Origin of the sequence: Psychrobacter sp. TWP2-1-2 (genome assembly GCF_049896785.1) — a bacterium.
Lineage (GTDB): Bacteria > Pseudomonadota > Gammaproteobacteria > Pseudomonadales > Moraxellaceae > Psychrobacter.
Genome location: NZ_JAFCVA010000003.1, coordinates 230,687 through 327,155 on the forward strand (window position 1 = coordinate 230,687; position 96,469 = coordinate 327,155).

Annotated in this window: 84 protein-coding genes, 3 tRNA genes, 1 other RNA gene and 1 pseudogene (1 of these 89 only partly in view); 45 read left to right on the forward strand and 44 right to left on the reverse strand. The window is 42.6% G+C overall.

What is annotated here, in order from left to right; translation table 11 throughout:
- The 3 genes from ACP7AE_RS04490 to ACP7AE_RS04500 all read right to left on the reverse strand — a co-directional run.
- A protein-coding gene (locus ACP7AE_RS04490) for a TonB-dependent receptor (protein ID WP_426241611.1) crosses the window boundary here: on the reverse strand, positions 1-689 show its 5' end (the start). Its footprint begins 1,615 nt before the window's first position; the window shows 689 of its 2,304 coding nt (coding positions 1-689); it begins with the start codon at positions 687-689; the stop codon falls past the left edge of the window.
- 455 nt (positions 690-1,144) lie between these two features.
- Entirely contained in the window at positions 1,145-1,735 is a 591-nt protein-coding gene (locus tag ACP7AE_RS04495; RefSeq protein ID WP_426241613.1) for a hypothetical protein, read from the reverse strand.
- 476 nt (positions 1,736-2,211) lie between these two features.
- Positions 2,212-2,601, reverse strand: coding sequence for a hypothetical protein (locus ACP7AE_RS04500; RefSeq protein ID WP_426241615.1), 390 nt, complete (start codon positions 2,599-2,601; stop codon positions 2,212-2,214).
- A gap of 539 nt (positions 2,602-3,140) precedes the next feature.
- Here ACP7AE_RS04500 and ACP7AE_RS04505 point away from each other — a divergent pair.
- Positions 3,141-3,401 carry a hypothetical protein gene (locus tag ACP7AE_RS04505; RefSeq protein ID WP_426241617.1) on the forward strand — a complete coding sequence of 87 codons (261 nt, stop codon included), beginning with the start codon at positions 3,141-3,143 and terminating at the stop codon, positions 3,399-3,401.
- A 136-nt stretch (positions 3,402-3,537) separates the two neighbouring features.
- On the opposite strand, the gene ACP7AE_RS04510 is transcribed toward ACP7AE_RS04505, so the two are convergent.
- Complete coding sequence (locus tag ACP7AE_RS04510) at positions 3,538-4,245, reverse strand: hypothetical protein (RefSeq protein WP_426241619.1); 708 nt, start codon at positions 4,243-4,245, stop codon at positions 3,538-3,540.
- A 213-nt stretch (positions 4,246-4,458) separates the two neighbouring features.
- On the opposite strand from ACP7AE_RS04510, the gene ACP7AE_RS04515 reads away from it, so the two are divergent.
- Entirely contained in the window at positions 4,459-4,575 is a 117-nt protein-coding gene (locus tag ACP7AE_RS04515) for a cell filamentation protein Fic (protein ID WP_426241621.1), read from the forward strand.
- A 236-nt stretch (positions 4,576-4,811) separates the two neighbouring features.
- Here the strand turns inward: ACP7AE_RS04515 and rluF are convergent, their stop codons facing one another.
- Together rluF and ACP7AE_RS04525 are read right to left on the reverse strand one after the other, a co-directional pair.
- Positions 4,812-5,798 (reverse strand): 23S rRNA pseudouridine(2604) synthase RluF, encoded by a 987-nt coding sequence (gene rluF, locus ACP7AE_RS04520; protein WP_201554444.1) that lies wholly within the window; start codon positions 5,796-5,798, stop codon positions 4,812-4,814.
- A gap of 339 nt (positions 5,799-6,137) precedes the next feature.
- Positions 6,138-7,043, reverse strand: a complete 906-nt coding sequence (locus ACP7AE_RS04525) for a LysR family transcriptional regulator (RefSeq protein WP_296242877.1) — start codon at positions 7,041-7,043, stop codon at positions 6,138-6,140.
- A gap of 143 nt (positions 7,044-7,186) precedes the next feature.
- Between ACP7AE_RS04525 and ACP7AE_RS04530 the strand changes: the two genes are divergently transcribed.
- Genes ACP7AE_RS04530 through ACP7AE_RS04540 form a run of 3 tightly spaced genes read left to right on the forward strand, consistent with a single transcriptional unit; the run spans position 7,187 to position 8,911 of the window.
- A complete protein-coding gene (locus ACP7AE_RS04530; protein ID WP_426241623.1) occupies positions 7,187-7,579 on the forward strand; it encodes a DoxX family protein in 393 nt (130 codons plus the stop codon).
- Between the two features lie 56 nt (positions 7,580-7,635).
- Complete coding sequence (locus tag ACP7AE_RS04535) at positions 7,636-8,190, forward strand: NAD(P)H-dependent oxidoreductase (RefSeq protein ID WP_270897728.1); 555 nt, start codon at positions 7,636-7,638, stop codon at positions 8,188-8,190.
- Positions 8,183-8,911 (forward strand): YoaK family protein, encoded by a 729-nt coding sequence (locus tag ACP7AE_RS04540; RefSeq protein WP_426241625.1) that lies wholly within the window; start codon positions 8,183-8,185, stop codon positions 8,909-8,911. The genes ACP7AE_RS04535 and ACP7AE_RS04540 overlap by 8 nt, the downstream gene beginning before the upstream one ends.
- An 85-nt stretch (positions 8,912-8,996) precedes the next feature.
- On the opposite strand, the gene ACP7AE_RS04545 is transcribed toward ACP7AE_RS04540, so the two are convergent.
- Positions 8,997-9,323, reverse strand: coding sequence for a GNAT family N-acetyltransferase (locus ACP7AE_RS04545; protein ID WP_426241627.1), 327 nt, complete (start codon positions 9,321-9,323; stop codon positions 8,997-8,999).
- Between the two features lie 218 nt (positions 9,324-9,541).
- On the opposite strand from ACP7AE_RS04545, the gene ACP7AE_RS04550 reads away from it, so the two are divergent.
- From ACP7AE_RS04550 to ACP7AE_RS04560, 3 genes are all read left to right on the forward strand, one after another.
- On the forward strand, positions 9,542-10,252 hold the full coding sequence (locus tag ACP7AE_RS04550) for a pirin family protein (protein ID WP_201540032.1): 711 nt from the start codon (positions 9,542-9,544) through the stop codon (positions 10,250-10,252).
- A 177-nt stretch (positions 10,253-10,429) separates the two neighbouring features.
- Positions 10,430-11,368, forward strand: a complete 939-nt coding sequence (locus ACP7AE_RS04555; RefSeq protein ID WP_201540033.1) for a pirin family protein — start codon at positions 10,430-10,432, stop codon at positions 11,366-11,368.
- A 73-nt stretch (positions 11,369-11,441) separates the two neighbouring features.
- Positions 11,442-12,050 carry a nitroreductase family protein gene (locus ACP7AE_RS04560; protein WP_201540034.1) on the forward strand — a complete coding sequence of 203 codons (609 nt, stop codon included), beginning with the start codon at positions 11,442-11,444 and terminating at the stop codon, positions 12,048-12,050.
- A 323-nt stretch (positions 12,051-12,373) separates the two neighbouring features.
- Here ACP7AE_RS04560 and ACP7AE_RS04565 read toward each other — a convergent pair whose 3' ends face one another.
- From ACP7AE_RS04565 to ACP7AE_RS04575, 3 genes are all read right to left on the reverse strand, one after another.
- Entirely contained in the window at positions 12,374-13,777 is a 1,404-nt protein-coding gene (locus ACP7AE_RS04565) for a YncE family protein (RefSeq protein WP_426241630.1), read from the reverse strand.
- Positions 13,778-13,864: 87 nt separating this feature from the next.
- Complete coding sequence (locus ACP7AE_RS04570) at positions 13,865-16,204, reverse strand: TonB-dependent receptor (protein ID WP_426241632.1); 2,340 nt, start codon at positions 16,202-16,204, stop codon at positions 13,865-13,867.
- A 766-nt stretch (positions 16,205-16,970) separates the two neighbouring features.
- A complete protein-coding gene (locus tag ACP7AE_RS04575; protein ID WP_201540037.1) occupies positions 16,971-17,381 on the reverse strand; it encodes a helix-turn-helix domain-containing protein in 411 nt (136 codons plus the stop codon).
- A gap of 145 nt (positions 17,382-17,526) precedes the next feature.
- On the opposite strand from ACP7AE_RS04575, the pseudogene ACP7AE_RS04580 reads away from it, so the two are divergent.
- A pseudogene (locus ACP7AE_RS04580) lies at positions 17,527-17,769 on the forward strand (DUF2938 family protein); the annotation flags it as partial.
- Here ACP7AE_RS04580 and ACP7AE_RS04585 read toward each other — a convergent pair.
- A tRNA-Val gene (locus tag ACP7AE_RS04585) sits at positions 17,720-17,796 on the reverse strand. The pseudogene ACP7AE_RS04580 and the gene ACP7AE_RS04585 overlap by 50 nt on opposite strands.
- Before the next feature lie 306 nt (positions 17,797-18,102).
- Between ACP7AE_RS04585 and ACP7AE_RS04590 the strand changes: the two genes are divergently transcribed.
- Positions 18,103-19,080, forward strand: a complete 978-nt coding sequence (locus ACP7AE_RS04590) for a glutathione S-transferase family protein (protein ID WP_426241635.1) — start codon at positions 18,103-18,105, stop codon at positions 19,078-19,080.
- A 105-nt stretch (positions 19,081-19,185) separates the two neighbouring features.
- On the opposite strand, the gene hemB is transcribed toward ACP7AE_RS04590, so the two are convergent.
- From hemB to ACP7AE_RS04615, 5 genes are all read right to left on the reverse strand, one after another.
- Complete coding sequence (gene hemB / locus ACP7AE_RS04595; RefSeq protein ID WP_109589282.1) at positions 19,186-20,193, reverse strand: porphobilinogen synthase; 1,008 nt, start codon at positions 20,191-20,193, stop codon at positions 19,186-19,188.
- Positions 20,194-20,434: 241 nt separating this feature from the next.
- The gene (locus tag ACP7AE_RS04600; protein WP_426241637.1) at positions 20,435-22,246 is read right to left on the reverse strand and encodes an efflux transporter outer membrane subunit; all 1,812 of its coding nucleotides are present in this window, start codon (positions 22,244-22,246) and stop codon (positions 20,435-20,437) included.
- Entirely contained in the window at positions 22,243-25,473 is a 3,231-nt protein-coding gene (locus ACP7AE_RS04605; protein ID WP_426241639.1) for an efflux RND transporter permease subunit, read from the reverse strand. The genes ACP7AE_RS04600 and ACP7AE_RS04605 overlap by 4 nt, the downstream gene beginning before the upstream one ends.
- Before the next feature lie 34 nt (positions 25,474-25,507).
- Complete coding sequence (locus ACP7AE_RS04610) at positions 25,508-26,905, reverse strand: efflux RND transporter periplasmic adaptor subunit (RefSeq protein WP_201540042.1); 1,398 nt, start codon at positions 26,903-26,905, stop codon at positions 25,508-25,510.
- Positions 26,906-27,525: 620 nt separating this feature from the next.
- Positions 27,526-28,551: a polyprenyl synthetase family protein gene (locus tag ACP7AE_RS04615; RefSeq protein WP_227675969.1), complete on the reverse strand. Its 1,026-nt coding sequence runs from the start codon at positions 28,549-28,551 to the stop codon at positions 27,526-27,528.
- Positions 28,552-29,102: 551 nt separating this feature from the next.
- Between ACP7AE_RS04615 and rplU the strand changes: the two genes are divergently transcribed.
- The 3 genes from rplU to lolA all read left to right on the forward strand — a co-directional run bounded on the left by rplU (position 29,103) and on the right by lolA (position 30,903).
- Positions 29,103-29,414, forward strand: a complete 312-nt coding sequence (rplU, locus tag ACP7AE_RS04620; RefSeq protein ID WP_010199185.1) for a 50S ribosomal protein L21 — start codon at positions 29,103-29,105, stop codon at positions 29,412-29,414.
- Between the two features lie 91 nt (positions 29,415-29,505).
- Positions 29,506-29,763, forward strand: a complete 258-nt coding sequence (gene rpmA, locus ACP7AE_RS04625; protein WP_055123782.1) for a 50S ribosomal protein L27 — start codon at positions 29,506-29,508, stop codon at positions 29,761-29,763.
- Between the two features lie 453 nt (positions 29,764-30,216).
- Positions 30,217-30,903: an outer membrane lipoprotein chaperone LolA gene (gene lolA / locus ACP7AE_RS04630; protein ID WP_426241704.1), complete on the forward strand. Its 687-nt coding sequence runs from the start codon at positions 30,217-30,219 to the stop codon at positions 30,901-30,903.
- Between the two features lie 183 nt (positions 30,904-31,086).
- Here lolA and scpB read toward each other — a convergent pair whose 3' ends face one another.
- The 8 genes from scpB to mrdA form a co-directional block, all read right to left on the reverse strand.
- Entirely contained in the window at positions 31,087-31,701 is a 615-nt protein-coding gene (scpB, locus tag ACP7AE_RS04635) for an SMC-Scp complex subunit ScpB (protein ID WP_201540043.1), read from the reverse strand.
- 67 nt (positions 31,702-31,768) lie between these two features.
- Entirely contained in the window at positions 31,769-32,575 is an 807-nt protein-coding gene (locus tag ACP7AE_RS04640; protein WP_201540082.1) for a segregation and condensation protein A, read from the reverse strand.
- A 158-nt stretch (positions 32,576-32,733) separates the two neighbouring features.
- Positions 32,734-33,834, reverse strand: a complete 1,101-nt coding sequence (locus tag ACP7AE_RS04645; RefSeq protein WP_426241642.1) for a tryptophan--tRNA ligase — start codon at positions 33,832-33,834, stop codon at positions 32,734-32,736.
- Between the two features lie 155 nt (positions 33,835-33,989).
- On the reverse strand, positions 33,990-35,081 hold the full coding sequence (locus ACP7AE_RS04650; RefSeq protein ID WP_426241644.1) for a lipid A biosynthesis acyltransferase: 1,092 nt from the start codon (positions 35,079-35,081) through the stop codon (positions 33,990-33,992).
- A gap of 231 nt (positions 35,082-35,312) precedes the next feature.
- Positions 35,313-35,699, reverse strand: coding sequence for a 30S ribosomal protein S9 (gene rpsI, locus ACP7AE_RS04655; protein WP_045451158.1), 387 nt, complete (start codon positions 35,697-35,699; stop codon positions 35,313-35,315).
- 10 nt (positions 35,700-35,709) lie between these two features.
- Complete coding sequence (gene rplM / locus ACP7AE_RS04660; RefSeq protein WP_045447009.1) at positions 35,710-36,138, reverse strand: 50S ribosomal protein L13; 429 nt, start codon at positions 36,136-36,138, stop codon at positions 35,710-35,712.
- Between the two features lie 210 nt (positions 36,139-36,348).
- On the reverse strand, positions 36,349-37,035 hold the full coding sequence (gene rsmD, locus ACP7AE_RS04665; RefSeq protein ID WP_201540046.1) for a 16S rRNA (guanine(966)-N(2))-methyltransferase RsmD: 687 nt from the start codon (positions 37,033-37,035) through the stop codon (positions 36,349-36,351).
- A gap of 36 nt (positions 37,036-37,071) precedes the next feature.
- Positions 37,072-39,057 (reverse strand): penicillin-binding protein 2, encoded by a 1,986-nt coding sequence (gene mrdA / locus ACP7AE_RS04670; protein ID WP_201540047.1) that lies wholly within the window; start codon positions 39,055-39,057, stop codon positions 37,072-37,074.
- Positions 39,058-39,535: 478 nt separating this feature from the next.
- Here mrdA and ACP7AE_RS04675 point away from each other — a divergent pair, with 478 nt between their 5' ends.
- The 6 genes from ACP7AE_RS04675 (at position 39,536) to adk (ending at position 46,553) form a co-directional block, all read left to right on the forward strand.
- Entirely contained in the window at positions 39,536-40,870 is a 1,335-nt protein-coding gene (locus tag ACP7AE_RS04675; protein WP_087815527.1) for a hypothetical protein, read from the forward strand.
- 277 nt (positions 40,871-41,147) lie between these two features.
- A complete protein-coding gene (locus tag ACP7AE_RS04680) occupies positions 41,148-43,178 on the forward strand; it encodes a heme lyase CcmF/NrfE family subunit (RefSeq protein WP_426241647.1) in 2,031 nt (676 codons plus the stop codon).
- 1 nt (position 43,179) lies between these two features.
- Complete coding sequence (locus ACP7AE_RS04685; protein ID WP_426241649.1) at positions 43,180-43,839, forward strand: DsbE family thiol:disulfide interchange protein; 660 nt, start codon at positions 43,180-43,182, stop codon at positions 43,837-43,839.
- A gap of 65 nt (positions 43,840-43,904) precedes the next feature.
- A complete protein-coding gene (locus ACP7AE_RS04690) occupies positions 43,905-44,399 on the forward strand; it encodes a cytochrome c-type biogenesis protein (RefSeq protein ID WP_372862127.1) in 495 nt (164 codons plus the stop codon).
- Complete coding sequence (gene ccmI, locus ACP7AE_RS04695; RefSeq protein WP_426241651.1) at positions 44,396-45,676, forward strand: c-type cytochrome biogenesis protein CcmI; 1,281 nt, start codon at positions 44,396-44,398, stop codon at positions 45,674-45,676. The genes ACP7AE_RS04690 and ccmI overlap by 4 nt, the downstream gene beginning before the upstream one ends.
- Positions 45,677-45,896: 220 nt before the next feature.
- Positions 45,897-46,553, forward strand: coding sequence for an adenylate kinase (gene adk / locus ACP7AE_RS04700; RefSeq protein WP_045451169.1), 657 nt, complete (start codon positions 45,897-45,899; stop codon positions 46,551-46,553).
- Positions 46,554-46,795: 242 nt separating this feature from the next.
- Here the strand turns inward: adk and secB are convergent, their stop codons facing one another.
- From secB to rsgA, 4 genes are all read right to left on the reverse strand, one after another.
- Positions 46,796-47,251 (reverse strand): protein-export chaperone SecB, encoded by a 456-nt coding sequence (gene secB / locus ACP7AE_RS04705; RefSeq protein WP_425314283.1) that lies wholly within the window; start codon positions 47,249-47,251, stop codon positions 46,796-46,798.
- Between the two features lie 164 nt (positions 47,252-47,415).
- Positions 47,416-47,679 carry a glutaredoxin 3 gene (grxC, locus tag ACP7AE_RS04710; RefSeq protein ID WP_045446994.1) on the reverse strand — a complete coding sequence of 88 codons (264 nt, stop codon included), beginning with the start codon at positions 47,677-47,679 and terminating at the stop codon, positions 47,416-47,418.
- A 318-nt stretch (positions 47,680-47,997) separates the two neighbouring features.
- A complete protein-coding gene (locus ACP7AE_RS04715) occupies positions 47,998-48,453 on the reverse strand; it encodes a rhodanese-like domain-containing protein (protein WP_201540083.1) in 456 nt (151 codons plus the stop codon).
- A gap of 173 nt (positions 48,454-48,626) precedes the next feature.
- Positions 48,627-49,730: a ribosome small subunit-dependent GTPase A gene (gene rsgA, locus ACP7AE_RS04720; RefSeq protein WP_426241654.1), complete on the reverse strand. Its 1,104-nt coding sequence runs from the start codon at positions 49,728-49,730 to the stop codon at positions 48,627-48,629.
- 230 nt (positions 49,731-49,960) lie between these two features.
- On the opposite strand from rsgA, the gene orn reads away from it, so the two are divergent.
- On the forward strand, positions 49,961-50,548 hold the full coding sequence (orn, locus tag ACP7AE_RS04725; protein WP_045446983.1) for an oligoribonuclease: 588 nt from the start codon (positions 49,961-49,963) through the stop codon (positions 50,546-50,548).
- Positions 50,549-50,680: 132 nt separating this feature from the next.
- On the opposite strand, the gene ACP7AE_RS04730 is transcribed toward orn, so the two are convergent.
- Entirely contained in the window at positions 50,681-51,535 is an 855-nt protein-coding gene (locus ACP7AE_RS04730; protein WP_426241656.1) for a UDP-2,3-diacylglucosamine diphosphatase, read from the reverse strand.
- A 115-nt stretch (positions 51,536-51,650) separates the two neighbouring features.
- Positions 51,651-52,166 (reverse strand): peptidylprolyl isomerase, encoded by a 516-nt coding sequence (locus ACP7AE_RS04735; protein ID WP_045446977.1) that lies wholly within the window; start codon positions 52,164-52,166, stop codon positions 51,651-51,653.
- Positions 52,167-52,439: 273 nt separating this feature from the next.
- On the opposite strand from ACP7AE_RS04735, the gene ACP7AE_RS04740 reads away from it, so the two are divergent.
- From ACP7AE_RS04740 to ACP7AE_RS04765, 6 genes are all read left to right on the forward strand, one after another.
- Positions 52,440-54,179 (forward strand): glutamine--tRNA ligase/YqeY domain fusion protein, encoded by a 1,740-nt coding sequence (locus ACP7AE_RS04740; RefSeq protein WP_426241658.1) that lies wholly within the window; start codon positions 52,440-52,442, stop codon positions 54,177-54,179.
- Between the two features lie 146 nt (positions 54,180-54,325).
- Positions 54,326-55,087, forward strand: a complete 762-nt coding sequence (locus ACP7AE_RS04745) for a phospholipase D family protein (protein ID WP_426241660.1) — start codon at positions 54,326-54,328, stop codon at positions 55,085-55,087.
- Positions 55,088-55,327: 240 nt separating this feature from the next.
- Positions 55,328-55,966, forward strand: a complete 639-nt coding sequence (locus tag ACP7AE_RS04750; protein WP_045446971.1) for a peroxiredoxin — start codon at positions 55,328-55,330, stop codon at positions 55,964-55,966.
- A gap of 234 nt (positions 55,967-56,200) precedes the next feature.
- On the forward strand, positions 56,201-56,863 hold the full coding sequence (locus ACP7AE_RS04755) for a glutathione S-transferase family protein (protein ID WP_060491527.1): 663 nt from the start codon (positions 56,201-56,203) through the stop codon (positions 56,861-56,863).
- A gap of 294 nt (positions 56,864-57,157) precedes the next feature.
- A complete protein-coding gene (locus ACP7AE_RS04760) occupies positions 57,158-57,850 on the forward strand; it encodes an META domain-containing protein (protein ID WP_426241662.1) in 693 nt (230 codons plus the stop codon).
- Positions 57,851-57,890: 40 nt separating this feature from the next.
- Positions 57,891-58,151, forward strand: coding sequence for a DUF4377 domain-containing protein (locus tag ACP7AE_RS04765; protein ID WP_426241664.1), 261 nt, complete (start codon positions 57,891-57,893; stop codon positions 58,149-58,151).
- Positions 58,152-58,280: 129 nt separating this feature from the next.
- On the opposite strand, the gene ruvC is transcribed toward ACP7AE_RS04765, so the two are convergent.
- On the reverse strand, positions 58,281-58,865 hold the full coding sequence (ruvC, locus tag ACP7AE_RS04770) for a crossover junction endodeoxyribonuclease RuvC (protein ID WP_045446965.1): 585 nt from the start codon (positions 58,863-58,865) through the stop codon (positions 58,281-58,283).
- A 259-nt stretch (positions 58,866-59,124) separates the two neighbouring features.
- Here ruvC and ACP7AE_RS04775 point away from each other — a divergent pair, with 259 nt between their 5' ends.
- Positions 59,125-59,745: an FxsA family protein gene (locus tag ACP7AE_RS04775; RefSeq protein ID WP_055123798.1), complete on the forward strand. Its 621-nt coding sequence runs from the start codon at positions 59,125-59,127 to the stop codon at positions 59,743-59,745.
- 133 nt (positions 59,746-59,878) lie between these two features.
- On the opposite strand, the gene ssrS is transcribed toward ACP7AE_RS04775, so the two are convergent.
- A non-coding RNA gene (gene ssrS, locus ACP7AE_RS04780) (6S RNA) lies at positions 59,879-60,074 on the reverse strand.
- A gap of 260 nt (positions 60,075-60,334) precedes the next feature.
- Between ssrS and gpmI the strand changes: the two genes are divergently transcribed.
- Together gpmI and ACP7AE_RS04790 are read left to right on the forward strand one after the other, a co-directional pair.
- Positions 60,335-61,993: a 2,3-bisphosphoglycerate-independent phosphoglycerate mutase gene (gene gpmI / locus ACP7AE_RS04785; RefSeq protein WP_404643708.1), complete on the forward strand. Its 1,659-nt coding sequence runs from the start codon at positions 60,335-60,337 to the stop codon at positions 61,991-61,993.
- Between the two features lie 352 nt (positions 61,994-62,345).
- Positions 62,346-63,848, forward strand: coding sequence for a S41 family peptidase (locus ACP7AE_RS04790; protein ID WP_426241667.1), 1,503 nt, complete (start codon positions 62,346-62,348; stop codon positions 63,846-63,848).
- A 78-nt stretch (positions 63,849-63,926) separates the two neighbouring features.
- Here the strand turns inward: ACP7AE_RS04790 and ACP7AE_RS04795 are convergent, their stop codons facing one another.
- The 3 genes from ACP7AE_RS04795 to ACP7AE_RS04805 all read right to left on the reverse strand — a co-directional run bounded on the left by ACP7AE_RS04795 (position 63,927) and on the right by ACP7AE_RS04805 (position 68,352).
- A complete protein-coding gene (locus ACP7AE_RS04795) occupies positions 63,927-65,639 on the reverse strand; it encodes a sigma 54-interacting transcriptional regulator (protein WP_426241669.1) in 1,713 nt (570 codons plus the stop codon).
- 100 nt (positions 65,640-65,739) lie between these two features.
- Positions 65,740-67,533, reverse strand: a complete 1,794-nt coding sequence (locus ACP7AE_RS04800) for a sensor histidine kinase (RefSeq protein WP_201540059.1) — start codon at positions 67,531-67,533, stop codon at positions 65,740-65,742.
- Positions 67,534-67,716: 183 nt separating this feature from the next.
- Complete coding sequence (locus tag ACP7AE_RS04805; protein ID WP_055123802.1) at positions 67,717-68,352, reverse strand: response regulator; 636 nt, start codon at positions 68,350-68,352, stop codon at positions 67,717-67,719.
- A 427-nt stretch (positions 68,353-68,779) separates the two neighbouring features.
- Here ACP7AE_RS04805 and ACP7AE_RS04810 point away from each other — a divergent pair, with 427 nt between their 5' ends.
- Entirely contained in the window at positions 68,780-69,868 is a 1,089-nt protein-coding gene (locus ACP7AE_RS04810; RefSeq protein WP_045451193.1) for a serine hydrolase, read from the forward strand.
- A gap of 171 nt (positions 69,869-70,039) precedes the next feature.
- The gene (locus ACP7AE_RS04815) at positions 70,040-70,708 is read left to right on the forward strand and encodes a thiamine phosphate synthase (protein ID WP_201540060.1); all 669 of its coding nucleotides are present in this window, start codon (positions 70,040-70,042) and stop codon (positions 70,706-70,708) included.
- Positions 70,709-70,756: 48 nt separating this feature from the next.
- Here ACP7AE_RS04815 and ACP7AE_RS04820 read toward each other — a convergent pair whose 3' ends face one another.
- Positions 70,757-71,086: a TraR/DksA family transcriptional regulator gene (locus ACP7AE_RS04820; protein ID WP_426241672.1), complete on the reverse strand. Its 330-nt coding sequence runs from the start codon at positions 71,084-71,086 to the stop codon at positions 70,757-70,759.
- Between the two features lie 355 nt (positions 71,087-71,441).
- Here ACP7AE_RS04820 and ACP7AE_RS04825 point away from each other — a divergent pair, with 355 nt between their 5' ends.
- The 5 genes from ACP7AE_RS04825 (at position 71,442) to ruvB (ending at position 76,964) form a co-directional block, all read left to right on the forward strand.
- Positions 71,442-72,656: a phosphoglycerate kinase gene (locus tag ACP7AE_RS04825; RefSeq protein ID WP_426241674.1), complete on the forward strand. Its 1,215-nt coding sequence runs from the start codon at positions 71,442-71,444 to the stop codon at positions 72,654-72,656.
- Positions 72,657-72,915: 259 nt separating this feature from the next.
- Entirely contained in the window at positions 72,916-73,302 is a 387-nt protein-coding gene (locus tag ACP7AE_RS04830) for a hypothetical protein (RefSeq protein ID WP_426241676.1), read from the forward strand.
- Between the two features lie 555 nt (positions 73,303-73,857).
- Positions 73,858-74,895, forward strand: coding sequence for a class II fructose-bisphosphate aldolase (fba, locus tag ACP7AE_RS04835; protein ID WP_045446949.1), 1,038 nt, complete (start codon positions 73,858-73,860; stop codon positions 74,893-74,895).
- Between the two features lie 93 nt (positions 74,896-74,988).
- On the forward strand, positions 74,989-75,609 hold the full coding sequence (ruvA, locus tag ACP7AE_RS04840) for a Holliday junction branch migration protein RuvA (protein WP_426241678.1): 621 nt from the start codon (positions 74,989-74,991) through the stop codon (positions 75,607-75,609).
- A gap of 374 nt (positions 75,610-75,983) precedes the next feature.
- On the forward strand, positions 75,984-76,964 hold the full coding sequence (ruvB, locus tag ACP7AE_RS04845) for a Holliday junction branch migration DNA helicase RuvB (protein ID WP_045447074.1): 981 nt from the start codon (positions 75,984-75,986) through the stop codon (positions 76,962-76,964).
- Positions 76,965-77,056: 92 nt separating this feature from the next.
- On the opposite strand, the gene ACP7AE_RS04850 is transcribed toward ruvB, so the two are convergent.
- From ACP7AE_RS04850 to ACP7AE_RS04870, 5 genes are all read right to left on the reverse strand, one after another.
- Positions 77,057-78,472, reverse strand: a complete 1,416-nt coding sequence (locus ACP7AE_RS04850) for an FAD-binding oxidoreductase (RefSeq protein ID WP_201540064.1) — start codon at positions 78,470-78,472, stop codon at positions 77,057-77,059.
- A gap of 185 nt (positions 78,473-78,657) precedes the next feature.
- Complete coding sequence (locus tag ACP7AE_RS04855) at positions 78,658-80,319, reverse strand: ABC1 kinase family protein (RefSeq protein ID WP_426241680.1); 1,662 nt, start codon at positions 80,317-80,319, stop codon at positions 78,658-78,660.
- A 136-nt stretch (positions 80,320-80,455) separates the two neighbouring features.
- Complete coding sequence (locus ACP7AE_RS04860; protein WP_201540066.1) at positions 80,456-81,160, reverse strand: ubiquinone biosynthesis accessory factor UbiJ; 705 nt, start codon at positions 81,158-81,160, stop codon at positions 80,456-80,458.
- 291 nt (positions 81,161-81,451) lie between these two features.
- The gene (ubiE, locus tag ACP7AE_RS04865) at positions 81,452-82,576 is read right to left on the reverse strand and encodes a bifunctional demethylmenaquinone methyltransferase/2-methoxy-6-polyprenyl-1,4-benzoquinol methylase UbiE (RefSeq protein WP_426241682.1); all 1,125 of its coding nucleotides are present in this window, start codon (positions 82,574-82,576) and stop codon (positions 81,452-81,454) included.
- Between the two features lie 81 nt (positions 82,577-82,657).
- Positions 82,658-83,368 carry an FFLEELY motif protein gene (locus ACP7AE_RS04870; RefSeq protein WP_201540068.1) on the reverse strand — a complete coding sequence of 237 codons (711 nt, stop codon included), beginning with the start codon at positions 83,366-83,368 and terminating at the stop codon, positions 82,658-82,660.
- A 253-nt stretch (positions 83,369-83,621) separates the two neighbouring features.
- Between ACP7AE_RS04870 and ACP7AE_RS04875 the strand changes: the two genes are divergently transcribed.
- Complete coding sequence (locus ACP7AE_RS04875) at positions 83,622-85,322, forward strand: ATPase (RefSeq protein ID WP_426241684.1); 1,701 nt, start codon at positions 83,622-83,624, stop codon at positions 85,320-85,322.
- A 638-nt stretch (positions 85,323-85,960) separates the two neighbouring features.
- The gene (locus tag ACP7AE_RS04880; RefSeq protein ID WP_045448242.1) at positions 85,961-87,568 is read left to right on the forward strand and encodes an inorganic phosphate transporter; all 1,608 of its coding nucleotides are present in this window, start codon (positions 85,961-85,963) and stop codon (positions 87,566-87,568) included.
- A gap of 120 nt (positions 87,569-87,688) precedes the next feature.
- Here ACP7AE_RS04880 and ACP7AE_RS04885 read toward each other — a convergent pair whose 3' ends face one another.
- Positions 87,689-89,338, reverse strand: coding sequence for an aminotransferase class I/II-fold pyridoxal phosphate-dependent enzyme (locus ACP7AE_RS04885; RefSeq protein ID WP_426241687.1), 1,650 nt, complete (start codon positions 89,336-89,338; stop codon positions 87,689-87,691).
- Between the two features lie 458 nt (positions 89,339-89,796).
- On the opposite strand from ACP7AE_RS04885, the gene msrB reads away from it, so the two are divergent.
- From msrB to ACP7AE_RS04905, 4 genes are all read left to right on the forward strand, one after another.
- Positions 89,797-90,222 (forward strand): peptide-methionine (R)-S-oxide reductase MsrB, encoded by a 426-nt coding sequence (gene msrB / locus ACP7AE_RS04890; RefSeq protein WP_045448234.1) that lies wholly within the window; start codon positions 89,797-89,799, stop codon positions 90,220-90,222.
- Positions 90,223-90,381: 159 nt separating this feature from the next.
- Positions 90,382-90,867: a glutathione peroxidase gene (locus tag ACP7AE_RS04895; RefSeq protein ID WP_426241689.1), complete on the forward strand. Its 486-nt coding sequence runs from the start codon at positions 90,382-90,384 to the stop codon at positions 90,865-90,867.
- Positions 90,868-91,171: 304 nt separating this feature from the next.
- Positions 91,172-91,247: transfer RNA gene (locus ACP7AE_RS04900), tRNA-Val, on the forward strand.
- 51 nt (positions 91,248-91,298) lie between these two features.
- Positions 91,299-91,375: transfer RNA gene (locus tag ACP7AE_RS04905), tRNA-Asp, on the forward strand.
- 273 nt (positions 91,376-91,648) lie between these two features.
- Here ACP7AE_RS04905 and ACP7AE_RS04910 read toward each other — a convergent pair.
- Together ACP7AE_RS04910 and ACP7AE_RS04915 are read right to left on the reverse strand one after the other, a co-directional pair.
- A complete protein-coding gene (locus ACP7AE_RS04910) occupies positions 91,649-93,130 on the reverse strand; it encodes an ATP-binding protein (RefSeq protein ID WP_426241691.1) in 1,482 nt (493 codons plus the stop codon).
- A gap of 1 nt (position 93,131) precedes the next feature.
- Positions 93,132-93,899, reverse strand: a complete 768-nt coding sequence (locus ACP7AE_RS04915; protein ID WP_426241693.1) for a heavy metal response regulator transcription factor — start codon at positions 93,897-93,899, stop codon at positions 93,132-93,134.
- A 223-nt stretch (positions 93,900-94,122) separates the two neighbouring features.
- On the opposite strand from ACP7AE_RS04915, the gene ACP7AE_RS04920 reads away from it, so the two are divergent.
- From ACP7AE_RS04920 to copM, 3 genes are all read left to right on the forward strand, one after another.
- Positions 94,123-94,731, forward strand: a complete 609-nt coding sequence (locus ACP7AE_RS04920; protein WP_201540074.1) for a DUF411 domain-containing protein — start codon at positions 94,123-94,125, stop codon at positions 94,729-94,731.
- A gap of 77 nt (positions 94,732-94,808) precedes the next feature.
- Positions 94,809-95,276, forward strand: coding sequence for a DUF305 domain-containing protein (locus ACP7AE_RS04925; protein ID WP_227676449.1), 468 nt, complete (start codon positions 94,809-94,811; stop codon positions 95,274-95,276).
- Between the two features lie 125 nt (positions 95,277-95,401).
- Entirely contained in the window at positions 95,402-96,136 is a 735-nt protein-coding gene (gene copM, locus ACP7AE_RS04930) for a CopM family metallochaperone (protein ID WP_227676451.1), read from the forward strand.
- Positions 96,137-96,469: the final 333 nt, after the last annotated feature.

Consider the following 96,469-nt stretch of genomic DNA (forward strand, 5'->3'; position numbering starts at 1 on the left):
TCCGCCTGCGCAAAGCTGCCTTTATAGGTGAGGCTAAGCTGCTCGTTTGCCGCTGTGGTAGATAAATTGGCACCATAAGCGTCACCATTACTACGATAAAATGTGCCAATTTCACCTGAAGTTAATATGTCGCTATCCGTTGAAAACATAGGCTCTGCTGTTTCGACGACGATGGTGCCGCCAATACTATTACCACCGACACTCACAGGCGTCACACCTGCATAGACAGTGGTCTTTTCTATAGCGCTTGGCACAATATAAGACAAGGGTGAGTTCATACTGTTTGGACAGGAGGCGATTGAGGCAACGCCATCCACTAAGATACGCAGACGGTTGTCCGCCAAGCCTCTTATTACGGGCAAGTTTGAGATGCCACCGGCACTTTGGACATTTAGACCGGGTATTTTTGTCAGTATAGTGGCCGTATCACTGCTTGCCACTTGTTTGCTGCTAATAAATTTTTGATCAAGGGTGGCGGCTGTCCCAAGTGCATTGGTACTAGAGCGCTTATCCGCTGCTGTCGCATAAACGACGATTTCTGGCAATTGAATATGTGGCTCATCATCAGTAGTAGGCATGTGCGCCTTTACGGTTGTGGAATCCGCATAAGCGCTACTGATATGCAATAAAGACAAGGCTAAAACACTTAGTTTTAAAATAGGTACAGCGTTTATTGACGAAGATAACATCTTACTTTCCTAGAAATTCGCAAAAATATTTTATGAAATCGGTTATTCAGTTTTTACCAAGAGGCAATGTCAGCTAAGCCACTTATGGACTTAGACTAGGTGTTTACTGAATATTTTCCGATATAAATAGATAGCATTTTGAGCACAATATTATGAGCACAGTTTTGAGCGCAATGTTTTAGGCAAACGCATACAAGTGCCTCAATCAGAGCGTCAAATGAGCGCGTTGATTGAGAGCATTTTCACTAATGCTCTAGGGCGTGTCCTCAATTCAATCGATTACTTTCGAAATGGGCTAAAAATGGCTAAATTTTGCCAAACATCATCAAATAGCTTATTAATATCTCGATATTATTTGCGCTACTTTCCTTGTTTGACAGCAATTTATCTCATGTTTATCACCATTTTTAAAATGAGGACACGGCCTAAAAATATTGGACTATAAATGTAGATAGTTATGTGAGTGTAACTGGAGGAGCGCGTGCGAGGGGTCGTAAAAAATTACTAGGAGAGTAGGTATGTGAGCGATACAAAAACGTAACTGAGACAGTAGACAGCTCAATCAAAGCCGAGTCAGTATGTGTAAAAGCGACTGGCAATAGTGCCGCAGACATGGCAGTGCAAAGGTCACAGCCAGTGTATTTTACGGTATCAGGGTTAGATTCAGAGCTTTCAACCTTATCTTTGCTATACAAAGCTTCCTGTGAAGGTGCGGCGTCCACCGTTATAACTGGCTCAACGGTCGCAGGTGATGCTAAAGATAAGGATGCATGATGATGAAGTAAATGACGAGCGGCACTATCAATGGGTATGTTGTGATTCGTTTGCGCAATATCAGTCTGTATTTGCTCATACTGCTTAGCTGCCGATACAATCGGTGCAAGCTCTGCACAGATACCATGACCTAAGTGGGCATTATCATCCCATAGAGGTGTGAGCAACAGCGTGATGTGCATGATCCAAGCAAAACATGCGACCAACATGCCGAACCACATCGTTACCGGTGATGAATATCGTAAAACAAGCTTACGGCGCTTAGTAGACATGATAGGGTCATCGTATTACCAGCATGCTGATGATGCATAGGTAACATTTATAAGTAAGGAGGTGTGCTAACTTGAAACGTCAGTTTAAAGCATTTTAGAAAGAATACTTAACAAAATAGACATTATCATTAACAATGCCATTCTAAGACAAGGGGTATGCTCTTTACAAGTCTTGTATAGAGATATATCGGGCATTGTAGAGAAATCGGTCATAGCGTCGTCATATTTGCCCAGCCTGCTATTTGCCGTACTTTAATTTGTCGTACTATCCTTTGCTGTACCTATTCATCTTGTACTGAGAAGACTATATGACTGAAGTAGCTATACGATAACCAAGCAAATGGGAAATAGCTAATAAGACCCAGCGGAAAAGATAGGCTAATGTAATGCGGAGTGCGATTTTTTGTTTTACGCGACCAATATTGATGGTGGTAAAGACTTAAAAATAGTGAGATTTTTCGGTAAAAAAGAGCAATTTAACAACTATTGCTCTCTATATTGTTTTTCTCGATAATATCGATTTTTCTCTCTAATTCTATGATCTGTAACTTACAGCTCTTATAGTGATCTTCTTGATTGCTCTCTATGTCCTTAAGGGTTCTTTGATAGATACGGTTGTACAGTGAGGTTAGGGCTTTTTTAATTGCTTTGATTTCTCTCGAGGATAAATCCATTTGCTTATCAAAATCAGGTGCTTTTATTTTTGCACATAGCTCAAAAAGTGTGAGATTAAAATCTTGATAGTATTGCTGCACTGAGTTTTCTTTTGATTGATCGCTATATTGGATGTTTTTTTTCATCAGAATGAGCAAAGCACTATCAATCAAGTTTTTTTCATAATCTGTCAAACATAAGTAATGGTTCATTACATCGATTCTCAGTTATTTCAAAATTGCTATTCAGAAGGCCATCAGTTGGCTACTTTAAAAAAATCCACATGCCAAAGACCCTTGCAGAATACTTATCTAGCCTACTTGGTTTGGTATTTACTCTTTAAAAGTCTTTATTGTGATGCGGCATATCGTCAATGGCTTTGAATAATCAACGCATTTTATAGGGTGAAAATGAAAGTATCGTGACAACGTCTACACTTTACAAAAAATATGCCAAAGCCAGTCATCCTAATCTATATATAAGATATCTTTTCATTCGCTATTACTTGCCCGTCTAGAAAAGCGCCAATATGACGCTTATAGCGTACCACTTAAGAAACCTTCCCTCATTAAGGTTACCTTTCTTCAATCTTCATAAATCTACTTAACGTTTGAATCATTTATCATTCTCGTTGTCGATAGAGCAGATTTTTATCATGATGCTTTTTATCACGTGAATGCTTTACTCGATATTGAGTAAGGCAGTTTCAACCACAACTCATAACTAATATGACTTTATACGAGAAAAAATAATGAAAAAAATAATGATAAGTTCAATTTTAGCCATTACTGCTTGCTTCACAATGGTTAGCCAAGCAAGTGCTGCGCCGCAAATTGCTAAACATCATGTTGTTAAAGTGAAGCATCAAAAGGTCAATGCAAAGTTTGATAATAAACATCAGCATGTTAAAAAAAAGGCAGTAGTGTCAAAGCATCAATCAAAAAAACCAGCGGCTCATCTCAAAGCAAAAAGCAAATATCAAGCTAAGCATACTCATGGACATCGTTCTTAATCGTTCAGCTTACTGATATAAAAATAGCGCCCATATTAGGCGCTATTTTTTTGTTTCGTTGTTATGTAATAAAAGCTATGTGACGAAAGCTATGTAATAAGGCTATATGATAAAGGGCATGTCACCAAGATAATAGCTACTGACTGTTTAAAGTAACCGTCTTAGTACTACCATTACTACTAGGCTGACTCAGTGTCACTTTGCTTGCTAAGATATCGCCTTTGGCATTGATCTTGTAGCATTCTGATGAAGTGCCTGCAGGGTCAAAGCTGAGTAATAGATTGCTTGAGGTTTCTATACAGAACCATGCGGTATTATTCGTATCACGCGACAAAGACCAGTCTTGGTTATAAGTCCCTATCTTGTTACGCATGCTGCTATCGGCATAGACATTTTCCGTCAGTAGCTTACTAGAAGCGCCCACCGTCGCCATTTTAGGAATGGTGGTCGTCTGGTTAGATAGTGAGTATTTACCTGTACCGTCTGTAAAACCATGGAATATCAGTGGATTCAGGGTGAAGTAATTGATAGCGACTGATTGATTGGTGATTTGATTATTCATCTTATTGATGGTGTTTATTTCGGTACCTTGTACAGACTTATTATTAAATACCATACTGCCTTTAGGCGTCACTTGAATCTCTGCTGACACGCTTTGACTGCCGACAACCGCAACTAATTTATCACTGCGTTGTTTGGTATAGATGTTGAGCATGGCAGTCTCAACAGGGTATTGAGTGACGATACCATTGACATTATTGTTTTGACCCGTATTCCCTGTCATTCCACCAGCACAAGCGCTTAAACCTAGTCCTGCTGCAATACATAAACTTAGTGTCTTCATTATTTTGTCCTCAACTTTTAAATGTATGATTCGATATCTACTATAATCGAATTTTTAAATAATGACATCTGCTAACTGTCTTAGACTTTGCTATTTTTAGTCCGCCCATACCAACGGTACTTCGTGAAATTAACGATAGATTACTGAGAGAGTACTGGTAAAAAGCGATGATAGTCGCCAACGATTTTATAGTATGGCAGCGCCGCAGGAGTTATGACCAAATGTTCTATCGATACCGCATTAAGAGAGATTAATGACTTAATAGAGCAGGGGATGCCGCAAAAATATGAGGCTTCGGGGCGTAGTACGAGTTATGAGTTGGCTTTATAATAAAAATTATTTGGTTGAGAAAATCTGCAGGCAACAAAAAAGCCAGACAACTGAAATTGTCTGGCTTTTTATGCAATATTTCTTATCAAGTGTCCTAATTAGTTAACCATTAACCATTAACCATTAACCATTAACCATTAACCATTAACCATTAACCATTAACCATTAACCATTAACCATTAACCATTAACCATTAACCATTAACCATTAACCATCAATCTATGGTCGCGATACTGCTACCGCTTAGAACTTCGACCTTTTGCAGGGCGCTTACCATTTGTAGCAGGTTTGCCATTGCCCACAGCCTTCTTACCATTACCAAAAGGACGTCTATCTTTGCCTTTAGAACCCGCTGGTTTTCTAGCATCATCCTTGGCGTGTTTTTTATTGCCCTTTGCTGCCCCCGCTGATTTCGAAGACGTTTTTGTCTTTGATGAATCATCAGTACGAGCATTTTTTCGTGGCGCATTACGAGATTTCTTGCCCGGATTACTGGCATCTGAAGAAGAACCTTCTATGGACTTAAGTAAAACAGACAACTCTTTTTCGGTTAAATCTCGCCAATCTCCAACGGGAGTACCTTTAAGACTGACATTCATAATCCGCGTACGCTCAAGCTTCACCACTTCATAGCCAAAATGCTCACACATACGACGAATTTGACGGTTTAAACCCTGCACTAGCGTGATGTTAAACACCGTGGGTGCCACCTTAGTAACTGGGCATTTCTTGGTCATCTTCCCAAGCATTGGCACGCCACCAGCTAAACCTTCAATAAAACTATCTGTTATCGGCTTGTTCACCGTCACCAAATATTCTTTCTCGTGGTTATTACCAGCACGAAGTACCTTATTAACCAGATCACCATTACTGGTCAAAAAGATTAAACCTTGAGAGTCTTTATCCAAACGTCCAATCGGAAAAATACGTGTACTATGTCGAACGAAATCAACGATATTATCTTTTTCTGAAGCTTCTGTAGTGCTCACAATACCCACGGGTTTATTCAAGACAATAAACACAAAATCATCCGCCTCTCGCGGCTCAATGAGTTGCCCGTTGACTTTTACCGTATCTCCAGCAACCACTTGATCGCCTACTTGAGCGCGCTTACCATTGATGTATACATTACCTTGTTCAACAAAGCGGTCAGCGTCTCGCCTGGAGCAAATACCGCTTTCGCTGATGTATTTATTTAAACGAGTTGAGGAAGCGTTAAACATAAAGCACCGTTTTACCTGATAAGCAGCATTTTTTTACTAAGAAAAAAGCCTAAATTAAAGGGGTTATCAACAAAGAGATGGTTCACATTATATAGGAAATTCAATATCCATTTTGGGAGAGAAGGGCAAAACCTTAGAAATATATCCAGTATCGTATTTGCGCCTATTAAAATCAATATTATCCCAATTTTGTTTCTACGGATTTGACGGTAGAGGTCAATAACTCAAGCGTTGTTGAGGGTCGATTTGGCTCATTGGGATCGCGGGCACTTATGTTATTGAGAGCAAGTATAGTGATCATTTAAGCTTGTCCGTTAAGTGTTGAGCCGTAAATGCTTATCAAAAATTATCCCAGTACGGATTATCACCAAAACGCTCGGCAATAAAGTCAATCAAATACCGACAGCGCTGCGATAAAAAGCGATTTTTAGGATAGACCGCATAAGCGTTTAAAGTGGGTAATTGATATTGCTGCAGGATAGGCACAAGCTCACCGCTGATTAAGGCTTGATACGTAATAAAAGTTGGCAGAAAAGCAATACCATGACCTTTGACTGCCATCTCCCGCAAAAAGTCCCCATTATTGGCTTTGATTTTACCGTTTACGGCGACTTGATGCTTCTTACCTTGCTCATCTATCAGTTCTATCGTGCTAGATTTGCTCATACCATATTGTAAAAACTCATGTTCTGACAGATCGTCAAAAGTCTTTGGCGTACCCATCCTCTCTAAATATTCGGGACTGGCGCATAACGCATAACGAATCAGTGCTAGACGTTTGGCTTGATAACTGGAATCTTGCAACTCTCTAATACGAATCGCTAACTCAAACCCTTCCTCAATCAAATCAGTATGCCGATCAGAAAAATCCAGTTCAAAATTTAACTCAGGATGCTGATTGGCGTATTCATCAATAACATCGTTCAAATGCATTAAACCAAAGGACAATGGTGCAGTCATCTTTAAGGTCCCTTCGATACGCGTCGGAGTACCACTCGTTTCTTCATTCAGCGCATCCACTTCACTGAGTATATGGTGCACCTTTTGATAATACTGCTCACCGGCTTGGGTTAAGTTTGATTGACGCGTGGTTCGGCTAATCAGTTGACTGCCCAAGCGTGTCTCTAACTCCTTTAAACGCCGGCTTACCGCAGATTTTGCGATATTCAGTTGCTCGGCAGCCTTGGTAATACTGCCTGCTTCGACAACACGCACAAACATTGCCATATCTTCTAATTGTCCCATGTAAACCACCTCTTAATTGTTCTTTAAATAAGAACTTACATTTGTAATTATCACGGTTTATCTAGTTATAAGCAACGAATACAATAGTCCTGTCACATAATCAAATAAAAGCTTAAAAAACATTCTATTACTGGAGAAAACCCATGGATAAACTACAAGAGCTAAGCGCTGCTATCGGACGCCTGTTTTTATCAATGATTTTTATCTTTTCAGGCTTTACCAAAATTACCGGCTACGCCGCTACCCAAGGCTATATGGAATCAATGGGTGTGCCTGGGATGTTATTGCCACTGGTTATCGCGGTTGAACTTTTCGGCGGCCTTGCTATTCTCTTCGGATTCAAAGCGCGTTTCGTTGCTATTTTACTCGTTGGATTCAATATTATATCAGCGCTACTTTTCCATCAATTCTGGATAGATGAATCACAGATGAACCCTTTCATGAAAAACATTGCGATGGCGGGTGGTTTCTTGATGATATTTGCTCATGGAGCAGGTGCTTATTCAATTGATAACAATAATCATCGCAGAATATAGTAGAGTAAATGGCTTAGAAAAAATCGTCTTGTCATCATAATAATCAAGGAGCCGCTATGAGCATATCCCTAAACATTGCCTTAATTATTGGTAGTTTGCGAAAAGCATCTATCAATCGTAAATTTGCAGAATATATAGTGTCGCAGATGCCTGAATGCGTGACTATAAAAGAAGTCTATATCGCAGACTTACCGCTTTATAATCAGGATTATGATGATAAGACTATCGATAGCTATGAGCGCGTACGTCAACAGTTAAAATACGCTGATGCAGTATTGATTGTCACCCCAGAGCATAATCGCACCATGCCTGCCGCCTTGAAAAATGTCGTAGATATCGGCTCGCGTCCTTATAAAGAAAGCGTTTGGACCCATAAAAAAGTTGCGGTAGTGACGGCCTCGCCAGGCAGTTTCGGCGGTATCAATAGTGGCCTTGATGTCAGAAAAAGCATGCAAATGCTTTCGGCACAAATGATGATTGATCCTGAAATTCATTTAAGTCGTGCAACTGACAGCTTAAATGATGATGGCAGTGTTAGCCCGCGCACACAGAAATTCTTACAGCGCTTTGTGACTGATTTTGTAGATTTTGCAGGAAATACTAGTGCCTAAAGCTGTAGCTGATAACAACACTCTAGATCGTAAGACACCAAGCTTTTGGCAACGCTATCAAGCGCCTATCCTATTAACCATAGTTGGTGGGGCGATTGATACCATTGGCTTCATCACTTTATTTGGCTTTTTTACCGCTCATGTCACGGGTAACTTAGTACTGGCTGGTAGCGGTTTGGTTAAAGGTGAAGATGGCTTGTGGATCAAGCTGGCATCGGTGCCACTTTTTATAATAACGGTGGTTATTACCAAAATATACATTGATAAAAGCCGGAAGCAAACGTTAGTACTTAGTCATTTATTTTTGGCAGAAGCGCTATTTTTAAGCGCATTTATGATAGCAGGATTGTCCTTTCAACCTTTCACTGAGGCTGGAGATATAACTGTCGCCATCACTGGTGGCCTAGGTTTAACAGCACTTGCTATTCGTAATACGGCTAGTAAAACAGTCATCAAACATATGAGTCCAACGGTGCTAATGACGGGAAATACGACCCAACTGGGTATTGGTCTGTCAGATTATATTGCCAACCGTAGCGCTGATAATGCCAAAAAATTGGGGCATAGCGCGGCATTGGTTGTCAGCTTTGTGATTGGCGCGCTACTCGGCGCGGTGCTGTACGTGAATCTCAGTTATTGGGCAGTCGGTTTGTTTGTCATTCCTGTGCTGTACCTATCACTACTAGCGCGTGATTCAGAGTTCTTACAGCATATTAGCTAATAAAAGTCCTACCGTTATTAAGTAATGCTATTAATCGTAAAAAGTCATGATGATTTATCATGGCTTTTTTTTGGTTCATATTGTTTTAGGCTTTCGCACCATGAAACACCGAATTGGCTTGGTATTCTAGATGCTTATCAATGTAAGACTTCACATAAGGACAGGTTGGTTTAACACGCAGTTTTCTAGCGGCTGCACAATCTAAGATAACCTTAACTAAGTAGCCTGCAATACCACGACCACTGAGCGACTCAGGCACGAATGTGTGCTTATACTCAATACCTTCTTCACCTGTGGATGTGGTAAAAAACTCATACTCTTCAAAAGCAACCTGATCATCGATATGAATTTCAAAACGTTTTTGAGCTTTATTGTCGATAACTTCATTATTCAATGTATGTAGATTTGACATTGTTATTCTCTCTTTATCATTAATATTTTTGCACCCGTTTATTGGTACTAATGGGTAACGCGAATGATGGCGTGACTATTATATTACGTTAATTCTAAGCACTTATTGTTCTATAAATAAGAATAGTTATTTGCAATAACCATGGTTTATCTATATACGGTCAACAATTATAATAGAACCATAGCTTAAACAAGCCAACCAACTATAAAGGATAACTTATGAAAACGATCTATCATGCAGCAGATTCTCGTGGCGATGCTAACCATGGCTGGCTCAAAAGCAAGCATACTTTCAGCTTTGCCAATTATCATAATCCAGAGCGTATGGGTTTTGGTGCGCTACGAGTCATCAATGATGACTTTGTTATTGGTGGTCAAGGTTTTGGCAAGCACTCACACCGCGACATGGAAATTATCAGTATTCCATTATCTGGCAAGCTCGGTCATGGCGATAATATCGGTAACGAAGGTATCATCGAAACGGGTGAGATTCAGGTCATGTCAGCGGGCACAGGTATTACTCATAGCGAGATGAATGGCGATGCCAATGAACCTGTCAAGTTTTTACAAATTTGGGTGATTCCCAATAAAATGGGTGTGACGCCGCGTTATCAGCAAGTACGTATGGATGAGCACATGCAAGCTAATGAGTTTAACCAAGTGCTCTCGCCAAACGCGGACGACGCTGGGGTTTGGATTCACCAAAACGCTTGGTTCCATATGGGTAATTTCAATAAAGGCGTGACTCAGACTTATGATTTAAAAGATGTCAACAACGGTGTTTATGTCTTGGTACTAGAGGGTAAAGTGACTATCAACGGTAATGTACTTGATACTCGTGACGGCCTTGGTATCTCAGATACCAAAAGCTTCACGATGGATGCGACCGAGGACGCAAGAGTACTACTAATGGAAGTACCTATGTATTAAGTAACTAATTATTCAGTACCTATTTATTAAGTAACTAATTATTCAGTACCTATTTATTGAATAATCCTATATTAAACACTTATACAGTCAACAGCAGTATCAATCCATACAAAAAGTAGTACTAATTTACCAGTAAGCATTCAATAATCTATAACCATCTATAATAAGAGGTGAATGATGAGTATTCAAACCCTAGAGCCAAGGTTGGCTGATGTTGGCGGTATTCCGATTGCCCGATTATTACCCAATAAAGGAAAACAGCCTATCGGTGCGTGGTGCTTTTTAGATCACGCTGGTCCTGCTGACTTTGGTGAAGATGAAACCGGTATGCAAGTCGGTCGTCATCCGCACACCAATCTGCAAACTTTTAGCTGGATGTTAAATGGCGAAGTACTGCATAAAGATAGCTTAGGTAACGAGCAAGTCATTACTAAGAACCAAGTCAACGTCATGAACGCAGGTACAGGTCTGAATCAAGGTATCAGTCATACGGAACAAAGCGTCTTTCCAGACACTGGTGGTTCGTCAGAGGCGGCGCGTGCTATCAGTATGGTACAGCTCTGGATTGCACTACCGACGGATCAAGAGATTGAGCGCGGTTTTCACCATTATCCTGAGCTACCAACGTGGACGGAAGATAGTGTTGAGATGATTTTGACGACTGGTAGCTATACCAATGTGTCAGGTCAGCACTTTGAAGCGCCTACCATCCAATACTCCAAGCTGGTCGGTATCGACGTGTACTTCACCGAAGATGGCGAGGCTACACTGACTTTAGAACCAAGCTTTGAATACGGTATCTTAGTCTCAGAGGGTGAGATAGAATCTGAAGGAAAGGTATGTAAGCAAGATCAACTCTTTCGTTTCCACGATAGCGATGTTGCTAATAACAAAAGCATCAAGCTGGTCGCCAAAAAAGGCACACGTGTGATGTTTATCGGTGGTGAACCATTGAATAACCAGGTGCTACTGTGGTGGAACTTTGTTGCGGACAATAAAGCAGAGATTGAGCAATCTATTATCGACTGGAATAATGGTCATGAGCGTTTCGGTAATGTCGACTCTGATATGAAACGTTTGCCAGCACCTGAATTACCGCAAGGCTTTAAAGGTTAAAGGTTGATTACCATTTAGCTTTATAACTTAGTTCTTAATTACTTAAATTTATCAATAATCACTGGAGAAAACAATGTCAGACCTAAAAACATTACAGCAATTGGCAGAAAAACGTCGCTCTATCTATGCATTGAGTAATCAATTGCCAGTATCAAATGACGAAATCGTTAATTTAGTTGAGCATGCGGTTTTGCATACGCCATCCGCTTTTAACTCACAATCGACGCGTATCGTGGTGTTATTCGGTGAAGATCATAAAAAATTATGGGACATCACTGAAGAGACACTCAAGGTTATCGTCGGCGATGACGAGAAGTTCCAAGGTACTAAAGAAAAAATCGCAGGCTTTAGAGCGGGTGCGGGTACAGTATTGTTCTTCGAGGACAAAGGCGTCGTGAGAAACATGCAAGAAGCCGCCCCTTTATATGCGGATAAATTCCCAATCTGGGCACATCAAACCAATGCTATGCATCAGTATATGATTTGGACGGCATTAGCAAGCATTGATGTCGGTGCTAATTTGCAGCACTATAATCCTGTCATCGATCAGAGAGTTGCTGATGCTTGGGACATCGCTGATGATTGGGAATTAAATGCTCAAATGGTATTCGGCGCTATTGAGCAGCCAGCAGGTGACAAAGCGTTTCAGCCTTTAGACAAGCGTATGAAAGTATTCGGCTAATAATTTTTAGCGTTAAAGACCGTATAACCAATGAAACTGCTATGAAAATATCGTAGCGGTTTCATTGGTTTTTTTATAATTATAAACTGGGATAATATGATTTTATAGCAGACTATAACTAATGTAGTAAATCCTACTAGCCCAGTTGTTTAAGATATGCCTATAGAAGAATTCAAGATCATCGAGCGCTTTAATCGGATGCTTCGGAATTTAAGAAGCGTCGGATTAAGGGTTATCTTGAATACTAGCGTTTATAAATATATTTAATAGCCAGTTACTGTCAGCAGTCATTAAATTATCTTTATTAGATGAGGTGCTAAGCGCTAATGGCTATGTTCATCATCATGCCCAGCTTTCACACCAAACCAAGTCACATGAGAAGGTGTGAAATTTAGTGTTATTTTTGACTCGATTTTACCATCATGAGGATCAATCTCGATAATTTGCTGGTTTGAGTCATCCATCATATAAATCATTTTCGTGTTTGGGTTAATAATAAATGAGGGAACCGCTTTGCCTTCGATGCCATTAGGGAAAACATTTAATACGGCAGTTTGCTTATAATTTTGTGCGACATCCAGTATGTATAACTTGCCAGTATCATCGAGTAGCATTAAATGCTCTCCATGGGCATCAAAATCATAGCTGACAACACGGCGACTGCTGTCTGTTGTCCAGACAATCGGTGTCATGTTTTTACTGATAGGATCAACACGGTAAGGCTGACCGCAAGCGCTGCCAATGGCATAGTTATGATGGTGGTTAGTGATGAATGAGCCAATCCGAGCAGGACTACTACTTGTACCGTCACACTGCATATTGGTTAAGCTAATAGGGTAGGTGATTTTTTCGGCGCTGAAGATGTCTCCGGTTTGTTTGACGCTTAAAACGCCATCGCTACAGGCAAAGATGCTGTAATCGGTCATGCTGCCACTGCCATGCAACCCCATGCATTTTGTCTCAAAGGTTTGGCTTATATGATAGTGATCACCATGCTGTTCAAATACAGAGAGCGTATCAGCCAGTGAGCTACCGGTTGTCTGATAACGCTGTGAGGCAATCACATAATTGCCTCTAGGTTCCGCTGTACCGTGCATGCTGGTATTAAGGTTTTGATAATGCAGTGTACCGTCAGCTATACCGGTATCTGTTACAAGTACAAATCCAGCTTCTTGTACAGGGTTTTCTATGGGATTGCCTGTCGCACCTAAGCCGTCAAAAAACAGCCCTGCTTGCTCTCCAAAAGTTTGAAAATGTACAGGACGGGTATAGTTGAGCTGTAATGGCATTTTTGCCGCATCACGAGCATATGGGTGATCATGATCGCCATGGTTTTCAATCTCAAGCCCACTATGATAAAAATTGACCGTGTTGTTAGTACGATCCATGACGACGGCGTAATGACCATCTGGACTACTTTGTACGGCATCGGCTTGACCGGTTAATGGTAAGGTTTGTATCACTTTATCTTGAGCAAGACTATAAATGTAAGCTTGACTGCCATCTTTTGCAGTGATGAATAAACGACCTTGTTCCATTTCAGTGCTGACAGCAGACTCATCATCATCATCATGGTCATGATCGTCTCCATGGTCGTGGTCATGTTCTGAATCTATGATTGGTGTTTTCCTATCATCTGATGACCCGCAGCCGCTAAGTGCTGAAACGGCGATTAAAGAAGAGAAGGCGAGCGCGATGGCACGGCTTAAGGCATTTGTTTGATTCATAAAGGACTCCAGTCATAAGTTATGAGGCTTATGACAATTGATTAAGGATTGCTAGTTACAAGTGACTAATGAAAAGAGAGTAGGCTGTTAGAAGTTATAGGTGATACCTGCGTTTAATGAGCGTTCTGGCATTGGCACTTGTTCAGCCAAATAAGAGGCATGATTATAAGCAAGCTCGTTTAGAATGTTTTCGACTTGAAAAAAAGCGGTGTAATCATGAGCGCTAGAACTATGGTAGACAAGCTTGGCATCAACCATGTTGTAGCTCGGCGTATTGGTTTCAAAATCAGCAATGTGATCTTGCTCAAAACGATGATATCCAGACAGCACCAAGTCAAACTGACCAAATTGAGAGGTAATATCACCACCAATACGGGGCGCTACCAATCTTGGCGCGTACTTCCGTGTAAGGCTCGCATCATCTAGCGTGATGAGTGCAATGTCGGCAAAGCTGCCAATACTAATATTGTTATTGAGATAATAGCGTGATTGAATTTCACCACCATAATGTTTGGCATCGCTTTGGACATAATCCACTAAACGGAAACCAGCAGACTCTCCTTCAGTAGCAATATCTTGAGTTTTGGCATAAATATAATTTGTACTGTCGTTATAAAAGACAGAAATACTACTATCAAAACGATTGCCATTGTCGTAACGCAGAGTGAGCTCTATGCCATCAGTAGATTCTTCTTCTAATTGCCCATTACCACGCTCCCAAGTATTGGTTGCAAGATGGGCGCCATTAGAAAACAACTCTTGTGGAGAAGGTAATCTTTCAGAATGACTGATTCTGGCTGACAACTGCGTATTAGGCGTAAGATATTTGCCACCTTCTAAACTGACAGATGTTCCGGCATGTGTTTTTTCGATGTTATTGTCGTTATCTATTAGATTTTGAAAATCTTGACGACCGCCAAACTCAATATACCAAGGACTTTTGCCTTGTTTTCTTAAAATACTAGACGTATCGAGAGGAGCGTCGTTCGTCGTCTCACCATGATTATGACCAGCATGGGCATCACTTGCAGATAATGATTGACCTGCAAATTTATCAGCATTCTGTATTTTTGCGCCAAAATAATCAGGCGTGAGTCGTTCAATGAAGAATAAACCGACTTGTGTACGATCGGTTTGCGGCAAATAACCTTCTAGCCCAACAGCAGAAAACCGGCTGTTTGTGTAATCTAGACCGACCACACCTTTCATAAAGCCTAGATTGCCTGTTTTATACGTGCTATGTGTGGCTTGAGCTTGAGCACTAATGGCTTTGTTTTCAAAAGTTGTGCCCACCGCACCTTCATCTATTTCATCGTGACGATAATCGGTATAGCTGAGTTTCGTATTGATGCTATCGACGCCTATCATGGGTAATTTTCGCTCTGCATGGAGCTGATAGACGTTTGACGTCATATCGACATAGGGCGCTTCACCATGATCGTGGTCATGTTCGTGATCCGCCTCACAGCTCAGTTGGTTGGTCAGTACGCTATCAGGTGAGCATTCATTATGCACATGAAAGGGCAAGCCATATTCTGAAGACAGGCGCTGATATGATGCACTGATATAGCCCATATCAGTCACATAAGACAAGCCGATGCTACCGTTATCTTGCGTGTACCAACTGTTGGCAATCTCATCGGTATCTAAGTGTGGCACTTGGATATTGCCTTTATCCGTCTTTTGGTAATACCCACTCCATAGCCAGTTTTCACCGATACTGCCATTGAGTTCTGCATAACCTAAATAACCGTCTGTGGCTTGTTGACCAATCAATGCCAATTTTCCGCTGATGTTGTTTTTAGGCTTTTCTTTAGGAATAGTGTCATTAACAATATTGACCACACCACCGATAGCACCGCCACCATATATCAACGCTGACGTGCCTTTGATTACTTCAACTTGTTTGGCACCTAGGACAGGTACCGCCACTTGATGGTCTGGTGAGATTTGTGACGCATCTTGTACGCTCAAACCATTTTGCATGACTTGGACGCGCGGTGCGCTTTGCCCTCGAATAATTGGTCGGCTTGCGCCTTGCCCAAAACTATCAGTAGACACGCCAACTTCATTTGCTAGTGCATCACCAAGCGTACTGCTTGTCTGAGTAGTGAGCGCATCGCCAGTAACAATACTGGTTGCGGTTGCCATTTCATTCGCTTGTGGCAATAAAGGGTTAGACGTCACCACTATGGTGTCTAGAGTCACCGAAGGGTGGGTCGTATCAGGAGAGTTTAGGTGAAAAGATGAGGATGTCATAGGTTTGATATCTACCATCGTATCCTTCGCATTTACTGACAAACTTGCCATACCTAAAGCTGTCGTTACTGAGAATACAGTCGTTACCCGGCGAATACTAAAATTAACTGAAGATACAGAAGTATAATCAGGTTCTCTTAATCTGTTGATATGAAAAATTGGAGACATGAGATTACCAAAATAAGAAGTTATATAGGGATAAATAACGATAAGAGTAAATATTTTCGTTATGTTATAATATAACATAAAGATATACAAACTTTATATTTCAGCAAGGTGTGCATATTAGCTACGCTTACACGAGGTAACTTCAATATTTGACTTTCTTTGTGAGTGATAAATGTGACGGTCATTCAATGAATGTGTTAGTACTGAAATAATAATGAGTATGTCGAAAGTTAGAAAAATGAATGTGTTAAGAACTATGGTTCATGAGAATATCAATCATAAAAAGCCTTATAGATCTCTGGTCAATGAATTGACACGTCTGAAATATAGAGCATTTTGTAAGCCAGTCTCTGAAGAAACAAGAAATAAAAAATAAGAACGGTAGGCAATAAATCAACAATAGATCGTCTGGTCTAATGACAGTTTGCAGGAATTTAGCACCAGAGTTTAGGATTTCATATGGCTGAAGGTGTTATATTTTGGAATTTTAAAACCAACTTTGAGTGATAACTTGAATAAAAAATAGCTAGTTTAGCTTTAACGACAGTTGCTAAGAGTAAACGTTATATGAGGGGACAGGCTTTAGAGTAGGTTTGTCTTTATTTACGAATGCTACTCTATACATTTGGCACAATTGAATAGAGAGAAAGTAGGTAAGTGAAGTGATACTAGTAATCTAGGTTTTTTGGATAATCGCAGTTGTATTTGTTAATCAGTTCAATATTATTTGAGTGACCTAATCACCTAATAGAATCAGCTCTATTGCTTATTTATGCAAAGTGTTACCTTTAATAGCGCCAGTGGCTGCTAGATTCATTAGACGTCGAAACCTCGGATACTCCAAGTGGCTAGGCGCTGTGTAAATTGCCGTATGTTGTAGCCCATCACGGATAGCGACTAATTTTTGAATCATTTCATCCAGTTCAGAGGCTTTATTCAGCAACAAATCTCGATCAACATCTAGAGTTTTTTCAGACCCTAATATCCCAGTAATTTCATCCAGTGAAAACCCTGCAACACGTCCTAAAGCAATCAAGGACATAAGCTCTAATACATCTTCGCTGAAAACTCGGCGGATACCTTGCCGACCAACAGAGCGAATTAGGCATTTTTTCTCATAAAATCGTAACGTTGAAGCAGGAATACCAGACTGTTTAGCAACCTGCGAAATATCCATAATGCCCTCTGGACTTAAAATTGTATGCAATCATCACATTGATACTGAAACCAGTAAGAGAGTCATCATGGATAACGTCGTTTTTATAATATTAATCGGTATTGGTGCTACCGCTGTGATGGACTTATGATCATTACTCAGGAAGTATTTATTTAATATTCTACCGCGCAACTGGAGAATGGTGAGGCGTTGGATTGCTTACATGGATCAAGGGCGGTTTCGTCATGACGCTACTGCAAAATCTAATACTATTCATGGTGATCTTTTTATTGGGTGGACAGCCCACATATTACAGACAAAAAAAGCCCCAATCGTGAGATTGGGGCTTTCTAAATATTTGGTAGGCATAAGCAGACTCGAACTGCTGACCTCTACCATGTCAAGGTAGCGCTCTAACCAACTGAGCTATACGCCTATTTAGGTTGAGTATTTTATCAAGTTTTTGAGACTTTGCAAGCTTTATTTCTAATAAATTTTTTTATTAGCATAATAATGATTATCACACTTTATATTGAATGACTTTTAATGTTTTTTTATGTAGTTATATTAAATAGTGATTGAAATTGGTTTATTTTTTATTGTCAGTAGAACTACAAATCCTAATAGCTAGGCAGTATATAACTGGTATCATTCTCAAAATAAAGTGAGGATTATGATAATAGTTTCACAGTACTCATAGTTCAAAAAAATTATATCAAAATAGAATGTTGAGGAGAGTGATATGGGTTTATTGGTTGATGGTCAATGGCAAGACAAATGGTATGACACAGAGGCGAGCGGTGGACGCTTTGAGCGAGAAGATGCCGGTTTTAGAAATTGGGTCACGGTCGATGGCAGCGCAGGCCCATCAGGTGTTGGCGGTTTTAAAGCCGAAGCTGATCGCTATCATTTATATATCTCGCTTGCATGTCCTTGGGCACATCGTACCATTATTTACCGTCAGCTAAAGGGTTTGCAAGACCTGATTTCGCTGTCAGTGGTGCATCCATTTATGGGCGATAAGGGCTGGACGTTTGCAGAGGGCGATGGCGTGATTGCTGATCCTATCGTAAATGCTAATTACTTATATGAGATTTATACGGCGGCAAAGCCTGACTATACAGGACGGGTGACGGTGCCAGTATTATGGGACAAAAAAACCAATACCATCGTCAGTAATGAGTCCTCTGAGATCATTCGTATGTTTAACTCAGCTTTTGATGAGGTTGGGGCACTAGCAGGTAATTTTTTACCAACCGAGTTATTAGCAGAAATTAATGCAGTTAATGAGCTGGTTTATTCTGCGGTTAATAATGGCGTTTATAAAGCAGGATTTTCAACCACACAAGAGGCTTACGAAGAAGCAGTGACGGAGCTATTCGATGCATTAGAGACGCTAGAGGCACGTTTGACAGACCAGCGTTATTTGCTAGGTAATACGATAACTGAGGCGGACTGGCGCTTCTTTACTACGCTGGTGCGTTTTGATGCGGTATATGTCGGACACTTTAAATGTAATATTCGCCGTATTGTTGATTATCCCAATCTTTGGGGTTATTTGCGTGATTTATATCAAGTGCGAGGTATTGCAGAGACGGTAAGCATCGATCATATCAAGCAGCATTATTATACTAGCCATGCCAATATCAATCCCACGCGTATCATTCCTGTTGGTCCAGTGCTTGATTTTAATGAGCCACACGAGCGTACACGTTTATAAGTTTTATTGAGGTATTAAAATAAGACCAATAAAAATAGCGCCAGCTGATTGATCACAGTTGGCGCGATAGATTGACGGTATAAATAAAAAGCTGCTTAATTTATATTACGCATTATTCAACTGACGAGCGGCTTCTAGCGCAAAATACGTCAAAATGCCATCAGCGCCTGCACGGCGGAAACCAATCAATGATTCTAAAATAACCGCATCGGTTAGCCAACCGTTTTGAATCGCAGCCATATGCATCGCATATTCACCAGACACTTGATAAGCAAAGGTCGGTACGCCAAAGGTATTTTTAACTTCACGAATAAGGTCTAGATACGGCTGACCCGGCTTAATCATCACCATGTCTGCACCCTCGGCTATGTCCATCGCCACTTCGTGCAACGCTTCGGCACGATTGCCGAAATCCATCTGGTACTGTTTCTTGTGTCCACCTTTTAGGTTGCCAGCACTGCCGACTGCATCACGGAACGGACCATAATATGCAGAGGCGTATTTGGCAGAGTAAGCCATGATAGCGGTATTCACAAAGCCTTCGGCTTCAAAGGCGTCACGCATGGCTTTGATACGGCCATCCATCATATCACTAGGCGAGATGATGTCAGCACCAGCGCGGGCATGTACCAATGCTTGCTTGACCAATACTTCGACCGTTTCATCATTAATCACATAGCCTGAATCATCCAGCAGTCCATCTTGACCGTGCGAGGTATAAGGATCTAACGCCACATCGGTCATTACTACCATTTCAGGCACAGCATCTTTGATCGCTTTTACGGTACGAGCAGTAAGGGCATTTTCGTCATAAGCTGATTTGCCATCAGGTGTTTTTAAGGAATTATCAATAACAGGGAAGATGTCGATGGTAGTGACGCCCTCGCTTAATAATTCTTTGGCATAGTTGATCAGTAGGTCAATCGATAAGCGTTCAACGCCTGGCATACTAGCGATTGCTTCGCGCTTATTTTTGCCTTCTAAGACGAAGACAGGGGCGATAAAGTGCTTAGGATGCAGCTCAACTTCACGAATCATCGCGCGTACGTTATCGTTGTAGCGTAATCGACGTAGACGCGTTTCAGGGAATTGACGGTTAAAGGTATAAGTCATGATTTGTCCTCATTAGATTTTAGTCATTGTTATTTATCAGCTTGATTAAATAAGCTGTTTTGAAGCATATGTTTTTTTATATCACGGACATTAATAAGTGGATAAAAGTATATGTAAGCTAATTTCTCTACTATAACTAAAAGCGCCTTACAAAAGCAAAAAGCCCTACCAAGTCGGTAGGGCTTTTTGTACTTATCGACTATCAATGTGAAGGAAATCACCTCACACTATTTATGAGTGTTTAAGGCTCAACGATCTGCGTGACCGGTACTTGCTCAACGCTGGATTCGTTATACGTCGTCTGTTTGGTAACGACTCCTATGGAAGCATCTTTTTTGCCATCATTATTGACATCAACGACAGCGGTTGGCTCAAAGGTGGCCGTTTCCGATGGTTGCGCTTGTTTAATGGCGTTTGCTTCTTGTGCAGAAGCAACTCGCGCTGAGCTAGCCGCATCGATAGCATTTGCCGCTTTTGCTTTATTGCTATTGGCAGGTAGATTCACTAGTTGCACTAAGTTTTTATGCGGTACAGGAATCGCCGTTGGTACATCCAGATTGGCACCGCCACCCAGCACTTGGTATAGCTCGACTTGGCTCACAATTTTTTGTAGCTCTAAATCCAAAATACCTTGCTGCGTTGAGAACAATGAACGCTGTGCATCTAGCACATCTAGATAGTTGGCAATACCTGCTTTAAAGCGTGCATCTGCTATCTGGAATGTTTGTTCAAAGTTATCTTGTAGACGGTATTGTGCTTCGAGCTGCTCACCCAATGTGGCTCGTGTCGCGAGTACGTCTGACACTTCACGGAATGCGGTTTGGATAGATTTCTCGTAGCCTGTGAGCGTTTGTTCACGCTCAATTTTAGCCACATCGTAATTGGCATCTAGGCGACCAGCGTCAAAGATAGGCACGCTAATGCTTGGACCAAACGACCAACCGACAGCACCACTTTTGAATAAGTCATCTAAACTGCCGCTACTAACCCCAATGCTACTGGCTAAGCTGATAGACGGGAAATAAGACGCGCGTGCCACTTCGATATTGGCACCAGCGGCTTTTAGGTTGTATTCTGCTTGCAGTACATCTGGGCGATAACGTAGCAACTCACTTGGTAAGCCTGCACTAAATATCTGCTGGCTAGTGATGTTGCTGACTGCTGGTGTTGGAATTAGATTGGTTGGAATCGGTCCACCCACCAAGAACTGCAAGGCGTTACGTGATTTTAAAATGCTGCTTTGTGCCCGTAGGACAGCAAGTTTGGCATTTTCTAATGACGCACTGGCTTGCAAAGATGGCAGCTTCGGATCAATGCCTGCTTCAAAGCGTTTATCAGCGATAAACAGGGACTTTTCACGACTCTCAACCGTGGCTTCTGCCAGCTTTAACTGCGCTAAGCTATAGCTCAAGTTGGCATAGCTCTGAGCGATGTTACTAATCAAGCTAATTTGGGTCGAATCTTTGGCCGCTGTAGTGGCTAAGAAATTCTGTAGCGCTTGATCTTTTAAGCTAGCAATTTTGCCCCAAAAGTCCAACTCGTAATTAGCCAAGCCTAGGTTGACGTTATAGCTACTATTGGGATTTTTGTCGGTTCTATTTTGTGCTTGACGCGTGTATCCACCATTACCATTAATCGCTGGTAGATCATTAAGATCGGTAATTTGATACTGTGCGCGTGCTTTCTCGATTGCTAAACGAGCACTTTCAAAATCTTTGTTGTTTTCTAACCCTAAAGCAATCAAGCCCTTTAAACGCTCATCGCTATAAAAATTCTGCCAGCGTTGACCCGCAATACTTGCTTGATCAGCGTTACTAACCGTTTCTTTATCGAATGCCCCATAGGTTTGTTCGATAGGGATATTTGGCTCAGCAAGCACAGGGCGCATATCTGCTTTTGGAATCGTGTTACAAGCAGCCATGCTCATCGCTAAAACGGTCAAGCCGATTAGGCGACCAGCATTTCTGCGCATATGTGAGCCCGCTGGTTGCGCAGTGATAGCAATATTTGCTACCGCTGCTGAGTTGGTGTTATATATTTTCTGAACACTCATTGTGTATTGTCTCCAAAGCTTGCAGGCTGATAATTCTCAGAAGGCGTTGGGTTTTGCGGGTCAGGCGTACCATGACCATCATCTTTATCATTTGGTTTATTATTCTCGTATTTGTACGGGAACATACTACGTACCCAAATATAAAACATGGGAATAAAGAAGATACCTAACAATGTCGCGGTCACGACGCCACCTAGTACACTGGTACCGATGGCATTTTGACTGCCTGAACCAGGACCTGTGGCGATAAATAATGGCACAACACCCAGTCCAAAGGCAAGCGAGGTCATGATAATCGGGCGCAAACGTTGACGCGCTGCTGTCATGACAGCTTCTCTCAGACTATAGCCTTCCTCTTGGTGCTCTTTTGCAAACTCAATGATTAAGATAGCATTTTTAGCGGATAGACCAACGACTGTAAGTAGACCTACCTGCAAATAAATATCGTTATTAAATCCACGTAGCCAAGTAAAGAGGACTGCACCTAATACCCCAAGTGGAATGACCAATAGCACAGAGAAGGGGATGGACCAGCTTTCATACAAGGCTGCTAGACATAAGAATACCACCAAGATTGAAAGCGCGTATAGCATCGGCGCTTGTGCACCTGACTTTTGCTCTTCAAGTGACATACCCGTCCACTCATAGCCCACACCTTCAGGCAGATTCTCCATCATTGCTTCCATCGAACTCATCGCTTCACCCGTACTTAGACCAGGTGCAGCACTCCCTTGAATATTCATCGATGGTAAGCTGTTATAACGGGTCAGACGCGGTGAGCCAGATTGCCATTCGCTGCTAGAGAACGCATCAAATGAAATCATTTCACCTACATCGTTGCGTACATACCATTTAGCAATATCTTCAGGATTAGTACGGCTGCTTGGTTCACCTTGAACAAAGACGCGTTTAATACGCCCGCGATCGACGAAGTCATTAATATAACTTGAGCCCCAAGCGGTAGAAATAACGCTATTAATACTAGCAAGTGACAAGCCATAAGCAGCGGCCTGCTCTTGATTAATATTCACTTTTAACTGCGGTGCATCTTCTTGACCATTTGGACGAACGCCTGCGACTTTGTCGTTTTGCGCAGCCATGCCAAGCAGCATATTACGTGCTTCGAGTAGACCCTCATGTCCAAGGTTACCGGTGTCTTGAATCATTAAGTCAAAACCACTGGCGTTACCAAGTTCGGTAATGGCTGGCGGTACAATCGCAAATACTTGTGCTTCATTTAGTTGGGTAAAGAAGTAACCCATGGCGCGATCAGCGACAGCCTGTGCAGTGTTTTTTTCACCGGGACGATCAGCCCAATCCGATAAACGTACAAAGGCCAGTCCCATATTCTGCCCTTGTCCTGCAAAACTAAAACCTGCGATCGTAAAGACTGAAGCGATATTATCGCCTTCTTGGGTACTGTAATAATCACTGACTTTATCGAGCACTTCTTGCGTTTCATCAAGCGTCGCACCAGCAGGTAACTGAACCAAGGTAAACATAATACCTTGATCTTCTTCTGGTAAGAACGATCCGGGAATACGTAAGAATACCACTGCCATAATACCGATAATGGCAGCATAAAGAATTAAGTATAGCCACTTCAAGCGGAAACTTTTGCCAACTAAATTCTCGTAACTACGACTGACTTTATAAAACGAGCGGTTAAACCAACCAAAGAAGCCTTTTTGCTCTTCTGTATTGCCTTTATCATGGCTCTTGCTACGCTTGAGTAAGGTCACACAAAGGGCAGGGGTAAAAATAAGCGCTACTAAGGCTGATAGCACCATGCTGGTAATCAAGGTGATAGAGAACTGACGATAAATCACACCTGTTGAGCCACCGAAGAATGCCATCGGTACGAATACGGCAGATAGAATCAGCGCAATACCAATAACGATTTTACTAATTTCGCCCATCGATTGTACGGTAGCATCCTTAATAGAGATATCAGGATCTTCTTCCAAGATACGCTCGACGTTTTCGACGACGACGATCGCATCATCGACCAACAGACCGATGGATAGTACCATGGCAAACATGGTCAAGACGTTAATACTAAAACCAGCGATGTAAAGTACAGCGAAGGTGCCAAGTAGTACGACAGGTACGGCAAGAGTAGGAATGATGGTCGCACGCCAGTTCTGTAAGAAAACGAACATGACGATAAATACGAGAACAATTGCCTCAAGCAGTGTCATAACCACTTGTTCGATAGACAAGCGCACAAATGGTGTGGTGTCATAAGGGATAACGGATGTTAGACCTGCTGGGAAGTTTGCTTCCAGCTCTGCCATACGAGCCCCAACGGCTTCACGAGTTTCCAGTGCATTTGCACCACCTGCCAATGAAATACCAAGACCGGCTGCTTCTTTACCATTGTATAGCGACACTACGCCGTAGTCTGCACTACCAATCTCAACCTCTGCCACATCACCTAAACGCACTTTTGCGCCAGCAGTATCGGTTTTTAATAGAATGTTTTTAAATTCATCAGGCGTTTGTAGATAGCTTTGAACCGTGACAGTCGCATTGATAACCTGTTGACTGGTATCAGCAGGTGCTTGACCTAGCTGACCGGCAGATACTTGGGCGTTTTGTGCCCGTACTGCCTCAACCACATCAGCTGGCACCATGTTATAGCTACGTAAGCGCGCTGGATCTAACCAAATGCGCATGGCATAAGCAGAACCAAAAACTTGTACTTCACCAACACCTTCCACACGGCTTAACTGGTCAACAACGTTTGAGTTGACATAATCGGCGATATCCGCACGATCCATGCTGCCATCTTCAGAAATAAAACCTTGCACCATTAAAAAGCTGCTAGAGGATTTATTAACGTTGACGCCTTGACGCTGTACCGACTCGGGTAGTGAGCTCATGGCGGCTTGGAGTTTGTTCTGTACCTGTACCTGTGCAGTATCAGAATCCGTACCATTTTCGAAAGTGAGCGTAATGGATGCAGCGCCATTCGAGGAGCTCGATGACGACATATACATCAGCCCATCAAGACCCTTCATGCGTTGCTCAATAATCTGAACGACTGAATCTTCAACCGTCTGAGCATTAGCACCAGGATAGCTTGCGCTGACTGAAATCGTCGGTGGTGCAATACGTGGATACTGCTCAATCGGTAAGTTAATGACCGATATCACCCCGATGAGCATGACTAAAATAGCCATAACCCATGCAAAAATAGGGCGATTAATAAAAAAACGTGACATAGTATATTCCTAGTCTTCCTATCTTTGAATGGAATTAGTTAGCGGTAGACTCTGCTGGTTTCTGAGCAGTGGCATCTTTGCTAACTGGCTTATCCATCGCTTTAGCAGCTTGCGGCGGCGTCTGGGCATTAGGGGCACCTTCTTTAGCTGGTGCTGGGTTTGGATTCTCTAATGGCTTAACGACCACTTCTTGTTCAGGCTTAACTTTTGAGCCGCCGATAACAACTATCTTGTCCCCTGCTTGTAAGCCGTCAGTGACAACCCACTGGCCTTTATAAGTGCCATTAATAGTGACAGGACGTACTTGGATTTTATTATTTTCATCAACGATGTAAACTTGCGTCTCACTTTTCGGTGTACGCATTACGGCGCTTTGCGGTACCAATGCAGCATTGGTAATCACGCTCTGTGTCAAACGTGCCGTCACATACATACCAGGCAGCAAGATATTATTGCTGTTTGGGAAAATAGCACGCAAGGTCACAGCGCCTGTTGATTCATCAACCTTTGCTTCAGATAAAGCAAGCTTGCCGCGTGCTGGGTAGACTGAGCCATCTTCTAATACCAACTCAACCGAATTCATACCCGGCTGTGCTTTGCCTTCAGCGATTTGCTGACGCAGCTTTAATAGCTCAGAGGATGATTGACTGATATCAACATAGATAGGATCTAAGCGTGAGATAGTCACCAGCGGATCAGCTTGACCTGCGCTGACCAAAGTACCAGCGGTGACACTAGAGCGGTCAGTACGACCTGCCAGCGGGGCACGTACGATGGTACGGTTAAGATCTAGGTTACTAGCATCTAAACCCGCTTGAGCAGTTTGAATGCCTGCTTTTGCACTTTCGATGCCTGCTTGTGTCTGTCCAACAGCGGCGGCCGCACTTTGTACCGCTGCTTGTGCAGTACGTACTTGTGTTTGTGCTTGCTCATACTGCTGCTTTGAGATGGCGTCGATGCTGACCAAGCCTTGTAAGCGCTGTAAATCATTTTGCGCTTGTGCTAATGATGCTTGACGGCTGGCTAGCTCGGCTTTTGCATTGGCATTATTTGCTTGTGCTGTCTGGTAATTTGCTTGTGCTTGTTGCACTGCTGCTTGACCACTGGTGACAGAAGAAGCGTAGTTATCAGTATTGATACGATAAAGTGGCTGGCCTTTTTTGACGTTGCCGCCTTCACGGAACAATACTTCGTCAATAACGCCATTAACTTGTGGGCGGACGTCGGCAGTCTGATAAGCCGTGGTACGTCCAGAAAAAGTCTGTACTTGGGGTACAGTATCGAGCGTGACAGTCTGGACGTTAACAACCGCAGGCGGCATCTGCTGCTGTGCGGCATCTGCGCCAGCGGCGTCCTCGTTTTTGTCACAGCCAATCAGTACAGCTCCAGATAGTACAGATGCTATTACAAGCGCAAGAGTAGAGTGCTTCATCAATGTCCTCGGCAATAGGTATAAAATAAGTAATGACAGTATAAAAAGTTTATCAATAAATCTAAGCGTATTGAATATAAAAATGAGTATTGATTCTAATGATCTTTACTTTCTAGGCTAAATTTGTTCTTAATAATATGAATTTAGCCAAACATCACTATTAGAACCTCTAATAGCGATATAAGTATCAAGTATCGGTGTAAGAATCTTAAGCATCAAAGCTGTAGCCAAACCACAACCTTGATTAGTAAAATTAACGAGTAATTATAAACTATCGGGATAACCCCACAGTCAAGTAGTTGAGCGCAGGATTTATGGTTAGAAATCGTAATATCAGCTTTTGTGAATGCATGAAATGCTGTCATGGCAAGCACCATCTTCATTAACAGCTAATGTACAGTCATACAATGGTCAGTGAGAAATAATTGTAAACTTTTGTGAAAACAGCATATCCATATAGATTGTAAGGTCTTTAATGAATGATAAATAAGGTTTGCTAACAAAACAAAAACTTTAGCAACTATTAACTGTGACCATTAACACAATTACTCATTAATGGTCTTTACCAACAGCTAATGGCTGCTAGCCGCAAGTATTGACAGCTGTTATGACGATACTGACTACAGCAAGCGTGCGCTAGCCAATTCAGTCAATTGATATAAGCCTGTGCGATAACGATTATCAGGTAGCGTACTCAATGCTTGTTGCGCCAGCTTGGTTTCTTCCCAAGCTCGCTGCTTACAGTAATCTAATGATCCTGAGCGGCGCACTAACTCAATAAGCTGTTCAGCGTTTGGTGTCTTTCCAGTTTGTACAGCGACACGCAATTGCTCATAGCCTTCGATGTCGCTGTCTTTTAGTAACTCAAGCGCTTTGATGGTTGGCAGGGTTGGCTTGCCTTCAGCGAGGTCGTCTCCTAAATTTTTGCCCATTACCTCACTATCACCACTATAGTCGAGCACATCATCGATAATTTGAAAAGCATTGCCAAAGTGCTGACCAAAATCGCCTAAAGCCTGCATATGCTCTATTCTGTCTTGTAGAATTGCAGCGCCTTGAGTCGCCATCATAAACAGCCGCGAGGTTTTACCGTCAATAATGCGCAAGTAGTCCTCTTCTGTCGCGGCAGGGTTATGCTGATGCTGGAGCTGCAATACTTCGCCTTCAGCGATATCGCAGGTGCCATCTGAGAATACTTGCAACAGTGGTAAGCTTTGGAAGCCAACTAATAAATTAAAGGCGCGAGCAATCAGATAGTCACCGACTAGTACCGCGGTGGCATTATCCCAAGTGGCATTAGCAGTTGGCTTACCACGGCGCTGTCCTGACTCATCAATCACATCGTCATGAACCAAGGTCGCTGTATGCAGCATTTCAGTAATAGCGGCGAGATGCATGGCTTTTTCTGAGGGCTTGTCCTCAAACATTCGTGCACATAACAAGGTAATCAGCGGGCGCATGCGCTTACCACCAGCATTGATTACATGCTGTGAGACGCTCATTACCAGCTGAACTTTGGAATTAAGACTACCGAATACTTGCTTGTCCATAATCTCAAAATCATCCGCCACGATACTTTGAATATCAGCATAATTAGGCGTTGATTGAGTCATTGAATCTGTTTTATGTGAAGGGATGCTGGTCATAATAAATAGTCATATTAATAAGAATAAAGAGAATTTTTTATAGCCTTAGTTTTATAGATAGGTAAGGCATTGTTTTCTATAATAGCATAGCTATGTCTTTAGATTGTGGGTTAAAACGTGCCTAAAACATCGCGCCTATCTTTTAGATAAGATTTACTATATATAGAAATTGACATAAAAACTGTAAAAATTGGCTGAAATGTCACTAGAATTAATGGTCATTTATCGGCGACGTTTAAGGTCATTTAAGAGATGTATAAAAGGCTGTAAGTTGCTGATTATATAAGTTATAATAGTCGCTATTATTATATAGTGTTTTTTTGTTGGAGTAGCATCTTGGATGCGCTCCTAATCAGCAGTAGATATAATAAAAATTGAGGTGGTTATTCGTGTAACTGCCTTACAAAAACCAGTTAAACAAGTGAGATAGACGGCTTGCTTTTATGAGCAAAAAGCCGTAAAATCTTGCCTTTAATTTTTCCCTGTCGTGTTCGTCGTAAAAGCGTTGGTATAACATCAGCCACGGCACACGGGTTAAACGGAGTCATACAATGTACGCAGTAATCAAAACTGGTGGTAAACAGCACCGTGTAGTTGTCGATGAGTTGCTTAAAGTTGAACTACTAAAAGCAGAAACTGGCGCAACAATTAAATTCGAAGATGTATTGATGATTGTTGACGGCGAAACTGTCAAAATCGGTCAGCCTATCGTTGAAGGTGCTAGCGTTGAAGTTGAAGTGGTTGAACATGGTCGCGGCGAAAAAATCCGTATCGTTAAGCACAACCGTCGTAAGCATTATCACAAAGAGCAAGGTCACCGCCAATGGTATACCTTGTTAAAAATCAAAGCTATTAATGCCTAATTATCCACTTAGCAATTACTGCTAAATAGTGCACTAAATGCTTAAGAGTTATCGCATCAGCGATAAGTCAAATTAACAAGGAGATTTTCCCATGGCACATAAGAAAGCTGCCGGTTCAAGCCGTAATGGTCGTGATTCAAACCCAAAAATGCTAGGCGTTAAAATCTTTGGTGGCCAAGCTATCACAGCTGGTAACATCATCGTTCGTCAACGTGGTACAGAATTCCACGCAGGCGAAGGCGTTGGCATGGGTCGTGACCATACTTTATTTGCACTGAATGACGGTGTGGTAAAGTTTGCGACCAAAGGTAAGTTCAACCGTCGTTATGTAATGGTTGAAAGCGCATAATTGCCCATCTAGGTTGTTTTAGTCAAAGACTAAAATGATCCGATGACTAAAAGCCTCTATTACCGTTTGGTAGTAGGGGCTTTTTTTTAGTTATTTTCGTAGGGGTTAAGGATGCTAAATTGGCTTTATGCTGCTAAACAACATTACGAAATAACGTTAGGAAATAATGAATAGTCAAAAAACTCACCATCCATGCGGTTTATTATTGTGTAGCCACTTATGATCACAAAAATGGTCAAAAGAGTAGTTACAAGCGTGTATGGCAGCGGTAGTAAAGATTGCAAATCATGACTAGGCGTGTAATAAAAAAACTGGCACACTGTTGTCATTGTTTATAAGCACCCGTTTTATGGTTGCTAGATAAACATTTATGGAAAACAAAAATTTTAATAAGATGTCTTATTTTAAAGCGACAATTTTTAAGCGATTATGCATTTTTAGAGAGGATTTATGATGACTTTATCAACCAACAAAACAACTTTAAAACAAAAAATGATGAGCGGTGCTTTAGCTGGTGTATTAATGACATCGCTTGGTGTCGCAGCCCCAATGATGGTATTGACACAATCAGCTACTGCTGCACCAGCTGATAATTTGACCGCTGCCAAACGTTTAAACAAGCTACTGACAAATACCAAAAGCATGACGGCTAACTTTAGCCAAACGACCAAAGGTGCCAACAGTGGTACTTTTACAGGTACGATGAGTGTACAACGCCCAAATAATTTCCGCTGGGAAACAAAGTCGCCGTCACAGCAACTGATCGTCGCTAATGGTAACTCCATGTGGGTTTATGACAAAGATTTAGAGCAAGCGACCAAGCAAAACGTTGACAGCCAAGTTGGCAATACACCAGCACTGCTGTTATCAGGCGACCCAAGCCAAATTGACAAGAATTTTAAAATTACCCAGCCATATGACAATAAAAATTACTACGTGCTGTACCCAAAATTAGACAGTGCTAGCTTTAAGAGCTTGTCAATGAGTTTTAGCGGTGGTAAGCCAGTGATGATGGTGCTAAATGATAGCCTTGGTCAAACCACTTCCATCAAATTTAGTGGTATCAAACTGAACCCAAGCATTAGTAGCAGTCAGTTTAAGTTTACGCCACCAAAAGGCGTTGATGTTATTAATCAATAACAGGCCGTTATCAAGAGCCAATTATTAAAGACCAATCAAAGACTTTATTGATTAAATAAAAAAGACAGATCCTATGCGGTCTGTCTTTTTTTGAATAAAGGTTCTCTGGAAAATAATGCTAAATCTCTTCTATATCATGTTTTAAATGCTTAATGATTTTTAAAGGCTTCACGCTCTAAAGGCTTAAGACATCGCTTTGATAGCGCTGATATCTGGCATCGGTGGTAACTCGCCCAACTCACTCAGTCCAAAGGCATCTAAAAATTGTGGCGTGGTATGTAGCAATGCTGGGCGACCCAAGGTTTCTTTGTAACCTTTCTCTTCAATCCAGCCTTTATCAAATAGTTGACGCAATATATTGCTTGATAGCGTCACACCGCGCACGTGCTCTATGTCGCTACGAGTCACTGGCTGCTTGTAAGCAATCACACTAAGTGTCTCAAGTAAGGCTTGGCTCAGGCGTTCTTGGCGTTGCGGGAAGACGCGTTGAATTAAGGCACTATAATTATTCGCGATTTGCAGTCGATAACCGCTGGCAGTTTCGTGCAAGCTTAGCACACCCATATCCAAGCGCTGTCTTAGCAGCGCCAAAACCTGTGTTAGCTCTTTAGCCGTTAAAGACAGGTGTTCTCTTAAGACAGTGGCGGTGAGGGGCGCTTCTGACGCATGTAATAGCACTTCGATATGCTTGCTTAAGTCTTCTAGATGCTGTCGCTGCTCATTGGTCAATGACAGTAAAGCGGTAGATAATGAGGATGGTTTGTCATAATCTTGCTTGGTATTGTCAGTATCTGTCATTAGAAAGCGACTCTTTTTAAATGATAATGTGTATCGATATTTATAAGAATAGATAGGTCGATAATAACTATGCCAACCACTGCAACGTTAAGGGTTTAATATGACGGTCTTCAGCATCATTATTGTCAGTGGTAGGGCGACTTTCTAAATCAGTATTTACGATACCAACCAACTGTCGTTTTATCAGCTCTAGTATGGCGACGAAGCTGACAACCACACCTATTTTACCTTGTGTTTTATCTAGTAGCTCATAAAAAGAGTGCTCACCATCCGTACTGAGCTGTCGGCTAATACTGGCAATACGATCAGCAAGGGGAACAGCGTCAACTTTAATGGTATGCATTTGATAATCGGGCTGCAGTTGCATTTTAAATAAGCTGTCAATCAAAAGGTTTGGCGAATAGCTAGGTAATTCCGCATTCATGACGTCTTGACCGGGCATACTGACCATGGCCAAAAACACATCGCGCTCAAGACGCACCAGATTATCTAAGCGTTGACTTGCTACTTTGATTTGCGCATATTCTTCAAGGCGCTCAATCAGTTCTGCTTTTGGATCACGCTCATCGCTGGGAGTTTCAGGCTTGGGCAGCAACAGCTCGGTTTTAATGGCAATCAACGTGGACGCCATCAACAGATAATCACCTGCCAATTCAAAATGCTCGGTATCTAATTCGCTGATGTAAGCCAAATACTGCTCCGTTATGGGTAGTATCGGCATTTGGGTCAGATCAACGTTATTTTTTTTGACCAAATATAGCAAGAAATCTAATGGTCCAGCAAACTGCTCAAGCCAAATGGCAAAGGCTTGCGGCGGCACATAGAGATCTTCTGGTAGATGTTGTACGGATGTCTGGTAAATGCGTAAAGACATATCATTGATAACTGAGCCGTCGTGTGCGCGCTTAGTATCTAAAGAATCAGAGGCTTGAGGTACAGTTAGAAGAAGAGCGGCTTTTGGTAAAGCCGCTTGTTCATTTTTTAGCTCAGTCTGCACGCTTAGTATCCATCTTGGTTAACATAATCAAATGATTATTTAAGTTTGGCAAGTGGACGGATACCAATGGCACGACGAGTTTTGTCTAGTTGCTTACGGCTATGACGACGGGCTTTTTCTGCCCCCATTTGTAAGATTTCTTCTAACTCTTTTGGGTTGGCCATAAGATGCTCATAACGCGCGCGGAAGGGTGCTATTTCCGTATTTATTTTCTCAAACAGGGCTTGTTTGGCATCGCCCCAGCCGATACCAGCGGCGAACTGCGCGCGCATATCGGCAATTTCTGTAGGAGTAGCAAAGGCTTTATAAATCTCAAAAATAGCAGAGTCATCAGGGTCTTTTGGCTCGGAAGGCAGTTGTGAGTTGGTCACAATTTTCATGATGGCTTTATGCATCTGTTTTTCGGCACTGACTTGCGGATTAGAATCACCAAATAGCGGAATGGTATTGCCATAGCTCTTACTCATCTTGCGACCATCCAAACCTGTTAGTAATGGGATATCGTCATCTACAACGGCAGAGGGTAAGGTAAAGAGCGTTTTATAGCGATGATTAAAGGTACCAGCAATATCACGCGCCATTTCGACATGCTGAATTTGGTCGCGACCGACAGGTACATGTGTGGCATTAAACATCAAGATATCTGCTGCCATGAGTACAGGGTAGCCAAATAACCCCATATTGATACCTTGGTCAGGATCGACATCTTCTTTTTTCATATTAATATCAACAGCTGCTTTATAAGCATGAGCACGATTCATTAAACCTTTGGCACATGAGCAGTTCAAAATCCAAGCAAGCTCTGGTATTTCCGGCACATCTGATTGACGGTAAAAAGTGACGCGCTCAGGATCAAGTCCACAGGCAAGCCAAGTCGCTGCAATGGCTTTGGTCGATTCATGAATAATAGCAGGATCATAACAGCCGATAATGCCATGGTAATCTGCTAAAAAAAAGAATGCTTCGTCATCACTGTTTTGGATAGACTGAATGGCTGGACGAATCGCGCCAACGTAATTTCCTAAATGCAAGGTACCCGTCGGTTTGATGCCCGTCAAAATGCGCTTGGCTTGCGTTGAGTGATCAGGAGCTTGGTTGTCAGAACTTTGGTTATCAGAAATATGAGTATTATTCATGGTAAATCCATTATGTGGTTCATCAAGGTTTTATTTATAAAAGTTTCGTTTTTCAATTTATTATAAATTCATTGTTATTTATATGCAGGTAATATAAAAAATATAAGCTGCAAAGTATAGCAAATTTTCTGGCGATTTTTCGTAGCAATACACGCTTACTTATAGATATCAGTACGACCATCAGGACCATTTTTGAAACGACGATGGAACCACATCCACTGAGTAGGATCAATACGAATCAACCCCTCTAGCAACTCATTGACTCGCGTCGCATCAGCCAATTCATCGTTACTTGGATAGTTTTGAATTTCTGGGGTAATCGTTAGATGATAGTGCGGGCGTTTGCCTTTGGGTAAACTGTCTGGTGTCTGCCGGTAAGTATGCAGCGCCATTAATGCGGGTGGATGTGCCTTGTCGCCCAATTTTGCCATGCGCCGTGATGCTGTAATAGTCGCTGCTGGCACACCAAAGAATGGTGCCATGACGCCTTGTTTTAGACCATAATCTTGGTCAGGTGAGTACCAAATCACATGACCGGCTTTAATTGACTCAACAAAACTGCGCATGTCACGACTGGCTATTTGCTTGCTAAGAATACTGGCACGACCATTGTAAACAAACCAATCAAGTAGCGCGTTATTCTGCGGTCGATACATCCCATCCATCGGAAAAAATTGCGTACAGAGCATGCCGCCCAGATCAAGCATCGTATAATGAGCGCCCAGTAAAATGACAGGACGACCGTCATTCTGTGCATTGACAACGTGCTGTAATCCCGAAATTGAAACAGTACGAGTAAAAACATTTGGACGATACCAAGCACATAAAGTTTCAAACACACCAATGCCCTGATTGACAAAGACTTGTTTTGCCATCAATTCGCGCTCGACGTCTGGCTTTTCTGGAAAAGCCAGTTTCAAATTGATAAGCGTATCACGCCGACGTGAGCCTGCTATTTTATAGATAAATATGCCAAGCTGACGTCCCAGCCAAAACTGCCAACGTAGCGGCAAATATATGATGGGTAAGATCATTGCTGCCAATAGCCAAATGCCCCAATATTTAGGCAACAAAAACTGCCATTGAAAAGACTTTTTTTCGATGGGTGCTGTGCGCTTATGATTTTGGGTAATCGTTGGCATGCCAGCAGGTATCGCTGGGGACTTAGCAGGCTGCTGCGTACTTGATGGTGGTAGGCTGCTTTTGGCAGGTGGTTTGCTGGGGTCGTATTGTTCAGGCGCTTTCATAAAATTGTTACTAATAATGAAAAGTTATCATCATGATGGGGTAGTCAGCATTGCTTTGCAAGGTGGTTTACGCACAAAATCACGAGCAAATGCAAAAGTCATCAGCCATAAAAAAACCTTATAAGCTGCGGACAGCTTATAAGGTTTTGCAAATCTACTCTTTTCTTTAAGATTGTGACTGTCGCTCTGAGATAAAGACAACAGCCGCAAAAAGATAAGAGATAGCTTTGATTAACGTTTCGAGAATTGTGGACGTTTACGTGCTTTACGTAGACCCAATTTCTTACGTTCAACTTGACGTGAGTCACGAGTAACAAAGCCAGCTGCTTTTAGTGCAGGTTTGTTGGCTTCGTTTAGCTCAATCAATGCACGCGTGATGCCGTGACGGATTGCGCCAGCTTGACCACTAATACCGCCACCTTTTACAGTGATGTAAAGGTCATAAGCAGTAGGTGAGTCAAGTAATTCTAGAGGCTGACGAACAACCATACGTGAAGTTTCACGGCTAAAATACTCATCAAGTGGCTTACCGTTAACAACGATGCTACCAGTACCTTTAGCTAAAAAGACACGAGCAGTAGACGTCTTGCGGCGACCAGTTCCGTAATTGCGTTCCATAAGTATATCCTTAGATGTCTAGTTCTTTAGGTTGCTGTGCAGTATGTGGATGTTCAGTACCCGCATATAGCTTCAGCTTCTTGATCATCGCATAGCCAAGAGGGCCCTTTGGAAGCATACCCTTAACTGCTTTGTGTAGAACATCTTCAGGCTTATGTGCAAGCAACTTACTGAAGTTGGTTTCCTTGATACCACCTGGGTAGCCACTGTGACGATAGTATTTTTTATCTTGCGCTTTTTTACCCGTTACCGTGATTTTATCAGCATTGATGACAACAATGAAGTCACCAGTGTCAACGTGCGGCGTAAAAGAAGGCTTATGCTTGCCACGTAAGCGACTAGCGATTTGAGTGGCTAAGCGACCAAGGGTTTTGCCGTCAGCATCTACGACATACCAGTCATGGGTCACTTCAGCTGGTTTTGCACTAAGTGTTTTCATGATAAAACCTTAAAATTAGAATTCGTTGAGAGTTTAGCTGGGAACGGGGCTCTCAAAAAACAGACTGCACATTATAAGCAGTAGTGCCTACGCTTGCAAGCTGCATTGGGGTTTATTTTCGCCTTATATACATTAAACTGCAGCGTTGGCCAGTTTTTAGCGGTTCTAAACATTTGTAAAATTTGTTAATGGAAGGCATTAACCCGACAATTATGACGATGATAAACGATAAAGTCCAGCAACAACTTGTCCAACCTTGGTCTGCTTCACACATTCAAAGCGGATTATTTGCTGAATAGTACCTGATTGGCTATCTGGATTTTTATTAAGCGTCTCTTCCAGTTGCTTCAATTGGCTCTCTAAATCTTTATCCGCTTCTAGATAAATCAGTGTTGCACTATCAATTAACGACTGGGTAATCAGTGCTATTAAAATAGGTTGCCACAGATCTTGAGCATACGGTGGATCGATAAATACAATATTGAAAGGGCGCGGAACAATCTGCTCTTGCATCAATACTCTTTCTGCAGTGCCTTGGATAATTTGATGGGTATCAGTGCTCAGATGCAACTGTTCAGCACTTTGCCGCAGCATATTACTTTGCGCAGGATTTATTTCGATAAAGGTGGCGTGCGCGGCACCACGAGACAGTGCTTCAAAACCTAAGACACCGCTACCAGCACAGCTATCAAGCACATAAGCGCCATGAATATCAGGAAGTAGCCAGCTAAACAGCGTCTCTCGCAAGCGATCTGGGGTCGGACGTAGACCCTCTGCGTCGATAAAACGTACAACACGGCGTTTAAATTGACCACCAATGATCCGCACGTCGCCCGCAGCTATATTTTTGCTCTTATAATTGTTCCTATGCTCGCGGCTGCTTATAGATTTTTTCATAATATTTATATTTACCGTATCTGGTTTAGCGTACTTTTACTCAGAGGTCGTGGTGACTGTGGCTGCTTCCACCTCTGCCTTTTCTTCTAGCGCTTTTTCTTCTTTTTCACGCTGGGCATCACGCATCAATTTTTCAAAAGCTTTTTGGCGCTTGATGACTTTTAATTGGTCAGCCGTTGGTGGCAAGATAGGGTCGTTTTTGCGCTGTAATATCCAGTAGTCAAATAGTGCGCGACCGATGGGTGCTGCAACCACACTACCACCGCCACCGTTTTCGACCAGTACTGCAAGCGCAATCTCAGGATTTTCTACGGGTGCAAAACCATTGAACCATGCGTGATCCCAGTGACGTTTGTCTATGGCAGATTTATCATAGCGTTTGCCTTGCGCAATGGACTTGACTTGCGCAGTACCCGTTTTGCCCGCAATACGATAGCGAGGCGTATAAATCCCACGTCCGGTACCTGCCTTGACGGTTTCTTCCATCGCATCGTGCATACGTAGCCAGTCAGACGGTTTGCCGTTATATTCGATTTTACCATCGGGTTTGGTGATTACGTTAACTTGTGCTGCACCATCGCTACTTTTTAGTAGATGCGGAGTAATGTGATAGCCTTTGTTCGCTGTCATGGCGGTTGCATTGGCAATCTGTAATGGTGTGGCTAAGAAATAACCCTGCCCGATACTGACTGAGATGGTTTCACCCGGTAACCAGCCTTTATCATAGGTGTCTTTTTTCCATTTTGGTGACGGCATAATTCCTGATTTTTCATTGGGCAAATCAATACCTGTTGGTTCACCAAATCCAAAACGTGCCATCCAATCATGTAGGCGCTGAATACCCATCTCATAAGCCAATTTATAATAATAGGTATCCACTGACATCACGATAGATTTTTTGAGATCTACCGTACCGTGACCACCGCGTTTCCAGTCACGGAATCGATGTGAGTCTCCTGGTAAGCTAAAGTAACCGGGATCATAGATAGTGGTTTCCCAATTGCGCAGCCCATAATGAATGCCGCCTAAGCCTTCAAAAGGTTTAATCGTAGAGCCGGGTGGGTATGTCCCTTGTAGCGCACGATTATAGAGCGGCTGATCCAGATCTTCACGCAGATTGCCATAATCCTTAAAGGAGATGCCTGAGATAAAAGGATTGGGGTCATAGCTTGGATTACTGACAAACGCCAATACATCACCATTTTTTGGATCGATTGCTACGATAGCGCCGCGACGACCGTCTAGCTGCTGCTGGGCGACTTGCTGTAAGCCATAATCTAAGCTCAGCGTAATGTCATTACCAGCTACAGGTGGTTTAGTGTCTAATTGACGCAAAATATTGCCAAGAGCATCGGTTTCTACCGACTGATAACCCGGTTGCCCTAGCAATATATCCTCGTAATAATCTTCGATACCGATTTTACCGATAAGGTCAGTGCCAGCGTAGCGATCTTTGTCAATGCGTTTGGTTTCTTTATCATTGATACGCCCCACATAGCCGATGACGTGTGCAAATAGCTCGTCATAAGGGTATGAACGTGTCAGCTTGCTTTGAATGGTCACACCGCGAAAAAAGGGTTTGCGCTCACTAAACTGCGCCAATTGGGCATCGGTTAAGTCAATTTTGATGGTCACAGGATCGTTTTTGCTTTTACTCAGTCGCGCTAAAATATCGGTAATATTTTCATCTGTTAGCTCAAAAATAGGCGCAAGCAAATTTAGCGTACGCTCTGGATTTTCGACTTCATCAGGGCTTAACATGGCCGTAAATACGGGCTGGTTGTCTGCCAATATGATCCCATTGCGATCATAAATATAGCCGCGGCTGGGCGGTGCAGAGATCAGTTTAATACGGTTATTGTCTGCTTGCGTCGTATACTTATCGTGCGCATAGACTTGCAGGTAACCATAACGCACGATCAAGCCGCTCAATCCAATAAATATCAGAATTCCAAGGATAATAATACGACTGGTGAAAACACGATTGACCTGTTCAGTATTGGGGGTTAGCGGTTTATTCATAGAAAGTAAGAGCCCAAACGGTCAGTGAGTCAATAAAAGAGAGTAAAAGGGCAGGGTCGTTCACCAAAGTGCGGCGAGCATAAAGGATAATAATAAGAATTTCAATTACATGGACTGATATGAGTTGAAATAATAATCCCTCAATCTATATACAGCGATGTGCGGTCATACAATCACAAATTATAACAGAACAAATGAGCCGCCGCAGTACACCGCCATTTATTTTGTGGTCGTTATTATCTAAAGCGCCTGTAGATGATATTAATATTGTTACTATCGAAAGTAATAGTAAAACGTGTCATCCCTAGTCACAACTTACCTAGGCTCGACGTGTGCTAATGAATGGCAAGTATGCTAAAATCAGGCGATTTATTTGATAATAATTATCATGGGCAGAGCGGCTTTTTGTTAAGCGTTCTAATTTGCTAATCCTTTTTAATTAGCGACGACAATTAACCTGTCAGGGGCAAGATAAGTCATGGATGCAACTTCATTGTGGCAGACAATAGCTGAACACCCAGAGTTTTTTGCCATGCTGACTATTCCGCCTGTGACCGCATTTGTCACATGGATACACGTGTGGATGGCGCTTAAAATGCTGTTCTATCCGATTAAGTTTCGGGGTATTCGTATTCCAAACTTCCCGTTTTTTGGGTTGCCGGGTATTGGCTGGCAAGGTATCGTCCCACGAAAGGCTGGCAAGATATCAGGCGTTATCGTGGATCAAACGCTATCAAAGCTTGGCTCGCTTGATGAGTTCTTTCAGGCGATGGAGCCTGAGCAGATGGCGGTATTTATCACGGATACCGTGGACAAAAACCTTGAAGCATTGATTGATGAAATTATGTTGGATCATTCGCCAGCGCTGTGGGGTAATTTGCCTTATGCGTTGAAGCGCCGTGTCTACGCTCAAGCGCATCAAGAGCTGCCCAATATCATGCAGTCTTTGGTGACTGACTTGACCCATAACGTCGAAGACTTGGTTGATATGCGCAAAATGATTGTTAACACGATGGAAAGTGATCGTCGTTTAATGGTCAATATGTTTTTGAAGGTTGGTCAAAAAGAGATCGATTTTATTTGGCATATCAGTGCTTTGATTGGTTTGGTCTTCGGTATTATCCAAATGTTTATATTTTTGGTGGTGCCGCAGCATTGGACAGTGCCGTTTTTTGCCGCTATTTGGGGTTTTCTTACCAATTGGATTGCTATTTGGATGGTGTTTAATCCTGTAGAGCCGCGATTTATTCCTTATGTGAAGTTTTTTGCCGTCCAGAGTCGCTTTCCCTTTATTAGACCGCAATTACCACATATCGCCCAGTACCGTTTGCAAGGCGGTTTTATGAAACGCCAAGAGGAGGTTTCTGAGGTTTTTGCTGAGATTGTCGTAAAAGATTTGGTGACGCTTGAGAACATTATGAATGAGATGATGTATGGCGACCGTGCTGCGCAAACGCGTGAGTTGATGAAGTCGCATTTATATAAAGTGCTAGAGTCGCCAGTGATTAGTACGACACTGCGCCTAGGCTTGGGTCGCCGCGAATATGGACAGCTAAAAAACACCATCATTGATAAGTCAATTGTTGCGACAATGGTGCCATTGCGAGATCCTGAGCTCAATGAAAGCCGTGCCAGTAAAATTTTTGGGCTGTTTCGTGACCGTATTCGCGCGCTGACGCCAGATGAGTTTCAGAACTTATTACGTCCCGCTTTTCGTGAAGATGAGATGACGTTAATCGTGTTGGGTGGTTTGACAGGGTTTTTAGCAGGCTGGTTGCATCTGGTCTTAGTGTTTTTTCCTGCGATTCAGTGATGACGCATTTTTTAGGTCTTTATACACATCGCATACAGAGTGGATACAGAAACGTGACAAGTTGACGCTAATGTACCTTGCTGTAAGCGCCCTCAGCTGCAATGGCTAATGGCGCTTTTATAATAAATGGCTAACGGCGCTTTTATAATAAATAATACTAATAAAGACCAGCAGTATAAATACTCGTAGTAACGATTACTGGATACTTTCGAATATCCTAAAAAACCAATCCCTAAAATAAACAATGACCGTATTAAGGTAAACAAGGTTAGACCGTATGTTAATCACAGAATTGGGTTATTTTGCCTTGCTAGCCGCCTTTATATTGGCGATTTTGCAGGTGGTATTACCAACCGTCGGTATTATGCGTGATCACGTTGCGTGGCAGCGTTTGGCACCAAGTCTGGCGTGGGCACAAATTGCTGCCATGATCACATCATTTGCCGCGCTGATGGCAGGCTTTTATTACAATGACTTCAGCCTAGTCTATGTCACTCAGCATTCTAATACGCTGTTGCCTTGGTATTATAAGCTGTCGGCAACTTGGGGTGGTCATGAGGGTTCATTGCTGCTTTGGATGACCATCATGGCTACTTGGTGTGCGCTGGTCTCTTACTTTAGCCGTGGTTTGCCACTGTCTATGCGTGCGCGAGTGTTGGTAATTTTGGCCGGCGTGCAGATGATGATGCTAGCGATGCTGATTTTTACCTCGTCGCCATTTGATCGTACATTGCCAAACTTACCTGTTGATGGTGCGGATCTAAATCCTGTGCTACAAGATTTCGGTTTGATTATTCATCCACCGATGCTGTATATGGGCTATGTGGGTTTGGTCGTGCCGTTTGCCTTTTGTATGGCGGCATTGTGGGAAGGTCGTTTAGATGCAGTGTGGACACGCTGGTCGCGTCCGTGGGCATTGGCGGCTTGGGGCTTTTTGACCGTTGGTATCGCGCTTGGCTCATGGTGGGCCTATTATGAGCTTGGCTGGGGTGGTTGGTGGTTCTGGGATCCAGTAGAGAACGCTTCATTGATGCCATGGCTGGCTGGTACAGCGCTGCTACATTCGCTTGCCGTCACAGAAAAACGTGGTGTCTTTAAAGCATGGACGATTATGCTGGCGATTTTTGCTTTTGCACTCAGTCTATTGGGCACCTTTCTTGTGCGTTCTGGCGTTATTACCTCGGTGCATTCGTTTGCCGCTGACCCAACGCGTGGTCTGGTCATTTTAGTCATTCTCGGTGTGATCATCGGCGGTGGCTTGTTGATGTTTGCGGTACGTGGTTGGCGTTTAACCGTCGAAAGTCAGTATCAGCTGATCTCACGCGAGTCATTTTTAGTCATTAACAACGTTATTATTTTGATTTCGACTTTGGTCGTACTACTCGGCACGCTCTATCCTATCATTGCTGACTCCTTTAATTTAGGTCAGGTGTCTGTCGGCCCTCCTTACTTTAATGCGCTGTTTGTACCGCTAACGTGGCTGATATTAGTAGCAATGGGTATGGGCTCGAACATTCGCTGGAAAAAAGACAGCCGTCCGCTATTGGGCGCTGGTATGGTCATTGCAGCCAGTAGTTTAGTGCTTGCAGCAGTTATCACGTATTTTGTGAGCCCGTCTGCGATGCTTAATATTGGCGTTACCTTGGCGGTCAGTTTTTGGGTACTGCTATGGATGGTGGTTGATTTCAAAGACAAAACCAAAAACGCACCCAATTTTGTTAAAGGGTTACGCCAGTTACGTCTGAGCTATTGGGGTCAACAGACCGCTCATATTGGTGTCATTATTGCCGTCATCGGCGTCGCATTTACCAGTACGTTAAGTATTGAACGTGATGTCGCGCTTGGACCAAACGATAGTGTTCATGTCCAAGGCTATGACTTTACTGTTAAAGGCTTTCGTGAAGTCAAAGGCAGTAACTTTGATGCCACCCAAGCTGAGGTTGAAATCAGCAAAGATGGCCGTGCTGTGACTACGCTGTATCCTGAAAAACGTAATTACATCATTAGTATGATGCCAGTCACAGAAGCCGCGATTGATGCTAGCCTCATGCGTGATGTTTACGTGGCACTGGGCGAACCTATCGCCGAAGATAGCAACGAATGGGCAGTACGTATTTATGTGAAACCGCTTATCCGCTGGATATGGCTAGGCGCTCTGATTATGGCGTTTGGTGCAGTATTGAGTATTCTTGATCATCGGTATCGTATTAAGAAAACCAAGACACCTGCACAAATTGCGGCGAATAAAGCAGGCTTTACCACCGTCGCCGATTTGGATGCGTCAGCATTAAAGACAGGGGGTAATTAATATGAGCACATCAAAGCAATCCCCTGAGCAAAATGCAAAGCAAGCTAAGGTAGCTGGTACGAAAACCATGAATAAAAAGCAACTTAAGCTATGGTTTTTGATTCCACTGATCGTTTTCATTGGCTTAATCATCATGCTATATCTGCGTTTGGGTAAGCCGACGGATATCGTTACCAATACGGCACTTGAGCGCCCAGTGCCCGCTTTTGAGCTGCCGTTATTATCAGATACCAGTCGTATCATGACCAATGAGAATCTGCCTGATAAGCCCTTTTTGATGAATATCTGGGGCTCTTGGTGCCCAACTTGTATTATTGAGCATCCTTTTCTCATGCAGCTAGAGGAGCGCGGTGTCAATCTGGTCGGGGTCAACTATAAAGATGACATTGCTGATGCACTAGGCTACTTAAACCGAGGTGGCGATCCGTTCTCGATGTCCATTCAGGATTTATCTGGTCAGTTTGCTTTGGACTTAGGTTTGACGGGTGCGCCTGAGACTTTCGTAGTCGATGGTAATGGCATTATTCGTCAGCACATCATTGGTGAGATCAATGAAAGCAACTGGCAAAGCCGTATTACGCCTTGCTTGATGGTGCTCAATGAAGCCAATAATAATGACGTCAGTCCAGATCCGACTCAGGTTGCGGAGGCGTGTAAATGATAGTCAATAAAATAACAGCCGTTACGTTAAAAGTAGCGAGCTTACTGATAGCTTGTCTAATAAGTATGGCAAGCTATGCTGCTATTGAGGTTTATGACTTTGATTCTGTGCAGCAAGAAGCCCAATATCGTGGTCTCATCGAAGAGCTGCGTTGCCCAAAATGTCAAAACCAAAATCTTGCAGGCTCGGATGCGCCTATTGCTCAAGATTTAAAGCAAAAAACGTATGATTTGATAAAAGATGGTCGTAGTGATGGCGAGATTCGTGCTTATATGCAGGAACGTTATGGCGATTTCATCACTTATAAGCCGCCTGTCCGTCCATCAACGTGGATTTTGTGGTTTTTTCCGCCACTATTACTCATCAGTTTACTCATAGGCTGGTTCTGGCAAAGCAAACGACGTCAGCTTGTCGCTAGTGGTGAAAGCGGGGTAACGGTCAATAGTACGGCTGCTGCTCTGTCTGCTGCTGAAAAAGCCGAGATTGATCGTCTGTTATCACGTGCTTCGAGCGATGACAAAAACGACCATGATATTACAAGCCTCAAGGACAAAAAATGACCATATTCTCTACTGTGGGCTTATTTATTGCTCTAAGCTTACTCATCGCCTTAATACTCGCTGTTATTACCATCATGCCTTGGCTGCGAGCGTCACGCTCGCCAGAAAAGCCTCTGGACAATCAGCTGTTGGATATCAACGTTGCTGTGTTCCGTGAGCGTCTAGCAGAACTAAAAACAGACAAAGACAATGGCACTATCGATGACAGCCATTACCAGAACCAAAAACTGGAGCTTGAACGTCAGTTATTAGATGCTCAGCGTGAAGTCACACCGATGGTCGCGCCTGGTATCAAAAGCCGATTGATTATTACTGTCTGGGTGCCTGTCCTCGCGGCGATGGCGTATTTGATGGTCGGCGATCGTACGCCTGTGTTCGAGCTTTGGGCAGCTGAAGACAAAGTGGGTCAAGTGGCTGATGATTTATTAACGGGTAAGATTGATCAGCCGCCTGCTTGGGCGATTGAAGATGGTCAACAGCTGATTAGTGCCATGCAGACCAATGTCTATCGTCACGCTGATGATCCAGATCGCTGGATGCGTTTATCAGAATTATTCTTATCATTAGAAGCGACGGATTCCGCAATTGAAGCCTTGTCGCGTGCTTATCGTTTGTCACCAGACAATGAAGAGATTGCAACCACTTATGCACAGATTAGTTTCTTTGCCAATAAAGGCCAATTAGACGCTAATAGTCGCCGAGTGCTACAAGACGTGTTGGCTAAAAATCCAGAGCATGAGGGCGCGCAAATGCTTATGGCAATGGGTGAGGCACGGAGTAGTAATTTTGATCAAGCACAAGGCTGGATTAAGCGTCTACGTGACAGTATTGCAGCTAAACCTGGTGATCATACCAAAGCATTGGCGAGTCTAGATGAGCTAAGTGCTAATGTCACCGCTCAGCAACAGCAAGCCTCTGAAGGTGTTGAAGTGACTGTTACGATTAATGCTAGCCTGCTGCCATTAGTCAAAGCCGACGATGTGTTGTTTGTCGCCATACGTGATGTCAATGGTGGACCACCATTTGCTGCCAAACGTTTGCCGATCAGTGTTATCAAGCAAGGTGAAACCAGCATTAGCCTAAGCGATTTGGATGCCATGATGCCTGAACGTACTTTGAAATCGGCGAGAGCGGATAAAGTTCAGTTGGCTGTCATCGCTCGTATCAGCCATAGTGGTACTGCCAGTGCAGAGTCAGGGGATTTGTCAGGTAATCCAGTGGTGATTAGTGCGGAACAAAATCAGGTCAATGTTGAAATTAATCAACAAATTCCATAGTATTTATATCTGTTGTTGTCAGCACCTCTGACGTAAGCGCTGTTGTCCGATACAGCAGCGTGCAACAGCATTATATGAACAGATAAGTCATGACAACTTATCACTGCAAATAATGAAAATACTTGAGCTTTGCCAAGCCACAAGGTAAGGTAGCTTGGCAAACAACCAATCCCTGAGTTTTATTAGTCCCAAAATCCTATCTATTAAGGAGAATCGTGTAATGATGCGTATTATTTTGCTAGGTCCACCAGGCGCCGGTAAAGGTACCCAAGCCCAGTTTATTTCTAAAGAATATGATATCCCGCAGATCTCAACTGGCGATATGCTGCGTGCAGCAATCAAAGAAGGCAGCGAGCTTGGCAAAAAAGCCAAAGACATCATGAATGCTGGTGGTTTGGTTTCTGATGACCTCATTATTAACCTAGTGAAAGAACGTATCGCTAAGCCTGATTGTGCCAATGGTTGTATTTTGGATGGTTTTCCGCGTACGATTCCACAGGCTCAAGCACTTGCAGATGCTGACGTTGCTATCGATCATGTCATTGAAATCAGCGTGCCGGATGACGAGATTGTCAAGCGCTTATCTGGTCGTCGCCAACATCCTGGTTCAGGTCGCGTTTATCACGTTGATCATAATCCACCTAAGGTCGATGGTATCGATGATGTGACTGGTGAAGCGCTAATCCAGCGTGAAGATGATAAAGAATCTACCATTCGTGATCGTCTAGCGACTTATCATGAGCAAACATCAGCGCTTGTTGGTTTTTATCAAGACAAGGCCAAAGAAGGTGCCGATGCCCCTAATTATGATAAGTTTGATGGTACGCAAGGCATCGATGATGTTAAGCAACAAATTTTATCAGCGTTAAAAGGCTAATCATCTATTTCGAATAATTGATGACGCGATTGAAGACCCTGTTTATTAGCAGGGTTTTTTTATGTCTGATGGTTTTAACTGTCTGTTTTACAATATTACTAAGCAGAATTCTCGTTACTCAACGATTCTATTGAGTAAGCGCTTAAATAGCATTCACAAAAAAAACCGCTCACTCCTAATGAGTAAACGGCTTTTTTATCAAAATATACTGCGAATAAAGCTAGCAAATTTTTGCTTAAAACTTATGCATTACCTTCAGCATCAACTTGTGCTTGTTGCTGGCTTTGCGCGTAAGCTTGGTCAAAGTTGACAGGGGCTAGCAATAACTGCGGGAAGCTACCACGCGTTACGATGTCGCTGATGACTTCACGAGCATACGGGAACAAAACATTCGGGCAGTATGCACCTAAGATTTGACCGATTTGGTCTTCTGGGATGTCTTTTAATAAGAAAATACCTGCTTGATGCACTTCAGCGATAAATGCCGCTTCTTCCGCATTTTTTGCTGTAACGCTCACCGTTAAGATGACTTGATAATGATCGTCATCCAGTTTTTCAGCGTTGCTAGACAAATTGATATCAAGCTCTGGGTTCCACTCTTTGGTGAACACACTAGCGCCTGGGACTTCAAGTGACATGTCTTTTACGTAGATACGTTCTAGTGCCAATTGTGGTTGTGCTTGTTCTTCAGCCATGATAAATCCTCTAAAAGTTGATCAAGTAGTTGGACAAACTGTCATTTTAATAAAAGTTCATTGTAATATAAATCGAGACAAAATCTGGATGTTTTTATTACTCTCTTTATCTTTGCCGCTGTCTATCATTGCACAGGCAAAGACAGACAGCAACGAAAAGTAGCAGATTAACCTGCTAATAGCTCGTCAAGTTTGCCTTGTTGGTTCATTTGATTGAGCTCATCAAAACCACCGACAAAGGTCTCACCGACGAAAATTTGCGGTACAGTACGATAGTTATTGGTTTTTTTCATTAATTCTTGACGCTCTTCGCGGCTCATATCGTGCATGCCAATTTCTTCGTAGTCAACGCCTTTAGTTTTTAAGAGTTGTTTGGCGTTTGAGCAGTATGGGCAGATAGGCGTCGTATAAACTTTAACAGCGACAGTCATGGTAAATCCTTATTTATAAGTTTAGAAGGTAACCGTTTTATTATAAAAAGTATTATAAATAATTATTTGATAAAAATTCTTATAATCCGTTACCAGCAAGTAAATTGAAGATAGATTCGGTAATGCTCGTTATTAAAGTGGGGATGAGCAGAGCAAATTCAAGATGTTTGAGTATAAAAGCGCTGACGGTAGCACAAATGCCACAAACAAAAAAACACCTATCGATAAGGTGTCTTTTTTATTTGTGAATATTCAACGCCCCTCAGTCATATATCAATTGATACGAGCTAAATATCTTTTAAATAGCAGTATAGCTAACTATTTATGTAGACTTGGTTTGGCTTTGCCTTTATTTTTAGGCTTTGCATCTTTTAAACCGACCAATGGCATGCCCGCTGCTTGCCAACCGCCGATACCACCTTCTAAGCGATAAACACTGTCCTTGCCGATCATCTGAATCGCCGCGCCTGCTTGCACACCCATATCACAAATGATAATCACTGGTCGCTCAATTGCGCGGATTTCTTCTAAGCGGTCTTTGAGCTCGGTGAACGGTATGTTACGGCTGCCTTGGATGTAACCAGTCTCAAACTTCTTTTTGGCACGAATATCGATTAGCTGCGCGTTTTGCGAGTTAACCATCATACCTAAGGTATTGGGCGATATTTTTCTGCCACTACGTTTGTTTTCAATCGTAAAAAATAGCACGGCAAGTACGGCTAATATACCAAATAAAAACGGGTGGTTGCCCACAAATTCCAGCGCACGATCCAAACCATACCTCCAAAAAAATAAGTGTTCGGTTAAGCTGAGAAGACAGCCTAACGATACTGAACAAGGCGCTATTATACCGATTAGACCATCCATAGTAAACGGGCGATGGTCAACCGAGCGATTAACTAGCTATAAGACAGCGATTAATAAGGCGGATACTAATAATGCCAATATTAATAGGGCTTAGTATCTGCCTCTTCTCTTAGGGTAACGAGGTTTTCCACACGGCGCTGCAATACCACGCCGTCAGCAACCGCTTGCCATAGTGCGCAGCCTTTGCTGTTGTGAGTATGACGACAATCACGGAACTGGCAGTTGCCAGATAACGGTGCAAGCTCCACAAATCCTGAAATGATATCATCGGGTGTGAGATGCCAAATGCCGTACTCGCGGATACCTGGCGTATCGACGATACCGCCTTGGGTCAAGTCAGCTGGATTAAATGGTAATAAGCGACTGGTGGTGGTGGTGTGTTGACCAAGTTTTGAGTTATCAGAGATGATATTGACGCTTTGTGCCGATTCAGGTAGTAGGGCATTAATCAAACTGCTTTTACCGACACCAGATTGCCCAGCAAAAATAACCAGTTTTTTATCGATATAAAGCTTTAATTCATCCAGCCCTTCTTGCTCATCACTATCCGCGACGTTTTCAGGGCAATCGACTGAGGTCAAGACGCTCTCATAACCGAGAGAAGCATATTGTGCCAATAATTCTTTGGTATCGACGCCGTTTTCTTCTGCCAATAGATCGGCTTTATTAAGCACCAACAGCGGCTTTACGCCAGCATGATGACAGACGACCAAATAACGATCGATGAGGGTTGGCGCGGCAGCAGGTAGCGGCGCGAAGACAATGGCTAAAATATCGACATTGGCGGCGACAGGTTTAAGTTTATGATAACGATCAGGACGCGAGACCAGAGAGGTACGCGGCTTAACCGATTCAATACGTCCAAAGCCCGTGTTAGGATCGGCACTCCAGCGTACTTGGTCGCCAGTAGCTAGCATCGGTAAGTTAGTACGCACATGACAACGCCAAATATCGCCTAATGCCAGCTCTTGCCAAAACGGCTCAGGATCATCGGGTGCAATCTCCGGCTGCACAGGTATCACCGCAGGCAAGCTGGTCACTTGCACTTCCAACTGCTTGCCATAATGCGCCATGACCACGCCATCCATCAAACTGTCATCGATGCTGTCTTGACTTGCCAGCTGTTGTTTGTCGATGCGACGAATCTGTTGCTTAGTCAGTTTGCGTTGCCGAATTAATGCCATGGGTTTTGAACCTATTAAAAAAATATTGCTAAGTGTAGCGTGAAAGTTTGATAACATACAGCCTAAAGCGCTTGCTGCAGACAGAGATTTTGTAACGTTTTAAGGGTTATAAATCAGTAGATGCAACGTTTTGCTACAGTTTGCTACTTAGGCATGAACATTGACAGGCGATTTATCTAATTAATATTGCTCCAAAGTTGTTCTAAACTTTATTGACCATAGGATATTTTATGAGTACCGGTGACCACCCCAACAAGATTAAAATCAGAAACCAAGGCAAAAAAGGGCTGGTATGGATTGACCTAGAAATGACCGGACTGGATACCTTGAATGATGAGATTATCGAGATTGCTACCGTTGTCACTGATGAAGATTTGAATGTCCTAGCCGAAGGGCCAGTGTTCGCTATAAAAGTATCGGATCAAACGTTAAATAAAATGGATGATTGGAATACCAAGCAGCATGGTCAGTCAGGATTGGTCGACCGTGTCCGCCGTAGTACCGTGACATTGGCAGAGGCCGAAGCTGAGACGATTAAGTTTCTCAATAAATGGGTCGATAGTGGTAAGTCGCCAATGTGTGGCAATTCGATCTGCCAAGATCGCCGTTTTATGGCGCGTCAAATGCCGGAATTAGAAAAATTCTTCCATTATCGCAATCTGGATGTGTCGTCAATTAAAGAGCTTTGCTTCCGCTGGCGTCCTGATATTCTCAGAAACTTTGAAAAAGGTGGCAGTCACTTAGCGTTAGATGACATTCGTGATTCTATTCGTGAGCTAAAGCATTATCGCCAACATTTCTTTAAATTAATACCGTAAAGTAAGGGCTGAGCGATCAATAGTTTGACACTTAAATTCGCTTCAATCATGCAGTGTAATTTAAATAAAAAAGGTCTGTTGATAATTCAACAGACCTTTTTTATTGTTCAGAGGCGCTCAAAAAAAATGACATTAAATGAGCGATTTAAACTCAATCAATCTAAATTCAGCAGCATTACTACTAAAACTGTCATTTGAATGCTCGTCGCCTGTCACTGCGCCAATCACCGCACTTACTTTTGGCTGGCGAGTATCTTTATCTAACAATCTCCAGTCGCCGAGCACGTAGCGTTTTTTATCAGTGGTCACTTGATGTGTATCTGGACGGTGGGTATGTCCGTGTAACAACGCATCGCTAGCAGTGATTGCTTGACGCACGGCTTCATCGTTCACATCCATGATATGCGCCGCTTTATTGGCATTATTCTGCTGGCTTTTTTGCCGCATTTTATCGGCGATTGCCAAGCGTTTCTCTAACGATTTATTGAGCAAATACCACTGCGTCAAACGATTACGCATGATTTTGCGAAAAAACTGATATTTTTTATCATCAGTACACAAGGCATCACCGTGCTCTAGACGATAATTTTGCTGACCGACAGTCAAAGTATACGGCTCATAAATAAGCTCGCCACCAAATAGATTGCAGAATGGCTGACCTAACAAAAAATCACGGTTGCCATGCATGACCAAAATCTCACAACCAGCTACCCGTAATTTTTTTAATTTAACGATAAGCGGAGTGAGCCAATGACTTTGTCGTTCTTCTTCGGATAAAGACAAATAAAAATCATCACCCAGCCAAACTTCAAACCAATCACCTAAGATAAACAAGCGTTTGAGCGCAGGCAGAGCAAGGCAATCATCAAGCAGCGCCAAAAAAGCCTGCACTAAGGCAGGCTCTTCAGGCGATAAATGCAAATCGCTAATCAATACTTGCCGCACCTCATGAGGGCGGGTGGTAATTAAATGATTAAAACTTTGCATTTATCCTTATCCTCGTAATTTTAAACAGTAACGGTTCATAAGCTTTTACAGACTCATCGCTACTGAGTAATAACTATTGAAGAATGATTATTGAGAGACAGTTATTTAGTAGCAGTTACTTAGTAATAATAGTCGCTGAGTTGATAACTACTGGCTCTTTTGGCACATCAGCATGCATGCCGAAACGACCAGTAGGTACGCCGCGCATTTTTTCAATCACGTCCATACCGCTTGTTACTTTTCCAAATACGGTGTAGCCCCAACCTTGCATGTTTTTGCCAGAATGGTTTAGGAAATCGTTGTCTTTTACGTTAACGAAAAACTGGCTGGTTGCTGAATGCGGATCTTGCGTACGCGCCATCGCAATCGTACCAGCGTCGTTTTTTAGACCGTTGTCTGCTTCGTTTTCAACTGGTGCATTGGTCGCTTTTTCATTCATTTCAGCGTCCATTCCGCCACCTTGAATCATAAAGCCGTCAATGATGCGATGGAAAATCGTACCGTCATAATGACCAGATTTTACATAGTTTAAAAAGTTTTCAACGGTTTTTGGTGCTTTTTCTTCATTGAGTTCGATAACGATCGCACCCATATTGGTGTCTAGTTCTACTACTGGTGGCATGTCTACCATGTGATATTCCTCTTTGATTGCAGCGCCTAAAATGACGCTGTTAAGTGGTGGCTAAAAAGTTGGTGATTAAAAAGTTATGGCTAGTCTAACGGCTTTTTTATCTCGTGTCATGTATCAGGCTGTTAATGCGTTCGCAAAAGCTGATAGAATAACGCAACTTTAGCTTTTTATTATCATTTTTAATAACTTGTTTTTAATGATTTGGTTTGAATTTTCCATGCTGCGTGATGGCACGTAGCATGAACTGACAATTTGCGTTAGGAGCAATGCCCGATGAGTGAGCACTCAAGCAACAATGCACAAAAAGACGAACAAAAAAACGATTTTATTCGCAATATCATTCGTGACGATGTCAAGGCGCAAAAATACCCACAAATCGTGACGCGCTTTCCGCCAGAGCCAAACGGTTACTTGCACTTGGGGCACGTAAAATCTATCTGCCTAAACTTTGGCGTGGCCGAAGAGTTTGGTGGTGTTTGTAACCTACGTTTTGACGACACCAACCCAACCGCAGAAAAGCAAGACTTCATCGATAATATCGAAAATGATGTCAAATGGCTTGGATTTGAGTGGGCAGGAGAGGCGCACCATGCGTCAGGCTACTTTGACCAACTTCATGCTTGGGCGATTCAGCTTATCAAACAAGGCGACGCTTATGTAGACTTGCAATCGCCTGAGCAAATTAAAGAAAACCGAGGCTCATTCAATGAGGCAGGCACAGCGTCACCACATCGTTCTGCCAGTGTTGAAGAAAACTTGACCCTCTTTGATGACATGAAAGAAGGCAAGTTTGCGGAAGGAAAAGCCGTGTTGCGCGCCAAGATTGATATGGCAAGCCCAAACATGAATATGCGTGACCCTGTCATCTATCGCGTCATGCATCAAGCGCATCACCAAACGGGTGATAAATGGTGTATCTATCCGATGTATGATTTTGCCCATCCGCTCTCTGATGCACTCGAAGGCATTACCCATTCATTGTGTACGCTGGAATTTGAAGATCATCGTCCATTTTATGATTGGGTCATTGACAAAATTGGCTTTGATGTACCACCGCACCAGTATGAATTTAGCCGCTTAAATGTCGATCATACCTTGACCAGCAAGCGTAAGCTTAAACAGTTGGTTGACGAAAATATCGTTAGCGGTTGGGATGATCCGCGTATGCCGACGATCGCTGGCATGCGTCGCCGTGGTTATACACCAGAGGGTTTACGTGATTTCTGTGAGCGTGTTGGTGTAACCAAAGTAGACAGCGTCGTTGACTTTCGCTTATTAGAATTTAGTATTCGCCAATCATTAGAGACGACCACAGGTCGTGGTATGGGGGTACTTAAGCCATTAAAAGTGACCATTACCAACTTTGCCGAAGCGGTCAGCAGTTGGGAGTCGCAAAAGGCTGATAGCGTCAACGCGCGCTTTGATGATGCTTCGCAAACCTTATGGCTGACGCAGCCAAATCATCCTAATGTCGATATGGGCGAGCGTGAAATTCCATTCACCGAGACTCTCTATATCGATCAAGGCGATTACGAGATTGAGCCGCCAGTAGGGTATAAGCGTCTATCACCAGAAAAGCCAGAAATTCGTCTGCGTAACACCTATGTGTTGGCAGTGACCGAACATGTACTAGATGACGCAGGTAATGTCGTTGAACTAAAAGCGACGATTGATCCGGCGACTTTGGGTCAAAATCCTGAAGGTCGTAAGGTTAAAGGCGTGATTCATTGGGTATCAGCTAGCCAAGGCATCCCAGCAACGGTGCGCATGTATGAGCAGTTATTTAGTGTCGAAGACCCAAGTGGCGTCGCTGACGTCCATCAAGCATTGAATCCTAACTCGTTGACTGAACTCAATGCCGTGGTGGAACCGTCATTGGTGAATGCGGACGCTGGCACACGCTTCCAGTTTGAGCGTGAAGGTTACTTTATCTCTGATAGCGAAGACCATAGCACTGACAAACCAGTCTTTAACCAAATCGTCAGCTTGCGTGACAGCTATAAGCCAGCTTAATTTATCACTATTAGCGGCATTAGCGCTTATTTGAAAAGCTACTGAACAATAGTAGTTTGCAAGCCTGCCCATTTCTAGTACGCTAGGGATGGGCTTTTTTGTGCATGATTATAAAGTGATTAATCGTAAGATTTGAGGAAATAATAATGGCAAAATTTTTAAACAGCAGTGGCACGACTTACCATTTAGAAGAATTGATTAAAAATGCGTCTGATAGGTTGATTATCATTAGTCCCTATTTAAAGCTGAATGAGCGTATTAAAGAGTTGCTAGAAGATCGTAATCGTCTCAAAATTGATATTAGAATCGTTTATGGCAAGAATGATTTGCACCCAGAAGAAATAAACTGGCTCAAAAATCTGACTTTTATTCGCACCAGCTTTTGCAAAAATTTGCATGCAAAGTGCTATCTAAATGAAAACGAATGCATCATTACCAGTTTGAACCTTTATGAATTTAGCCAAGTCAATAATAATGAAATGGGCGTGCTGATTTATCGTAATGAAGATGCCAAACTATATGCCGATACTTATGAGGAGGCACAGCGCATTATTCGTATCAGCGATGAAGTGCGCATGTCGCTTGAAAAAGTGACCGAATCTGATGGTAGGACTGATAATACTGCTACTGCCAGTCATACAATGCCCAGCAATAATGCTAATACAACGGTCGCACCTACTGCTACAGAAGCGGCAACGCCTAATTACTCTAAATTAACGACGGCGAAACTTGCCAAAGAGCTGGGTTTTAAGACCCAAGAGTTAAATGATAAGTTACTTGCAGCGGGATATTTACAAGAGCAAGAAGGTGAGCTTACATTAACAGATGCTGGGCGTGCAGCAGGTGGCACCAGTAAAAAAGGTAAATTCGGTGATTTTTGTTTGTGGGATTCTGGGATGGTGATTTGATTCATTCGTTAAGTCTATGCTAAATTACTTAGTAATAAACAGAATAACCGCATTACAATCCTTCACAAGACAGTCATAACCAGTTTGCTAAGATAAAATAGAATTTTTGCTGACGTGCTTTGAGTAATTGTGTAATATCTGACAGAGCACGTTGATAATAAGAAGTACGTTGATAATAATAGAGCGCGTGAATATCTTTGGATATTAGTGCTCATCACTAACATAGCTAAGGAATTAAGCATGGCACATTTACGTTTAGGCGATACCGCACCGAATTTTGACGCTGCAACCACAGAGGGTAATATCAATTTCCACGAGTGGGCAGGCGATAATTGGGTCGTTTTTTTCTCCCATCCAGCTGATTTTACGCCAGTATGTACGACTGAGCTTGGCCGTGCTGCGGCACTGAATGGCGAATTTCAAAAGCGTGGCGTCAAGCCAATCTGTATCTCTGTTGATGGTATCGATGACCATCATGCGTGGGCAAAAGACATTGGTGAGACGCAAGGTACTGAGCTAAATTTTCCAATCATTGCTGATCCGAACAAAGAAGTCGCTGAGCTATATGACATGATGCATCCAAATGCAGATAGCACGCATACAGTACGCAGTGTCTTCATTATTGATCCAAATAAAAAAATCCGCTTAACGCTGACTTATCCTGCAAGCTGTGGTCGTAATTTTGACGAGATTATCCGTGTCATTGATGCTCTGCAACTGTCTGATGAATATAATATTGCGACGCCAGTTGACTGGAAAGACGGTGATGATGTCATCATTCCACCAAGTGTCAAAAACGAAGATATCGCTGCCAAATATCCAAAAGGTTATACAGAAATTAAGCCTTATTTACGTACCACGCCTGCACCCAATAAATAAGTAGCATGATTGGATGAATGAAATGAAGCCTCATGACGTAACGTTGTGGGGCTTTTTGTTGTTGAGTCTCTGATCAAAAAAGCAAGCCTAATAAGGCTTTGCTATGATGAGCAGAGTAGGATATAACTGTTGTATAAAGAATCGCCAGTCTTCATCTATCATCAACAGCGTAATAACCATAATAAAACCAGATAGCGTTGAGTCGCTTTTGTCCAATCTTACAAGGAGTTTGCCATGAAAAAACTATACGTCACTCGTACCGCGCCCAATCCACGTAAAGCCCTTATTTTGTTAGCATCAAAAGGCATCGATGTCGATGATATGGATGATGTGGACGTGATTGATATTGATTTTGCTGCCAATGAGCAAATGTCAGACAAGTTCACCAAAATAAATCCAATGCAGACCGTGCCAGTTCTAACATTAGGTGATGGTACAGTACTCAATGATTCGCAGGCTGTATGTGAGTATCTCGACCGTGTCTATGGTGAGCGTTCGGTGATGGGTAATGATGTGATACAACGTGCGCAAGTGTGCGCTATGCGCCGCATTGCTGAGTTTGAGGTATTATATAATTTTATGCTGGCTTTTCAACACAGCCATCCGTCCAAAGCCCAACGCGTTGAGCAAGTCCCAGAGTTCGTCGCGCCATCTGTTGCCCGCGCTGTTAAAGCCCTTGCTTATTTTGAAAATATTTTAGAAGGTCGTGAGTATTTGGTCGGTGAACAATTAAGCTTTGCTGATATCGTCCTATATCTCGGTTTGGATTTTGGTAAAGTCCTTAACGTAAATCCGAATGAGCAGGGCGAAAATCTTGCGCGTTTTTATCAAATGATGAATGAGCGTTTCAGTATTAAAAATATGGCAAAAGCCAAAATTGCTCATACAAACGAGTAAGACTAGCGCGAAAAATTAAAAATGCGACATCATTGATGGTCTTGAATAATTGATACAATTTTCAATTGTCTGAGACCATTGATTTTTTATGGTACCTTTAAATATCAGAATAGCAGTTACGATGAATCCATAAAAATAAACACTTTGTTACAACCATGGTAATCAACGGCGCTATAGTGGTGAATTGTGACGCTTTATTAAAGTGGATATCATCAGCCCCTTGTTGTTAAATATTTAACCTGATTTTTTAAATACTTTGACTTAAAAAAGGGATAACCACAAGGTATGACTGCTATGATCTCATCTGTTAAAAAACGGCCAATTCGATTCACTTTACTACCAAGTTTGTTGGCACTAAGCTTGGTAGTAAGTGCCTGCCAAGATGCTTCTTTACCCAATGAAAGTGACGTACAAGAAGGCACTCAGACAAGCGCTGATGCAATAAATGGTGATGGCATAGAGATGAACGCTGATGCAGTAACGGATGATACTCAGATGGATAAGATGAGCGATGAAGAGAAAATGATTGCCAATCTTTCACGTTATCGTTGGACATTGATGTCTGTAATGGACAAAGGCGCACCGCCATTAAACATGCTGACGGATATTAAAGACCAAGTGCGTTTGTCTTTTAATCAATACCAAGGTGAGAATACGTTAAGTTATAGCGTTGGCTGTAATACCATGAGCGCTGGCTACCAATTGCAAGGTCACACTTTGATTATTGAAGAGGGTATGAGTACGAAAATGTCTTGTGGTGAGCTCGATAAGGCTGAAAATAGTTTAAGTCAGCTGATGCAAGGTGAAAGTCAGTTAACATTAGTGAAAGCTAGCAGTACTGGAGATGGCGACGCCAAAGACAACAACTCTAACGGTGATAGTCTCAAGAGTGATAAGCCAATATTAACCCAAGTTACCAGTGATGGAGCAACGTTGATTTGGGAAGGTAGGCTTACCTCACAAGCCAAGTATAATAGTCAAGTATAATAGTAAAGGTGAGACCGTATTCTGGGCGGTAAGCTCGAAAATGATACCTTGCGCCGATAATGGCTCAGAGATGTGTCTACAAGCGAGACCCATTACCTATGATGACCAAGGTATTAAAAAGAGCGAAGGCAAGTGGGCAGTCTTTACGGGTGAAATCGATGGTTATCAGCATGATGGCATGCACGATGAAGTATTACGTCTACAGCGTTACCCATTAGACAGTGACGATAGCAATAGTACAGAAGGTGAAGAATATGCTTATGTGTTGGATGCAGTGATTGAAAGTGCCGTCGCAGAGTAGTCGGTTTAAGCCGTTGCATTTTTAGAGTAAAGCGATTTTATAGTAAAGTGATAGTGTAAATAACTTAGACAGTTCGAAAAACACGCGCTATTTAGACGCGTGTTTTTTATGCTTGTGTTATAAGCGTTCTTAACGCAAATTGCCTAAATCTTCTTCTGTCAAACGCCAGCGACCTTTTTTCTTAGATGCACCGCGCCCACGCATGGCGCTGTTTAATATTAATTTATTCATGGAATGGCTTGAATGCGCATGACAGATGGCGCAGGCAAGACCATCGGCGGCATCTTGCTGTGGCACGACATCCAAAGATAGTATGCGGCAGACCATCTCTTGCACTTGCTCTTTTGCCGCTGCACCATAACCGCAAACGGCTTGCTTAATCTGGCGAGCGGTATATTCCGATACTTCTAAATCTAGAGCAACCATGGCGGCAATAGCAGCACCTCGCGCTTGCCCAAGTTTCAACGCTGAGTCTGGATTTTCAGCCATAAACACTTGCTCAATAGCTGTATAAATAGGCTCATCTGCATATTTCAAATGATGCTGTGTGATGCGCGTTAAGCCATTAAAAATCCGCTTTAGACGTTCAGGCATCTCTTTGGTGTCGGTACGTATAGTACCTGCATCGATATAGGTGAGTTTGTCGCCTGTTTGCTGCACGATGCCATAACCGGTCATGCGCGAACCAGGATCAATTCCAATAATAATTGCCATAATATCCCATCTTGCTTACATTTTATTTTATATTCAATCCTATATAAATCAGATACGGTGTCAGACTCGCTCAGCCTACTACTCGTAGTACTTTTACTCATCTTCCTTGTATCCAAATTATATTGTACCGACTATATGGCTTAAAAATCAGCCTTAAGTTTGATAGTATAGCAATCAATCCCCATATACATCATATGTTAGCCATCTTAATTTGCATGGCGCTCAATTTATTGGTTTTTATTTTATAGGACGACACTTTATGGGTCAGATAGTTGGTATTGCCATTGTTTGGTTTATTATCGAGATGCTACTTTGGTATTTGCTTGCTCAGTTTATGAGTGGTTGGTGGGTATTTATGTGGTTTATTATCGCCGCAGTCATCGGTATCTCCCTCTTGCGTAAAGGGATGGCTGCCCTCAATCCAATGGCGCAGCAAATGAAAGCAGGTGGCATGATGAACCCATCAATGCGTCCGCAAGAATCAACCATGATGAAAAGTGTGGCCATGGCAGCGGCTGGTATTTTGCTACTCATTCCAGGTGTGCTGAGCGATTTGCTCGCATTATTGGTGATATTGCCACCCGTGCAAAAGAAGCTCAAAGACTTTGCTAATAATTATGTCATGAATAATCAGCAAAAAATGATGGAAATGATGGCCAAGCAAATGGGTGGACAGATGGGCGGCGGACAAAATCCGTTTGGTGGCATGGGTGGTCAAAACCCATTCGGCGGCGCAGGTGGTATGAATAATCAAAATCCATTCGGTCAACAACAAAACCCGTTTGGTGATGGGTTTAAACAGCATACAACGATTGATGGGACAGCAAAAACCATTCCCAAGGATGTGAAAAAAATCACCAAATCTGCCAATGATGAATAGTAGAATTAATCGGCAAGCATAGAAAAAGCCCCTTTTATCATTGATAAAAGGGGCTTTTTAATGGTTATTACTAAGTCTTTATGAAGTGATAAGTAAACCTACCGAATATAAATAAAATAATAATTAACCGAATAGAACAACCGAAGTGCCGCTGTAAGATGGTGACCCATGAACCGTGAAGTTCAGGGCGGATGCGTCACTGCCTCTGCAGGTTTCCTGATACACCGCAAGCGGTGCAGGCATACACAATGAAGCAATAGGTACCACATCCTGGTAAAGCATTATCGGCTCAGGGAATAAACATCTACTAGCCAACACTTCAGAATATAATTATCTTAACGAATGGTTTGAATGATTGCAAGTATGATTTACAGATTGATACGTAGATTTAGAGATTGGTATTATTGCTATTAAGTTTTAACCGCCTTTTCTACTGATAGATGTGTTTTAAATAAGTATGTTTTAAACGCTTAAGAGTGGGCGTAAAATGACGATTTTTCAGCTATTTTAAGATGTGTGTTAATATAGAGGGCTTTAAACATCCTAATATAGCATTATAGGCGTTCATTCACTTGAGGAGCGGTAATCCATGACCAATACCCAGCAACAATCAGCATTTATCGATGATAATCAGGCTCAGCTCAATAGTAAGCAGGATGGCGATCAAAATAAAAAAGTGCCGCATGTCTTAATGATATTAGATGGTTTTGGGCATCGTGAAGACGATAAGGATAATGCGATTGCTGCCGCCAATATGCCAAATTTGGATAGGATTTATCAGCAATATCCGCATGGATTGATATCTGCTTCTGGAGAAGATGTTGGTTTGCCAGATGGGCAGTTTGGGAATTCAGAGGTTGGGCACATGAACTTAGGCGCGGGTCGCGTTCTGTATCAAGATTCGACTCGTATCTCAAGTGAAGTAGCCAATCGTGAATTTTATAAAAACGAAGCTTTAGTCAATGCAGTAAAAGCCGCGAACGAGTTGGGTGGTAACGTCCATATCATGGGTTTGCTGTCAGATGGTGGTGTACATTCGCATCAAGATCACATAGAAGCGATGTGCCACTCGGCGTTAGTGCACGGCGCTAAAAATGTCTTTGTTCATTGTTTTTTAGACGGACGCGACACCCCACCTAAATCGGCTGATAAGTATATTAATCGTCTGCGGGATCATATCAATAAGCTTAATGCTCATTATGAAGGCGGCCGCGTACAGATTGCCAGTATCATTGGGCGCTATTATGCAATGGATCGTGACAATCGCTGGGATCGCGTCCAAAAAGCCTATGAGCTTATCACTGAAGGTAAAGCCGATCGTCTGTCTACGCGTGCAGATGGTGCAGTACAAGCTGCTTATAAGGCACGTGAGACCGATGAGTTTATCAATCCAACGGTAGTGATTGGCCGTGATGAAGTGCCTTATACCGTTGATGACAATGACGCGCTTATCTTTATGAACTTCCGTGCTGACCGTGCCCGTGAGCTGGCGCAAGCCTTTGTATTACCAGATCATGAGTTTTCAGGGTTTGCCCGCAATAAGCAGCCAAAACTTGCGGCATTTGTGATGCTGACCAAATATTCTGACGTTTTAGCAGACAATCCCAAAACTAGCGTTGCTTATTATCCCACGTCGTTGACCAATACACTTGGCGAGTATTTGCAAGACAATGGTAAAACTCAGCTGCGTATCGCTGAAACTGAAAAATACGCGCATGTGACGTTTTTCTTTAGCGGTGGTCGTGAAGAAGAGTATGAGGGCGAGACACGTATTCTCGTACCCTCTCCAGATGTGGCGACTTATGATCTGAAACCAGAGATGAGTGCGCCTGAAGTGACTGATAAATTAGTGGCTGCCATTGAATCAGGCAAATATGACGTGTTAATTGTCAACTATGCCAATGGTGATATGGTAGGTCATACAGGGATTTTTGATGCGGCCGTAAAAGCAGTAGAGGCACTAGATGTCTGTGTTGGCCGCATCGAGTCAGCGGTACGCGCTGCTGGCGGTGATATGCTTATCACGGCAGATCATGGCAACTGTGAGCAGATGCAAGATTACGAAAGTGGTCAAGTACATACTCAACATACCACTGAACATGTACCGCTCATTTACGTGGGTGAGAAAAAGCTACAAGTACGTAGTCGTGGTAAGTTGAGCGATGTCGCACCGACTATTTTGGCGCTGATGGATATTGAGCAGCCTGCTGAAATGACGGGCGAAAGCTTACTGGTTCCAGCGTTGTAAGTTAGGCATTTAATACTATTATATTGACAACTTACTAGCGTTGTTAGAAGTAATAGAAAGGGGAGAGATATTTATTGTCTCTCCTTTTTTTGATTTGTTTTTTAAGAGATATTTGGCTGACTTTATTTATCTTTAAATGTTTGAATAGTGAGAAAAATAAGGGCAAGCATGATATTTAGCCTGCTAAACAAACTTGACACCGCTACTCATTATTTGATGAAATCATATTAGTTATCGTGAATGTTACTTGCAATACTCTCCTAGTCTTAGACTGGCTCTTGATGCTATCTTATGAGATAAATATTCATCCATATATCTATAAAAATAATTCTATTATTAAACGAGTTCTCTTATGCGTTCTATTTATTTTATGCGCTTACCAGTGACGAAGCGATTGGGCAAACAAGCAATGAAGGTATTCACTGCGCCGACTATGTTTAAACCTGCATTGATGATAGGTCTGCTTGGGCTCAGCACTGCTAATATGTATGCACAAGCAGCGAAGTCACCAGCTAATGCGACCATCAATAATCCCACCGCCAGCCTACAACTGATTAGCTTAAATACCGATGAGATAGCCACAGAAGATGACACTAATAATTTATCAGATGTCGCTGATATGCTTGAGTCGGCCGACCAAGTTGACGATTCGATAGACAGTGTCGCAGATGAGAGTGCCTTGACCGATGACACGAATGAGATTGATGTCAGTATTCCACCTGAGGTTGCGCAAGTATCATTGAATGCCATTTCTCCAGAAACGCTCAAGACGTTTGTTGCGGTAGTGGATTTGGTGCGCCGTGAATATGTAGATGCGGTCAACGATGAAGAGCTGTTCAATAATGCGTTGAGTGGTATGTTGACTAATCTAGATAGTCATGCTGAATTTTTAGATGCTGAGGCTTATGAAAACCTGCGTGCCTTTACCGAAGGTGATGTGGGTGATGTCGGTATTAAAGTCAATTATCAGCCTACAGATGGCTATTGGGTGATTACAGAGGTTATTGATGCATCGCCTGCAGATAAAAAGGGCATTGCGGTTGGCGATTATTTACATCAAGTCGGTGATTTCAAGCTTGATGAAGATAAAGAAAGTAACGATATCGAGCAACTTTTGACAGGGATTGCGGGGACGCAAGTAGATGTGGTCACCTCAAAAGCTGGTCGCCGCAAACATACCACGACCTTGCAGCGTAATAACAGCCACCCTCAAACGGTTGAGGCAAGTCTCATGGACGGTATCGCTGTTATCAAGTTACCTGCCTTTCAAAATAATAGCCGTGAAAAACTCTTGGAGGGCTTGATAGATCTAGACGCACCTATCACAGGTATTCTGCTAGATATGCGTGATAATCCAGGCGGGGTGCTCACGTCGGCGGTGAGCGTGGCCAGTTTGTTTATGAGCGACACTGATGTGGTACAAGTAAAGGGTCGTCAAAGTGACACGCGTACGCTATCCACTCAAGGTCTGGCGATACTTGAATCATTGCCAGTGGTGGTACTGCAGAATCGCTATTCTGCATCAGCGGCAGAGGTTCTGGCCAGCAGCTTGCAGGCGCAAAAGCGTGCCACGATTGTTGGTGAAGTCAGCTATGGCAAAGGGTCGGTACAGTCGGTTATCCCACTGAATGATGAGCAGGCTGTCAAACTAACGGTCGCCAACTACATGACAGCGTCAGGTAATAAGATCGATGGAATTGGTGTAGAGCCTGACATGACTTTGTCAGGTAGTGAAAGTACATGGGAGCAGCAAGCGCTCGCTTTACTAAAAACAAAAGCCCTTGATTCGGGCATTCGTTTTGTCCGAAAACCTGCCAAAGAGGATAAAGCGATGGCAGGCAATAAGGTTCAATAAAGCTCGTTTAAAGACAGGCTAGCGCGATATATTAACGTTAAAATATCATCATTTGTCGTTATTCAAAAATAGCGAATGCTATGACTCAAATTGATCCTCAGCTATCTCTAGTTTTTTCATGCGATAGCGCAAAGAGCGAAAAGTGGTGCCTAGTAGTTCAGCGGCTTGGGTTTTATTCCAAGCAGTTTGTTTTAGTGCGGTAATAATCAACTGTTTTTCTTGTTCTTGTAGGTAATGCTCTAACCCTTGAGATGGCAGTTGGCCATCCTCTAATTCGCTTAGAATTGTTTTTTCATCACGTCCTTGCAGAATAGATTGATGAGTGGCAGATTCTTTATGATTATGACGGGGTGTATGGTTTGAGCTTTCAGCATGATTACTTGCCGAGCGTTGTATCATAGAAGGGTAGTGCTGAGCATTAGTACGATAAGGGTGCAAATTGGTCGTCACTTGCTTGGCTTGTGGCGCTATGGTCTCATCCATGGATTGAATGATTTTTTCTCTACTTTCTATCGATTGAGCGACCATTTGATTGTTTATTTGACGTTCAGGATGTTGAGTTTTATCAATAACTGCTGGCTCACTCTGATCTTGAGAGGCTGCACGGTGATGAGTCATATCAATATCAGGCAAACCCAAATGGCTGATGTCAATGTACGGCGTCTCTGCTAGGGTGACGGCACGTTCAAGGACGTTACGTAGTTCACGGACATTGCCCGCAAAGTTATGATCTTGCAAACGCTCACAAGCCTCGATGGTAAGTGTTGGAGGGTTCTCTAACTGCCATTCATCAGCAATTAATGCTAAAAAGTGCTTTGCTAATACAGGAATGTCATCACGACGCGCATTGAGCGTTGGCAGTTTTAATTCAATCACATTGATACGGTAGTATAAATCTTGTCGAAATGCCCCATCCTGTACCAGTTGGTTTAAATTTTTGTGGGTGGCGGACAAGATACGAATATCTACAGGAACCTCTTTGGTATCACCAATGGCTCTCACCGTTTTCTCTTGAATGGCACGCAGTAGTTTTACCTGCATGGCCAAAGGCAAGTCTGCTACCTCGTCTAAAAATAACGTGCCGCCATTGGCCTGTTGAAACAGCCCTTGCTTGTCAGCGACAGCCCCTGTAAAACTACCTTTTTTATGACCAAAAAACTCTGATTCCATTAGCTCTGATGGTATTGCGCCACAGTTTACTGGCACAAAGCTACCATCACGGCGTGGGCTTAAATCATGAATCAATCGGGCAACCACTTCTTTACCAGTACCCGAAGCACCTGACAAAAATACAGGTGCTTGTGAGCGTGCCAATTTTAAAATAGTATTTTTCAGCGGATGCATCACCGCAGAATCACCAATGAGTCTACTGTCTAACAGTTTTTGTTCAGGTGAGCATTCAGCTGTGGTTTTTGCTTCATTATCTTGATGAATAACTTTTAAAGCATTTTCCACCAGTTGACGTAGGCGCGGTAACTCAAGAGGTTTATTCACAAAGTCGAAAGCACCAAGCTTCAATGCCTCAATGGCGAGATCCATACTGCCATGAGCAGTAATAACGGCAATGGGGGTACTAGAGCTATTGCTGATTTCTTTTACTAACTCTAGTCCTGACCCATCAGGCAGCTTTAAATCGGTCAGGCAAAAATCGTAATCATTGTCTTGCCAGTATGATCTTGCTTGCGACAGAGTATATGCTACATCACTTTTAATGCCCATTTTGGTCAAAGTAATTTGCATCAATCGGCACAGATCCACTTCGTCATCAACGACTAGCGCGGTTGTTATCATACATCATCTCATCGTATTCAATAGCTATAAAATGGTAAAAACCAAGAGGCCTTAATGGCAAAGTATTCTATGTAATGTTAATACTTGGTAACGTTAATATTTATAAAATAGTGGTATTAACATTATGTTCAGTTTTATTTACATAAGTATCAGCGCCAATAGCAGGTGCTATCAAGCGAAAACAGGTTTTTTCATGTTCAGGAATATAAAGCAAACGAGTTTGGTTGGCCTCACAAAAAGCTTGTGATAGATACAGTCCCAAGCCTGTCCCTGCTTGGTCTGTCGTAAAAAATGGATTGAACAAATGTTCTAAGTCTTTGGTACTAACCCCACGACCAGCATCCAAGATATCAATTATAACATCGTTATCCGCACAATAAATCTCGATTTCCACATAGGCATGAGGGTGGGCGTAGCTACTGTAGCGCAAGCCATTGTTAATTAAATTGATTAAGACTTGCTCTAGTTGATGCGTGTCGAATGATATGGTCGGTTGTGTTTTTACGTGTAGAAAAACATCGTGTCCTTGAAAGTAGTTCTCTAAAAATGTTGGCATCCAGTCTGCCAGTATAATCGCTTGCTGGTTTGCGGTTTGCTGGCGAGACAATTTTAGTACATCTTCGATAATGCGATTCACGCGTTTTGTTTGTGAAAATATCATTTGATAAAGCTCATGATTCGCTGCCATATCATCATTTGAGATGGTCGCCGTTATCGTATTATCTGCCGTATCGACTTCTAGATTGGCTTCTATAACATCTTCCATTAATAATTGGCTGGCTTGTGATATCGCTGCCAAAGGATTCCTTATTTCATGGGCGATGCTCGCCGTCAATTGCCCTAAAGAAGCCAGTTTCAATTGTTGGGCGCTGGCTTGCTCGCGGCGTAAATCCTCTAACATTATCAATTTACTGGCATCTTTCAATGGAATAATTTGTACGCGCAGTTTACCGAATATGGAAGCGTTTGCGACTGCAGGCAAATCATAAATAAAGGTGCGTGATTGGCCTGCCGCTACTGACAAACAGGCTTTAAATAGCTGCGTGTGTTGTTGACCAAGCTGCTGCTGAAAGTTAGATAAGAGTGCACTGCGAGTATTGTTCCGAGTATCTTTTGTATCAATAGAAGTGTTGTGCAATGATGCGGAAGGGGTGGGCGAAAGGCTAAGTAATTGGTGAGCGGCAAGGTTTGCTAAAACGATATGCTGTTTATCGATGACGATGACACCATTAACCATTTGCGTGATGACTTCTTGGTTGATGACGTTTAATCGTTCAACTTCTTTAGCGTGACTCGCTGCTACTTTCTCAAGTTGTACCAAACGCTGTGAGATGGACCAGCTCAAACCACCAACCGCCAAAAAGCTGGCTGACATGAGCAATGCGTCCCCTAAATTTGCTAAGCTCATGCTATTAGCAATGGCATAAAAGAATTGCTGATAAATGACAAAAATAATAGCGAGTAGGGTAATAATTAAGGCTTGTGAGCCGTGTAGCAACATAAAACTCGCTGCGACCACCACCATATATAGCATGGTCAACTGTAAGTCAGGCGCACCCGCTGTATATAGCAATAAGCTTAATATAATGACGTCTAATACTAAACCAAAGGCTAACTGTCGCCGCATTTGCTGATTAACGACATAAAACAAGCCAAGTAAAATAAGGCTAAGCAGGAAATAAAAGCTAAGCGTTGTTTGTTGTAAAAAGCTTGGTAGAGAGAGGCTGTTGTCAGAGTGAGCGGTGATATACACCATCAGTAGAGAAAACAGACTAACAGCAAAGCGGTAACTGCTATAAATAAGCCCCAACCTGCGCAATTGAGGTAGAGATAGCGTGTCATCACGATGCAAATAGTGAGTAACAGCAGAGACGATATTAGTAGCAGGCTTCATAGATTGACCGCAATAAGGGAACAGTTGCTGGGGCGTGTCCTCATTTTAAAATAGAGATAAATTACAATCAAGCAAGAAAAATATCGCCATTAATATCGGGATATTTGACGATACTTGATAAAATTTAGCCATTTTCAGACCATGTAGATGTCCTCAATTGAATTGAGGACACGCCCTAATGAGTTATGGCTGAATTAGACCATGACGAATGGCCAGATGTGTTAACTTCACATCGCTATCAACCCCAACTTTTTCATAAATACGATAGCGATAAGTGTTGATGGTTTTGACACTCACAAATAGCTGATCAGCGATTTGCTGCGGGCTTTGACAGTTAACGACCATCATTGCCACCTGTTTTTCGCGATCACTCAGTAAGTCAAAAGGTGAGTTGGCATTATCTGACAGCAAAACATCAGCCAGTTGCTCAGCGACATCTTGGCTAAAATAACGACCACCTTGATAGATTTTTTTGACAGCGCGAATCATCTCATCGAGCGGCGTGCCCTTCGTAATATAGCCATTGACCCCCGCTTTGATAAGCATAGAAGGGTAAGGCTGCGCTGACATACTGCTGACGGCCAATATTTTGATACCCATATCCAGCTGAATTAAGCGTTTGGTTGCTTCAAGCCCACCAATATTAGGCATATTGACATCAAGCAAAACCACATCAGGGCGCAATTGTTTGGCCAATTTGATGGCCATGTCACCGCTGTCCGCTTCGCCGATTACTTCGATATCGATACTATCTGACAACATGCGGCTAATACCCATTCTCACCAAATCATGATCATCTACTACCAGTACTTTAATCATAACGATACTCTTTGTTGTTTGTCAGAATGAAGGCTTTTATTGACGCTAAATGACAAAAAATAAAATCATTAGAGTCGTTTTTTTAGTTTTTGAAAAAAATAAAATATTGCTAATCTTTTAGATAGATACCATTGTTTAATATAACAAAAAACGAATAATTACAGTGTTCAAAGTTAAGATATATTGCTGCAATGTGAGTCAATGTTTCTGTAATATAAAGTGGTTGTAGTAAAATTTGAATTACACCAAAATAAATTATTAAATCAGCTTGATACATTAAACTTAAATGCAAACCATGATACACTAAAAATACAAAAACTCTATACGAGTACTTATAAACCCATTCATAAACGCTACGTACGTTGTTGCTATTGGTTAGTATGTAACTGATTCTCTAATTAACAACATCGTGACAGCAGGAGGCATAATGAAGCAACTACCATTAACCAAACAGCAATTAATCGCTGCTATGATTTCGTTGAGTTTGGGCAGTGTTGCACAAGCGGCACTTACTATTAATGGTAGCGCTGACACTAGCTCTAGTGCTCGCATGAGTTGGGGCGGTGCCGATAGTTTGTCTGAAGCACGCAATATTATGTACAAATCTAAAGGCTCAGCTATCAAGAAAGTTGATAGTGGCAATGGTACGACCAGTATCACCAACGCCAATAGCTTCGGTAGTAGTAATAACAGTTACAATAGCAGTAATAGCTACAATACAACGTATCGTGGCTCATTTGGTAGCAGTAACATGATACCGATCAGCACTGATTCGCGTAGTGTTGCGGTCATCGATGCTGAAACGGGCGAATCTATTTATGAAAAAGATGCTGACATTGCACGTCCAATGGCCAGTATCTCTAAAGTGATGACGGCCATGGTCGTATTGGATGCTGGTCTCGATATGCGTGAAGAGCTCACACTCGATCCAGAAGATTTCGTCGGCCCTAAGCGAGCCAGCTCTAACCTTAAATCAGGCGATCGTTTAAATCGTGCTGAGATGTTGCTCATGGCATTGATGAAATCAGAAAATCCAGCAGCAAAGAGTTTAGCGCGTAATTATCCAGGTGGCTATACTGCCTTTATACGTGCCATGAATCGTAAAGCTCAAGATCTGGGTATGACCACGGCGTTCTTTGGTGATCCAACGGGTCTTGATAAGCGCAACGTCGCTTCATCAAATGACTTGGTTAAAATGGTTCGCGCGGCGGGTAACTATGACGTAATTCGTCGTTTCTCGACCACCAAGAGCTATGACTTTTATGTTTCTAACTACTCAAGTGGTAACCGTACTTATAAAGCCAATAATACCAGTAGCTTGGTTCGTGCCGGTGATTATCCAATTGGTATCTCAAAAACAGGTTTCATCAATGAAGCTGGTCGTTGTGTGGTCATGGAAACGCGTGTGAATAACCGCCCAGCAATTATCGTCATCTTAGGAGCAAACAGCTCAGCCACACGTTGGGGTGATGCCAAAAATATTCTAAACAGTTTAGCGACACGCCGCACGGTATAACTTTACTGTTTTAGCATTTATAAAAAGGCTGTTATTCGATATAACAGCCTTTTTATTGTGTTGAATTTAAGGTGTGTCTTCAATTTAATCAATGGACTTCTACAAGGGCTAAAAATTTATCTCATTTTTATCTCCATTTTTAAAATGAGGACACACTCTAGGAAAAATAACATGACTCAAATATCGACTGTTATATCAGCGCCAAAGCTATATTTACTGACCAATGACGATGAGTTTGCGCTGCTGTATCGCAAATTAGAAGCAGCACTAGCAACAGGATTCATTGCGCTGTTACAAATTCGTCGCAAGCAGATATTGGCGCTACCTGATGGTGAGTCTCGTCTATACGAAGAGGCTAGACAAATAGTTGAGTTGGCGAAAGCGTACAACGTACCAGTCGTCATCAATGACAATATTAAACTGGCTGCCAAGCTCGGCGTTGGTGTGCATTTGGGTCAACAAGATGGCGAAGTTGCCGATGCTAAGCACGAACTACAACCAAACCAAGTGATCGGACGCACTTGTCATGGCAAGATAGAACTGGTTGAAGAAGCAAAAAATGAGGGCGTAAGCTATGCCGCTATGGGTGCGATTTTTACCTCAAATACAAAACCTAACGCCAATATTATCTCGCGCCAGCAGCTTATAGATGGCTGTCAGCAAAATATAGCGATATGTGTCATCGGTGGCTTGACGGCAGAAAATGTCACCGAGCTGGCAGGTTTGCCCATTACTTACGTGGCGGTCGTTGGGGATATTATGGATTTGCCCGTGGATCAAATCGCTGTGCGCTGTCAACAGTGGCAGCAGGCATTCTCTCAATGGAAAATGCCTACTTGATCACTAGAAATTTAATTTAGAATGGCTGTCTTAGAGTAAAATGAGTCGTTATTCAGCGTGTTCCATACATAGGGTAGCGTAAGGCAGAGCTTGTAAGCGCTGTTCTTCAATTTGCTCACCGCAGACTTCACATTTACCATAAGTCCCGTTTTCAATGCGGCTTAGTGCATTTTCGACATAGATCAAACTTTGACGGGCTTCAACCATCAAATTTGTACGCATGTCGTTTTGACGATAAGAGATGGCTTGGTCTTCCCAATGCTCATTGAGGTCGTCTTGCGGGTTTTGGATATGATCTTCGATTTTATCGATACGAGTCTCATATTCTTCTTTAAGTGTCAGTAGGTTTTGTTTGGTAGCTTGAAGGTCGATACTCATTGGGTTCTCCTAATGGGTTATTTTTATTGTAGGTATTATTTATTATCAGTGCTAATAGTATCTTAAACAGCCTTATTACTAAGTGCCACCACGAAATGTTACTGATTTTTATTAAAATTTAGCCATTTGTCTTATTTTTATCCCCATTTTCAAAATGAGGACACGCCCGAGTAAAATTTAATAGTGCGTTCTTTATGAGCACTTGCTAGAAAACTGCTAGAATACACCGCCTCAAATTCTTGCTTGGTTACTTTTATAAAGCCAAAGCCAAGAGCAGCCGATTTGATAAATATTTTCAGCAATGAGTAAAAAGCCAACCGATAGATTAACAAGAGATGATGCATAGGAGCAGGTAATGAATTTTTTGCGTATGAGTGAGCTGAGCTTAACGGATAAAGTGGTGTTGATTCGTGAAGATCTCAATGTGCCTATTAAAAACGGTAAAGTCGCCAGTGATGCACGCCTGCAAGCCAGTTTGCCTACGATTAAGATGGCGTTAGAAAAAGGCGCGGCCGTTATAGTTTGTTCTCACTTAGGTCGTCCAACTGAAGGCAGTCCTGAGTCGATATATTCGCTAGCACCAGTTGCTGAGTATTTAAGCGATAAATTAGCCACAGAGTTATCAAAGCCCGTTAGCTTAAACAATGACTACCTTACAGAGGGCGTGGAAATTAAAGCAGGCGAGGTCGTGCTATTAGAAAACGTGCGCTTTAATCAGGGCGAAAAGAAAAACGATGCGGATTTAGCACAGAAGTACGCTGACTTATGCGATGTATTCGTGATGGATGCATTTGGCACCGCACATCGTGCGCAGGCCTCAACAGAAGGCGTTACCCAAGCTATGCATCGAGCAGGAAAAACAGCTTGTGCAGGACCTTTATTGGCGGCTGAGCTTGATGCGTTAAGCTTGGCACTTGAAACCCCAGCACAGCCAATGTTGGCAATCGTTGGTGGTTCAAAAGTATCGACAAAGCTAGAAGTGCTGCACAGTTTGTCTGAATTATGCTCGCAGATTATCGTTGGTGGTGGTATTGCGAATACCTTCCTAGCCGCGCAAGGTCATAGCGTTGGTGCATCACTTTATGAAGCGGACTTGGTTGAGACAGCTCGTGACATTATGACTAAGACTGAAATTTTATTACCTGAATATGTTGTCGTTGCTGATAAAAATGAGATTGATTTTGCTGACTTCACAGGCTCATTACAACAAGCCACTGCGACCATCAAATCTGTCGATGCGATTGGCGAAAATGACATGATATTGGATATCGCTCCAAAAAGTGCTAAGCAATTAGCGGATGCTATTATCAACGCAAAAACCATTTTATGGAATGGTCCAGTCGGTGTTTTTGAAGTCGATGCTTTTGGTCAGGGCACACAAATCATAGCAAATGCCGTTAAAAACAGCGAAGGATTTTCGATCGCTGGTGGTGGTGATACGCTTGCTGCAATTGATAAATATCAAGTGGCAGATGGCGTTAGCTACATGTCAACAGGTGGTGGCGCATTTTTAGAGTTTGTAGAAGGCAAGGTATTGCCTGCGGTTGCTGCTCTACAGATTGATGCGTAACGCTTTAACGATATTTAGCAGATGAGTAACATTAGCCGTACAATTTAGCCTCACCATCTCATGTACGCTGTATCAATAATATTTTGGCTACTATTCTTATCTTATTGTTTTAAGAGAAATAAGAGTCAGTGGCCACTCATTATTATTAAGTAGTAATTATTTGTTTCTATACTGAAAATTATGATTGCATGTCTAATTTGCACTCTATAAAATAGCGCAAATCATGTATTTGACATGCTTTATTTATGAGGGATTTATTATGTTAAAACGCCATTTATTACTTGCTAGCTTACTTGCTGGTACTTTTGCAATCACTGCATGTAGCCAACAAACAGAAGAGAACGCCGAAGCTGCTGTTGAGTCTGCTGGTGATGATGTTGCTGCTAACGCTGATACTGCCGCTGCTGAAACAGAAGCCGCTGCTGCTGAAGCTGAAGTTGCTGCAAAAGATGCTGGTACTGAAGTTGCCGAAGGCGCTGAAACTGCCGGTGTTGCTGCTACAGATGCACTAAAAAATACTGGTGAAGCAGTTGTGGTAGGCGCAAATGAAGCCGTTGCCAAAACTGCTGAAGTGGTTGCCGATGGCGCATCTGCTGTTGAGAATAAAGCCAGTGAAAACGCAGTAGAAGCAGAACAACAGTACTAATCATCAATACATAAGCAACTGAAGCTAAGCCATTGATCTACTAATTTATCGATTAATGAATATCTTATTAAGCTGTTGGTTGCAGGTATTGATTGCTGTATAAGCCCTCAAAATATTTAAAAAGCTTTGGTGATAGCCAAGGCTTTTTTGTATTTAAAATCATAATCTAGAGGTTAGGGTGTGTCCTCATTTTTAGCGCATTTAAATATCCATTGATTGAATTGAGGGCAGGCCTTAGTCAGTCAAAAATATGGTGCACAAGGTTTATCCGTTTTTTCAATAAGCTGCGTATCATATGGAACTTATCAAGTTCCTTTATAAAACTCGCTATCATTCTGTTTTATGAATCAAGCAAAGAAAGAAATAGTCGGTTAACCGCTACGAAGCGCTGGCAATTTTTGCTATAATCACGGCGTAATAATTACGATCAAAAAACACTGGTTTTTTGCTGGTCTGGCTATTATCAGGCTAGGGTTTTAGGGCAATTGTTGCAACATCGTATTTTTAAGAATGATTTCTTAATATCATATTCAAAATTTAATCAGAGAGCGTCTTATGGCTTTAATATCGTTACGTCAACTTCTAGATCATGCCGCCGAAAATAACTACGGTGTCCCTGCTTACAATGTCAATAATTTAGAGCAGATGCGTGCAATCATGATGGCAGCCGACGCCTGTGATTCTCCTGTTATCGTACAGGCTAGTGCTGGCGCACGCAGTTATGCAGGCTCTGCATTTTTGCGTCATCTGATTATTGCTGCTATCGAAGAGTGGCCACATATTCCAGTCGTTATGCATCAAGATCACGGTATGTCACCAGCGATTTGCCAACGCTCAATTCAGCTTGGCTTTTCATCAGTGATGATGGACGGCTCGCTCGGTGAAGACGGTAAAACGCCAATGGATTATGATTACAATGCCAGCGTGACTCGCGAAGTTGTCAAGATGGCACACGCGTGCGGTGTTTCAGTAGAAGGTGAAATTGGCTGTCTAGGTAGTCTTGAGACTGGTATGGCTGGTGAAGAAGACGGCTCTGGCGCAGAAGGCGTCTTAGATCACGAGCAGCTATTGACCAGTGCTGATGAAGCAGAACAGTTCGTTAAAGACACCAACGTCGATGCGTTAGCCATTGCTATCGGTACCAGTCATGGTGCGTATAAATTCACCCGTCCACCGACAGGCGACATTCTATCGATTGAGCGTGTCAAAGAGATTCATGCCCGTATTCCTAACACCCATCTGGTCATGCATGGCTCGTCATCAGTGCCGCAAGAGTGGCTAAAAGTTATCAATGAAAATGGTGGCAACATCGGTGAGACTTATGGTGTACCGGTTGAGCAAATCGTTGAAGCGATTAAGCATGGTGTGCGTAAAGTAAATATCGATACCGATTTACGTTTGGCATCAACGGGCGCTATTCGTAAATTCCTTGCAGAAAACCCGAGTGAATTTGACCCACGTAAATACTTCAAAGCCTCTATGGTTGCGATGTCAGATATCTGTACCAATCGTTTCGAAGCCTTTGGTTCTGCGGGTCAGGCACATAAAATTCGTCCGATCAGTCTTGAAGGTATGGTCGATTTTTATAAATAAGCGTGTCGGTGAGATATGCTTATTTAATAGCATTTATCATTAAATAGCAGCTCAGTTCATTTTTTATATCAGCTCTAATAAAGGTAGTGGATTATGATTGGATTGATTAGTGGTCAAGTGCAGTATTTGATGGCACCGACTGCCTGTGTCATGACTACCTCTGGTGTCGGCTACGACATAGAGCTGCCGCTACCGTCATTTTGCCAGTTGCGTCTCAATGAGCAGGCGAGTATTTGGACGCATTTTCATGTACGTGAAGATGCGCAGCTGCTTTATGGTTTTATCGATCGCAAAGAGCGTGACGTCTTTCGGCAATTGATCAAGATCAATGGCGTTGGCGCAAAAATGGCGTTAGCAATGCTATCTGCGATGTCAGCAGCTGAGCTCAAAATGAATGTCGAGCAGGATTCAGAGATAGCCTTGACTCGTATTCCAGGCATCGGTAAAAAAACGGCGCAACGTCTGCTGATTGAACTAAAAGATAAGCTGAAAAATATTGAAGTGGATAATAGCAATTTAGAGTTCGATATTCAGCCTACTGAGATTTCAGCCGAAGACAATATCATCGCTGAAGTAGAAGGCGCTCTGATTAGTTTGGGCTATAAAGATAAAGAAGCTCAGCAAGCGATTAAAGCCGCTAAGAGTAACGGTGATATCTTTGTCGATACGCAAGGATTGTTAAAAGCCACACTGCAACAGTTGTCAGGATTTTGATTCATTCAGCTCACTACTATTAGGGCGTGTCCTCAATTCAATCGATTATCCTCTAAATGGGCTAACAATGGCTAAATTTTGCCAAACATCGTCAAATAGCTTATCACTATCTCGATATTATTTGCGCTACTTTCCTTGTTTGACGGCAATTTATCTCATTTTTATCTCCATTTTTAAAATGAGGACACGCCCTAATAAGTATCAATAAATCTTAAACAGATAAGCGACATTCATTGTCGCTTATTTTCGTTTTAGGCTGTGCTTTATTTAGTCGCTGCTTTATGATGTTTTGCATGACTTATACGTAGCGTTTGGTTATGCTATTTACACCTATTCTTTAAAAATAATGATTTAATATAATGATAAAACCTATGATGCAAGATCGTTTGATTAATCCATTCGAAGGGGCAGGCGATGCGCCTGATTCTAATATTCGACCGGCATTACTGGCTGAATATATCGGTCAGCCGGTGGTGCGTGAGCAGATGGAGGTGTTTATTGGCGCGGCACGTGGTCGGGGCGAGGCATTAGATCATACTTTGATTTTTGGTCCGCCCGGTCTTGGAAAAACGACGCTTGCCAATATTATTGCTCGTGAAATGGGTGGTAACTTGCGTTCTACCTCAGGACCTGTGCTTGAGCGCCCCGGTGATTTGGCAGCCATGCTGACCAATCTAGAAGAGGGTGATGTACTATTTATCGACGAAATTCATCGATTGAGTTCCGTTATTGAAGAGATACTGTACCCCGCCATGGAAGACTTTCAACTGGATATTATGATTGGTGAAGGACCTGCGGCACGCTCTATCAAGCTTGATTTGCCGCCTTTTACCTTAGTTGCGGCAACCACGCGAGCAGGCTTGTTAACGTCGCCACTCCGTGATCGTTTTGGTATTGTGCAGCGGCTCGAATTCTATAATATCGCTGATTTGACCACAATTGTGAGTCGTGCCGCACGCTTGATGCGTGTACCGATGAGTGAAGATGGTGCGGTGGAGATTGCTCGCCGCGCGCGTGGTACGCCAAGGATTGCCAATCGTTTATTACGCCGTGTACGTGATTATGCTGAAGTGAGAGGCGACGGTAGTATCAATGGCGCGATTGCTGGCAGTGCGCTCGATATGCTGGCAGTTGATAGACGTGGTCTTGATCATTTGGACAGACGTTATATTGAGATATTGCACGAACGCTTTGATGGCGGTCCAGCTGGCGTTGAAGCGGTAGCAGCAGCAATGGCTGAAGATCGCGGTACACTTGAGGATGTGATTGAGCCATACCTTATTCAGCAAGGCTATGTATTACGTACCGCTCGTGGACGTGTACTGACCCAAATGGCAATTGACCAGATGTTATGAAATTAGCCTAAAAAATGCGCCTACGTTTAACTAGAGTATTAAACGTAGGCGCATTTTTTAGGCTTTGATTTCTTATAAGCAATATTCAACAGTTAAACAGTGGGTAAAGGCTCAGGCCATATTTTACCTGGATTTAAGATATTTTTAGGGTCAAGGGCTGATTTAATCGCTTGCATAAGCACTAAGGCATTACCGTGCTCTTGCTGCATATATTTTTGTTTGCCTTGCCCGATGCCATGCTCACCTGTACAAGTGCCATTCATCTCAATAGCGCGGGTAGCTAAGCGGTTAATAATGCCGTCAGCGGTAGCAACTTCTTCAGGGTTATCGGTATCGACCAATAACAAAACATGAAAATTACCATCGCCGACGTGACCGACGATAGGTCCAATCATACCTGACGCTTCGATATCTTTTGCTGTTGCACTGACGCATTCTGCTAATCGTGAAATTGGCACGCAGGCATCGGTCGATAAGGCGCTGGCTTCAGGACGTAGAGCAGAGCTGGCATGATAAGCGTTATGCCGTGCTTGCCACAGACGCTTGCGCTCGGCTTCATTGGTGTCCCAAGCGAAGTCACGACCGCCGAATTCTTCGATAATATCTGTAAACATTTGAGCTTGTTCAGCGACGCTGGCATCTGTGCCATGAAACTCTACAAATAGGGTAGGCGTCTCATCCAGATCAAGATTGGCATATTGATTACAGGCTTTAATTTGCATGGCATCAAGTAGCTCAATGCGCGCAATCGGCAAGCACATTTGAATGGTCAGCATCACTGCCTGACAGGCATCCTCAATCGTTGGGAAATGGCAAATACCGCTACCAATACATTCGCTGATGCCGAATAGTTTAAGCGTCACCTCAGTAACAATGCCAAGTGTCCCCTCTGAGCCGATCATTAATCTCGTCAAGTCATAACCCGCTGCAGATTTTTTGGCACGGGTACCAGTGCGGACAATCTCTCCACTCGCGGTGACTATCTCAAGCGCGAGTACCACATCTTTCATCGTGCCATAACGTACCGCATTGGTGCCTGAAGCGCGAGTGGCGACCATACCGCCGATACTGGCATTGGCACCCGGATCTATTGGAAAAAATAGTCCAGTATCACGTAAGTAGTGATTGAGCTGCTCACGTGTGACGCCTGGTTGTACGGTCACTGTCAGATCTTCATTATGTACCTGCAATATTGCATCCATCGCATGCATATCGATGCATAATCCGCCATAAGGCGCATTTAATTGCCCTTCTAAGGATGAGCCAATACCAAATGCAATCACTGGCATTTGATACTGATTGCAAATCTCCACCGCAGTTGCTACCTCGTGCTTATCTGTTACTGTCAAGACGGCATCGGGTGGCTGATTGGCAAGCCACGTCATCGTATGCCCATGCTGCTCACGTACCATTATATTTGTAGTAAGTTGTTTACCGAAACGGGTTTGTAAGGCAGCAATAGCATCACTGTGGTCTTTTTTAGCACTTGATATTTTAGAGGTAGACATGGGTGACTCCTATACAGAGTGTCTTTTTTACCGAGCCAATGAGAAATGAGGCAATGTAAAAGCTAAGCTCTCACTCACTTTAAATGTCGCTAGAAAGCAATGAAAGTGAGTGGGAGTTTATTGAATAAAAATTAGATAGTAATGGCTATTAACCAATACTTATTTTTATTAAAAGTAACAAAGCGTTAGGCTAAAATACGCCAAACGACAACCAAAATAGCCAATATATAAAAGATAGGCGAGAGCCAGCCAACAACCTGTGTTGCAATGGCAATGAAAATGGCAAAACCTGACAGTGCTAGCCAATCTCGGCGGCGATCATTAAGCATATCCGCACGAATTTGTTGTATTTCTCGCAGTTGACTGTCTTGGCGTGATCCTTGTGAGGCAAGGCTTTGTAAGCCTTGATCCAGTAGCTTTGGAATATCAGTCGTAGATAATAAAATCTCTGGTAACTGCTGGCGTAAATGTTGTAAATTACGCATCGGATCGAGCTGCTCTTTAATCCAACTGCTTAAAATCGGCTTGGCAAGTGACCAGATATCAAGGTCAGGATACAAGTCGCGACCGAGTCCTTCGACATGAACCAAGGTCTTCAATAGCAGCATGAGTTGCGGCGGAATACTCATATGGTGACGACGTGCGATATCTAAAATTTGCATTAAGACACCAGCAAAGTCGATATCATTGATAGACTTTTGTAGCATTGGACCAACCGTGCGTTTCATATCGCGCATCAGGGCATGCTTGTCTGTATTTGGTGGAATCCAACCGGCACGGCTGACGATATCAACCATCGCCGTAAAGTTGTTATTCATCACCGCCAACAGCATGCGTGCGACGATAAGCTGATCGTCTTTTGATAGCGTACCCATGATGGCGCAATCAAGTCCGATATAGCGTGGTTCATGCCCTAAGTCAACCGCTGCCATATCTGCGGTGAGTGTTTTAACTGGCGGCGTCTCTACAAACACATTACCCGGATGCATATCGGCATGGAAGAAGTTATCGCGGAATACTTGGGTAAAAAATATCGTTAAGCCTTTTTCTGCTAGTGCTGCTCGGTCATAACCTAGCTTATCAAACACTGCAACTTGCGAGATAGGAACGCCTTGGATACGCTCCATGACCATCACATTTTTGGCAGAATCATAGACTTCTGGTACATACATCAATGCCGAGCCCAAGAAGTTGTTGCGCATCTGAGTGGTATTGTCTGCCTCTAAGGTCAAATCCAGCTCGTTTAACATCACTTGGCGATAGTCTTCGACAATATCTATAATATGAATGGCACGTGCCGCTTCAATACGCGCTGATGCCCAATTGGCCAGCTCACGTAGTAGCTCAAAATCAGCAATGATGGTGGTACGGATATCAGGACGCACCACTTTTACCACCACTTCACGACCATCATGCAATGCAGCAGTATGTACTTGGGCAATAGAAGCCGCCGCTAGAGGTTTGACATCAAAGCGTGCGAACAAGGTGCCAATCGATTGACCAAGACCGTGTTTGGGGTCTTGGATTTGGGTAATGGCCACATCAGAATTGAAAGGTTTGACTTTGTCTTGTAGCTGAACCAATTGCTCGATAATCTCAGGCGGCACTAAATCGCGACGCGTTGACAGTAGTTGGCCAAGCTTTAAAAACAGCGTGCCCATGTCTTCAAGCGCATATTTAATCGCATTGGGTTGGTGTTTTTTACCCCACGCCGCTGGATGTAGGCGAATCAAACGTGCCAAAGGTTGCAGCTGTGGCGCGTCTTCGATAGAAAGATGAGTATCGATGCGATAAGTTGCGGCGATACGCCAAAGCTCAAGTAAACGGGCGCGATGAGATAATAGCATGAGGTATGGGTACTCTAAAGAAAGTCAAAATAGGGTGGGCACTGCACTTATTTATAAACTGTGCTTATCTATAAATTGCACTTATCTATAAACAGTGCTGTCGATAATAGAATTTAGCGATCATCGACGACAACAGTTATTGATGAAACGAGTTATTGAGAAAGCGTGCCTGTTCATCTTTGATAGCAGCAAGTTTGGCCTCTTCACGTTCGACATCAGCCCGCAGCTTTAATAGTTGCTGCTTAAGATCGTTTACTTCTGCTGTCTCGATAGGATCAGGAGCACTATTACCAGCCACCTCATTAGCCCAGTCGCTGACGTCATCAAAAGCGCGTTTGGCACTATGGCGCCAGCTACCTTTTAGCTGTGATATAAGCAGATGCAACTGACTGACCATCGGCTTACCAATAAATGGCTCAAGCTGTCCTGCAACATCTGGGTCGAAACCTGCGACCAGTTGTTTGAGCTGCATTAGTACCTTGTAATCACCCGCGATAGGTAAATTGCCTTCGGCACCACGCATCAGATTCAGCAGTTGCGCTGGGTTATCTACAGTAATGGTACAGTCTGGACGACTATGACCAATCCGTGCGCGCTCCATACTGGCTTGTTGGTGCTCGTTCATCGCGCCACTTTGCTCAAACACACTCTCGGTTGTCACCGGCTCAAAACGCAAACGCTCATGAGTGAATAAAATATCCAAACGAATCTCAGGCATGGCCATATTGAGTCGCAATACTTTGCCAGCAAGCGGTGCCAATCCTGATTTGGTAATTTCATCACTCGCAATAGCAAGGTTAATCAGCTTTTCGGCACCCGCCAAAAGTAGAACAGTCAGCATAAGGCTCTCGCATATTCAATTGAGCGCCTTTAGAAAAGCGCAGGGTTTGTAAAGGTCAGTTGCCACCACTTTACGTGATGGCATGTCTATTACTATGTAGGGCGTGTCTTCATTTCAAAAATGGAGATAAAAATGAGATAAATTGCCGTCAAACAAGAAAAATAGCGTAGATAATATCGGGATATTAACAAGCTATTTGACGATGTTTGGCAATATTTATCCATTTTTAGCCCATTTAGATGACTATTGAGTGAATTGAAGACACGCCCTAATGTAATTTAAAACTTAATCTTACGCTTTAAAGCCGCGGTGGACGGCGACAATACCAGCCGTCAAGTTATGATAATCACAATTTTCAAAGCCCGCTTGCATCATCATCTGCTTTAGCGTCTGTTGATCAGGATGCATACGAATCGATTCGGCCAAGTATTGATAACTCTCAGAATCATTGGCAATCAGCTTGCCCATAATAGGTAAGGCGGTAAATGAGTATAAATCATAGGCTTTAGACAATGGCTCAAATACTGGCTTAGAGAACTCCAAAATTAATAAACGACCACCTGGCTTCAGCACGCGATACATCGATTTGAGCGCTGCGTCTTTGTCCGTTACATTACGTAGACCAAAGCTGATAGTGACCAAATCAAAGCTATTGTCATCGAATGGCGCGAGTGTTTCTGCATTGGCAAGTACAAAATCGACGTTATTGCAGCCAGCATTGATTAAGCGTTCACGACCGACTTCTAGCATGGCGGCATTGATATCTGATAACACCACATGACCATTTCTGCCGACTTCACGGCTAAAGACTTTGGCTAAATCACCCGTACCGCCAGCGATATCAAGCACATGTTGACCCGCACGTACGCCTGATAAGCTGATGGCATAACGCTTCCATAGGCGATGAATACCAAATGACATTAAGTCGTTCATGATGTCGTATTTTTTGGCAACTGAGGTAAAAACATCGGCAACGCGTGCTTGTTTTTCAGCTTTATTGACAGTCTTGTAGCCAAAATGCGTTTCTTCATTACCATCGGTATCAGGCGTATGCGGATTATTGATATCATCACGCTGATTAAAAAGTGTTTGTTTGGCGGTTTGTATTTGTGCAGATGCATTGTCTACAGTGTTGCTGCTAGTGTTGTTATTTGGCATAGTGGTTTGTTGGCCTTGTGGCGTTCCCGTTGGTAGGTCTTGGACTTGTGTAAAGTCATTTCTCTTGCTGTTTTCGACGCCAGCATCAATACCCGTATTAAGCGTGCTATTAGTTTCATAGTTTTGACGTGCTTGCACTTGTGCCGTAATATTTTGATTGTGGGTGATGCTGTCTCTGACCAATTTATCTTGTAAATGACCAGTGATGATAGGTTTTTGATCGAGATGAGCGTTGTTATTATGGGTGTTATCGGTCATAGCATTATCCTGTGATTCACTTTTATGGTTATTTGTTTGCAAGGTATAAAATAGCAGCTAACCAAGCAAATGATGCGTCTATCATACACCAAACGTCATTGGCTTACCGCCATTATCCGTCTCATGAACACGGTCAATAATCTCAAGCTCACGCTCACAAAACGGTTCAATAAAGCCGCTGACACTTTTTAGTGGTTTCATCGCTTTAAAGCCTGAATCGATAAATTCATACAAAGGCTGATAGTTGTAACGGTAGGCGGTGCCTTTAGCCAAGGCAAAGGCTTTTTGCAACATAAAAGAGTTTATATATTTATCGGTACGATAGCACACCTCTTTTAAATGACCGATTTGGATACGTCTGGTGTCGGCTTCGTTGACTACGCGATAGGCGGTCAGCATGTTGTCTTCGTTAACGACTAAATCTTGAGACAATAGCCATTCTGCTAAATGTAAATCTAGCTCTATCGCTAAAATAGCCGCTTGTATCGCCATGCTGCCAGTCTCTAAAGCCGCTGCTGGCGCAAAACGCTCGACTTTTTGCGCTTTAGGCACAATACGTTCTAACTGTTTGGCCAACAATTTAAACTCATCGCCGCCATACAATTGGGTCAAAAAATAATCTGCCATTAATTGATTTTGAGGTTGTTCGAACAGGTCTTTGTGAGTGTTTTGAATACGATCTCGTTGCCAAGCTTGCACCTCGCTAAGTTTATCGTTTAATGCCAAATCTTCATGATAAGGCAGTGCCCAAAAACGGTTCAAATGTTGTTGTAAGTCGGCTAAAGAGGCCATGGTCAGTAAACCTGCATAAAAGTAAAGAGGGTTAAAAGGTTGCGAATAAAAAGCTCAGAATAAACCGTGTTTTATACCTTTGGTTTTTGTATTTATAGAGCGTGATTACAGCATGTGTCTGAGATTGTGTTCACCTTAAAAGAAAATAAAGCAGAATACAAATGTCAAACTGTTACATAGCAGCGTTATTTACCGAATTGCTGCAATGCTATGATGACGCTAATACGCTTTCAATCATAGGATGATGACAGTTATGAGCAAAAATAATAAGACAACTGAATCCACCGCACCACAAGCGCTAAGTGCACAATTTAGTGAGCAAATTGTTGATGAGCGCCTAACCCCCAATCCCCTGAGCCAGTTTTCTATGGACAAAGATGCACTGAGATTGGCACTGGTCACGGCCCAATATGCTCTACGAGCAACGCGGCAACAGACGCCACCAATCCTCAATAAACCAACAGGGCTATTGGTATTGGTCAATGGTATGGAGCAGGCCGGCAAGGGCACTGCTGTCAAGCAATTGCGCCAATGGGTAGATCCTCGACTACTTAAAGTTGAGGCAACCGTTGGTGATTGTCCCTTAGCGTATCAGCCGATTTGGCAGGCACATACCAAGGCGTTACCCCGTCATGGCGATGTAATGGTTTATTTTGGCAACTGGTATGCTGACTTGCTTTATAACGTCATGCGTATGGCAACGTCAGACAATGACAATAATAAGGAACAGTCAAAAAATCCAAAATCAAAAGGCACAAAGCCTGACAATGACAAGTCTGACAACGACAAAGCGTTACCGTTTGCGCAATGGCAAGCATATTTACAGCAGCAGCTTATTAAGCTACAAGCATTCGAACAAGATTTAGCTGCCAATCAAACCCGACTGCTTAAATGCTGGTTCCATGTAGATATTGAAACGTTGCAAGCGCGATTGAATGACGATGAAGCTGATCCGCAGTTTTTATACCAAATTGACTGGAATAGTAAAAAAGTTATCGAAACCTTTAATCAAGTGGCTACCGTTCTGCTACGCCAGCAAGATGATTGGATCATCATTGATGGTGATGACAAGTCAGATGCGGCTGACCATTTTTGCCATGAAGTGCTACAAGCGATGCAAACCGCGCTAATGAGTAGTAAAAGAAATACAGTACAAACCTCTGATAAGTCAAAGGCTAAGAAGCAAGCTCAGCAAGCACTCGAATCAGCAAAGTTTGAACCTGTAAAAATTCCTAAATTTTTAAAAGATATCAATGATGCAGAGATTGATAAGTCGGACTACCGTGATACGTTGGTAGAAAAACAAGTTCGCCTTGCCCAGTTGCTGCGTGCGCGCAAAGGGCGTCATATCGTTTTTGCCTTTGAAGGAATGGACGCTGCTGGCAAAGGTGGCGCGATTAAAAGGTTGGTTGCGCCGCTCGACCCACGCGAGTATCAAATTTATAATATCAGTGCGCCAATGTTATATGAGCTGCAACATCCTTATCTATGGCGTTTTTGGACCAAACTTCCGAACGAACAAACCGACCGTATTAGCCGTATTGCCATTTTTGATCGGACTTGGTATGGGCGCGTTTTGGTTGAGCGCATTGAGGGTTTTGCCACTGATGAGGAATGGCAGCGTGCTTACGATGAAATCAATCGCTTTGAGGCGGATTTAGCCGTGGCGGGGACAATCGTTATCAAATACTGGTTGGCTATCGATAAAAAAGAACAGCTTAAACGTTTTGAGGCACGTCAGGAGACACCGCACAAGCAGTTTAAGCTGACGGACGATGACTGGCGCAACCGTGATAAATGGTCGGATTATGTGCAGTCTGCGGCGGATATGCTGGCACGTACCGATACAGAGTACACACCGTGGTGCGTCATCGCGACCAATGAGAAGCGTCAAGCACGTTTGGATGTTTTAGACCATGCGATTAAGCAACTATCAGCGGTGTGTGGCAGCTGATATGTGATTGGTCATTCAATTAGGTAGCTGGTTACAAAGCGCCATAATTATATATTTAACGTTAAATAAATTCAGGGAAAGAGAGTATAATGCGGCGTTACAGCAGGATGTTTTCTAACACATATGCTGGCAGTTACAAATCTTGCAATATCATCATGCATTATGCGCTTATATTTAATATAATAGGCGCGTAATAGCTCCTGCTGTGCACGAAACTCACTGAGTGAGTAGCGTGTTTTATCCTTTGACACAGACATTTTAATCACTCTGGTTAATAAATTTGGCAAAGGTTCTTACAATAGCAGTTATTAGCACCAAAATTATTACTACGACATCTCTAAGCCGCAAGCTGCTGTAATCAGACGATTTGGCAATATTCCTTGCGGCTTTGTGACATATTGAGTGATGTGTTTTACCTTATTTACTGCCTTTACGCAAAATTGAATACAAGTAAATAAAAGGTAAGCGCTAGGGTAGAGCACCAAAATAGCAGTAAGAAAAACCGTTTTTTAGCAAGTATATTGCGCGTTTCATATACGTTATATTAATGTCAGAAGCTATCACGAGCATTATTAATAGCCGCGCAATGTCATCAACCGCCTATAATTTCAATCAGCTTACGCAGGACGTATCAACGTATGGGTATTAGCAACAGTTCTACAGAGCCAGTCAAATCAGTCGGTTCTATGAGAATAAATCTATTTTTTGCCATTTTACTGATTGCGATGACCGCCTACTTTTTGTGGTGGGGTCTAGATTACACGATGCGTCAACAGACGACGCTATTTATTGTGGCCACCGCTTTTGGTGTCTTTATGGCATTCAATATTGGTGGTAACGATGTCGCCAACTCCTTTGGTACCTCAGTAGGTGCAGGGACGTTGACTATCCCGCAAGCGCTGGGTATCGCCGCGATATTTGAAGTGTCCGGAGCCGTACTGGCAGGTGGTGAAGTCACCGATACTATTCGAAGCGGCATTGTCGATTTAGATGGTCTTTCAGTAACGCCCAACCAATTCATTTATGTCATGTTATCAGCGCTTATCGCTGCCGCATTTTGGCTGTTATTTGCCACCAAAAAAGGTCTGCCCGTTTCGACCACGCACGCCATTATTGGCGGCGTTGTTGGTAGCTCTATTGTATTAGGTATCACGTTAGGTGGTACTGAAATGGCATTATCAACGGTGAATTGGAGTACGATTGGCACCATCGCAATTTCTTGGGTATTATCACCGCTATTGGGCGGCGTTTTGTCCTATGTATTATATGGACAGATTAAGAAAAACATCATTGAGTATAATGATAGAACAGAGGCGCACATTGCGACTTTGAAAGGCGACAAAAAAACCTTAAAACAAAACCACAAAGAATTTTTGGACGGTTTAACAGAATCAGAACAACTTGCCTATACGTCAGCGATGTTGCGTGATCAAGAAATCTACAAAGATGATGATTGCGATGTTGAAGATTTAGAGACTGACTACTATAAACAGCTTTATGAGATTGAAAATGAACGCAGCAACCTTGATACGCTAAAAGCGTTGAAGCAATGGGTTCCTATCATTGCGGCTGCAGGCGGCGCGGTCATGGCCTCTTTGGTCATCTTTAAGGGTCTAAAGAATGTCAATAATGGCATGACGACGCTGCAAGGCTTTTTAATCATGGGTATGATCGCGGCGCTAGTGTGGCTTGCGACCTTTATCTATACCAAGAGTATCCGCGGTAAACATAAAGAGGATTTGACCAAAGCGACGTTTATTATGTTTAGCTGGATGCAAGTCTTTACCGCCTCTGCTTTTGCCTTTAGCCATGGCTCAAACGATATTGCCAATGCAGTAGGCCCTTTTGCCGCGATTATGGATGTTATTCGTACCAATAGCATTGCGACTGAAGCCGCTGTACCGCCTGCGGTTATGCTGACCTTTGGTGTTGCGCTTATCGTTGGTCTTTGGTTCATCGGCAAAGAAGTCATTCAAACGGTTGGTACCAACTTGGCAAAAATGCATCCCGCTTCTGGTTTTTCAGCTGAATTGGCTGCGGCTGCAGTGGTAATGGGCGCATCAACCATGGGTCTGCCCGTATCGAGCACGCATACGCTAGTTGGCGCGGTACTTGGCATCGGTATTGTCAATAGAGACACCAATTGGGCGTTGATGAAACCTATCGGTTTGGCATGGATCATTACTCTTCCTGCAGCAGCGGCAATGTCTGCAATCAGTTATATCATTTTGGTCAATATTTTTTAACACGTACGCTTATTAAAGTTTTTGTTTAAGTCTTATTTAACGTTATTTATAAGCATGTTTCAAATAAAAAACGCTTATCAGCATCACGCCGATAAGCGTTTTTTTATGTCAAATTAAGGTCTATTCGGTACCAAATTGTTTGCGCTTTTTGGCAAAGAAGCGATCTAAGCTATCCATGGCATCCTCTAAATCATGTAGGTTTGGCAAAAATACCAAGCGGAAATGATCGGGCTTATCCCAGTTAAAGCCTGTTCCTTGCACCATTAAGACATTTTCTTCAACAAGCAAATCCATCATAAATGCCATATCATCTTCGATAGGGTAAATATCAGGATCCATCTTTGGAAAGCAATAAAACGCGCCTTGTGGCATGGTACAAGAGATACCTTTGATCGCATTAAGTCGTGACACGGCCATTTCACGCTGCTTATATAAGCGCCCACGCTCTGACGTGAGCTCTTTCATGCTTTGATAGCCGCCCATCGCGGTTTGAATAGCGTATTGACCTTGGACGTTGGAACACAAGCGCATAGACGCTAACATGTCCAAGCCTTCGATAAAGTCAGTAGCATGGTGCTTTTTGCCAGACACCATCATCCAACCTGCGCGGAATCCCGCGATACGATGCGATTTTGATAATCCATTGTATGAGAGCACCAGCACATCATCAGTCAAGGTGCTCATTGGGGTGTGTACCATATCATCATAAAGAATGCGATCATAAATTTCATCGGCCATGATGATTAAATCATGCGCTTTAGCGACCTCAATAATTTGTTTCAGCAATTCATCACTATAAAGCGAACCTGTTGGATTATTAGGGTTAATCACCACGATACCTTTGGTTTTAGAGGTGATTTTAGATTTAATGTCTTCGATATCAGGATGCCAATTGTCGTCTTCATTACAGCGATAATGTACCGCTGTGCCGCCAGCTAGGTTCGCCGCTGCCGTCCAAAGCGGGTAATCTGGCATTGGGATAAGCACTTCGTCACCATCATTCATCAAAGCCTGCATGGTCATTACAATCAGCTCAGAAACTCCGTTGCCCAAATAGACATCACGGACATCAACTGCCGATAGCAACCCCTTTGATTGATAGTACTGTAGGACGGCTTTGCGCGCTGAAAAAATCCCTTGCGAGTCGGAATAACCGGTCGCGTCTGGTAGGTTCATCGCCACATCGCGCAAAATCTCATGCGGGGCTTCTAAACCAAAGGGGGCTGGGTTACCGACATTCAACTTTAATATACGTTTGCCTTCTGCTTCCATCTTATTGGCTGTTTGTAGGAGCGGGCCGCGAATGTCGTAGCAAACATTTTGTAATTTATCCGATTTTTTTATTGTGTTCATAGTGTGACCACTCATAGGGTTATTTTGTGAGTTTGTATCTATAGAAGGAGTTGTAGTAGTGTGATTGGCTTGGGAGTCACGTATCTTGTCAGTTTGAGCAGATGACGTATTTTGACTATCCTTATTATGAGAATGAGTGCTTTCACTCACCTCTTTATTATTATCACTGTCGTTTTTTAGTTCACCGCGTAACAGATAGCCTTCGCTGCAGCCTAAAATGTGTGCTAGCGTTGGTAGCTTAGATGACACAATGCCATTGGTGCCACGCTCCCAATTCGAGATAGCCCCGCGACTGACTTTTGCGCCTGCTGCGGTCATGGCTTGCGCTAATTGCTCAGCAGTCAGCCCTTTATCACGACGTAGCTGTACCAGTCTTTCGGCTTGTGTGCTTTTATTTTTGTCATCAGCCATAATCATTCAAGCCTTTATTCATTAGTTGGTAATGGAGAGAAGGAAAGCAGGCATTTGTTTTAATTAAGCCTTAATGCAAGATATTATTGCATTATCAGTATCAATGCAAGCTGTTTTTAAGGCAACAACGCTAATGCAAGAATAACTTGCATTAGCGTTGTTGCTTCATTGCTGCTCTACTAGATATTAAACTTCTTTCAGAGAGTTATTATCATGGCTACATCTGTATTCATTGATACGTTAAGAAAATTTGCTGTATTTTATTTATCATAGCTTTTTCGATACCTTACGCTATCACTTGTTTATGATGGTTTTCTTGTAATGTATGCCTTGAATATTGAGTGAATAAACAATAGATAAGGCCCATCGTTTTTATAAAAATATGGCGATAAAGTGTTAGTTAATAGCAGATAAAAGCTAATGCTAATGGATGAGATAATACATACCCAAATTAAGGATACATTATGCAAGATAATCAACTTAGCCAAGAAGAAATCAGCCAATTAACAGAAGCTGATTGGAAAGAGCGTTTGAGTGCTGATGAATATCACGTGATGCGTGAAAAGGGTACAGAACGCCCATTTACGGGCGTCTATAACGATGCGACTGATGATGGTATTTATCGCTGCAAAGGCTGCGGTGCGAGCTTATTTGACTCAAGCAATAAATTTGATGCCAGCTGTGGTTGGCCAAGTTTTGACCAAGGAGTTGATAACAGCGCTATCGAGGAGCATGTGGATAATTCGCTTGGCATGACGCGGACAGAAGTAACCTGTAGTAACTGCGGCGCACATTTAGGTCATGTCTTCCCTGACGGCCCAAGCGAGACGACGGGGATGCGCTATTGCATCAATTCTGTGTCTATTGATTTAGATAAATCTGAAAAGTAATTGTTAAAAAAATTGCTTAGAGTATTTTAGAGTCATGGCAGGGAAGCGCGAGATGCTGCCTTGCCAGTTATTAGTATTATTAACGTTTTCAATGTTATTGAAAAATGAGCACAGTTTAAAAAAACCAAAATAATAAATTAATCAATTTAAGGACAAATGATGAGTACTATTTATGATTTTACCGCTGAACGTATGGACGGTACTTCACAAGCCTTTGCTGATTATCAAGGTAAGGTGTTATTAATCGTCAATACCGCGAGCAAATGTGGATTTACGCCGCAATTTGAAGGCCTAGAGGCAGTATATCAGCAATATAAAGATCAAGGATTGGTCGTTATTGGTTTCCCCTGTAATCAATTTGGCGGGCAAGATCCAGGCAGTAATGAGGAGATTGGCGCATTTTGTCAAAAGAACCATGGTGTCAGTTTCCCAATGATGGCGAAGGTTGATGTCAATGGCAAAGACGCTCATCCTATTTTTGATTGGCTTAAAGAGCAAAAGGGTGGCGTATTAACAGACGGTATCAAATGGAATTTTACTAAGTTTTTAATTGGTAAAGATGGACAGGTCATTGACCGCTATGCGCCAACCACCAAACCAGAAGCCATAAAAATGGATATCGAACAAGCATTAGCCAGTAAATAGGGTCATGCTTGAAAATTTATTGGTTTTTTATAAAAATATAAATCCAATGAAAACATAGGCTTGTCAGATTAATAAATAAAAACCTATAAAATAGGTTAAAAAACTGAAAATACTGTTTGACAGCCATGTGTAAATCTATATAATACACACCCACAGCAAGGGGACTTAATTAAGTTCAATGTTGTTAGAATTTTTACTGACTTAAAGCGTGACAACTTTAAAGATTAAACTTTCTATAAAATTCCTTTTAAGGAATTTTAACTTGCGAAGCTAAAATTGCAGTGCAATTTTTTAACGCTTCTCAGGGTGATTAGCTCAGTTGGTAGAGCGTCTGCCTTACACGCAGAATGTCGGCGGTTCGAATCCGTCATCACCCACCACTCTTTTTAGCGAGTGTCTCTGTAATAAGAGAAGATGCTAAGACGACCTAAGCAGCGGTAGTTCAGTTGGTTAGAATACCGGCCTGTCACGCCGGGGGTCGCGGGTTCGAGTCCCGTCCGCTGCGCCATATTTAGTAAAAAGCTAAAACAAATTTAAACCTTCGAGTTTAAGCAAGTTTCGCCTCAAACATAATTTTGTTTGGGGTTTTTTTGTGTCTGTGTTTCCGCTTAAAGCCTTTATCCGTAAGGTTTGATTATTCTTTCTCTATCAACCCCTAAGAAGTAGTCTACTCTTTAATAATATATTTTCTATAAGTCTGTGTGCATGCACTCTGCTTTTTAAAAATCGGTGACCACCTGCTCGGTGACCAAATGGTGACCATTTCTCGATCAAACCCGCCCTATGATTCTTTTAATAACTGTACGTTAACTTGAAAGTAATACTCATCCTTAATGGTAATACTGACTTTGCCGTTATGGGCATTGACGATCGCTTGTACGATGGCCAATCCCAGCCCTGTGCCCGAATGCTGATTATTGGATTTGTGATGACGATAAAAGCGTTCAAACAGTCTATCTGCTTCCGCTTGAGTTAGAGGCGTCTGCAAGCGATTAGTGATGGTGATGTTTAGCGATGGCTGCTGAGCCGTTTCTCTAAGGGCGTGAGCGTTATGTTTTATGAGGCTAGCAGTCTTAGAAACGGCGGTAATAGTAATGATACTGTCGCTGCCGGCGTAGTAAATCGCATTAGATATCAAGTTGGCAAACAGCCTTTGTAACAAGCTCTCATCCCCTAATACCACATCAAATGCCCCTTTTTTCTCAAAAGAGATACCGCGCTCTTCGGCTATCAGCTCAAAATAATCGATGAGCTTAATTATCAGTGAGTCGGTATCGACAAGATGACGTTGTGAGTCGTAGAGACCTTTTTGAGTTTTTGCCAGCAATAGCATATTGTTAATGAGCAGGGATAGTTGCTTGAGCGTGTCGTGTTGATGATGTAGCTGCTCGACATATTCTTGATGGTCTCTAGGTTTACTGAGCATCACTTGAGTTTGGGTACTTAATGTTGCCAGTGGTGTGCGCAGTTCGTGAGCAATGTCATCTGAAAACTGTGATAATGAGGCAAAGTTGTGTTCAAGTTTATCCATCATGGCATTATAAGCGTCAGCCAAGGGTCGCAACTCGCTTGGCATTTCAGAGACGATGATTCTATCGTCTAACTGCTCGGCGTTGATACGTGCCATTTTTTGACTGATGGTCGCTAAGGGGGCAAATCCTAGATAGACGCTAAAAGCCGCCACTGATACCAAGATAAAAGTGATCGCAATAAGTATCAGAATAAGATGGCGATTAAACTGGGCAAGGTATTGATGGTGCACATCAATCGGTAGCGCGATTAATGCCAAGCGACTAGAGTGCTCAATGACCAGCGCGCGATAATGACGATGATTAAGCTGCAAGTCAAAGGGTTGATCGCGGTGCTGCTGCCATAGTTTTTCGACCAATTGGGAGTCATTGAGTTTATCAATAAAATCCTTTGGCTGACTATTGATGACTTGTCCATTATGGTCAGTGATAATTGTTTTAACTTCATAATCTGGTCGAAAGATATCTACCACAGATGATGCTGTATTGTCGAGATGAGCAGGGTCGGCAAGGTTGTCAGAGCGCTGATCATCCGATGTCACCTCTGTCATGTACTGTCGTAAATTAAACGCAGCGTGAGTCAGGATCTCTGAGTCCATTTGTTCAAAATGATCATTAACCGAACGCTGTATCCATATGTACAAAAAAGCTTGAGATATCAGCACACATACCGTTAATACTAGGGTAGTGCGCCACAGTAATGACAAGCGTCGATGCTCGGATTTATATGCCATGCTATTTTACTTCAACATGATTGAGTTTAGAAACCGTATTAGCCTTATTACTCATATCAATGCTAGTTTCATTATTGACTGTAGCGGCGATATTGTCCGCTTCTAGTTTATAGCCCATACCGCGTACGGTATGAATGAGCTTATTTTCAAAGCCATCATCGATTTTACTTCGTAAGCGTCTTATCGCCACATCAATCACATTGGTATCGCTATCAAAATTCATATCCCATACTTGTGAAGCGATGACAGAGCGGGGCAATACTTCGCTTTGATGCTCAAGTAAAAACTGAAATAGCGCAAATTCTTTGGCCGTCAATTTGATAGAACCCTTATCTCGATGCACACTACGTTTGGCGATATCCAGTTTTAAATCAGCGATTTGAAGCACTGTGCTGGCGTAATCTGCTTGATTGGCACGGCGTAGTAAGCTTTTGATTCTGACCAACAGCTCAGCGAAGGCAAAAGGTTTGGTGAGATAGTCGTCACCGCCAATCTCAAAGCCTTTTATGCGGTCGCCAAGGTCATCTTTTGCGGTCAAAAATAATACAGGGGTGGTGTTACCAGCAGCGCGATAGTTACTGACCAGCTCAAAACCATTGACATCAGGCAGCATCACATCCATCACCACGACAGTGAAGTCCTCAGTCATCAGAGCATGATAACCATCTAAACCTGTGGTTCTATGCTCAACGATAAAACCTGCCTCGCTTAAACCTTTTTTAATATAATCGCCAAGCGATAACTCATCTTCGACTAGCAATACTTTCATAGCATACTCGCGCCAATTATTTAGGATGAGATCAATATAAAATGTCTCTATTGCTATCAATCATAGAGGAATACTGGTAATAAACCTATGCTCAGTCTAGAAGATGACAAAATTGTCATCTTGGCGTCATCTGACTGTCAGAGTGGCTATGCTAGTTTGGCTTAAGTACATCCTAATTTTAATATTCAACATCATGAAATATTCAACACTATGAGAAGCCTCTATGATTCCTTTTACCGTTAAGTTTGTTCGAGGGTCAGCGGTCTTATTAACTGCTGCCATATTATCAGCATGTGGGCAATCTGACAGCAATGCTTCTAATGCTAGCCCCTCTACTACCAATGCCGCTAACGCCAGCAGTGGTGAGGCAAACGCTATACAGAGTAGGCAAACAGTAACAGAGACACCAGCCAACAATCCAGACCTGCTCAAGAACGTGTCAGCCACTGTCTATAAAGATGCCAATTGTGGCTGTTGTAAAGAATGGATAGGGCACGCAGAAGATAATGGGTTAACGGCAACTGCCCATGATGTTGCAGACTTGTCATTATTTAAAGAGCGTTACGGTGTACCTGCTGAGATGCGTTCTTGCCATACCGCCGTTACTAGTGATGGTTATGTCATCGAAGGTCATGTTCCTGCTAAGTATGTGGCTGAGTTTTTGCAAAATCCACCAAAGCAAGCCATTGGTTTGGCGGTACCGGGTATGCCCGTCGGTAGCCCTGGTATGGAATATCAAGATAAGTTTATGCCATACCAAATTATGCAAATCAATAAAGATGGCACAAACCAAGTATACGCTGAGATTGAGTCCGCAGAGCAGCAGCTATAAGCCAATACTTTAGATAGATTTTTTAAATTTCAGCTACTCATTGTAGTACTGATAGCAGCATTGATGGAGACTGACTGATGAATCATACAGAGCAAAAACAGATGAACCCTTATGTAAAGTTCACCCTCATGATTCTGACGTCTACCGTGGTGATGTATATCATGATGTACTTCAATACTTATGAGTGGGATCATATTTATTTTAGTGAGACCAGAGCCTATATGGCGCTATATATGGGCGCAGGCATGGCAGTGATTATGCTCGCCTTTATGAGCAATATGTACAAGAAAACTAAGGTCAACTTAATGATTTATGGTCTTAGTGTGCTGATGTTTGCCGTAGGTATATGGGGCGTCAGATCTCAAGCAACCGTCGATCAAGTGGATTGGATGCAGGCTATGATACCGCATCATTCAATTGCGATCTTAACCAGCTCAAGAGCCGATATAGAAGACCCTAGAGTACAGCAACTTGCTGACGACATCATCGAAGCACAAAAACGTGAAATTAAAGAGATGCAGGCACTAATCGAAGCATTAGAATAAATAGCCTTAAAACGCACTGCTTTTAGTACATAAATTAAATGATTTTTCCAACTGGTGGATCTTAGCTGATTTGCCAGTTTTTATATGAACCATAACTACCAAACGATCGTAATTAAGGATCTACTATGAAAATGATAAGAAACTCACGTCTTGCCATGCTTGCAGTTAGTGTCAGTGCCATGATGATGCTTGGCGCTTGTCAGCCGACGAATGATGTAACAGAGGCTAGTGTCAAAGACGAGGCGGCTCCCGTTAATAATGCTACAACAGATACTAGCGCGATGGATGCTCATGCAGGTCATGATATGTCAGGCGATGCGATGACGGGCATGCATGGAGAGTATAATGACTCTATGACTAAGATGCATGATGAGATGATGGCAGGCATGGCATACAACGATCCCGATGCTGCCTTTGCCCAAGGAATGCTCGGTCATCATATAGGTGCTGTTGATATGGCAGAGATTCAGCTAAAGTATGGTACGGATGCAGAAATGCGTCAGTTGGCACAAGAGATTATTGACGCTCAGAAAGCTGAAATTGAGCAAATGCAGAACTGGCTTGCCAACCATCCTGATGCTGCTGAGCCAACGTCTGATACTGAAGCCATGCAGACAGCTTATGCTAAAGGTATGGATACGATGCATAGTGAAATGATGGCAGGTATCGCTGACCCTAACCCAGATATGGCATTTGCTCGCGGTATGTTGCCGCATCATATTGGCGCAGTAGATATGGCAAAAATACAGCTAAAGTATGGCAAAAATGAAGAAATGCGTCAATTGGCACAACAAGTAATTGACGCGCAGCAGCCTGAAATTGAGCAAATGCAAAACTGGATAGCCAAGCATAATAGTTAAATAACGAGTGCTTAAGAATGGAGGTATTTTAGATAAAAAGCAGTGTCTTATATTTTTTAAGGTGCTGCTTTTTAGCTGCTAATCGATAGTATTTTGGTCTAATATTATTTGCCAATTAGATTGACCAAATTTTCCATCATGTCAATCACTGGTATAAAGGTTGCTTCTTCTGCTCTATATATTTTAATTTTTTCTAAAATTCTGCTATTGTCTGTATAGTAGAGTTCAGATAAAACCGATACAATACATAAAAACTAATCAACTATTCAGATAAACCATGACTTATTCAATCGACTATCGTAAACAAGTGCTGTCTAGCATCGATAATGGTCT

Excerpts from the sequence above, each read along its gene's own strand:
- grxC (WP_045446994.1), bottom strand. The coding sequence starts at position 47,679 with ATGACTGTCGCTGTTAAAGTTTATACGACGCCTATCTGCCCATACTGC.
- gpmI (WP_404643708.1), top strand. The coding sequence starts at position 60,335 with ATGACCAATACCCAGCAACAATCAGCATTTATCGATGATAATCAGGCT.
- ccmI (WP_426241651.1), top strand. The coding sequence starts at position 44,396 with ATGACCATATTCTCTACTGTGGGCTTATTTATTGCTCTAAGCTTACTC.
- ACP7AE_RS04775 (WP_055123798.1), top strand. The coding sequence starts at position 59,125 with ATGGGTCAGATAGTTGGTATTGCCATTGTTTGGTTTATTATCGAGATG.
- ACP7AE_RS04765 (WP_426241664.1), top strand. The coding sequence starts at position 57,891 with ATGATACCTTGCGCCGATAATGGCTCAGAGATGTGTCTACAAGCGAGA.
- ACP7AE_RS04880 (WP_045448242.1), top strand. The coding sequence starts at position 85,961 with ATGGGTATTAGCAACAGTTCTACAGAGCCAGTCAAATCAGTCGGTTCT.
- ACP7AE_RS04690 (WP_372862127.1), top strand. The coding sequence starts at position 43,905 with ATGGCAAGCTATGCTGCTATTGAGGTTTATGACTTTGATTCTGTGCAG.
- ACP7AE_RS04680 (WP_426241647.1), top strand. The coding sequence starts at position 41,148 with ATGTTAATCACAGAATTGGGTTATTTTGCCTTGCTAGCCGCCTTTATA.
- ACP7AE_RS04740 (WP_426241658.1), top strand. The coding sequence starts at position 52,440 with ATGAGTGAGCACTCAAGCAACAATGCACAAAAAGACGAACAAAAAAAC.
- rplU (WP_010199185.1), top strand. The coding sequence starts at position 29,103 with ATGTACGCAGTAATCAAAACTGGTGGTAAACAGCACCGTGTAGTTGTC.
- ACP7AE_RS04915 (WP_426241693.1), bottom strand. The coding sequence starts at position 93,899 with ATGAAAGTATTGCTAGTCGAAGATGAGTTATCGCTTGGCGATTATATT.
- ACP7AE_RS04610 (WP_201540042.1), bottom strand. The coding sequence starts at position 26,905 with ATGAAGCACTCTACTCTTGCGCTTGTAATAGCATCTGTACTATCTGGA.
- ACP7AE_RS04790 (WP_426241667.1), top strand. The coding sequence starts at position 62,346 with ATGCGTTCTATTTATTTTATGCGCTTACCAGTGACGAAGCGATTGGGC.
- ruvA (WP_426241678.1), top strand. The coding sequence starts at position 74,989 with ATGATTGGATTGATTAGTGGTCAAGTGCAGTATTTGATGGCACCGACT.
- ACP7AE_RS04605 (WP_426241639.1), bottom strand. The coding sequence starts at position 25,473 with ATGTCACGTTTTTTTATTAATCGCCCTATTTTTGCATGGGTTATGGCT.
- ACP7AE_RS04570 (WP_426241632.1), bottom strand. The coding sequence starts at position 16,204 with ATGTCTCCAATTTTTCATATCAACAGATTAAGAGAACCTGATTATACT.
- ubiE (WP_426241682.1), bottom strand. The coding sequence starts at position 82,576 with ATGACCGATAACACCCATAATAACAACGCTCATCTCGATCAAAAACCT.
- ACP7AE_RS04555 (WP_201540033.1), top strand. The coding sequence starts at position 10,430 with ATGAGTATTCAAACCCTAGAGCCAAGGTTGGCTGATGTTGGCGGTATT.
- ACP7AE_RS04600 (WP_426241637.1), bottom strand. The coding sequence starts at position 22,246 with ATGAGTGTTCAGAAAATATATAACACCAACTCAGCAGCGGTAGCAAAT.
- ACP7AE_RS04805 (WP_055123802.1), bottom strand. The coding sequence starts at position 68,352 with ATGATTAAAGTACTGGTAGTAGATGATCATGATTTGGTGAGAATGGGT.
- fba (WP_045446949.1), top strand. The coding sequence starts at position 73,858 with ATGGCTTTAATATCGTTACGTCAACTTCTAGATCATGCCGCCGAAAAT.
- ACP7AE_RS04800 (WP_201540059.1), bottom strand. The coding sequence starts at position 67,533 with ATGAAGCCTGCTACTAATATCGTCTCTGCTGTTACTCACTATTTGCAT.
- ACP7AE_RS04510 (WP_426241619.1), bottom strand. The coding sequence starts at position 4,245 with ATGAAGACACTAAGTTTATGTATTGCAGCAGGACTAGGTTTAAGCGCT.
- ACP7AE_RS04820 (WP_426241672.1), bottom strand. The coding sequence starts at position 71,086 with ATGAGTATCGACCTTCAAGCTACCAAACAAAACCTACTGACACTTAAA.
- ACP7AE_RS04885 (WP_426241687.1), bottom strand. The coding sequence starts at position 89,338 with ATGATTATGGCTGATGACAAAAATAAAAGCACACAAGCCGAAAGACTG.
- adk (WP_045451169.1), top strand. The coding sequence starts at position 45,897 with ATGATGCGTATTATTTTGCTAGGTCCACCAGGCGCCGGTAAAGGTACC.
- rpsI (WP_045451158.1), bottom strand. The coding sequence starts at position 35,699 with ATGGAACGCAATTACGGAACTGGTCGCCGCAAGACGTCTACTGCTCGT.
- ACP7AE_RS04875 (WP_426241684.1), top strand. The coding sequence starts at position 83,622 with ATGAGCAAAAATAATAAGACAACTGAATCCACCGCACCACAAGCGCTA.
- rplM (WP_045447009.1), bottom strand. The coding sequence starts at position 36,138 with ATGAAAACACTTAGTGCAAAACCAGCTGAAGTGACCCATGACTGGTAT.
- ACP7AE_RS04825 (WP_426241674.1), top strand. The coding sequence starts at position 71,442 with ATGAATTTTTTGCGTATGAGTGAGCTGAGCTTAACGGATAAAGTGGTG.
- ACP7AE_RS04760 (WP_426241662.1), top strand. The coding sequence starts at position 57,158 with ATGATCTCATCTGTTAAAAAACGGCCAATTCGATTCACTTTACTACCA.
- ACP7AE_RS04565 (WP_426241630.1), bottom strand. The coding sequence starts at position 13,777 with ATGAATCAAACAAATGCCTTAAGCCGTGCCATCGCGCTCGCCTTCTCT.
- ACP7AE_RS04530 (WP_426241623.1), top strand. The coding sequence starts at position 7,187 with ATGGATAAACTACAAGAGCTAAGCGCTGCTATCGGACGCCTGTTTTTA.
- ACP7AE_RS04515 (WP_426241621.1), top strand. The coding sequence starts at position 4,459 with ATGACCAAATGTTCTATCGATACCGCATTAAGAGAGATTAATGACTTA.
- ACP7AE_RS04860 (WP_201540066.1), bottom strand. The coding sequence starts at position 81,160 with ATGCTGACTGTTCTACTTTTGGCGGGTGCCGAAAAGCTGATTAACCTT.
- ACP7AE_RS04735 (WP_045446977.1), bottom strand. The coding sequence starts at position 52,166 with ATGGTAGACATGCCACCAGTAGTAGAACTAGACACCAATATGGGTGCG.
- ACP7AE_RS04895 (WP_426241689.1), top strand. The coding sequence starts at position 90,382 with ATGAGTACTATTTATGATTTTACCGCTGAACGTATGGACGGTACTTCA.
- ACP7AE_RS04495 (WP_426241613.1), bottom strand. The coding sequence starts at position 1,735 with ATGTCTACTAAGCGCCGTAAGCTTGTTTTACGATATTCATCACCGGTA.
- ACP7AE_RS04755 (WP_060491527.1), top strand. The coding sequence starts at position 56,201 with ATGAAAAAACTATACGTCACTCGTACCGCGCCCAATCCACGTAAAGCC.
- ACP7AE_RS04590 (WP_426241635.1), top strand. The coding sequence starts at position 18,103 with ATGGGTTTATTGGTTGATGGTCAATGGCAAGACAAATGGTATGACACA.
- msrB (WP_045448234.1), top strand. The coding sequence starts at position 89,797 with ATGCAAGATAATCAACTTAGCCAAGAAGAAATCAGCCAATTAACAGAA.
- rluF (WP_201554444.1), bottom strand. The coding sequence starts at position 5,798 with ATGTTTAACGCTTCCTCAACTCGTTTAAATAAATACATCAGCGAAAGC.
- mrdA (WP_201540047.1), bottom strand. The coding sequence starts at position 39,057 with ATGAATAAACCGCTAACCCCCAATACTGAACAGGTCAATCGTGTTTTC.
- rsgA (WP_426241654.1), bottom strand. The coding sequence starts at position 49,730 with ATGGCATTAATTCGGCAACGCAAACTGACTAAGCAACAGATTCGTCGC.
- ACP7AE_RS04545 (WP_426241627.1), bottom strand. The coding sequence starts at position 9,323 with ATGTCAAATCTACATACATTGAATAATGAAGTTATCGACAATAAAGCT.
- ruvB (WP_045447074.1), top strand. The coding sequence starts at position 75,984 with ATGCAAGATCGTTTGATTAATCCATTCGAAGGGGCAGGCGATGCGCCT.
- copM (WP_227676451.1), top strand. The coding sequence starts at position 95,402 with ATGAAAATGATAAGAAACTCACGTCTTGCCATGCTTGCAGTTAGTGTC.
- lolA (WP_426241704.1), top strand. The coding sequence starts at position 30,217 with ATGACTTTATCAACCAACAAAACAACTTTAAAACAAAAAATGATGAGC.
- rsmD (WP_201540046.1), bottom strand. The coding sequence starts at position 37,035 with ATGAAAAAATCTATAAGCAGCCGCGAGCATAGGAACAATTATAAGAGC.
- ACP7AE_RS04525 (WP_296242877.1), bottom strand. The coding sequence starts at position 7,043 with ATGGGACAATTAGAAGATATGGCAATGTTTGTGCGTGTTGTCGAAGCA.
- ACP7AE_RS04575 (WP_201540037.1), bottom strand. The coding sequence starts at position 17,381 with ATGGATATTTCGCAGGTTGCTAAACAGTCTGGTATTCCTGCTTCAACG.
- ACP7AE_RS04675 (WP_087815527.1), top strand. The coding sequence starts at position 39,536 with ATGGATGCAACTTCATTGTGGCAGACAATAGCTGAACACCCAGAGTTT.
- ACP7AE_RS04815 (WP_201540060.1), top strand. The coding sequence starts at position 70,040 with ATGACTCAAATATCGACTGTTATATCAGCGCCAAAGCTATATTTACTG.
- rpmA (WP_055123782.1), top strand. The coding sequence starts at position 29,506 with ATGGCACATAAGAAAGCTGCCGGTTCAAGCCGTAATGGTCGTGATTCA.
- orn (WP_045446983.1), top strand. The coding sequence starts at position 49,961 with ATGAGTACCGGTGACCACCCCAACAAGATTAAAATCAGAAACCAAGGC.
- ACP7AE_RS04855 (WP_426241680.1), bottom strand. The coding sequence starts at position 80,319 with ATGCTATTATCTCATCGCGCCCGTTTACTTGAGCTTTGGCGTATCGCC.
- ruvC (WP_045446965.1), bottom strand. The coding sequence starts at position 58,865 with ATGGCAATTATTATTGGAATTGATCCTGGTTCGCGCATGACCGGTTAT.
- ACP7AE_RS04870 (WP_201540068.1), bottom strand. The coding sequence starts at position 83,368 with ATGGCCTCTTTAGCCGACTTACAACAACATTTGAACCGTTTTTGGGCA.
- ACP7AE_RS04650 (WP_426241644.1), bottom strand. The coding sequence starts at position 35,081 with ATGAAAGCGCCTGAACAATACGACCCCAGCAAACCACCTGCCAAAAGC.
- scpB (WP_201540043.1), bottom strand. The coding sequence starts at position 31,701 with ATGACAGATACTGACAATACCAAGCAAGATTATGACAAACCATCCTCA.
- ACP7AE_RS04745 (WP_426241660.1), top strand. The coding sequence starts at position 54,326 with ATGGCAAAATTTTTAAACAGCAGTGGCACGACTTACCATTTAGAAGAA.
- ACP7AE_RS04505 (WP_426241617.1), top strand. The coding sequence starts at position 3,141 with ATGAAAAAAATAATGATAAGTTCAATTTTAGCCATTACTGCTTGCTTC.
- ACP7AE_RS04810 (WP_045451193.1), top strand. The coding sequence starts at position 68,780 with ATGAAGCAACTACCATTAACCAAACAGCAATTAATCGCTGCTATGATT.
- ACP7AE_RS04910 (WP_426241691.1), bottom strand. The coding sequence starts at position 93,130 with ATGGCATATAAATCCGAGCATCGACGCTTGTCATTACTGTGGCGCACT.
- ACP7AE_RS04640 (WP_201540082.1), bottom strand. The coding sequence starts at position 32,575 with ATGTCTTTACGCATTTACCAGACATCCGTACAACATCTACCAGAAGAT.
- ACP7AE_RS04500 (WP_426241615.1), bottom strand. The coding sequence starts at position 2,601 with ATGAACCATTACTTATGTTTGACAGATTATGAAAAAAACTTGATTGAT.
- ACP7AE_RS04920 (WP_201540074.1), top strand. The coding sequence starts at position 94,123 with ATGATTCCTTTTACCGTTAAGTTTGTTCGAGGGTCAGCGGTCTTATTA.
- ACP7AE_RS04535 (WP_270897728.1), top strand. The coding sequence starts at position 7,636 with ATGAGCATATCCCTAAACATTGCCTTAATTATTGGTAGTTTGCGAAAA.
- ACP7AE_RS04730 (WP_426241656.1), bottom strand. The coding sequence starts at position 51,535 with ATGCAAAGTTTTAATCATTTAATTACCACCCGCCCTCATGAGGTGCGG.
- ACP7AE_RS04685 (WP_426241649.1), top strand. The coding sequence starts at position 43,180 with ATGAGCACATCAAAGCAATCCCCTGAGCAAAATGCAAAGCAAGCTAAG.
- ACP7AE_RS04795 (WP_426241669.1), bottom strand. The coding sequence starts at position 65,639 with ATGATAACAACCGCGCTAGTCGTTGATGACGAAGTGGATCTGTGCCGA.
- ACP7AE_RS04750 (WP_045446971.1), top strand. The coding sequence starts at position 55,328 with ATGGCACATTTACGTTTAGGCGATACCGCACCGAATTTTGACGCTGCA.
- ACP7AE_RS04615 (WP_227675969.1), bottom strand. The coding sequence starts at position 28,551 with ATGACCAGCATCCCTTCACATAAAACAGATTCAATGACTCAATCAACG.
- ACP7AE_RS04560 (WP_201540034.1), top strand. The coding sequence starts at position 11,442 with ATGTCAGACCTAAAAACATTACAGCAATTGGCAGAAAAACGTCGCTCT.
- ACP7AE_RS04550 (WP_201540032.1), top strand. The coding sequence starts at position 9,542 with ATGAAAACGATCTATCATGCAGCAGATTCTCGTGGCGATGCTAACCAT.
- ACP7AE_RS04830 (WP_426241676.1), top strand. The coding sequence starts at position 72,916 with ATGTTAAAACGCCATTTATTACTTGCTAGCTTACTTGCTGGTACTTTT.
- hemB (WP_109589282.1), bottom strand. The coding sequence starts at position 20,193 with ATGACTTATACCTTTAACCGTCAATTCCCTGAAACGCGTCTACGTCGA.
- ACP7AE_RS04925 (WP_227676449.1), top strand. The coding sequence starts at position 94,809 with ATGAATCATACAGAGCAAAAACAGATGAACCCTTATGTAAAGTTCACC.
- ACP7AE_RS04645 (WP_426241642.1), bottom strand. The coding sequence starts at position 33,834 with ATGAATAATACTCATATTTCTGATAACCAAAGTTCTGACAACCAAGCT.
- ACP7AE_RS04850 (WP_201540064.1), bottom strand. The coding sequence starts at position 78,472 with ATGTCTACCTCTAAAATATCAAGTGCTAAAAAAGACCACAGTGATGCT.